This is a genomic window from Streptomyces sp. NPDC051740 (assembly GCF_044453165.1).
GTDB lineage: Bacteria > Actinomycetota > Actinomycetes > Streptomycetales > Streptomycetaceae > Streptomyces > Streptomyces atrovirens.
The window spans coordinates 353,811-468,545 of record NZ_JBITCL010000004.1; the positions used below are offsets into that span (position 1 = coordinate 353,811).

A 114,735-nucleotide genomic window follows, 5' to 3' on the forward strand; every position below is an offset into this window, starting at 1 on the left:
CCCGCGGGCAGTCGTGCCGCTGGGGCGGCACGGGTGGGCGCGACGGCACCCCGTCATCGCCGGGCTGCGTAGTGCCCCCCCCGCCCGGCACCAACACACACGAGCACCTGGGCCGGCGCGCTGCTTCACGGTCCGTCTGGAAAGTACGCGCCCCCGGCGTTGGCGGGGCGGGCGCAGCTACGTCGGAGGACCTGTTCGCGCGCCTGGCGCGCAGTCACCAGCACCGTACGGCACTGGTGCTCGACCTGATGCTCCACCGGCACCCACCGTGCCCGAAAACGCCCGGCGAACGCGTCACTCCAACGCGCCAGCGCACGGGCGGCGGAGACCAGTTCGGCCACCGTCGGATAGCGCAGCTCCAGCAGCGGACCCACCCCCGTCACCACCACCCGAACCCGCATGGCGCAGTACCCCACGGTGAGGAGGCGGTGTCAAGGGCGCTCAGTCCGGGAGCCGTTCCAGCAGCGCCACGGGTGAGCGCCCGAGCAGTTCCGCCACGCGCGCGTGCCCGCCGAACTCCCGTCCCGGCTCCAGCACGTCGGCCCACCGTCCCGGTGGCAGGGGCAGACGGGTGTCGCGCCAGCCGCCCGCCTCCGCCAGCCGGAGCGACAGCCGGGTCACGGCGGTGAGCACCTCGCCGGAGCGCACGAAGGCCAGGCAGTGCGCCGCCGCGGGCCCCTCGGCGGACAGCGGTTCGTACGAGGCCGTGTCACCGAAGACGTCCGGCCGCCGCGCCCGCAGCCCCAGCGCCGCCCGCGTCACCGCCTCCTTGCCGCTCCCGTCGCTCCCGTCGACCGTGAACCGGGCGGGCCGCCGGTTGTCCGGGTCGACCAGCGCCCGGTACTCGTGCTCCGTGCCCTGGTAGAGGTCGGGCACCCCCGGCATCGTCAGCTGCACCAGCGCCGTACCCAGGACGTTCGCCCGGATGTGCGCCTCCAGCGAGGCGCGGAACGCCGCCACCCGCTCGCCCGGCACCCCGCACGGTCCCGCCGCCACGAACCGCGCCACCGCCTCCTCGTACGGTGGCTCCTGCTCCGTCCAGCTCGTGTACAGGCCCGCCTCCCTCACGTGCTTCAGCAGCGCCCCCCGCACCCGCTCCTCCTCCGCCGGGCCGAGCCCGAACACCGTCTGCCAGGCCGCCCACGCCAGCTGCGCGTCCGGCACGCCCTCGCCCGCGCGGGTGACCTCCGCCAGGACGTCCGCCCAGCGCTCCGGGCACTCGGCGAGCACCTGCAGCGCCGCCCGCACATCGGCACTGCGCTTGGTGTCGTGCGTCGAGACGACCGTCCCGGTCGACGGCCAGTCGCGCTGCACGCGCGCGCAGTACGCGTGGAACCGTTCCGGGGACACCGCCGGGTCGCCGGGGTTCCCGCCCACCTCCGTCGCCGACAGCAGCGGCACATAGCGGTAGAACGCCGTGTCCTCCACGGCCTTGGCCCGCAGCGCCGACGCGGTCTGCGCGAACCGCGTACGGAACTCCACGTACTCCGCGCCGTCCCCGTACCGCCCGAGCACCAGGTCCCGTACGACGTCCACCGCCCCGGCCTCCTCGGGGACGGCGAAGGCGAGCCGGGCCTCGGCGGCGGCCTCCTCGGTGACCACCGCGGAAGCGTCCACGGAGTCGTACGGGCGGTACACCTCCAGCCGTACCAGCAGCTCCTGGAGGGCGGTGCGCAGCGCCCAGGGCGCGCGGTCGCGCAACCCGGTCTCCGGAGCGGTCGCGCACAGCCGGCTCGTCAGCCGGACCAGCCGGTCCACCTCGGCGGCCAGCTCGTGCGTGAGCACCTTGTACGCGGCCCGCCGGACCGTGGCGTCCCAGTCGCCGCCCCGGTCCGTCTGCGGGGCCGCGAACCGCCGGTACCGGCCGAGCAGCTCCCCGAACCCCGCCGGGTCCGTGAACAGCCCGTCCACGTGCCGCAGTGCGTCGTAGCCGGTGGTGCCGGCGACCGGCCAGGAGGCGGGCAGCGGCTCCCCGTCGGAGAGGATCTTCTCCACCACCGTCCAGCGGCCGCCCGTGGCCTCGTGCAGCCGCCGCAGATAGCCGTCGGGGTCGGCCAGCCCGTCGGGGTGGTCGACGCGCAGCCCGTCGATCACGCCCTCCCGGAGCAGCTCCAGGATCTTGGCGTGGGTGGCCTCGAACACCTCCGGATCCTCCACCCGCACCCCGATCAGCTCGGAGATGCTGAAGAACCGCCGGTAGTTCAGCTCGGTCCGTGCCAGGCGCCACCACACGGGGCGGTACCACTGCGCGTCCAGCAGCTCGGGCAGTGGCAGCCCGGCCGTCCCCTCGCGCAGCGGGAACGCGTGGTCGTAGTAGCGCAGCACGTCGCCGTCGGTCTTCAGGTGCTCGGCCTCCTGGCCGAGCGGCCCCCCGAGCACCGGCAGCAGCACCTGCCCGCCCTGCGCCTCCCAGTCGATGTCGAACCACCGCGCGTGGCGCGAGGCGGGGCCGTCGCGCAGCACCTCCCACAGGGCGGGGTTGTGGCGCGGGGACATCGCCATGTGGTTCGGGACGATGTCCACGACCAGGCCGAGCCCGTGCTCCCGCGCGGTGCGCGCCAGCTCCCGCAGGCCCTCCTCGCCGCCCAGCTCCTCGCGCACGCGTGCGTGGTCCACCACGTCGTAGCCGTGCTGCGAGCCGGGCACGGCCTCCAGGACGGGCGACAGATGCAGATGGGACACGCCGAGCGAGGCCACGTACGGTACGGCGTCCGCCGCCGCCCGGAACGGGAAGCCGGGCTGCAGCTGCAGCCGGTAGGTGGCCGTGGGCACCGCCGGGTCAGGTCGCTCAGGGGTCATGGGAACGTACGTACCCGCGTGACCGCGTTTCGTGCCATCGCTCCTCCGTTCGGGGGCGAAAACGTAAGGGGTCGCGCGCCCGCCTACACCGGCCGCTGCAACACCGTCATGCTGCGGTCGGTCAGCGTCAGCCGGGTGCCGGCCGCCACCTTCGGACCGGTCCCCGGCGGGACGCCGTCCGCGCGGGCGGTGTCGACGACGACCTGCCACTGCCGGCCGTGGTCGACCGGCACCACGAAGTCCAGCGGCTTCGGCGAGGCGTTGAACATCAGCAGGAACGAGTCGTCCGTGATGCGCTCCCCGCGCTGACCGGGCTCGGAGATCGCGTTGCCGTTGAGGAACACCGTCAGCGCCGACGCCCGCGCGGAGTCCCAGTCCCGCTGGGTCATCTCCGCGCCCCCGGGAGTGAACCAGGCGATGTCGGAGAGGTCGTCGTGGGTGCCCTCCACCGGCCGGCCGTGGAAGAAGCGGCGCCGCCGGAACACCGGGTGGTCCTTGCGCAGCCACACCATCGCGCGGGTGAACTCCAGCAGCTGCCGGCGCATGTCCTCCCCGCCGTCCTCCCCCTCGCCGGGCGTGGGCCAGTCCAGCCAGGCCAGCTCGTTGTCCTGGCAGTAGGCGTTGTTGTTGCCGTGCTGGGTGCGGGCCACCTCGTCGCCGTGGCTGATCATCGGCACGCCCTGGGACAGCATCAGCGTGGCGATGAAGTTGCGCATCTGCCGGGCCCGCAGCCGCAGCACGTCCGGGTCGTCGGTCCCGCCCTCGGCACCGCAGTTCCAGGACCGGTTGTGGCTCTCGCCGTCCCGGTTGTCCTCGCCGTTGGCCGCGTTGTGCTTGTCGTTGTACGACACGAGGTCGTGCAGGGTGAAGCCGTCGTGGCAGGTGACGAAGTTGATCGAGGCCAGCGGGCGCCGCCCGTCGTCCTGGTACAGGTCGGAGGAGCCGGTCAGCCGGGAGGCGAACTCCGCGAGCGCGCGCGGCTCGCCCCGCCACAGGTCCCGCACGGTGTCGCGATACTTGCCGTTCCACTCGGTCCACAGCGGCGGGAAGTTGCCCACCTGGTAGCCGCCCTCGCCCACGTCCCACGGCTCGGCGATCAGCTTCACCTGGGAGACGATCGGGTCCTGCTGCACCAGGTCGAAGAACGACGACAGCCGGTCCACCTCGTGGAACTGCCGCGCGAGGGTCGCCGCCAGGTCGAAGCGGAACCCGTCGACGTGCATCTCGGTGACCCAGTACCGCAGCGAGTCCATGATCATCTGCAGTACGTGCGGGGACCGCATGAGCAGGGAGTTCCCCGTGCCCGTCGTGTCCATGTAGTACTGGGGATCGTCGGTCAGCCGGTAGTACGAGGGGTTGTCGAGGCCCTTGAGGGACAGGGTCGGACCCAGGTGGTTGCCCTCGGCGGTGTGGTTGTAGACCACGTCGAGGATCACCTCGATCCCCGCCTCGTGCAGCGCCTTCACCGCCGACTTGAACTCCAGCACCTGCTGGCCCCGGTCGCCCCAGGACGCGTAGGCGTTGTGCGGGGCGAAGAAACCGATCGTGTTGTAGCCCCAGTAGTTGTTCAGGCCCATGTCCACCAGGCGGTGGTCGTTGACGAACTGGTGCACCGGCATCAGCTCCAGCGCCGTCACCCCCAGCTCGGTCAGGTGCTCGATCACCGCAGGGTGCGCGAGGGCCGCGTAGGTGCCGCGCAGCTCCTCGGGCAGCCCCGGGTGGCGCATGGTGAGGCCCTTGACGTGGGCCTCGTAGATCACCGTGTGGTGGTACTCCGTACGGGGGCGCCGGTCGTCGCCCCAGTCGAAGTACGGATTGACCACGACCGACGTCATCGTGTGCGGTGCCGAGTCGAGGTCGTTGCGGCGGTCGCGGTCGTCGAAGTGGTAGCCGTACACCTCCTCGCCCCAGTCGATCTCCCCGCTGATCGCACGCGCGTACGGGTCGAGCAGCAGCTTCGCCGAATTGCAGCGCAGCCCCCGCTCGGGGGCGTACGGCCCGTGCGCACGGAAGCCGTACCGCTGCCCGGGCATGACCCCGGGCAGGTACGCGTGCCGCACGAACGCGTCGCTCTCGCGCAGTTCGATCGCGGTCTCGGAGCCGTCGTCGTGCAGCAGACACAGCTCCACTCGGTCCGCGGCCTCCGTGAAGACCGCGAAGTTCGTTCCGGCGCCGTCGTACGTGGCACCGAGCGGATACGCCTCGCCAGGCCAGACCTGCATGGATACGACTCTTTCAGGTGTACGGCGCCGGTGGGGCGCCTTGGCTCCGAGTGTTTCCGTGTCTCCCCGAACGGACGGGAATCACCTTCTACCCAGGTCCGCCGGGTCCGATGACCCGTGCCCACCGCTTGCCCCGCTATGAATCAGCTCACTCCCGGGGGCCCTCGGGGCGGAACGGTCCCGTGATTGCGGGAAGTTGGGAAACGACCCTGTCCATCGGGCTGCACCGCGCGCCGCTGGCGGAGTACTCTCCTTGATCGTCGGGACGGGAGTGCTCGGGGGAGCGGAAGGCGGTAAGCGGGTGGGCGCGGGAGGGCTGGAACTGCCCCCTGGTGACGGCGGTCACGAGGGGAGTGGTTCCACGGACGTCCCGCCCGGTGCGGTGTCCCTGGCACGGCCGATGGACGCGGGCTCGATCGGGCCGGAGCTGGACTGGGGCGCCGACGCCTGGCGCGAGGTGCGCACCCGCGCCCAGCGGGCCGGCCGCGCCTACATCTGGCTGAACCTCGTCGAGCAGCGGCTGCGCGCGGTCGTGGCGGCCGTGCTGCGGCCCGTCTACGAGCCCGTGCACGGCGACGACTGGGTGGTCGCCGCCGCCGGACCCGCCGGGCAGGAGTGGGTGCAGCGCGCGGTCGCCGTGCGCGAGGTCAGCCGCCGCAAGGGCTATCTGCTCGACCCGGCCGACGACAACGTCCTGTCCTTCCTCACGCTGCCGCAGCTGCGCGAGCTGATGGTGGCGCACTGGCCCTGCTTCGAGCCGTACTTCGACGACCGCCGGGACGTCGAACTCGCCCTGGACGAGCTGGAGGTCACCCGCAACGTCGTCTCCCGCAACCGCGCGCTGTCCGAGGCGGTCCTCGCCCAGGCCGAGCGGGCCTCCGCGCGGCTCCTTGAGATGCTCGGCGCCGGCGGCGACGTGCCGTCCGCGCGCCGGCTGCCCGTCGACGCGGTCGAGGACCTGGTCGGCGACCGGTACGCCGACGTGGTCGCCGTCCACCCGGACCGGGTGCGGCTGCTGCGCCAGTTCCCGGCCGAGGACATCTTCGGCGGGGCCCGCCGGCTCGACGCCCTCGGCATCGGCCTCAACCTGCTGGTGCAGAACTTCTCCGGGCGCCGTCTGGTGCGGCTGGCGGAGTCCGGCTGCCGGGTGCGGCTGCTGTTCCTGAACCCGGCCTCCAGCGCGGTCAAGCGCCGTGAGCGCGAACTCGGCCTCAAGCGCGGCGAGCTCGGCCGCAGCGTCGAGATGAGCATCCTGCACATGCGCCGGGTCCGCTCCCGGCTGCGCGACCCCGGGGCCTTCGAGATCCAGGTCTACGACGAGACGCCCCGCTGCACCGCCTACCTCGTGGACGGGGACGGGTCGGACGGCATCGCGGTCGTGCAGAACCATCTGCGCCGGGCCCGGGGCATGGAGGCACCGGTACTGGTCCTGCGCAACGGGACCAAAGTGGTCAAGCCGGGTGAAGTCGAGGAGGGCGGGCTGTTCCCCACCTACCGCGAGGAATTCGAGCTGATGTGGACGGATTCGCGCCCAGTGTCGTGAATGCCCCGGGTCGGGGCCGGTAAGCGGAACGCGATCCTCTGATTGTCAGTGGTGCGTGCGAAGGTGGGAACCACTGGGGGAACGCACCACACAGAAGGGGGACGGCCCATGGGCTGGCACCGGGAGCCGCTGATCGGCTTCGACCTGGAGACGACGGGTACCGACCCGCGCGAGGCACGGATCGTCACGGGGGCCGTGATCGAGGTCAGGGCGGGAGAGCCGGGGGACCGCCGGGAGTGGCTGGCCGACCCGGGCGTACCCATCCCGGAGGACGCGGTGGCCGTCCACGGCATCAGCAACGAACGCGCGACCGCCGAGGGCAGCCCCGCCGACCGGGTCGCCGACGCCATCGCCGACGTCCTCACCGCCCACTGGAAGACGGGCGTCCCGGTCGTCGCCTACAACGCCGCCTTCGACCTGTCCCTGCTCTCCGCCGAACTGCGGCGGTACGGGCTGCCGTCCCTGCGCGACCGCCTGGGCGGCGCCGATCCCGGCCCGGTCATCGATCCGTACACCATCGACCGCTCCGTCGACCGCTACCGGCGCGGCAAGCGCAACCTCGAAGCGGTCTGCGCGGAGTACGGCGTCGTCCTCGACGCGGCGCACGACGCGACCGCCGACGCCCTCGCCGCGGCCCGGCTGGCCTGTGCGATAGCCGGCCGCCACCCCAAGGTGGCGGCCCTCGACCCGGCGGAGCTGCACCGCCGCCAGATCGAGTGGTACGCCGCGTGGGCGGCGGACTTCCAGGACTTCCTGCGCCGCAAGGGCGACACCACCGCGGTGATCGACGGCACCTGGCCGCTGCGGGAGCCGGCGGGCGAGCGGGTCTGACGCGCCGGGCGGCCGGTATGTCCTCACCGGCCGGTCACCTTCGCGCACCGCGGACAGGAGTGGGCCGGCCGGGTCGAGGCGAACCGGGCCGTCGCCTACCGCATCGACTGCGACGTGGCCCGTGCACGCTGGTACATGGGTCCAGGACTCACTTCCGCTCACTGACCAGGAACGGTCAGAAGGGGTACCAGCGCACGGTCTCGTCCCCGTCCCGCAGCGACGCCACCCGGCGCCGGAACTCGGCCAGCGCCTTGGGGTTGTTCGGGGCGTGCTGGGCGACCCAGGCGCAGCTGGCGGTCTCCCGCGCGCCGCGCAGCACCGAGCAGCCCTCCCAGGCGCGCACGTCCCAGCCGTAGGCGGCGGTGAAGGACGCGTACGCCTCGTCCGGCAGCCCGTAGCGGTCGTGCGAGAGGGCCATGACCACCAGGTCGTGCTCGCGCAGGTCGGCCGAGAAGGTCTCCAGGTCGGTCAGGACCGCCCCGTCCGGCCCGATGTACACGTTGCGGGGCAGCGCGTCCCCGTGGATGGGCCCCCGCGGCAGCTCGGGCGTCAGCGCCGCCGCGGCCGCCGCGAAACCGTCGCGCCGCTCGCGCAGGTACGCCGCGTCCGCGGGGTCGACGGCGTCGCCCGCCAGCCGCAGCCAGCGTTCCACACCGCCCAGCAGCTCGCGGGGCGGCAGCGGGAACGGGGGAGCGGGCAGTGCGTGCACCAGCCGCAGCAGCCCGGCCAGATCCCGGGGTTCGGCGGGCCGTACCGCCTCCGGCAGCCGGTGCCACACGGTCACCGGGTGACCGTCGACCAGCAGCGCCTCCGGCTCGGCCGCCCGCACCGCCGGTACGCCCTGTTCCGCCAGCCATCCCGCGACGGTCAGCTCCCGGCGGGCCCGCTCCAGCAGCTCGGTGTCCCGGCCCACCTTGACGACCAGGCCATCGGTGGCGAACACCGCGTTCTCACCGAGGGCGAGCAGCCGCGCGTCCGCCGCCGCACCGGGCAGCACCCCGACCGCCGCGAGTACGTCCCGCGCCCGTGCCTCGTCCATCCGTCCGCCTCCGTGTCCGTGCGCGTCCGACCGCCGGTATCCGGCCATCCGTCGGTCAGTTTCGCATTCGCGCGGGTGGCGGCGGTGTGCGCGGTGCCTCGACGAGCTGCGCGAACGGCTGGAGGAGGACGGGAACCCGGTCCTGGCCCGCCACCAGCGCTGAGCGGCGCGCGAAATGCTGTTGCACGAGACGTATCGTCTCGTTTACTGTCGGCGCATGACCACTCCCGCGCACATCGCCATGTTCTCCATCGCCGCCCACGGGCACGTGAACCCGAGCCTCGAGGTGATCCGCGAGCTCGTGGCGCGCGGCCACCGGGTCACGTACGCGATTCCGCCGCTGTTCGAGGAGAAGGTCGCCGAGACCGGCGCCGAGCCCAAACTGTGGAACAGCACGCTGCCGGGTCCCGACGACGACCCGTCGGCCTGGGGCACCACCCTGCTGGACAACGTGGAGCCGTTCCTCGCCGACGCCATCCAGGCGCTTCCGCAGCTCATCGAGGCCTACGAGGGTGACACCCCCGACCTGGTGCTGCACGACATCACCTCCTACCCGGCCCGCGTGCTCGCCCACCGCTGGGGCGTGCCCGCGGTCTCCCTCTCGCCGAACCTCGTCGCCTGGGACGGGTACGAGGAGGAGATCGCCGGGCCCATGTGGGAGGAGCCGAAGAAGACCGAGCGGGGGCAGGCCTACTACGCCCGCTACCACGCCTGGCTGGAGGAGAACGGGATCACCATGCACCCCGACGACTTCGGGGGCCGCCCCGCCCGCTCCATCGTCCTGATCCCCAAGGCGCTCCAGCCCCACGCCGACCGGGTCGACGAGAGCGTGTACTCCTTCGTCGGGGCCTGCCAGGGCGACCGGAGCGCCGAGGGCGACTGGCAGCGGCCCGCCGGGGCCGAGAAGGTCGTCCTGGTGTCGCTCGGGTCGTCCTTCACCAAGCAGCCGGCCTTCTACCGGGAGTGCGTCAAGGCGTTCGCCGACCTGCCCGGCTGGCATCTGGTGCTCCAGGTCGGCAGGCACGTCGACCCCGCCGAGCTGGGGGACGTACCGGAGAACGTCGAGGTGCGGTCCTGGGTGCCGCAGCTCGCGATCCTGAGGCAGGCCGACCTGTTCGTCACCCACGCGGGGGCCGGCGGCAGCCAGGAGGGGCTGGCCACGGCCACCCCGATGATCGCCGTACCGCAGGCCGTGGACCAGTTCGGCAACGCGGACATGCTTCAGGGGCTGGGGGTGGCGCGGCATGTTCCGGCCGGCGAGGCGAACGCGGAGGTGCTGAGGGCGGCGGCCCTCACCCTGGTGGACGACCCGGAGGTCGCGCGGCGGCTGAAGGACATCCAGGCCGACATGGCGGAGGAGGGCGGCACCCGAAGGGCGGCCGACCTCATCGAGGCGGAGCTGCCTACGAGGCGTTGACGTGGCTGCGGGCGGGGCGGGTCGCGCGGCCCGGCGCTTGCGGGGTGCCTCCCCCACTCTCGGCTCCGCTCGAGCGGGAGGTACCCCCACCGCCCACCCGTGCCGCCCTGGGGGTACCTCCCAGGCCCTTAAGGCACTGGGGGAGGCACGATTGCCCGCAGTTGTGAGAAGGGCCCGGCGGAAACCCGCCGGGCCCTCGTCGCGCTACCGGATCAGACCGGCACCCGCTCCCCCTCGTCGTCCCGCGACGCCGGCGGTGCCACCGCCACCGCCTCCGGTGACTCGTCGTGGGTCAGGTCGGGCATCCGGTGCAGCCACTTCGGCAGGTACCAGTTGCGCTCGCCGAGCAGTGTCATCACCGCGGGCAGCAGCACGCCCCGGATGATCGTCGCGTCGATCAGCACCGCCGCCGCGAGGCCGACGCCCATCTGCTTCATGGACTGCATGGACAGCGTCCCGAAGATCCCGAACACGGCGACCATGATGACCGCGGCACTGGTGACCACGCCGGCCGTGGTGACCACGCCGTGCTGGACCGCGTCCCGCGTCGTACGGCCCCGCAGCCGGGCCTCGCGGATCCGGGAGACCACGAACACGTGGTAGTCCGTCGACAGGCCGAACAGGATCACGAAGAGGAACAGCGGCAGCCAGGTGATGATCGCGCCGACGCCCTCCGCGCCCACCAGGGACGCGCCCCAGCCGTGCTGGAAGACCGCCACGAGGATGCCGTACGCGGCGCCCACCGACAGCAGGTTCAGCACGATCGAGGTGATCGCGACCGTCAGCGAGCGGAACGACAGCAGCATCACCAGGAAGGCGAAGACCACCACGAAGGCGAAGACCGGGACGACGGAGCCGACCAGCTGGTCGTTGAAGTCCTTGTTCCCGGCGACCTGCCCGGTGATCGGCGCCTCGACGCCGTCGACCTCCCCGAGTGTGGCGGGCCGTACCTCGTCGCGCAGCGTCTCCAGGCTCTCGCCCGCCTTGTCCTGGTCGGAGCCGCCCACCAGCGGTACGTAGACGAACGCGACGTTCTGCTGGTCGTGCAGCTTGATCTCGACCGGGCCGCGCGAGGCCCCCGAACTGATCGCCCGCTCACGGAACTCGGCGAGCGCGGCCTTCACCTCGGGCGCGTTGATGTCGTCCGCCTTGACGACCACCTCGGCCGGCTCGGAGCCGCCGGGGAAGGCGTCGTTGACCCGGTTGTACGTCTGCACGATCGGCAGCGAGTCGCCGAACTCCTGGTCGAGGGTGAGGTTCTGCGTCTTCATCCCGACCGCCGGAGCGGCCACGGCCAGCAGCGCACCGGTCGCCACCACGACCGACAGCACCGGCTTGGCGAGCACCCGCTTCAGTACGGCCGACCAGAACCGGCTGTCACCGTTGCCGCCGGCGCGGCGCCGGCGCAGGAACGGCACGCGGCCCTTCTCGACCCGCTCGCCCAGCAGCGAGAGGAGCGCGGGCAGGACGGTGACGGAGCCGACCATGGCGACGGCCACGACCATCAGCGAGGCCAGGCCCATCGCCTCGAACTCGGCGAGCCCGGTGAACAGCATGCCCGCCATGGCCACACACACCGTGACACCGGAGACGACGATCGCGCGGCCACTGGTGGCGGCGGCGATCCGCAGCGCGGTCTGCGCGTCCCGTCCGGCCGCCCGCTCCTCACGCTCGCGGCGCAGGTAGAACAGGCAGTAGTCGACGCCGACGGCCAGGCCGACCAGCAGCATCACCGAGTTCGCGGTCTCGCTCATCGGCTGCAGATGGCTGACCAGTCCCATCAGACCCATCGTCGCCATGATCGCGGTGATCGCCAGCGCCACCGGCAGCAGCGCCGCCACCAGCGCGCCGAACGCGATCAGCAGGATGCCGAGGGCCACCGGCACCGCGGAGTACTCGGCCTTCTTGAAGTCGTCGCCGAACGCGTCGTCGAACGTCTTCATCATGCTGGCGCCGCCGATCTCCTCGATCCGCAGCGACTCGTGGTCCTTCTGGACCTCCTCCACGGCGTTCAGCACCGGCTCGATCCGCTCACCGGCGGTGTCCGAGTCACCCCGTATGTCGAACTGGACCAGCGCGCTGCGCCCGTCCTTCGAGATGGTGTCGCTCTCGTACGGCGAGGTGACGTCCGTGGCCTCGCCGGTCTTCTCCACGGCCGTGAGGACCGCGGTGACCGCCGACCGGAACTCGGCGTCCGTGGCCGTGAGGCCCTCGCCCTTCGCCTGGAGGAGCACGGTCTCACCGGCCGGCTCCTCGATGCCGGCGTCCTCGATGATGCGGGCGGCGGTGCTGGTCTCTCCCTTGAGCTGATCGCTGTCACCGACGTCGACCCGGCCCGCGGCCGAACCGAGTCCCATCGCCAGCACGACGAACAGCACCCAGATGCCGACGGCCGCCCAGCGGTGCCGGGCGCTCCAGCCGCCGGCCCGTGCGGCGAGGCCCCGCACCCGTGATTCTCCGTTCCCCATGACGGGCTCGCTCCCTCGTGTTCGGCAGCGACCCCCTGCCGCCACCTGACACTTTCGAAGGTATGGGCCGGATAAGCCCGTATCGTCGTGCTGTCCGGTGAAGCTCGGGAACCCCGGGTCATCCCATCGGCGCCCGTCTCCTCCCCACTGGGGAGGACAGCGGCCCCCTACACCTACCCGGGCGTGTCGGGGCCGGTGATCAGGGTTCCGGTGCGCCGCCGCCGTCGGGCACACCCCCGCGGGGTACGACGGCCGTCCTAGGGTGTGCGCATGGCGACGACGAGGTACGCGGCGCTGCTGCGCGGGATCAACGTGGGCGGCAGCAGGAAAGTCCCGATGGCCGAACTGCGCGCCCTCATGGAAGGGCTCGGTCACGACGGGGTGCGCACCCACCTGCAGAGCGGCCAGGCGGTGTTCACCGCCACGCACGGCGACGAGGAGTCACTGGCAGCAGAGCTGTCGGCGGCCGTCGAGCGGCACTTCGGCTTCGCCGTGGACGTGATCGTGCGCGACCACGCCTATCTGGAGGGGATCGTCGACGCCTGCCCGTTCCCGGCCGGCGAACTGGAGCCCAAGCAGCTCCACGTCACCTACTTCTCCGCGCCCGTCACCCCCGGGCGCTTCGCCGAGATCGACCAGGAGTCGTACCTGCCCGAGGAGTTCCGCCTCGGCGACCGCGCGCTCTACCTGTACGCCCCGAACGGCCTGGGCCGCTCCAAACTCGCCGAACACCTGGCCAGGCCCCGTGTCACCAAGGGCGTGGTCGCCACCAGCCGCAACTGGAACACGGTGCTCAAACTGGTGGAGCTCACAGGAGACTGAGCTCAGGCGCCGACCGCCGCGAGCAGCGGCACCCGCGCCTCGTCGTACCGCTCCAGCAGCACCCGCGCCACCTCCGGCGCCGGACCCAGGACATCCGCCAGGACGTCCGCCTCCGCCGCGCCCCGGGCGATCCGGTCCGGGAGGAAGCCGGGGGCCAGGACGTACGGGGCGACGGCGACGCGTGCGCAGCCGAGGGCGCGCAGTTCGCGTACCGCCTGCTCGGTGCGGGGCAGGGATGCGGAGGCGAACGCAGGCCGCACGGCGCACCAACCGGTGTGCCGCCACTCCCGCGCGATTTCTGCGATCACTGCGATCGCCTCCGGGTCGGAGGACCCCGCCGAGGCCAGTACGACCCCGGTCGAGGACTTGTCGGCGGGCGTGAGGCCCGCCTCGTACAGCCGGCGCTCCAGCGCCGACGTCAGCAGCGGGGACGGGCCCAGCACCTCGGCCTGGCGGATCCGCAGCCGCGACGGCGCATCCGCCAGCACCGCCGGGATGTCCGCCTTGGCGTGGAAGGCGCGGGTCAGCAGCAGCGGGAGGGCGACCACATCGCGGACGCCCTCCGCGTCCAGGGACTCCAGCACCCCTTTGACGGCAGGGATGTTGAAGTCCAGGAACCCGGTCTCCACGCGCAGCCCCGGCCGCAGCGACCGCACCCGCCGCACCAGGGCGTGCACGGTCGCGGCGTGCCGCGGGTCGCGGCTGCCGTGGGCGACGACGAGAAGTACCGGACGGCGCATGGTGTTCCTCAGCCCTTCACCAGCAGACCGCGGCTGCGCAGCACCCACCGCTCCAGCGGGCTGAAGATCAGCAGGTCGATGGCGATACCGACGGTCAGGATCAGCAGGATGGCCTCGAAGACCATGGCCATGTCGCTGGCGTTGCGGCCGTTCTCCAGGAGCTGGCCGAGGCCCACGCCGAGGTCCGGGAAGGAGGCGATGATCTCCGCGGCCATCAGCGAACGCCAGGAGAACGCCCAGCCCTGCTTCAGACCCGCCACATAGCCCGGCAGCGCGGCCGGCAGCACGATGTGCCAGGTGCCCTTCAGTCCCGTCGCGCCCAGCGTCCGGCCGGCCCGCAGGAACAGCGGGGGCACCTGGTCGACGCCGGAGACCAGGCCGTTGGCGATCGAGGGGACCGCGCCGAGCAGGATGACGGCGTACATCATCTGGTTGTTCAGACCCAGCCAGATCACCGCCGGCGGCACCCACGCCACCGACGGCAGCGACTGCAGACCGGACAGGATCGGCCCGATCGCCGCGCGCACGAACTTCACCCGCGCCACCAGCAGCCCCAGCGGGGTGCCGATCAGCAGCGCGAAGAAGAAGCCGAGCAGACCGCGCGAGACGCTGGTCCAGATGTAGCCGAGCAGCTCGCCCTGGAGCCACGCCTCACGCAGGACGTCCCACACGGCGCCCGGCGAGGGCAGCTTGGTCGGATCGTCGACGATCTCGAACGACACCAGGGCCTGCCACACCGCCAGCACCAGGGCGATGGCGATGAGGGGCGGCAGGATCTTCTCCACGAAGGTCTGCCGGAACGGCTTGCGTCCGGTCTGCACCGTCTCCAGTGCGTCGAGGCCCGCCTCCAGACCGGCGAGGTCGCCCCCGTCCTTGTCCTTCGCGGTCGTCTCAGTGCTGGCCATGACGGCGGATCTCCCCACGGAGTTCTTCGGTGATCTCGACGGACAGTTCCGCCACGGCGGTGTCCTCGATACGGCGCGGATGCGGGATGCCCACCGTCCACTCGCGGGCGACCCGGCCCGGACGGGAGGACAGCAGCACCACCCGCTGCGCGAGCCGCACGGCCTCGCGCACGTTGTGCGTGACGAACAGGACGGAGAGCCGCGTCTCGCTCCAGATCCTGGTCAGCTCGTCGTGCAGCACGTCCCGGGTGATGGCGTCCAGCGCCGCGAACGGCTCGTCCATCAGCAGCAGCCGGCTGTCCTGGGCGATCGCCCGCGCCAGCGCCACGCGCTGCCGCATACCGCCGGACAGCTCGTGCACCCGCTTGCCGTGCGAGCCCTTCAGCCGGACGAGCTCCAGCAGCTCCTCGGCCCGCTCGCGGCGCTCGTTCTTCTGCACGCCCCGCAGCTTCAGGGCGAGTTCGATGTTCTTCCCCGCGGTCAGCCACGGGAAGAGGGCGTGCTCCTGGAACATCAGGGCCGGCCGCCCGTCCGTGCTGATCGTGCCGGCCGTGGGGCGGTCGAGCCCCGCGACCAGGTTGAGCAGTGTGGACTTGCCGCAGCCCGAGGCACCCAGGAGGGTGACGAACTCACCGGGCGCGACATCGAGGCTGATGTCGTCCAGCACGAGCTGCTGTCCGGCGGGGCCCGCGAACGACTTCGAGACATGCTCGATGCGGGCGGCGTGGGTGGCCGCCCCGATGCCGTCGGCGGCCTTGGCGAGGGTCGTGGCCATGGTCGTCACCTCCTGGGAACTCTTCGTGGTCCGGGCTTACTTGGCGCCGAGTCCGGCGTCGTCGACGGCCGGTTCACCGACGGCCTTCAGGACCTCGTTGAGCAGCGTGAGGTCGTAGATGCCGTTCAGGTCCGGCTGCTCCAGCAGACCCGCCTTGACGGCGTGCTCCGCCTGCGCGTCGAGGGTGGCGGCCAGCGGGTCGTCGATGAACTCGATCGACTCCCACGCCGGGTCCAGCACCTCGGCGGGCAGCGCCTTGCCGGAGTCGGCCTCCAGCTGCTCGTTGGCGGCGGTCTTCGCCTCGTCCGGGTTGGCGTTGATCCACTTGTTGGCCTCGACGGACGCCTTCAGCACCGCCTCGACGGCCTTCGGGTGCTTCTCGAGGAACTCCTGGCGCACGATGATGTTCGTGATCACGAACTTCTCGTCCGGCCACAGGGACGCCTCGTCCAGCAGCACCTTGCCGCCCTGCGCGACCAGCTTCGACGCGGTCGGCTCCGGCACCCAGGCGCCGTCGACCGACCCGGACCTGAACGCGTCCGGGGTGACCTTGTTGTCGCTGCGGACGACCGTGACGTCGCCCTTGCCGCTCTGGGCGTCGACCTTCCAGCCCTGCTCGGCCACCCAGTTGAGGAACGCCACGTCCTGGGTGTTGCCGAGCTGCGGGGTCGCGATCCGCTTGCCCTCGACGTCCTTCAGGGACTTCACCTTGTCCGGGTTCACCACGAGCTTCACCCCGCCGGACGCCGAACCGCCGATGATGCGCAGGTTCTTGCCGCCGGACTTGGTGTAGCCGTTGATGGCGGGGGACGGGCCGATGAAGCCGATGTCGATGGAACCGGAGTTGAGCGCCTCGATCTCCGAGGGCCCCGCGTTGAAGACGGCGTACTTCGCCTCCGTGGCGCCCAGTTCCTTCTGGAACAGGCCCTTCTTGTTGCCCACCAGGGCGGTGCCGTGGGTGAGGTTGCCGAAGTAGCCGATCCTGACGGAGTCGAGACCGTCGGTCTTCTTCGCCCCGGCGGCGATCTTCGCGGCGCCGTCGTCCTCGGCCTGGGAGCCGTAGCCGCAGGCGGCCAGGGTGAGCAGCGGAAGTACGGCTATGACCGCGAGGGTACGGCGCAGGGCGGTTGTGGCAGGCACGGGAGGTGTTCCTCTCGGAGGCCCGGCGGTCACGGTCCTGGTCTCTCAGGCCGTGGCCGGGAAGTCGGCGGGTTTTCGTCTACGGCGGTGGGGGGCGAGGGCGCGCGAGCGGTGCGCGTACGTCAGCGCGCACATCGGTCGACCCCGCCCTGCCCGCTGCCGAGAGCACCGCTGCCGACGCGGCCGCCCTCCTTCGCGAACTCGGAGTAGAAATCGGTGGGGTTCATGCTCAGAAGTCCCACCCGTCGTCCTCGGCCTCGTCCTTGACGGGCTCCGGTGCGGCGAAGGACTCACCGACCATGCCGGCGGTGAGCGTGGTGCCGTCGCTGGGGTCGATGAGGATGAACGAACCGGTGCGCCGCGAGTCCGCGTAGGAGTCGGCGGGCAGCGGTTCGGCGGTACGGATCTTCACCCGTCCGATGTCGTTGGCGTTGAGGGTGCCGGGGTGCGGGTGCAGCGACAGGTCGTCCAGCGTCAGCCGGGACGGGATGTCCTTCACGATCGCCTTGACGGTGCGGGTGCCGTGCTTGAGCAGCACCCGGTGGCCGACGGCCAGCGGCTGGTCGGCGACATGGCACACGGTGGCCTCGACGTCCTGCGAGGTGGCCGGCGCGTCCTTGCTGGGCACGATCAGGTCACCGCGGGAGATGTCGATGTCGTCGGCCAGCAGCAGCGTCACCGACTGCGGCGTCCAGGCGATGTCGACCGGCTCGCCCAGCAGGTCGATCCCCGTGACCGTGGTCGTCCGCCCGGACGGCAGCACGGTCACCGGGTCGCCCACCCGGAACGTGCCCGCGGCGATCTGGCCCGCGTAGCCCCGGTAGTCGGGATGCTCGGCGCTCTGCGGCCGGATCACGTACTGCACGGGCAGCCGGGCGTGGCAGTGCGCCAGGTCGTGGCTGACCGGGACGGTCTCCAGGTGCTCCAGCACGGTGGGGCCGCCGTACCAGTCCATGTGCGCGGACGGCTCCACCACGTTGTCGCCGACCAGCGCCGAGATCGGGATCGCGGTGACCTCGGGGACGCCCAGCTCGGTCGCGTACGCCGTGAACTCCTCGGCGATCGCCGCGAACACGGACTCCCGGTAGTCGACCAGGTCCATCTTGTTGACGGCGAGGACGACGTGCGGGACGCGCAGCAGGGCGGCGATGGCGGCGTGCCGGCGGGTCTGCTCGACGACGCCGTTGCGGGCGTCGACCAGGACCACGGTCAGCTCGGCCGTGGAGGCGCCGGTGACCATGTTCCGCGTGTACTGCACATGGCCCGGGGTGTCGGCGAGGATGAACCGGCGCCGGGGCGTGGCGAAGTAGCGATAGGCCACGTCGATGGTGATGCCCTGCTCCCGCTCGGCCCGCAGGCCGTCGGTGAGCAGCGCGAGGTCGGGTGCCTCCTGGCCCCGGCTGGCCGACGCCCGCTCCACGGCCTCCAGCTGGTCGGTGAGGACCGACTTGGAGTCGTGCAGCAGCCGGCCCACCAGGGTGGACTTGCCGTCGTCGACGGAGCCGGCGGTGGCGAACCGCAGCAGCGTGGTGGCCGCGAGCTCCTCGGTGGTGATGGTGCTCATCTTTAGAAGTACCCCTCGCGCTTGCGGTCTTCCATCGCGGCCTCGGAGAGCTTGTCGTCGGCGCGGGTGGCACCGCGCTCGGTGAGCCGGGAGGCGGCGATCTCGGTGATCACCTTCTCGATGGTGTCGGCGTCGGAGTCCACCGCGCCGGTGCAGGACATGTCGCCCACCGTGCGGTAGCGCACCAGCCGCTTCTCGACGGTCTCGCCGTCCTTCGGGCCGCCCCACTCACCGGCGGTCAGCCACATGCCGTCGCGGGCGAACACCTCGCGCTCGTGCGCGTAGTAGATCTCCGGCAGTTCGATGCCCTCGCGGGCGATGTACTGCCACACGTCCAGCTCGGTCCAGTTGGACAGCGGGAACACGCGGACGTGCTCACCGGGGGCGTGGCGGCCGTTGTACAGGTTCCACAGCTCGGGGCGCTGGCGGCGCGGGTCCCACTGGGAGAACTCGTCGCGCAGCGAGAACACCCGCTCCTTCGCGCGGGCCTTCTCCTCGTCGCGGCGCCCGCCGCCGAACACGGCGTCGAACCTCTCGCTCTGGATCTTCTCGGTGAGCGGCACGGTCTGCAGCGGGTTGCGGGTGCCGTCCGGGCGCTCCTTGAGCACCCCGCGGTCGATGTAGTCCTGCACGGAGGCGACGTGCAGCCGCAGCCCGTGCTTCTCGACCGTGCGGTCGCGGTAGTCGAGGACCTCGGGGAAGTTGTGCCCGGTGTCGACGTGCAGCAGCGAGAACGGGACCGGCGCCGGGGTGAACGCCTTCAGCGCCAGGTGCAGCATGAGGATGGAGTCCTTGCCGCCGGAGAACAGGATCACCGGCTTCTCGAACTCACCCGCCACCTCGCGGAAGATGTGCACCGCCTCGGACTCGAGGGCGTCCAGGTGGGAGAGGGCGTACGGGTTGTCCGTGCCCTCCTTCACGGTGGCGACGGTCGTCATGCCAGTCCCCTTTCGCTGAGCGCGGCGTGCACCGACGCCGCGGACTCCTGCACGGTCTGGTTCTGGGACTCGATCCGCAGATCGGGTGTCTCGGGCTCCTCGTACGGGTCGTCCACACCGGTCAGCCCGGTGAGTTCACCCGCGGCCTGCTTGGCGTACAGGCCCTTCACATCGCGTACGGAGCACACCTCGACCGGGGTCGCCACATGCACCTCGACGTACGGCGTGCCGTTCGCCCCGTGCCGCTTGCGGACCGCGTCCCGGCTGTCCGCGTACGGCGCGATGACCGGGACGAGCGCGATGACGCCGTTGCGGGCGAGCAGTTCGGCGACGAAGCCGATGCGCTGCACGTTGGTGTGCCGGTCCTCGCGGGTGAAGCCGAGGCCCGCGGAGAGGAACTCGCGGATCTCGTCGCCGTCGAGCACCTCGACCCGGCGGCCCTGCTCGCGCAGCCGGCCCGCCAGCTCGTGGGCGATGGTGGTCTTGCCCGCACTCGGCAGACCCGTGAGCCAGACGGTGGCTCCGGTCGTCACGTGGTTCTCCTGGATCTCGGTGGTCGTCGTCATGTCAGCCGTGCAGCCCGCACTCGGTCTTGGCGCGGCCCGCCCAGCGGCCGGCGCGGGCGTCCTCGCCCTCCAGCACCCGGCGGGTGCAGGGCGCGCAGCCCACGGAGGCGTAGCCGTCCATCAGCAGCGGATTCGTGAGGACGCCGTGCTCGTCGACGTACGTTTGCACATCTTCCTGTGACCACTTCGCGATGGGGGAGATCTTCACCTTCCGCCGCTTCTCGTCCCAGCCGACGACCGGGGTGTTCGCCCGGGTCGGGGACTCGTCGCGGCGCAGGCCGGTCGCCCAGGCCACATAGCCCTTCAGGCCCTCCTCCAGCGGCCGGACCTTGCGCAGCGCACAGCACAGGTCGGGGTCGCGGTCGTGCAGCTTCGGGCCGTACTCCGCGTCCTGCTCGGCGACCGTCTGCCGCGGGGTGAGCGTGATGACGTTCACGTCCATCACGGCCTCCACCGCGTCGCGGGTGCCGATGGTCTCCGGGAAGTGGTAGCCGGTGTCGAGGAACACCACGTCCACTCCGGGCATCGCGCGGGAGGCGAGGTGGGCGACGACCGCGTCCTCCATCGAGGAGGTCACGCAGAACCGCTTGCCGAAGGTCTCGGCGGCCCACCGGAGGATCTCCGGGGCGGAGGCGTCCTCCAGGTCCCGGCCCGCCTGCTCGGCCAGCGCCTTCAGGTCCTCGGTGGTGCGCTCTTCCTGAACAGCGGTCATGTCCGGTCCCCTCCCGTGTCGGATCGCTCAAGTCCCCGGGCGAGCAGCCCGAGGAACTTCAGCCGAAAGGCTCGGTTGCACGCGCCGCATTCCCACGCGCCGTGGCCCTCTTCGGCCGGGCGCAGGTCCTCGTCCCCGCAGTAGGGGCAGTGGAACGGCGCCGCACGCTCGCTCACGACAGGGCCTCCTCCGACGCGCGGCCGACCCAGGCCGCGAACCGCTCGCCGTCCTCGCGCTCCTCCTGGAAGCGGTTGAGGACCCGCTCGATGTAGTCGGGCAGCTCGTCCGCGGTCACCTTCAGACCACGGACCTTGCGGCCGAAGCCGGCCTCCAGGCCGAGGGCGCCGCCGAGGTGCACCTGGTAGCCCTCCACCTGCTGCCCCTGCTCGTCGAGCATCAGCTGGCCCTTGAGACCGATGTCCGCCACCTGGATACGGGCGCAGGCGTTCGGGCAGCCGTTGAGGTTGATGGTGATCGGCTCGTCGAAGTCGGGGATGCGGCGCTCGAGTTCGTCGATCAGCGAGGCGCCGCGCGCCTTGGTCTCGACGATGGCGAGCTTGCAGAACTCGATGCCGGTGCAGGCCATCGTGCCGCGCCGGAACGGGGAGGGCCTGGCGCTGAGGTCCAGTGCTTCCAGGGACTCGACGAGGGAGTCGACCCGGTCCTCCTCGACATCAAGGATGATCATCTTCTGTTCGACGGTGGTACGGACCCGGCCGGAGCCGTGGGCCTCCGCGAGGTCGGCGATCTTCGTGAGCGTGGTGCCGTCGACGCGGCCGACGCGCGGGGCGAAACCGACGTAGAAGCGGCCGTCCTTCTGGCGGTGCACGCCGATGTGGTCGCGCCACTGCTGAGCCGGCTGCTCGGGCGCCGGACCGTCGGTCAGCTTGCGGTGGAGGTACTCGTCCTCCAGCACCTGACGGAACTTCTCCGGACCCCAGTCGGCGACCAGGAACTTCAGGCGGGCCCGGTTGCGCAGCCGGCGGTAGCCGTAGTCGCGGAAGATCGACAGGACGCCCTCGTAGACGTCGGGGACGTCCTCCTCCGGCACCCAGGTGCCCAGCCGCACACCCAGCTTGGGGTTGGTGGACAGCCCGCCGCCGACCCACAGGTCGAAGCCCGGACCGTGCTCGGGGTGGCGGACGCCGACGAACGCGACGTCGTTGATCTCGTGCACCACGTCGAGGACGGGCGAGCCGGAGATGGCCGTCTTGAACTTCCGGGGCAGGTTCGAATACGCCTTGTTGCCCAGGACGCGGCGCTTGATCTCCTCCAGCGCCGGGGTGCCGTCGATGATCTCGTCCTCGGCGATGCCGGCGACGGGGGAGCCGATCATCACGCGGGGGGTGTCGCCGCAGGCGGTGACCGTGGACAGGCCGACGGCCTCCAGCCGGTCCCAGATCTCGGGAACGTCCTCGACCCGGATCCAGTGGTACTGGACGTTCTGCCGGTCGGTGATGTCGGCGGTGCCGCGCGCGAACTCCTGGGAGATCTCGCCGATCACCCGCAGCTGCCGGGTGGTGAGCGCACCGCCGTCGATGCGCACCCGCATCATGAAGTACTCGTCGTCCAGTTCCTCCGGCTCCAGGATCGCGGTCTTGCCGCCGTCGATCCCGGGCCTGCGCTGGGTGTACAGACCCCACCAGCGCATCCGGCCGCGCAGGTCGCCGGGGTCGATCGAGTCGAAACCGCGCTTGGAGTAGATCGTCTCAATGCGTGTCCGCACATTGAGACCGTCGTCGTCCTTCTTCACCTGCTCGTTGCCGTTGAGAGGGGTGAAGTGACCCACGGCCCACTGTCCCTCTCCGCGGTGACGGCTCACCTTGCGGCGGGGAGTCGCGGCGGCAGGCTGCTGCGCGGCGGCAGGGTTCTGCGGGGTGGCGGCCATGGTTGATACGTCCTTCGGGACAGCGATGGGATGGTGTCGGCGCGCAGCGCCGTCGATGAGGGGTGGTGGTCGGGCGGCGGGAGGGAGGCTCTGACCTGCGCGTATACGCACACGAATGGGAGTGCGCGTCATTGCGCGGGGAGTGAGGCGAAGAAGGGATGTCGGGCGGTGCTGGGTGCTCTCAGCGCGCCGGACAGATGGCGCTGGACATGCGGCCGAGGTCGACGTGCCGCCGACTCACCAAGGCTGTTCCAGTTCCAGGCATGGCGGAAGCGTGTCACGGCGATCTGGACACAGTCCAGCTTTATCCAAAATGCGGACACCCTTGTCTCGAAATGAGAGACAAGGGTGTGCTTGGTCACAAGCGCCGCAGGCGGTCTTGTCCGTGCTGGTCAGGCGGGGTAGGCCCCGGCCCACGGACCCGGCGTCGGCGCCTCCGGCTCGTCCTCGACCTTGGTGTCGAACAGGGTGAAGCCCCGGCGCCGGTAGTTGTCCATGGCGTGCTCGCCGTCCTTGCTGCAGGTGTGCAGCCACACCCGCGTGGTCGGCTTCAGCTCCGGCCGGCGGTCCGCCAGGTCCCAGGCGCGGGCCGTGCCGTAGGACAGCAGGTGTCCGCCGATGCGCCGCCCCCGGAAGGCGGGCAGCAGCCCGAAGTAGACGATCTCGACGGCCCCGTCCTCCTGGGCCTCCAGCTCCACGTACCCGGCCGGCGTCCCACGGTCGTAGGCGACCCAGGTCTCCACCTCCGGCCGGTCCAGGTGCTCCAGCCACCGCGCGTACGTCCAGCCCAGCCGGTCGGTCCAGCGGATGTCCCCGCCGACCGAGGCGTACAGGAAGCGGCTGAACTCGGGGGAGGGCACCTCGGAGCGGACGACCCGCACGTCCCCCTCGGGCACGGCGGCCGGAAGGAGATCGGTGGGCGCGGTCTGCTCCAGGGACCAGGTGGTCACGGAGATGGTCGTCATGCCCGAAAGGGAACCATCCGGCACGAGCTTCTGTCGAACGCCTGATCAGGGTGCGGACAGGTCCTAGTCCAGGGACCGGTCCACGGACGCCAGCGGCAGCGCGAACAGCATCCGGCCGGACTGGGACCACACGTCGCCGGTCTCCTCCCAGTAGGACAGGGACGCCACCGGGCCGCTCCAGCAGCGGTGGGTCTCGTCCGCGCCGCAGCGGACGGGGCGGGCCCCGTCCGTGTCCTGCCGCCACAGCGTGCCGCGCTCGTCCGGCGTCCCGGTCATCCGGCCCAGATACCAGCCCGACCGGTACGACAGCACGCTGCGCACATCGGTCAGCTCCGTCTCGTACACCCCGACCGGGTCCGTGTCGAGCAGTCCCGCACGTTCCGGTTCGGTGCTGAAGGCGTACCGCCACAGCCGGGTCGGCCCGTCCTCGTCCGCGGGCACCGCCTCGCGGGCGACCAGGCTGTCGGGTGCGGTGCTGCGGTCCAGGGAGATGCCGTCCGGCCGGGGCGCGTCGGCCGCGCCCGTCCGGTAGGAGGCGACGGCCGGCAGCACGTACCGCGCTCCCGCCGCCGACCAGCCGCCGGGCACCCGCCCGACCGACGTGCCGTCCACGGTGGCCCGCTGGATCCGGCCCAGGTCGTACACGTACAGCGCGCTGTCGTCCGCCGGGCCCGCGGCGACCAGCAGTTTGTCCTGGTACCAGACCATGCCGGACACGGCGGAGCCGAGCCCGCGGTAGTCGCGGCCGCCGTCCACCGGAACGGTCAGCAGGGCCCAGGTGTAGCGGAGGTCGTCCGGGTCGCCGGCGTCCACGAAGGCGACGCGGGCGAGACCGTCCTCGGCCGGCGTGCCGGTGCTGCGGCTCCACCCGGAGAGGATCACCCGGTGCTCGCCCCAGTGGCCGTCGTCGTCCGCGTCCCCGGAGGTGGTGACCGCGCCGGACCGCCAGCCGTCGGTGTCGGCGTCCGGCCAGCAGTACGCGTGGGTCGCGGCGGGCTCGACCGGCAGGGCCCGCCGGTCGTCGTCCGTACAGTCCTCCGCGTCACCCAGGGCGCCGTCGGGGTCGGCGAGCACGGAGCCGACACCGACCGGCCGGCCCATCCCGTCGGAGAGCCGATCCAGCTCCTCGCGCGGCACGTGGTGCTCGGCCAGCCGCAGCGGCGCGGTCTCGGCGGACGCGGTGAGCGGCTTCAGCGCCCCGGGATCGTCGGCGTCGGTGGCCTGGGAGGCGCTGATCATGGTGGCGGCCGCGGTCAGCGCGAGGGCGGTCCCGGCCAGCGCCGCCCGCAGCGCCCTGCCCTGCCTGCGCCGGCGGTGTCTGCCGCGATGCTTCATGACGTCCTCCCGAGACGAGCCAACTGCGCCCGATGGTCCGAGGGTTGACCGTGGAGCAGTTGGGGTGGCCCGTACCCGGATGCTACGGCAGCCGAACGGTCCGGGAGCCGAAGACCCTGCAAATATGCGAAACAGCGACCTTCCGAGCGTGCCCCGGGCACACCTGTACGCCCCCGCGCGGTCTTGACGGGCGGAAGTCAGGCTTCCCGCCCCGGCCGCCGCCGGCGGCCCAGCGCCGGGGCCGTCGAGTGGGGGAACAGGTCGCGGGGGTCGTCCGGGAGGAGGGTCCTCAGCTCGGCGCTCTCCGTGAAACGGTAGGGGCGGTGGTCCAGGAGGGGGCCCAGATAGCGGCGTACGCGGGACATCTCCGCGCGGACCGTCACCGTACGACCCGGGTCGCCGAAGACGTCCCGGGCGAGGTCCGCGGCGCTGCGCCCCGCGCGGTGCACGGCCAGCAGGTACAGCAACTCGGCGTGCCGGGGGCTCAGTTCCCGGGTCCACGAGCCCGACCCGCCGGACACCTCCACCGACCAGCGGCGCGGCCCCCTCAGGTCCAGCACGATCCGGGTCGAGGAACGCGCCACCGGTTCGTCCGCCGCCCGCACCAGCCAGCCCCCGGCCAGCGGCTCCAGCGAGCAGCGGCCCAGCGCGGACAGCCACCGCATGCCCGCCGACACCGACTTGGGCAGCGCCAGCCGCTCCGTGTACGGCATCCCCGTCACCGCCGCCGTCCACCCCTGCCGGTCCACGACCAGCGCACGCCCGTCGATCCGGGCCAGCACCGGGGCCGCCACCGCGCGCAGCCGCTCCAGCGACCGCAGATGCGTCTCCCGCAGCCGCGCCTCGGCGAGCTTGGCCACCGAGTCGACCCACGCCAGCGTGGCCGGGTGCATCGTCTCCAGCGGCCCGCTCACATCCACCACGCCGATCAGCCGCCCGTCGCGGGGATCGGTGATCGGCGCCCCGGCACACGTCCAGGTGGCGTGCGACCGTACGAAGTGCTCGGCGGCGAACACCTGCACGGGGCGGCGCGTCACCGCCGGCGTCCCCACCCCGTTGGTGCCGACGACCTCCTCGCGCCAGTCCGCGCCGATCTCGAAACCCAGCCCGTCGGCCTTGCGCAGCACCGGCGCGCTGCCCTCCCGCCACAGCACCCGGCCCTCCTCGTCGGCCACCACCATGATGTGACGGGCGACGTCCGCGACCGACAGCAGCCCCTCCCGCAGCACCGGCAGCACCTGCCGCAGCGTCGACGACTCCCGCCGCCGCTGCACCTCCTCCCAGGACAGCAGCCCGCTGCGGAAGTCGTGGTCCGGGTCCACGCCACTGCGCAGCATCCGCTCCCAGGACTGCCCGATCACCGGGCGGGGAGCCACGGGCGTACGCTGCCCGGAGAGCGTGGCGGAGCGGACCTCGTCGAGCACCCGCGCCGCACGCGCCGTGTCGACGGCGGCCAGCCGCGTCATGTCCATCGGCGAGAGCGCCACCGGTCCTCCCGGAGATAAGGCTGTCGGGACTCATACTGCCGTCTGCCCCCCGGCACGGACGCCCGGTACGGCCACGGCAGCAACAAGTTGCAACCCCTTGCAACCCTGGTGGAGAGCCCCCGACTGCTTGAAGATCGAGCGACGCCGTCCCGAGCGGCGTCCACGGCTCGTAAGGGGCCTGTGCGGCGGGGGTGGTGCCGTGTCGGCGCGGCACCACCCCCGCGTCATGCCTGCGGCGGCTTGACGGTGTGCGCGGCACGGGGTGCGGCTCGATGTGCGTCGGCGGCTGCGGGAGTGTGGGTGGCCGGTCGCGCAGTTCCCCGCGCCCCTTTGGTCGGCGTCCCTGGCCGGGATTGCGCGGGGCCGGTGTGCGCGGCACCGGGTGCGGCTCGATGTGCGTCGGCGGCTGCGGGGTTGTGGACGGCCGGTCGCGCAGTTCCCCGCGCCCCTGGGTCGGGGCGGCCCCTCAGGACACCGGTCGGGCCCGTTCCACCACCGACGCCAGATCCAGCGTGTGCGGCAGCGTCCCGAACGCCGCGCCCCCGTCCCCGCCCAGCCGCGCCGCGCAGAACGCGTCCGCCACCTGCGGCGGCGCGTACCGCACCAGCAGCGATCCCTGGAGCACCAGCGCGAGGCGCTCCGTCAGCCGCCGCGCCCGCCCCTCGACGCCCTCCAGGTCCGCCAGTTCGGTCAGCAGGTCCTTGATCGCCGCGTCCAGCCGGTGATCCGCCCCGCGCGCCCGCCCCACCTCCCGCAGATAGGCGTCCAGCGCGGCCGGCTCCCGGCGCAGCGCCCGCAGCACGTCCAGCGCCTGGACGTTCCCCGCGCCCTCCCAGACGGAGTTCAGCGGCGACTCCCGCACCAGCCGGGGCATCCCCGACTCCTCCACGTACCCGTTGCCGCCCAGGCACTCCGCCGCCTCCACCGCGAGCGGCGCGCACCGCTTGGTCACCCAGTACTTCGCCGCCGGCACCGCGATCCGCAGCAGCGCCCGCTCCCGCTCGCCGCCGTCGTCGTACGCCGCCGCCAGCCGCAGCGCCAGCGTGGTGGCCGCCTCCGACTCCAGCGCCAGATCGGCCAGCACATTGCGCATCAGCGGCTTGTCGACGAGCTTCCCGCCGAACGCCTCCCGGTACGCGCAGTGGTGCACCGCCTGCGCCACGGCCTGCCGCATCAGCCCCGCCGAGCCCAGCACACAGTCCAGCCGGGTCGCCGCCACCATCCCGATGATGGCGGCGACCCCGCGCCCCTCCTCGCCGATCCGGCGCGCCCACGTCCCGGCGAACTCGACCTCGGCGGACGCGTTGGACCGGTTGCCCAGCTTGTCCTTCAGCCGCTGGATGAGGAACGCGTTGCGCGTGCCGTCCTCCAGCACGCGCGGCACCAGGAAGCACGTCAGGCCCCCGGGCGCCTGCGCCAGCACCAGGAAGGCGTCCGACATCGGCGCCGAGCAGAACCACTTGTGCCCGGTCAGCTCGTACGTGCCGTCCTCGGCCAGCGGGCGCGCCGCCGTCGTGTTCGCCCGTACGTCGCTGCCGCCCTGCTTCTCCGTCATGCCCATCCCGAACAGGGCACCGGGCTTCTGCCCCGGCGGCCGCAGGGCACGGTCGTAGACCGTCGACGTCAGCCGCGGCTCCCACTCCGCCGCCAGCGCCGGATCGGTGCGCAGCGCGGGAACCGCCGCGTGGGTCATCGACAGCGGGCAGCCGTTGCCGGCCTCGACCTGCGTCCACACCAGGAACGCCGCCGCCCGCCGCACATGCCCGCCCGGCCGCCCCCACGCCGCCGTCAGCCCCGCCGAGACGCCCTTGCCGAGCAGCCGGTGCCAGGACGGATGGAAGTCGACCTCGTCGATCCGGTGCCCGTAGCGGTCGTGGGTGCGCAGCCGTGGCGGATTCTCGTTCGCCAGCACCCCCCACTCCTGCACCTGTGCGGACCCGGCGGTCCGCCCCAGCCCCGACAGCTCGGAGCGGCCCTCGTCCAGCACCTCCGGCGCCAGATGCCGCTCGACCGCCTCCGTCAGCGCCCGGTCGGCGCCGAACACGTCGTACTGCACCAGCGGGGGAGCCTGATTGGTCACGGTGTGCGTGGTGCCTGCCATGCCCACGAACCTACCCCGCGGTACGCCGCACTCACCCGCCGATCCGGCCTGCGGGTGAGTGCGACCAGCCACGACGGATACCTTTAGGTCGTGCAGCCAGCAAGTGAATCCCCCGACGCGCCCTCCGGCCGCCTCCACCGGGCCCGGGCCCTCTACCGGAACGTCTCCAAGCGCAGGACCGCCTGGCTGCTGCTGAAGGACACCGTCAACTCGTGCATGGAGTACCGCATCCTGGGCCTGGCGGCCGAGGCCGCGTTCTTCACGCTGCTGTCCGTGCCCCCGCTGCTGCTCAGCCTGATCGGCCTCCTCGGCTACGTCGACGCCTGGACCGGCGCCGACACCATCCAGAGCGTGCAGCGCAACCTCCTGGACGCCTCCCACACGGTGCTGTCCGACAGGGGCGTGACGGAGGTCGCGGAGCCGATCCTGCGGGACGTCACCAAGGGAGGCCGGCCCGACGTGATCTCCCTGGGCTTCCTGATCGCCGTGTGGTCGGGCTCCCGCGCGGTGAACGTCTTCATCGAGACCATCACCGTCATGTACGGCCTCGACGGGGTCCGGGGCATCGTGAAGACCCGGCTGCTGGCCTTCCTGCTGTTCATCGTGGCCCTGCTGATCGGCTCCGTCGCGCTGCCGCTGATGGTGGCGGGACCGGACGCCGTCGTCCGGGTGGTGCCCTGGTCGACGACGCTCGTCCAGATCCTCTACTGGCCGGTCGTCATCCTGCTGTCCGTCGCCTTCCTGACCACGCTGTACCACGTCTCCGTGCCCGTGCGCTCCCCGTGGATCGAGGACGTGCCCGGCGCGCTGGTCGCCCTCGCCATGTGGGTGCTCGGCAGCTTCCTGCTGCGGCTCTACCTGACGAACACCGTCGAGGGGCCCACCATCTACGGTTCCCTCGCCGCCCCCGTCGCCGTACTGCTGTGGATCGGTGTGTCCGCGTTCGCCGTGCTCGTCGGCGCCGCGGTCAACGCGGCCATCGACCGGGTCTGGCCGGCCGCCGCGACGGCCGCGGCCCGCGAGGCGAACGAGCGGCTGCGGCAGGCGCAGGTCGCCGAGTACGTCGCCCGCACCACCGCGGCCGGGGAGGCGGACCCCGACATGCCCTCCGAGTTCCCCGAACGCTGGTCCCGCTTCCTTCCTCCGGAGGACGTCACGGCGCGTCTGCGCACCCATGTGAAGTCCACCCACCCGAGGAACGGGGAGGGCCCGGGGCCGGGGCACGAGGAGAAGTAAGCCGTCTTGCTCGCCCCCGGGGGCGCTGCCCCCGGACCTCCGCTCCTCAAACGCCGGAGGGGCTGAAATCTAGCCCCTCCGGCGTTTGAGGAGCGGGGTCCGGGGCGGAGCCCCAGTTTCGGGACGGGAAGGGGCGGCGGGGGCGGCGTAGCCTGGGGGCGTGTACAGGGAGCGGGCGTCACGGCTGACGGGCGCGGTCGTGTGGACCATCACCCCGTCCACGAGCGGGGAGGGCCGGGTGCTCCCAGACGGCTGCATGGACCTGCTCTGGAACGAGGGCCGCCTGCTGGTCGCCGGCCCCGACACCCACGCCCACCTCACCGGAGGCCGGCCGAGCGCGTGGGCGGGCGTCCGCTTCCGGCCGGGCACCGCGCCCGCCCTGCTCGGTGTGCCCGCCCACGAGCTGCGCGATCTGCGCGTCGCCCTGTCCGACCTGTGGCCGGCGGCCGACGTACGCCGCATGACCGCCCGCGTGAACGCGGCGGACGATCCGGCGCACGCCCTGGAGGACCTGGCCCTGTGCCGGGCGGCACGGACGCCCCCGCCCGACCCCCTGCTCGGCCGCCTGGTCACCGCCCTCGACGCGGGCCGCCCGGTGGCCACCACCGCCGACGAACTGGGCGTGGGCGCCCGCCAGTTGCACCGCCGCTCGCTGGCCGCGTTCGGCTACGGACCGAAGACCCTGGCCCGCATCCTCCGGATGCGCCGTGCCCTCGCTCTGGCCCGGACGGGCGTCCCCTTCGCGGAGACGGCCACCCGGACCGGTTACGCGGACCAGGCCCACCTCTCCCGCGAGATACGGGACCTGACGGGCCTGCCGCTGGGCGGGCTACTGACCGTTCACGGCTAGCGGCGCGAACAGGTCCACCCCGTTCCCGTCCGGGTCGAGGAGGACGGCGTACCGCTGCCCCCACACGGCGTCCCACGGCTTGAGCTCGAAACCGCTCCCGGCGTCGACCGTCTCCGCGAAAATCGTGTCGACCTCCGCGGGACTGTCGCACCGCAGCGCCAGGGAGGTCCTGCCCCCGCCCGACGGCGGCTCCCACTCCGTGTGGAAGGACCGGACCACCTCCTCCGTGTCCAGCAGCAACCGCAGCCCTCCCGGCAGCCCGGCCTCCACGTGTCCCTGCGCCTCGGCCCCCTCCGGGAAGGCGAACCCGAGACGCCGGTAGAAGGCGACGGAGGCGGCCATGTCCGAGACGACCATTCCGATGGCATCGAATCGTGCACTCATGCGGCCCACCGTAGGGCCGCGCCCCTACGACGGTCTTGAAGGAATCGGACACGCGAGTTCGGACCGGACCAGTTCGAGGAGGCGGCCGGTCCAGTTGCGGCCCTTGCCGTTGGCGTCGCCCCAGAACGCGGAGTCGGAGTCGCCGTAGACGATCGTCGCGTCCTCGGTGCCGAGGAGGACGCGGGCCAGTTCCGGATGCCGGGTGAACTTGGCGCGCAGCAGTGCCGTCATGACGGCGGTCCGCCGCCGCTCCCAGCCCTCGCTCCGCTCGGCGTCGGCGGCCAGGTTCCGGGCGCTGAACGTGCTGTCCGCGGCGGCGACCGCCTTCCGCAGGGCGGGGTCGGCGACGGAGAGGGCCCAGTAGGCGTGGGTGACGGTGGGGTAGGTGACGCCGTCGACCTCGACGGGCGCCGGGTACTCGTTGCGCAGCGCCTTCGTGCCCGGGTCGTCGGACGGCTTGAGCGGATGGCTCTCGTACAGGTGGACCGCGGGGGCGACGGCGGTCGCGGGACCGTCGGCCGGAACGCGCGAACGCGCCTTCGCCATCCACTCGGCCCGCTCCTCGAAGTAGGAGAGCGCCCAGTCGTAATCCTCCTGCGTGACCTCCTCGTCGGGCCGGCGGTCGGTGGTCCCGCCGGGACCGGCCACCAGGATCTGCAACGGCCGGTCCTTGTGGTCCATGTCGCCCAGCGCGTAGTGCCGCCGCGTCTCGGGTATGGCGAAGTACGCGTCGCGTGCCGCGTCCCGCTTCTCCTCGGTGCGGTCGGCCAGGAACACGTCGACCGCCGCCAGACAGCGTGCCGTCGAGTCCGGGCGCCTGTTGAGCTGGTCGATCGTGTCCCGTATCTCGGCGACCAGGAGCTCGGGAGTGAGCCAGGTCTGCGGCTCGGCGAACTTCCACCGGGCCAGGTCGAAGGCGGACGCCTCGGCGCCCTCGGGGAGTTCGGTCGCGACCCGGCCGCTGCGCAGCTTCCCCTCGAACTCCTCCAGGGTGACCAGTCCCCAGCAGTCGACGAGCCCGTCCGCGTAGATGAACAGGTCGGTCAGGTGGTAGTCGAAGTTACGGATGAAGGCGTGCCGCCAGGTTCCGGGGACGCGTACGCCGTCCGCCATGCGGTAGGTGATCCGGTTGCCGATCATCCGCACATTCTGGGGGACCGTGACGCCTGCCCGACATCGGGTTTCCGGCGCCCGCCGCATAGGCTCCCGCCCATGCCCACGCCCACGCCCGCACGCCCCGCGCTCCTCGTGTACACCCGCACCACCGACTACCGGCACGACTCCATCCCCGCCGGCGTCGCCGCCCTGCGCACCCTCGGCGACTTCACCGTCGACGCCACCGAGGACCCGGCCGCCTTCGAGGAACCGCTCGACCGGTACGCCGCCGTCGTCTTCCTCTCCACCAGCGGCGAGGTGCTCACCCCGGCCGGGCGGCGACGACTCGCGGTGTACGTCGAGGCGGGCGGGGGGTTCGTGGGCGTGCACGCCGCCGCCTGTACGGAGTACGACTGGCCGTACTACGGCGAGCTCCTCGGCGCCCGCTTCGACAGGCACCCCGCCTTCCAGCCGGGCCGCGCCCTGACCGAGGACCACGACCACCCGGCGACCCGGCACCTGCCCGCCGTCTGGGAGTTCACGGACGAGTGGTACGACTTCCGTACCGACCCGCGTGCCGCGGGCGTGCGGGTCCTGCTCTCCGCCGACGAGTCGTCGTACGACGGCGGCGGCATGGGCGACGACCACCCGCTGGCCTGGTGCCGCGAACAGGGCGCGGGCCGGGTCTTCTACACCGCCCTCGGCCACGCCGCCGAGGCCTACGACGACCCGGACTTCCGCGCCCATCTGCTCGGCGGCGTCACCTGGGCGGCCGCCCGCTGATCATTCCTTGCAGGAGGAGTACGTGTTCAGGTCCTGGGGGTCGGGACGGAAGTGGTTCTCCCAGTCCCCGGGGTAGGCGGCGACCAGTGCGGGCAGTTGGGCCTTCACATCGCTCGCCCACGCGTCGGTGAGGTAGTCGCGCAGGGCGTCGCGCAGCTTCTCGCAGTCGCCCCTGCGGCCCTCCGGCAGCGCGATGCCGTACCTGTTGATGTTGCCGAACGAGACGTCGGGCACGACCTTGAGGGGCGTGGGGCTCTTCTTCTGCTCCTCCACGTATCCGTAGAGCAGCGCCTCGTCGGTGAACACGGCGTCGACGTGGCCCCGCTGGAGCTTGTGCACGCAGGTCGAGTAGTCGCTCTCCGTGTGCGGTGTCGTGCCGTCGGGCAGCGCGGCGATGGCCGCCGTCGAGCCCTCGACCGTGCAGATCACCTTGTCCGCGACGTCCTTCTCGGTCTTGATGCCGTCGTAGTCCTCGCGGACCAGGAACGCCTGCTTGGTGACGAAGTAGGGCCCCACGAAGTCGACCTCGTCGTCCCGCTGGGGGGTGATCGAATAGGTGCCGATGACCAGTGCCGACGACTTCTCGACGAGCTCCTGCTCCCGCTTGGCGGACACCACGTCGTGCCACCTCGGGGTGAAACCGATCCGCTTGCCGAGGTAGGCGGCCAGGTCCGGCTCGAAGCCGCGGTCGGTGTGTTCCCTGTGGAGGTTGAACCCCGGCTGGTCGGTCTTGCCGCCGATGTAGACGGTGCCGGTGAGGGAGGACTCCTGGTCCGCCCCGTCCGCGGTCCATCCGCAGGCCGCGACGGTGAACAGCAGGGCGGCGGCGACCGTGACCCGTGCGTGCCGGCGGCCGGGGGACCGGAGGGAGTGAGGGCGGCGCGGAGCGTGCGTCGGGGCTGTCACTGGGCTGCTTCTCTCCTAGTCGTCCAGGTACGCGGAGGTGACGGACAGGTCCACCTCGCAGCCCTGCTCCGCGTGGAGCAGGACGGAGAGCTCGACGTCGCCCGCCCCTCGTCCCAGGGCGAAGACGAACTCCGTGCCGGGGGCTCCCGTCCGCACCTGGTCCTTGCCGGCGCCCGTCCTGGAGGTCACGGTCAGCTCGGTGCCGGGCACGCACACCGGGGCGGCGGGGTCGTGCGGGGCCACGTCGAAGGTGAGGGTGAGCCGCGGCTTCGGGTCGTCGGTGTGCAGGGAGCCGGTGACGGTGTCGCCGTTCACCAGGGGAGCGGCGACGTCGAGATCGATGTCGTGACTCACGTCCACGGGGCGGCTCTCCAGGACCGCCCAGGTGCCCCAGGACGGCAGTCCCACGGCCAGTACGGCCAGCGGGATCACCACCAGGACGAACGGCGGCCACAACGGGGGCTGCCCGTCCGGGCCGCGGCGCGCGATCAGCGGCAGCATGGCGGCGGCGAACGCCAGCAGCGCCGCCGCCGTCGCGCCGACCACCACGGCGTCCCCGCCGAGCGCCAGCCAGACGGCGCCCGCCCCGAGAACGGTCACGAGATCGGCCAGGAGGAACAGGGTGATCACCCACGCGCCCGCAGCGGCGTCGCGGACCCGCAGCGCCGCACGCCGGAGCCACGGGAGGGGCGGGGTGCCGTCCTCACCCGGGGGGGTCCGTACCTGCCGACGCGCTCGGTGTCGCGCTCGTCACGTCGTTGCTCACGCGCGCAGCTTAGGGGCGTGGGTGAGCGACCCGAGGCAAGATGTCACCCGGGCGGTTGACCTCGGCGTGAAGCGGCCCGCGGGCGTGTTCCGGTCTGCTAGGGCGCGGCCCCGGAGCCGTCGGACGGGCTCCGGGGCCGCGCCGTGCCGGCGTGTTCCACCGGCCGGGTCGACGGTTCCGGGCGGTGGCCGTCCCTCGTGCGGGTCAGTCCGGGCGGTGGGCCGCCGTGACCTGACCGGCCTCCGCCGGGGCCCCGGTGCCGGACGAGGTGATCACCTCGGAGCGGCGGCCGTCCCGGTTGAGGAGGCCGCCCGTGAGGGCGAGGCCGAGGCCGGCCACGGCGAGGGCGGCGCCGACCAGGGCGGGGGAGGTCCAGCCCCAGCCCGCCGAGAGGGCCAGCCCGCCGAGCCAGGCGCCGCCCGCGTTGGCCAGGTTGAAGGCGGAGTGGTTGGAGGCCGCCGCCATCGTCGGGGCGTCCTTCGCCTTGGCCATGAGCAGCATCTGGACGGGCGTGGTGATGAGGGAGCCCAGCGCGCCGATGAAGGTGATCGTCACCAGGGCGGGCCAGGTGCTGTGGACGGTGAAGGAGAACGCCACCAGCGCCGCGGCGAGCAGGGCGAGCCCCGCGTACAGCGTCGGGCGCAGGGCACGGTCCGTGAGCGGGCCCGCGACCAGCGTGCCGAGCGTCATGCCGACGCCGTAGAGCGCGAGGACCAGGGTGGTCGAGGACTCGGAGATGCCCGTCACGTTCGTCAGGATGGGCACCAGGTAGCTGTAGACGGCGAAGAAGCCGCCGAATCCCACCACGGCGACGGCCAGGCCGATCGCGACCTGCCGGTTGCCCATCGCCCGCAGCTCGTGCCGGATGCCGGTCTGCCCGCCGCGGGGCTGGTGGGGGACGAAGAGGGCCAGCGCGGCGAGGGCGGCGAGGCCGATGACGGCGATCGCGAGGAAGGCCGACCGCCAGCCCAACTGCTGGCCCAGGGCCGTGCCGGCCGGGACGCCGACGATGTTCGCGACGGTGAGTCCGAGGAACATCTTCGAGACGGCGCGTGCGGCCCGCTCGGGGGCGACCAGCCGGGAGGCCACGACGGCGCCCACGCCGAACAGCGCCCCGTGCGGCAGCCCCGTCAGGAAACGCGCGCCGAAGAGCAGGCCGTAGGTGGGGGCGAGCGCGGACGCGACGTTGCCGATCACGAACAGCCCGGACAGGAGCAGGAGCAGCCGCTTGTGGGGCACGCGCGCGCCGATGCCCGTCAGCACGGGGGCGCCGACGACGACACCGAGGGCGTAGGCCGAGACGAGGTTGCCGGCGTCCGGCACGGAGACGCCGACCCCGTCGGCGATCTGGGGCAGCAGCCCCATCGTGGCGAACTCGGTCGTGCCGAGGCCGAACGCGACGACGGCCAGGGCCAGCAGAGCCAGTGGCATGGTGCGGGGAAACCTTTCGAAGACAGCGGGCCGGATCGAGGGAGGGGGAGGACCGAGGTCGCCCGGCTCCCGTGGCCGGTCGCGCTGAGCGCCGTTGCCCCGCGCACCCCGGGACAGGGGAAGCCCATAAGGAGTGGAGCAAGAACGGCGAGCCGCGCATTCCAAGATCGAGCCGCGGATCGCCGTGAGCTGTGTCACGCCGTACCGGGCGGGTCGCCCCCTCAGGTCCCGTCCCGCCGCCTCCCGGGAGGCGGCGGGACGGGAGGCGGCCGGACGCCGGGGCGTGCCCGTGCCGGGGCGGGGTGCTGTCCGTCAGCCGTGGTCGCCCGGCTGCCTCCCGGGGCGGGTTCCGCCGTCGGCCGGACGCCGGGGCGTGCCCGTGCCGGGGCGGGGTGCCGTCCGTCAGCCGTGGTCGCCCGGACGGGGTCCGGGAGGCGCCGTGCTGGCGCGTTCCACCAGGCGGGTCGAGAGTTCCGTGCGGGTGCTCTCCGGGCGGTGGCCGTCCATCATGCGCAGCAGCAGCCGCAGGGCCGTCGCCGCCATCTCGGACAGGGGCTGGCGGACCGTGGTCAGGGCCGGGGTGAGCCAGCGGGCCTCGGGCAGGTCGTCGTAGCCGACCACGCTCATGTCGTCCGGTACGCGCAGACCCCGCTCGGCCAGGGCCTCGTAGACATCCAGCGCCATCCGGTCCGAGCAGACGAAGACGGCCGTGGGCGGCTCGGGCAGATCGAGGAGTTCGCGCACGCGGCGGCCGGCCGCGCCCTCGTCGGAACCGGTGTGCCGGACGTACTCGGGGCGGTGCCGCACACCCGCCGCGGCGAGGGCCGAGCGGTAACCGGCGATCCGCGCGTCGGCGCACAGCGTGTGCCGGTGACCGGCGACGACCGCGATGCGCTCGTGCCCCAGGGCCAGCAGGTGCTCGGTCGCCGTCACCCCGCCCCGCCAGTTCGCCGCGCCCACCGAGGCCACGCCCGCCGGCGGTTCGAGCACCGGGTCGATCATCACGAACGGGATGCGGTGCTGCTTGAGCCACGCGTACTGCGGCTCGCTCAGCTCGGCCAGGTGGAACAGCACCCCCGACGAACCCCGCAGGACGAGTTTGTCCAGCCACCCCCGCTCCGGCCGCTCCGCACGGCTGCGCGTCAGGGCCGCCGAGACGACGAGCTCGAGACCCGCGTCGTCCGCCGCCTCCTCCGCGCCGTGCAGCACCGCGCCCGATCCGGAGGTCTCCAGCGAGTGCACCACGAGGTCCACCAGGCGCGGCGCCCTCCCGCCGTCGAACCGGGGTCTCCTGATGTACCCGAGCCGGTCCAGTGCCTCGGTGACGCGGCGGCGGGTCTCGGGAGCCACGTCCTCGCGGCCGTTGACCACCTTGGACGCGGTCGGCACGGACACCCCCGCCTCACGGGCCACCACCGCCAGCGTCGGCCCGGCCGTCACGCCGGCACTCCCCGCACGGACCATCGAGCACCCACTCCTCCGAATAGAAAGCGCTTCCTACTGTAGGTCCGGCACCCCGGGGCGGGAAGAACTCTCACGCGTACCCAGGAATACCGAGGGACGTCGCGGCGCTCTCGTGTCACCGGCGGGTCCGGCGGGTCCGGCGGGTCCGGCGGGTCCGGCGGGTGCGCGACGTGGCGCGGCGCGACGAAGGGCTGGTGGGCACATGACGGCAGACCGGGCGAACCCCGTGACCAAGAACCCCGTACGGGGCCGTCCGCGGCCGCTGGGAGCAGGGCGTGGCCGTCTTCCGGGGCATCCCCTACGCGGCACCCCCCTTCGGCCCCCGCCGCTTCCGCCCGCCCACTCCGCCCGAACCCTGGGACGGCGTGCGCGAGGCCGCCGCCTTCGGACCGACGGCCCCGAAACCCCCGTACTCGGAGGCCTTCGCGCAGTACCTGTCCGACCCGGCCGTCCCCGGCGACGACTGCCTCAACCTCAACGTCCGGACCCCCGACCCCGCCCCCGGCACCCGCCTCCCCGTCCTCGTGTGGCTCCACGGCGGCGCCCTGACCAGGGGCTCCTCGGCGGTCCCCGTCTACGACGGCAGCACCTTCGCCCGCGACGGCGTGGTGTTCGTGTCGGTCAACTACCGCCTCGGCGTCGAGGGCTACGGCCTCTTCCCGGACGCCCCCGCCAACCCCGGCCTGCGCGACCAGCTCGCCGCGCTGCACTGGGTCCACGAGTCGATCGGGGCCTTCGGCGGCGACCCGGACCGCGTCACCCTCGGCGGCCAGTCCGCCGGAGCGATCAGCACGGGCGCGCTCGTCGCGCCCCCGAGGACCCCGCGCCCGCCACGCCCCCCCCCGAACTCCGCTCGGTCGTACGCCGCCTGCGCCGCGGCGGCGCACTCCGCCGCGACTGACGCGGGCGTGCGGCCGGGCGGGTCCTCGTGACGGGCGAGTCGAGCCTGTGGGCCACGGGATGCCGACGTGCCGCCCGTCCGGGACAATCGGGGAAAGGGCCGACTCATCCTGGTCGGCCGGTTCGGTCGCACCGGGGCAGGCCTGCGAGTGAGGAGCCCAAGGTGAGTTTCGACTTGATCAACGACGCGCGACAGCACCCGGAGAACTACCCGCCGCACGGGAACTCCGCGGGCGCGACCATGACCGCGTGCGCGAGGGGTTTCGACCAGTCGCCGCAGCTGACGGACGCGGCGAACGGCCACAACCTCTTCCTGAAGGACCAGCCGAGGGACTGGGCCGTCAGCGGCGACAACATGCACCGCGGCCCCGGCGGGAAACTGGTCTGGGAGGCCGGAGAGCCCATGGACCAGGCCGGTTACCGCACTTGGCGGGCGGAGAACGTGGCCGTGGGCTTCACCACCGCGGAGGAGGCGCTGCGCTTCTGGATGCAGGACGACGAACGCTTCGGCTGGGGACACCGCAACGCCATCCTCCGCTCCGAAACCCAGGAGGCCGGCCTGGGCCACCACGAGGGCGGCCCCTGGGGCCACTACTGGACGCTGGACATGGGCACGAGGTAGGGGACCGCCGCACGGCGCCGTGGAAGGGAACCGGGGTCTCCGCCGGGGGGCGGCCCCTGGGCCGTACGAGAACGAACCGGGCCGGGCCGACGGCTCCGAACCGGCCCGGCGGGCCTCGCCTACCGGTTCACGGGCCGCATGTCGCCGTCGTACACGGTGCGGTAGTCCGGGACGACGGTCCGGGTGGCCGGAGACGCCTTCCCGATCTGGGCGAGGAAGGCGTCGAGGTCCATCGCCGGGTCGCGGACCGGGGAACCGCCCAGCGGCAGCTCGAAGTTGTCCCAGTGGACGGGGACGACGACACCGGGGGAGTCCAGGGCGCCCAGCAGCCGGGGCACGTAGTCGTGGGTGGTGCCGGTGGCGGTGGGTACGGCGACCATCGCGAGGTCGGGGCGCAGTCCCCGCACCGCCCGCTCGGCGAAGTCGCTGGCCCCCATGAGGAACGCCGACGGGCCGTGCTCCCCGGCCGTGACCTGGAAGGCCAGGGTGTCGCCCTCGGGCAGGTCCGCGATGGTGCTGGGAACCTTCGCCGGCGGGGCGTTCAGCGTGCCCGGGGCGAAGTACGCGCAGTTCTTGTTGCGGCTGTGGAGGCTGGGTACGACCTCGACGGTGATCGTGCCGATGTCCAGTACCTCGCCGCCCTTCACCACGGAGATCTGTCCCGGGTCGACTCCGAGGGCGGTGAGCAGGTGGTACGTGGTCTCGGTGCCGATGACGCGGGCGCCGGTGGTCCTGGCGATGTACGGCACGTCACCGAGGTGGTCCCAGTGGGAGTGGCTCACCAGCACCAGTTCGGGACGGCCGATGTGCGCGTCCACGACGGAGGGGTCCGTTTTCAGCCGGGTCCGCGAGTCGAGGCCGCCGTCGAACAGGCCGGTCCGGAAACGGGTGAGGTAGGGGTCGAAGAGCACGGTGCGGTCGCCCACGTCGATGCGCCAGCCCGAGGTGCCGAGCCAGCGGAACGACACGGAACGGGCGGCCCGGTCACCGCTCCGGTCGCGGCCGGTGGTCGCGGACGTGGTGGCCGCCGTGGCCGCCGTGGCCGGGACCAGTGGGGCCGCCGCACCGAGCGCGGCCCCCCGCAGCACCGTACGGCGGTCGAGCCCGCGGCCGGGGGAGACAGCTGATCCGTCCGAGGCGTGTATGTCCTGGGTCATGGCGTCAGCAGATCAAGGGGCGAAGTCCCCTGTCCAAGACCGGAATCCGGCACTTCCGATACGCGAACGCATATGTGCCCCGGTCAGCGGCCCTCACCGCGGAGGAAAGCCGCCGCGATTCCGGCGGCCCGGCCGATCGCCGCGTCCACCGTGGCACGGGAGGCGGTCAGGTCGTGCGTGCGCGCGAACACGGCGATCGCGTAGCACTCGCCGTCCGGGTAACGGGCGACGCCCGCCTCCATGTGCAGCCCGGGCAGGGTGCCGGTCTTGGCCGCGACCGCGACGTCGTCCGGGAAACCCGACACCAGCCGGTGGCGGAAGACCTGCCTGCCCATCAGGTCGCGCACGAGCGCACAGGCTTCCGGCGGCCCGGCGGCATCGGTCCAGACGAGCCGGAGCAGCCGGGTGATCTCGCGGGGCGTACCGGCCGTGGTGTGGTGGGGGTCCAGTACCGCCAGCCGTCTCTTCCGCTCGTCGGGCAGGGCCGGGTAGCGCACGGCGAACTCCCTCTCGTCGCGTGCCCCGACCTCCGCGAGCATCGACTCCAGCAGGTCCCGCGGGCCGCCCACGACGCGCGTCCGGTCCAGGCCGAGTTCCTTCGCGAGCAGTCTCACGGTGTCCAGGCCGACCCGGTCCAGCAGCAGATCGGCGGCCGAGTTGTCGCTGACCGACATCGCGAAGTAGGCCAGGTCGCGCAACGACAGCTCGACGTCGTCCAGGCAGCCGGCGGTGCCCCAGCCGCCGAGCCGGTCGGCCGAGGTCACCCGCACCCGCTCCCTCGGATCGAGCTGGCCGGCCACGGCCTGCCGGGCGAACTCCAGCACCAGCAGTATCTTGAAGATCGAAGCGATGACTACGGTGTCATCGGCGTCCACGGCGACTTCACGGACACCCCGCCCGCCGTCGGTCTCCCCGGCGACCGGCGTACGCACCCGGACGGGAACGGCGTGCAACTGCCCCCTCGCGCCCGCCTCGGCGAAGACCTGCCGGATCCGGTCCTCGGTCGCTGTGCGCGTGCTCATCACTGCTCATCCTCGGACATCGGCGTTCCCCGTCATCGGCCGTCCGGCCCATCTCCCGTACGGCGGCTTCCGGATAGGATCCACGACCGTGGATCTCTTGCGCCACCTGCGCCTGTTCGTCACCGTAGCCGACGAGTTGCACTTCAGCCGGGCCGCCGAGCGACTGGGCATGGCCCAGCCACCGCTCAGCCAGGCGATCCGCCGGCTGGAGAAGGAACTCGGAGCCGAACTGTTCGACCGCTCGCAGCGCGATGTCCGGCTCAGCGCCGCCGGAGCGGCGCTGCTGGAAGAGGCCCACGAACTCCTCGGCAGAGAGAAGAAGTTGCGCACCCTGGCCCGCCGCGCCGCCGACGGCGGCCTCGGCACCCTGCGCGCGGGCGTGCCGCCCGACACCACGGCCGCCGTGCTGTCCGCCCTGCTCTCCGCCTGCGCGGAACACGCTCCGGAGCTCTCCGTCGACCTGCAGGAGGTCACCACCGTGGAGCAACTGCGGCTGCTGGCCTCCGGCGGCCTGGACGTCGGACTCGTGCACCACCCCGTCGACGCCACCGAACTACGGCTCGGCCCCGCCGTCCCACTGGACCTGGGCGTCGTCCTCCCCCGCACCTCCCCCCTGGCCCGGCTGCCGGAAGTGACGCTCGGCGACCTCTCCGGCCACGACCTGGTGCTCTTCCCCCGCGCACACGCGCCCGGCTGGTACGACCGCATCCTCGACGTGTGCCGCGCCGAGGGCTTCGTCCCCGGCCGCCTCCGCCACGCCTCCAACCCCGAGTTCCTGCTCGCCCTCGTGACGGCAGGGCACGGAGTCGCCTTCGACCAGGGGCCGGCGGCCCGCAAGGAACCCCGGGTCGCCTGGTCCCCCCTGGCGGGCCGGCCCCTCACCCTGCGCATCGGCGGCGCCTGGCCCACCGGCCGCGGGACCCACCCGGCCGCCCGCCGCTTCGCCGGACTCGCCGCCGAGGTCCTGGCCCGCCACCACACCGCCACCTCACGACGCGGGGGCACCGCCCACCCGCCCGACGACACCCCGCGCCCGTGGTCGGTGGTGTACGGCTGAACACCCGCACACCGACCGCACACCTCGTACCCCGGAACCACCACCGGACGTCGGGGGGAGGTGGTTCACTTTGTCGGTCCCCGGCCGCCAAGGCCGCCCGCCCGTACGCCGAAGGAAGCCGTTCCGATGACTGCCCCCGCCCCCATACCGCCTCCCCCCTCCACCCCGCCGGTTCCTCCCGCCGGGGGCCGCGCTCCTTCCCGGTGGATCGTGGCGTCGGTGGCCGCCGTCGTCGCCGCCGGCGCGGGCATCGGCGTGGGCTGGCTGCTGTGGTCCGGCCCGGACAGCGCGGCCTCCGGGACCGGCCTCGACAACGCCGCGGCCGACGCGGCGGGCGCCTGCCAGGCGTGGGAGAGGGTCCCGGCGCTGGACAAGGTGTTCGGCGATGACGACAAGGCCTCCGAGGCCTACTACAACCGCGCCGGCGGTGCGGCGACCCTGGCCCACTCCGCGGCCCGGTTCGACCGTCGCTACGACGCTCTGGACAAGGCCCTGCAGGACATCACACGACGCCTGCAGACCTTCGACGTGAAGGGCGCCAAGGCGGTCGCCGCCCACGACAAGGTGAGCACCCTCTGCGCCGGACTGGACGGCTGAACCGCCCTACAGCTCGCTGTCGCCCCACGAGACGACGTCCACGTCGTCACCGACGGACAGGGTGCCGGTGCGGAGCACCGCGTACTTGGTCCCGCAGGCGACGCCGCCCCCGGTGGCGCGGCGGTAGCCGGCGAGGGTACGGATCGGCTCCGGGCCCGCCTTCGCCCCCGTCTCCTGTTCGACCATGGTGACCGCGCAGCGGATGGCGAGCTTGGCGTAACCCAGTTCGGCGCCGCCGATACGGATGCGGTGGGCGCGGTCCTCGGTGTGCGGTTCGTCCCAGCCGTCGACCACGATGTTGGGGCGGAAGCGGTTCATCGGCAGCGGCGGGAGGCCGCGTTCGGCCAGTTTGCGGTTGAGCAGGCCGAGCGTGGCGCGTGAGACGACGTGCAGGGCGCAACTGTCGGCGTAGGCGGAGGTGCCCGGGGTCCTGCCGTCGGTCACCCGGTCGTGCTCCGGCGGCACGCGCACGAGCCGGCTCGGCACGCCGAGCACCTCCGTGAACCAGTCGGCGGCCGTGTCACCCTGGTCGATGCCCTGGTGGACCGTCCCGAACAGGTCCACCTTCCGCCGGGCGGCGGCCGTGTCCACGCGGAGCTCCAGCGTTTCGAACCCCGGCGCGCGGAGGGTGAGTCGGCCACCGTCGGCACTGACCGTCGGCCGGACCAGGGCCAGCCCGGGATCCCCGCGCTGCGTCCGCCCCACCCCCTCCTCACCGACGACCATGAAACTGCGGTCGTGCGCGAGCCCGGCCGGGGTGAGCAGCGCCTCGCGCGCCGATGTCCCGGCGCAGCCCTTGACGGGGTAGCACGTCAGCTCGACAACGCTGGCCATGGTGGTCTTTCCGTCCTGTTCTGCTGGTTGGCGACTGCCTGGGTGCTCGGTCTGATGAGTCTTGCAGCGTGTTGGGTCCTCTCTCACCGGACCAGTGATCATTTGTTGAAAATATCGGTCACAGATCATCACGCTATGATCACGAGAGGTTGTGATCTTCTTGTGAATCGATCTGCGAGACGCTTACGTTTCCCTCACTTTGAATTGATCGAGTGGGGGCGTCTGTGCGTCGTTCGACGCGTTCGTTCGCTGTTGTCTTTGCTTTCGTGCTCGCTGGGCTTGCCGGCACGGAGCAGGCCGCGTTGGCGATCGGGCAGTGGCCAGGTGACAATTCCGGTGAGAGCGCCCCGGAGCAGGGTTGGGGTTCGGCCACCGGTCGCAGTCACAAGGCACCGGCCGATGCCACGGATGCCTCGGCCACGGGCGGACGCACAGGGGCGCTGACCGGCCGCGGAGAGTTGTCCCCGGACCAGGAACCAGGAACCAGGCGTCACTCGATTGCCCAACGCTCCGAGCATGCCTGAGCCCGGGCCGGCGACGCCGACCGATGTGCCTGGGACGCCCGTGCTGCAGGGATTCGACAGCCGACGAAGCACCGAGATCAAGAGCGAGCGCGAGGAGCGCCAGCGGACTTTCCGGAATCCGGACGGTACACACACGACCCGGTTCTATACAGAGCCTGTCAACTACCGGAACAAAGACGGTGATTGGATCGCCGTCGACACCACGCTGGCACGCCAGGACGATTCCGGTCCACGCACGATGAGTGCGAGTGAGCCGGGGTGGGAGACCAACTCCACCGAGAAGGCGATCTCGTTCGCAGGGTCCGCCGACGCGGATGCCGTCCTGCGGATGCAACTCGGCGATGGACTCTCGATCGGTTATGGAGTCGACGAGGCAAGCCCCTCGCCGGGCCTGGCCGACGGCAGCAAGGTCACCTATCAGGACGTGCGTCCGTATTCGGACATCGAGTTCCTCGCGGGCAGTGACTCGGTGAAGGAGACTCTGATCCTGAAGGACGAGGAAGCGCCCACCGAGTGGCGCTTCCCACTGGATCTCCAGGGACTCACTGTTCGTCTTGACGGCCACGGAGGACTGCTCTTCGTCGACGAGGAGGGCGCCCAGCGGGCGTGGACCCCCGCCGGATGGATGGAGGACTCCGCCTTCGCCGAGAACGCCAACGAAGGCGCGATCTCCTCCGGAGTGACGTACAGCCTCACCGAAGAGGCCGGTCGTCAGGTTCTCGTGGTGAAGCTCGACAAGGAATGGCTCAGCGATCCGGACCGTGTCTTCCCCGTGCGGGTCGACCCCTCCGTCAAGTCCATCGATGCCACCTCCGGTACCTACGTCCAGTACCCGTACAACCAGAACTTCGCCTCGGACACCGTCCTGAAGGTCGGCACGTACGACGGTGGTGACCACAAGGCCGCGGCCTTCATCCGGTTCACCGGCGTCGAGAGCACGCTCAAGAACGCCTGGGTGCTCGGTGCCAACCTGGCCCTCTACAACACCTGGTCCTTGTCGTGCACCGCGCGCCCCGTGACCGTGCACCCCATCACGTCCAACTGGTCGGAGTCCACGACCACCAAGTACCCGGGACCGTCCACCGGTTCGTCGCTGGCGTCGAAGAGCTTCGCGCACGGCTGGCGCCCCTCGGGCACGACGACGTGGTCGTGCGGACCGGCCTGGGAGAGCATCAAACTCGGTTCGGCCGGCCGCAAGTTGGTGGACGACTGGACCCACGGCCGGAAGAAGAACTACGGCCTCGCGGTGAAGGCCTCCACCTCCGATTCCAAGGGCTGGAAGCAGTTCGGATCCGACGACTATCCGGGCGGCAAGCCCAGCCTGGACGTGACCTGGACGAAGTACGGCGCCACGTACAAGCTCGGTGACTTCACCGCGCCGGTGACCGCCACGACCGAGGGCGTCCAGAAGGTGACGGTCACCAACCAGGGCCAGGCGACCTGGCCGAAGGGCGGCAATTACAAGCTGCGGTACAACCTGTTCGACTCCGCCGGCAAGGAGATCACCGACTCGGCGAAGATCCGCTGGACCGCGATGCCCCAGGACATCTCGCCGGGCGAGAGCGTGACGCTGGACGCGAAGATCGCCCCGCTGACGCCGGCCACGTACACCGTGCAGTGGACCATGGACGATGTCGGCGTCAGCCGCTTCACCTCGGCAGGCGTACCCGGACCGGCCATCAGACTGTCCTCGGTCAACATCCCGCCGCAACTGACAGCGGCGTCGCCCGGCAGCGGTGCCACGGTCGACTCGCTGACCCCCACCTTGTGGGCCAAGGGCACGGACGCCGACCGCTATCCGAAGGCGGAACTGCAGTACTCCTTCGAGGTGTGCGAGGTCGAGGGCAGCAATCTGCGCAAGAACTGCAGAACAGGCTCCCGCACCAGTGAGCAGCAGTGGGCGGTGCCCTCCGGCTGGCTCTCCTGGAGCAAGACCTACGCCTGGTACGCGTACGCCTACGACGGCGCCGCGACCTCCGTCCGGCCCGGCCCGGCGCTGCTGACCACGCAGGTGCCCCAGCCCACGGTCACCAGCCACCTCGGCGGCGCCGACGACGGCAAGGAGATCGGCACGCGTGCGGGCAACTACGTCACCGCCGCGACCGACGCGGCACTCACCACGGTCGGCCCCGAACTCGCGGTCACCCGTACCTACAACTCCCTCGATCCGCGCCGCGACAACGCCTTCGGCAGTGGCTGGTCCACTCGCTGGGACATGCGACTGCGTGAGGAACCGGCCATGGCCACGGTTCTCGTGACCCTGTCCGACGGCTCACAGGTGCGGTTCGGCAAGAACGCCGACGGTACCTACACCGGTCCTCCGGGCGGCTCGCTCACCCTGGCCCGTCAGTCGACCGACTGGGTACTGCGGGAACGGTCCGGCGCCACCTACCACTTCCTATCCAGCGGTGTACTCACCCGGATCGCGGACGTCGCGGGACGCGGGCAGACCGTCACGCACGAGACGGCCACCGGCGGTCCGGTGAAGAAGGTGACCGACGACCTGTCGGGCCGCTCCCTCTCCTTCGCCTGGTCGGGTGACCGCGTCGAGTCGGTGACCACGAACGCGATCGATGCGAGCACGCCCGGCCTGAAGTGGACGTACCACTACGACGGCGACCTGCTGACGAAGGTGTGCCCGCCGTCGTCGACGACCAAGTGCACGGTGTACGAGTACGGCACCGGTTCGGTCTACCGCAGCGGTGTGCTCGACGCCGCTCCCACGTCGTGCTGGCGGCTCGGCGAGAGCGAGGGCTCCGTGGCCGCCAGCGAGGCCGTCTCGCGCACCGGTCTGAACGACGCCGTCCACCGTGACACGCAACTTGGCACGGAGTCGGCGATCGCGGGCACGGCCGACACCTCGACCGGCTTCGACGGCGTCGACTCGGTGGTCGAACTGCCGGCCGACACGCTGAAGAACGCGGCCTTCCCGACCATCGAGCTGTGGTTCAGGACGAGCACGCCGTCCGGTGTCCTGGTCGGCTTCCAGGACACCGAGCTGGGCGAGAAGCCGACCTCGTGGCGGCCCGTGCTGAACATCGACGGCGAGGGTAAGCTGCGCGGCGAGTTCTATCTCACCGGAAGCCCGGGAGCCACGCCCATCGTGTCGACGCGGACCGTGACCGACGGCCAGTGGCACCATGCGGTGCTCACGGCCGGCGCGAACACCCAGACCCTCTACCTGGACGGAGCGAAGGTCGGCTCGCTGGCAGGCGCACTCACCGAGCAGTCCCGCGACTATGCCTACCTCGGAGCCGGATACGGCAGTTCCGGCTGGATGGGCCTGGCGGGCGGCGAGTATCGCTTTACGGGCCAGATGGACGAAGTGGCCTTCTACGACCACACCCTGGACGCCACCACGGTCGCCGACCACTACGCGGAGCGATCCGCGATCGGGCAGATGACGAAGGTCCTTCTGCCCTCCGGCCGGGTGCACGCGACCGCCGGATACGACCAGATCAGTGGCCGACTCACCCAGCACACCGACGAGAACGGCGGCACCTGGAAGGTGTCGGCGCCCGCCTACTCGTCCTCCTCGTCCTCCTACGCGGAATCGATCCAGCGAAGCGGACCCATCGGTTACTGGCGTCTGGGCGAGCGCGGCGGCGCGGCGGCCACCAGCCCTCTCGGTGACGACCTGGCCGGCAGTTACCTGGACGGCGTACGCCTGGGCAGCGCGGGTATCTTCGCCGACGGCGACGACACCGCGGCGAGTTTCACCGGCGACGGCGCGGTCGAAGTACCTTCCGAAACCATCGGTACGACGACGGCGATGTCGCTGGAACTGTGGTTCAAGACATCCGGCCCGGGCGTCCTGGTCACCAACCAGGACGCCGAGTTCGGAGACGCCCCGACCGGCTGGCGACCCATGCTGCTGATCGACGACGACGGGAAACTGCGCGGCCGGTTCTGGGGCACGGGACAGAGCCTGCTGTCCAAGCAGGCCGTCGCGGACAACAAGTGGCACCACGTACTGCTCACCGGCAACGAGGGCATGCAGGCGCTGTTCGTGGACGGCAGCCATCAGGGCAGTCTGGCGACGGGCGTCGTCGCGGGCCGGTACCCCCACGTACTCATCGGTGGCGGCTACTCCTCGGTCAGCTGGGACGGCAGGGACGAGGGCTACCGCAACTTCACGGGGCAGATCGACGAAGTCGCCTTCTACGACAAGGCATTGGTGTCGTTCACTCAGAAGGCGGGCTCCACCACGTGGTCCTACGTCCCGCCCGGCCCCGGCCAGACCGACACGCCCAACCAGCACATCCAGGCCCGCCGGAGTCTCATCGCGGGCAGGGGAGACCAGTACGGCGGCGTCACGGTCGCGGATGCCCCTGCTGCGTACTGGCGGCTCGGTGAAGGCGACGGCACCGCACTGCCCAGCGAGGTCGGCGGCCCCGGCATGTACGCCACCTTCCACCCCGACACGACCGACGCGTCCAAGCTCGACCAGTCCGGGATATTCGGTGCGGGAGACGACCGGGCGGTGACCCTCGGCAAGGGCGGGATCGTCGAGATACCCGGCTCGATCCTCGCCGGAACCACCGACCTGTCCGCCGAGATGTGGTTCCGCACCACAAAACCGTCGGCGGTACTGCTGGGCTTCCAGAACGCCCCCGTTGGACAGACCCCGACCTCATGGCGGCCGGCCCTCAACATCGACGGCTCCGGCAAGCTGCGTGGTGAGTTCTACCTCTCCGGCGTCTCAGGAGCGACACCCATCGTCTCCTCCCAGACGGTCACCGACGGCGACTGGCACCACGTCGTGCTCTCCGGTTCCGGCACCACCCAGACCCTCTACCTGGACGGCGTCAAGGTGGGCTCGCTCGACGGCATCATCACCGACCAGTCGCGCCCCTATGTGTACGTCGGCGGCGGCTACGGCAGCTCGGGCTGGATGGGCCTGGCCGGGGGCACCTACTACCTGGACGGACAGGTGGACGAGGTCGCCCTGTACCGCAGCGCACTGACCGCCGACCAGGTCTCCGCGCACTACCGGGCACAGTCCGAGGCAGCGGCCTCGGGTCTGACCGCCACCGTCACGGTCACGGACCCCGAACAGCACACCAGCACCACCAGTTACGACTCCCTGCGCGGACAGCGCACGGTGTCGAGCAAGGACGCCACCGGCGCGGTCACGGCGTACGCCTACGACACCGCAGGCAACCTGCACACGGTCACCGACGCCAACGGGCACGCCACGGTCACCGGCCACGACGCGCGCGGCAACGTCGTGTCGGCCACAACCTGCCGGGACGCAGACTCGTGCTGGACGAGTTTCTCGTCGTACCACCACAACGAGAGCGACCCGCTCGACCCGCGCAACGACAAGCCACTGACCTACCGAGACCCGCGTTCGACCGACCACAAGGACACCCGCTACCGCACCGAGTACACCTACAACTCCCTGGGGCTGCCCGCCACCACGAAGCGCCCGGACAACACCACCGCCTCCACCGCCTACACCACCGGCAGCGAAGCCGCGGTGGGCGGCGGCACGGCCCCGGCCGGTCTGGTGCTCAAGCAGACCACCCCGGGCGGCGCACAGACTTCCTACCGGTACCACGCCAACGGCGACCTGGCCGAGGTGACTTCCCCGTCCGGGCTCGTCACGGCGTACACGTACGACGGGCTGGGGCGGAAGACCTCCGAGCGACAGGTCTCCGACGCGCACCCGACCGGTGTCACCACGTCGTACGGCTACGACGCGGCCTCACGCGTCGTCACCGAGACCGGCGTGGGCGTGAAGAACGAGATCACCGGAACCACCCACACCGCGAAGATCAGCCGCACTTATGACGAGGACGGCAACCTGCTGTCCGAGAAAACCGAGGACACCACGGGTGGAGATCCCGCCCGCACCACGGCATACCACTACACCGCGCACGGCCTGAACGACAGCGTCACCGACGCCGAGCAGAACACCACTCTGTTCGAGCACGATGCCTTCGGCCGCGTCACCGGCACCACCGACCCGGCGGGTACGCACATGACGTACACCTACACCGCCCGTGGTCAGCACGCCACCACAGTCCTGGACGACTGGACCGGTGATCCCTCGAGCACCGTACGGGACCTGACCGTGGTCTCCAACGCCTACGACCCGGCCGGCCGCCTGGCTTCGGCCACGGACGCCATGGGCGCCACCACCGTCTACACCTACTTCGACGACGGTCTGCCCGCCTCCACCACCGCCAAGCAGGTCACACAGTCCGACGCCGGCCGGCACGACATCGTCCTGGAAGCCAACACCTACGACCCGGCCGGCAACCTCATCAAGCAGGTCACCGGCGGCGGCACGACCACGGAGACGTTCACCGTGGACGCCCTGGGCCGCACCAGGACCAGCATCCTCGACCCGGGCGGCCTGAACCGCACCAGCACGTACGCCTACGACGGGGACGACCGGATCACGGAGCAGACGCAGTCGATCACCGGTGACAAGAAGCTCACGACGACAGCGGAGTACGACTCGGCTGGCAACGTGACGAAGGAAACGGTCACCGACGGCACGAGCACCCACACGACCACGCACACCTACGACGACCGCGGCCTGCCGCTGACCGCCGTGAGCCCGCGCGGCAACACCGCCGACGCGGATCCCGTGGCGCACACCACCACCTACCGGTACGACGAACTGGGCCGCCTGGTGGCGGAATCCGCTCCGGAGGTAAAGGCCGAGGAGAACGGCCAGACCCCCGCCACGGTGAGACCCACAGTCCTGACCGGGTACAACACCTTTGGCGAGGCCACCGAGGTCAAGGACGCCCACGGACGGATCACCCGTACCGAAGTCGACCTCCTCGGCCGCACGACCGCCGTGACCCTGCCCGACTACAGCCCGCCCGGCGTCGCGGCACCCCTGACCGCCACCACCCGTACCACCTACAACCCGCTCGGCCTGCCGCAGTCCGTCACAGATCCACTGGGCCGCGTCACCCGCTACGGCTACGACCAGCTCGGTCAACTCACCAGCCGGACGGACCCCGTCGCCGACGCGGCTGCCGCCCTGGCGGCGATGGAGAGCAGCGATCCGGACCTGCTCGTCTCCCCGAGCGCGGACGGCGGCGGCGTGACCCGTCACACCTGGACCCCCACCGGACTCCAACTGTCGGTCACCGACCCCACCGGCGCCCGCACCGAGGCCACCTACGACGAACTCGGCCGACAGCTCACCGCGACCACCGTCGAACGCTTTCCCGAGCCACAGAACCTCATCAGCCGCTACACCTGGGACGACGCAGGCAACCAGACCACGTCGACCAGCCCTGCCGACCGCGTCACGTCCGCCACCTACAACCCGGCGGGCGAGGTCCTGTCGGTGACCGACGCGGCGGGCACCACTCGGTTCGCCTACGACGGCCTCGGCCGCCGGACTTCCACCACCGACGCGACCAACCGCACCACCAAGACCGCGTACGACACCCTCGGCAACGCGACCGCCGTCACCGACTACGGCACCGGCGGCACGGCACTGCGCACCGTGGAGGCCGAGTTCGACGCGGACGGCAACCGTACCGCCGTGATCTCCGCCGAGACCAAGGCCCGCACGACCTACACCTACGACGCGCTCGGCCGTACGACCAAGCAGGTCGAACCGGTCTCCGACAGCGAGTCGATCACCACCACCTTCGGCTACGACGCGGCGGGCAACCGCACCCGGTTGACGGACGGACGCGGGAACACCACCGTCTACACCTTCAACAGCTGGGGCCTGCCCGAATCCACGATCGAACCGGCCACCACCGCGCACCCGAATGCCGTGGACCGCACCTGGACGACCGTCTACGACAAGGCCGGCCAGGCCGTCACCGAGCTGTTGCCCGGAGGAGTCAAGCGCGAGCGCACCTATGACGGCCTGGGCCGCCTCACCCACGAGACCGGCACCGGTGCCGAAGCGGCCACCACCGACCGCACCCTGGGCTATGACCTTGCGAGCCGCCTCACCTCCGTCGGTTCTTCCGAGCCGCTCAACCCGAACACCTACACCTACAACGACCGCGGACAGCTCCTGACCGCGGACGGCCCTGGCGGCGCCGTGAGCTACACCTACGACACCGACGGCAACATGACCGAGCGGTCGGACACCAAGAACGTGACCAGCTACGGCTATGACTCGGCAGGCCGGCTGGAGTGGCTCTGGAACCAGATGACCGGCGCGGACATCTGGTACGAGTGGGACGCCGTCGGCCGACCGGTCATGGAGCAGTACGCGATCCAGCCAGAAGGGTCCACCGAGTGGGTGGAATCGGCCCGGCGGAGCTACGGCTACGACAGTCTGGGGCGTCTCACCGACGACATCATCACCACCCCCGACGAGTCGACCGGCATCGCGACCACCACCTACGCCTACGACCTGGACGACCGGCTGACCTGGAAGGGGACCGCCGGCACGGCCGGAGCCGGCGAGCACGTCTACGGTTACGACCAGGCGGGACGCCTGTCGTACTGGACCGGCGGAGACCGGACCACCCACTACGAGTGGGACGCATCCGGCAATCGGGTCAAGGCCGGATCGGCCACGGCGACGTACGACGAACGCAACCGTCTGCTCGACGACGGCACTTCGACGTACCGCCACACCCCGCGCGGCACGCTCAGCACGGTCGAGACGGGAACCGGCTCCCGAACGCTCGCCTTCGACGCCTTCGAACGCAAGGTGACGGACGGGGCGTCGACGTACACCTACGACTCATTCGACCGTGTCGCCGGGAACGGCTCCGCCGCATTCCGTTACGACGGCGGCTCCAACAACCTCCTGGGTGACGGCACCACGGACTACAGCCGCACACCAGGCGGCTCCCTGCTCGCCAGCACCGACGGCACCACCACCCAGTGGTCCATCACCGACCAGCACACCGACCTCGTCGCGGGCCTGTCCGCCGACGGCACCGAAGTCACCGGCTCCACCACCTACGACCCCTTCGGCACGAAGACCGCCACCGAGGGCGACATGCCCGCCGTCGGCTACCAGTCCGGCTGGACCGACCCGGACAGCGGCGACGTCAACATGGCGGCCCGCTGGTACCAGCCAGGCACGGGCGGTTTCGCCTCCCGCGACACCTGGCAGCTCGATGCCAGCCCGTCAGCTCAGGCCAACCGGTACGGCTACGCGAACGCGGATCCGCTGAACGGCACGGACCCGACAGGGCATGCGTGCATCTGCGGTGGCGGCACCTTCACTTTCCGAGTGGGGGGCGGCAGATTCGGGGGCGTGGGAAATGGTCGCGGTTATGGCGTTGCCCCGAAGAACGGGACTGTGCGCACGAGCAAGCCAAGGCAGACCCGCACGTCCGGCAACACAAGTCGTAGTCACACCAGCAGCCGAGCCCAGGCCCGGAAGAACGCCATCGAGCTGTACCGCTGGGAGATGCGGTTCAATCCCACCAAACCCACCACATCCCCGAGTCGCCCGACCACGCCCCGGGGATGCACCTACGGCTGCTCGTCGACTTCCAGGGCGCACCCCAGGAGCCCCGTCCGCAGTAGCGGGATCCAGCGCACCAGCACGACCAAGCCCCCCAAGCCGCCCACACCCCAGAACCCCAACCGCGGCAGCAGCCCGAGACCAGCTCCTGCACGGCCGGCTCCGAAGCCTTCGGTCGCTATTGCGAGTGTCCAGCAGAGAGCACTCGATCGAGCTGTCGTCATTGATCAACGTGCGGCCGTCGAGGCGAGCTTCGATGTCACCGAGCAGTACACGCCGGCAGATGAGCTGGCCCCGAACCTCGATGGGGGAGGTGGTACTGGAGATCGCGAAGGTATTGACTGTCGTAGGCAGGGCACCGGATGGGTAGACCACGGTCTGCCGGACGCCGCGCACGGTGACCGAGCCACCGGTGTGGAAGCCTGTCTGAACCTCGCCTACGTGACCACCCACCCCGGCACCAAAGCCGACGCCGAGCCACCCGGCTACCAGTGGGCCCGCAGGTACGTCAGCCATCTGGGCGGTCGACGCCGTGACGTCCACGCTTGCCACCTCCTCGGTGCCCAGCTCAGCGGATCGGGTACCGACCTGGCCAACCTGGCGACCTGCGGAGCCGACGCCAATTCCTATGTCGGAAAGCCTCAAAAGCCAATTCCCCCTATGGACAGCATGCTGGACTTCGAGGACACCGTGCGGTCCCTCATCGACTCCAGGCATGTCGTGAGGTACAAGGTGACACCGGTCTACAGCGGTAGTCGGACCGTGCCCTATGAGTTCCGGATGTCGTATACGGCATGGGACAGCAGGGGACGTCACGCGAGCGCCGACGCCACCACCGTGTCGAACCTCATTTACACTGCTGGCCAGGGCTGGAAGAACCTGGGTAGAGCAATCGACAGCCGTACTGGTGTCGACGCCCCTCTGCCGGGACAGCCGTGAGCCCGGCCTCTACCCGGTACCCGAAGGGGATCGCGCATGTCCCATCTCGCTGTCGCCCGCCTGTGTGAGCTGCTTCCGCCACCCGTATCCGGCGGTGACGCGGTGAATTGGGCAGAGATCGAGCGGACGACGGGCCTGGCGCTCCCGGCCGACTACCGCGAGTTCGTGGAGACGTACGGCGGTGGCGAGATCGACGAGTACCTGTCCGTCAGCACACCGCCGGTTCCCGGCTCGCCGTACGGAGATCTGCTGGACGGGGTCGATCCCGCCCTCGGGTGCCTCGAAGAGTTGGGCGCTCTTTTGCCGACAGGCGCACTGCCTCCGCTGCTGCCCTTCGCGTACTTGGGGCACGGCGATGTCGCGTTCTGGCTGTGCGAGGGCGCTCCCGATGACTGGCGGGTGGCCGTCTTCCAGAGGCAGGTGGCGTACGGGATGAATCATTGGATCGTGTTCGAGGGCGGTATGGCGTCGTTCTGCGTGGCGGTCCTGACCGGAGAAGCGGATTCGCTTGGCCCACGCCTCCCGGCGGGGAGTCAGCATGAGTTCGTGAGCTGGCGTGGGGTGTAGGGGTCGGTACTGTTCGAGGGGGACGGGTCGGAGCGGCGCTGCGTGAACTGCATCTGGCGACGCCGGGTGAGCCGCCCATGCGTTACCGGGACGGTGCGGCTTGGAGCCGGTTGGAGCGTACTCTCGGGTCGAGCCTCCTGGCGGAGTTCAAGGAACTCGTCGACGTCTATGCGCCCGTGGAGATCAACGGGCACCTGCACCTGATGCACCCGGCGACGAGGCGATGGAACCTCGCGGAGAAGATCCGTAGCACGTCGGAGGCTTGGTCTCAGGTCGAATGGGACGAGGACGAACCCGAAGGGGACCCGCGTGAGTCTCTTGGAGTGTCCGAGTTGTACTTCGGTGATGCGGACGGGTTGATTCCGATCGCCTCCACCAATCGAGGCGAGACGATCTTCTATGCGCCCAAGGGCGGGCAGGGGGCGGGAATCCTGTTCGTCGAGAACGGGGAGGGCGAGTTCTTCGAGTACTCCATGGGGTTCGCCGAGTGGCTGTGGTGCTGGCTCAACGGTGAGGAGGTCACAGGGCCGGGCGGTTCCGCCTATTACCCCGGCCCCGTTGCACTCCGGAACTTGCCCATGACTGCGGACGAGAAACCGGGGACGCGGTACGGACCCGCGCCTGGCGTGTGACGACGGGCGACAGGGCGGTGCCGTTCAGGGGCACTCTATGCCGTTGCCGCGCTGGTGTCCTCCGACGGTACGGACAGGAAGGCGGTCCAGGCCTTCGGGGTGACGGTGAGGTGGGGGGCATCCGGGGTCTTGGAGTCGCGGATGTGGATGGCGGTGGGGTGTGCGGCGACTTCGAGGCAGTTGCCGCCTTCGCTGCCGCTGTAGCTCGACTTGAACCACCGAAGTGCGGTGCTGCTCATTGCTCTCCCAGGAGACGGTCCAGCAATTCCCTTGTGTCCTCAGGGGTGAGGGCCTGTGACCGCAGCATCGCACACTTCTGCGTGAGGATCGCCACCTCATCCGGATCGGCGATCAGTTGGCTGCCCCGTTGGTTCTCCGTGTAGGCGAGGCGTTGGTGTTCGGGGGTTTCCAGCAGAACGAACGGGCCGTCGAGCGAAGCGTGACTTGCCCGGTCAAGGGGCAGGACCTGGAGCATGAGACCTGGGAGTTCGGAGCACGTGCGCAGATGGCGAAGCTGCTCGGTCCAGACTTCCCTTCCGCCGAACGGTGCCCGGACCACCGGTTCCCAGACCACAAAGCAGGAGATCGGCGCTTCGTTGCCGTGCAGGACTGCTTGACGCTCGATGCGTGCCGCTGTTCGTCGAGCAATCGTGTCCTCGTCATAGAACGGCACGCGACTGCGGAACACCGCCCTCGCATACGCCTCCGTCTGGAGCAGGCCGGGCAGTACCTGGTTCTCGTACGACGAGATCGCGATGGCCTCGCGCTCCCTGTCCAGGAACTCCTCCGCCCACAGCGGAACCAGGTCCACCTCCGGCATCCGGCTCAGCGCGACCGACAACGCGCCCTTGGTGCAGAGGAGTTCGTCGAGCTGCTCGGCGAGGTCCGGCTTCAGCGGGCGTCTGCCCTGTTCGATCGACGCGATCTGCTGCTCGCTGATGACGAACCGCTCGCCCAGTGACCTCTGCGTGTGGCCGGAGGCCTGGCGGTAGAGGGCGAGCAGGGCGCCCACCATCTTCATCGCCGAGGCGTTCCTCCGTGTCGTGGTGCCCATGAGGCCGTACTCCCCGTCCGTGCCCGTACGTTCGCCGTCGCGCAGGCGTACAGCCGAGACGTACGGATGCGCGGACTGTTCCATGATGGGTACGGAGCGTGACTCTCGTACCGTGAAACAAGAAACTTCACCCTTGCCTCAGAATCCGGCCCCACGTGAGCGGTTCTTCCGTCGTGAACGCCGGTCCGTGCCGGGCGCGCGGGCGTTCGCCCGGCGGGTACTGGAGGACTGGAACGTGTGCGGGCGCACCGACGATGTGCTGCTGTGCGTCAGCGAATTGGCGACCAACGCGCTGCTGCACGGCGTGCCGACCGGCCGGGGATTTCTGCTGCGGCTGCTGCCGTATGCGGAGAGTGTGCGCGTCGAGGTGCATGACAGCGGGGGCGGCACGCCCGCCGTGCCTCAGCACGAGCCCGACGAGAGCGGGCGCGGGCTGCTGCTCGTGGGCGCGCTCGCGGACACGTGGGGCGTGGGGGAGCGGCGCCCCGGGAAAGTCGTGTGGTGCGAGTTCCTTACCGCGCAGCCCGCAGCACCGACGCCATTGACGCGATCGTCTCCGGTCCCACCCGGCAGCACCCTCCGATCAGCCGGGCCCCCGACTCACGCCAGCCCTTCACCTGTCCGGCACTGAACGTCGACTGCCCCGTCCACGCCCGCGCCCCGGCGTCCCACGTCTCGCCGCTGTTCGGGTAGACCACGACCGGTTTGCCGGTGACGCGGGCGGCGAGGGCGACGGCGTGGTCGGCGTCCTCCGGGGTGCAGCAGTTCACGCCGACCGCGATCACCTCGTCCGCCCGCGCCGCCAGCGCGAAGGCCTCCTCCAGCGGCTGGCCGGCGCGGGTGCGGTCGCCGGACGCCGAGTACGACAGCCAGGCCGGTACGCCCAGGCCGCGCAGCGCGCGCAGCAGGGCCTGGGCCTCCTCCGTGTCGGGGATCGTCTCCAGGGCGAGCACGTCCGGGGCGGCCCCCGCCAGGACCTCCATGCGCGGGCGGTGGAAGCGTTCCAGTTCCGCCACGCCCAGCCCGTACCGGCCCCGGTACTCCGAGCCGTCCGCGAGCATCGCGCCGTACGGGCCGACCGAGGCGGCGACCCAGAGGGGGCGGGACGCCCGGGCCCGCCGGGCCGCCGTACGGGCGCACTCCACGCTCAGGGCCAGCAGCCGGCCCGCCTCCTCCCGCTCGATCCCGCGCCGCGCGAACCCCTCGAACGTCGCCTGGTAGCTCGCCGTGATCGCCACGTCCGCCCCCGCCCCGAAGTACGCGAGATGGGCCGCAGTCACCGCCTCGGGGTCCTCGGCGAGCAGCCGGGCCGACCACAGCTCGTCGCTCAGGTCGTGCCCGGCCGCCGCGAGCTGGTTGGACATGCCGCCGTCGAGTACGACCGTGCCGTCCGCGAGTGCCTCGGCGAGGGCGGGAGGGGTGCTCATACCGACGACGCTAACCGAGGTGGTTCTGTAACCGCGATCAGTCGGTCAGGGGGCGTGCCGACCCGGCGGCGCGTCAGCCCGCCCAGACCTCGGCCTCGTCGGCCGGGACGGTGGTGGCCAGGCCCAGTTCCTTGCGGGCGGCGACCGACTTGTTCGGGTCGATGTCGGTGAACGCCGGGTCGTAGGCCACGTAGAACGCGTCGGCGTCGGCGGCGTTCGCGGCCTTCTCCCAGTTCCCGGCCGCCTTCGTCAGCGTCGTGCGGAGCTTGCCGACCTCGGTGCCCTCGATGCCGCCCAGGCCCTCGACGTGTGTGTCGAGGGCGGCGGCGACGGCCTTGGCCTGTGCCTTGTAGCCGGCCAGGTCGGCCTCGATGGTGTCCTGCTCGGGCTGGTTCGCCCACAGGGCCTCGTAGACCGCGTTCGAACCCGTGAGGTACGTGGTCTGCTCGGGCTCGAGGGACTTCGCGGTGTCCAGCGAACCGTTGAGCTTGCCCCCCTCCGCGGTGTAGGTGCAGCTCACCGAGCGGTCGCCGGTCGCCCAGCTCTCCTGGGTCGGGGTGTAGTAGAAGAGGGCGGCACCCTTGGGGAGCGCCCAGGTGTCCGGGGCGTACTTCTGCGCCTCGACCGGGCAGCGCTCGTCCGCGATCGCCGAGACCTCGTCGTCGCCGGGGTACTCCGCGCCCTTCTTCTGGATCGCGAACTCGCCGACGACCTGGCCCTCGTGCGCCTCGTCGCAGGGCACGATCTCGACGGAGTACGCCTCCCCCTCGGCCTTGCCGTTCGGGTTGTAGCAGTCACCGGTGTCCAGCGAGAACACCGAGCGCTGGCGGGCGACCTTCTTCGCGCCGTCCTTGGCGCCGTCGACGGCGTCGGAGACCTCCGAGCATCCCACCGCGCCGATCGCGAGCAGGGCGACGACGGCGGATATGCCGCGAAGGGAACGACAGGGGGGATGGATGGCCATGATGTGTGCATCCTCTTATGTGATCTTTATGAGGGTCGCGCGCATCGTATGCCATTTCCGTGGCCCGCTCGTGCGGAGGCCCTCACCCCGTGGTGACGTCTCCGACTCGCGACGGCCCGAGAAGGTTGTGTCCGGGTGCCGGTGAGCGCGTGGAGGGACGTGCGCGGGCCCGTGCCCCCGCCGGGGCGGCACCTCACGACGCGCCCTCCGCCCCCGGTGCTGGGATGCTGAGAGGAAGCCACAGCCGAACAGGGGCGGTGAGAGCCATGACCGGGCTTGAAGGGGACGGTTCGTCCGCCGCGGAACCCCTCGCCGACCCGCACGGGGATCCCTTCCTGCGGACCAGGTTCGCCGTGCCGGCGAGACCGGTGACGTACCTGCGGCGGGAGCGGCTGACCAGGCGTCTCGACCAGGGGCTGCGGGCTCCGCTGACCATGGTCAACGGCGCCGCGGGTGCGGGGAAGACCCTGCTCGTCGCGGACTGGGCGGAGCGTCTGGGCGACGGGCTGCCCGTCGCCTGGTTCACCACCGAGGCGGCCGGGACCGGGCCCGGGATGTTCTGGGCGTATCTGCTGCGCGCGCTGCACGCCGTCGGTGTCCCGCTGCCCGCCGGCGTCGGGTTCCCGGCGGACGCGAACCGTGTGAGCCCCACCCTGGGGGCCCGGCTCGCCGCCGAGCTGAGCGTCCGGGAGCGGCCCGTGGTGCTGGTGCTCGACGAGTTCGACCGGGTCACCTCCCCGGAGATCGCCGAGCAGCTGGAGTTCGTGCTGCGTCACGCCGGGCCGGGGCTGCGGCTGGTCCTCGTCACCCGTACCGAGCCGCTGCTGCCCCTGCACCGCTACCGGGCCGCGGGCGAGCTGACGGAGATCAGGGGCGCCGAGCTGGCCTTCACCCCGGACGAGGCCGCCGAGCTGATGGAGCTGCACGGGCTGCGGCTGCCCCCGGCCGCGGTGCGCGCCCTGGTGGAGCGCACCCGGGGGTGGGCCGCCGGGCTGCGGCTGTGCGCGCTGGCGGCGGGGGAGAGCCCGGATCCGGAGGTGTACCTCAAGGAGTTCGAGGCGGACCGCAGCACGATCGCCGACTTCCTGCTGGCGGAGGTGCTCAAGCGGCAGAACGCCGAGACCCAGGACCTGCTGCTGCGGGTGAGCGTGCTCGACCGGTTCTGTCCCGGCCTGGCGAACGCGGTCACGGGGCGTGACGACGCCGAGGCCATCCTGGCCCGGCTGAGCCGGGAGAACGCCTTCGTCGAACACCTCGGGCACGGTCTGTACCGGCTCCACCCCTTGTTCGCCGAGATCCTCCGCGCCCATCTGCGGACGCGCCTGCCCGGACTGGAACCCGAGCTGCACCGGCGGGCCGCCGAGTGGCTGCGGCGGTCCGGGCGCCTTCCGGAGGCGCTCGGGCACGGGGCCGCCGCCGACGACTGGGAGTTCACCGCGAACGCCCTGGTCGACGATCTCGCCATCGGCCAGTTCTTCACCGGGCCGCGCTCCGACGCGGTGGCCGGGCTGTTCTCCCGCATGGGGCGGGAGGGTACGGGAGCGGCCCCGGAGCTGGTGCGGGCGGCCGGCCGGCTGGCCCGGTGCGAGATCGACGGCGGGCTGACCCATCTGCACCGCGCGCGGCACGAGCTGGCGGAGCACGACGGCACGGCGGACGAGGCGGCGGCCCGGCTGAGCTGCGCCCTGCTGGAGGCGCTGGCCGCCCGGCTGGCCGGCGCGCCGGAGCGGGCGGAGGACGCGGCGCGGGCGGCCGGGAGGCTGCGGGAGGCGGTCCCCGCCGAACTGCTGGCCCGGCATCCCGAACTCACCGCGCTGCTGCTGGACCACCTCGGCTCCGCACGGCTGTGGGCCGGGCGCTTCGAGGAGGCGCGGGCCGCCCTGTCCACCGTGGCGGACTCCGCCCCGGGAGCGGCCACGGCCCTCCCGCGCGAGGACTCGCTCGGCCGGCTCGCCCTGATCGACTATCTGGACGGCTGGCTCGGGAGGGCCGAACGCAGGGCCCGCGAGGCCCTCGCCGAGACGGAGAGGTTCGGGCTGCCCCGGCCGTCCGGCTCCGGTGTCGAACGGCTCGTCCTGGCCGCCGTCGCCGTGGACCGCGACGAGCTGGAGCAGGCCCAGGCCCTGCTCGACACGTCGGCCGAGGCGCACCCCGCGATGCGTGACCCCGTCCTGGAGGCCGGACGCGCCCTGACGACCGCGCGCCTGCATCTGGCGCGCGGCGACCCGGGGGCCGCGCTGGAGGCGGTGGAACCGGAGGTGCCCGCCGACGCCGTCTCGCCGTGGGCGCACGGGCAGACGGCGCTCGTCGCGGCTGCCGCCCACCTCGCCGAGGGACGTACCGAGACGGCCGCCGGGCTGCTGCGGGAGGTGCCCGACGAGCAGCCGGCCTGCGCGGTGGGGGCCGCGCGGGTCCGGCTCGCCACCGGCGGGGCCGCCGAGGCCGTACGACTGCTCGACCGGGCGTGTCCGGAGGGGCGCGCCGGTCCTGCCGTGACCGTCCGGGCCGTGCTGGTGCGGGCGCAGGCCGCGGACGAGGAGGGGGACGCGGTGGCCGCGCGCGGGCTCGTGGCGCGGGCGCTGGCGGAGGCGCGCCGGGAGCGGCTGAGTCGGCCCTTCACCGAGGCCGGGCCGTGGATCCGGCGCTACCTGGGCGCGGCGTCGCCGCCCCGGCCGGTGACCGGCCGGCCCGCGCCCGGCAACGGCGCGTTCCCGCGCGGGCAGGAGCCGCCCCCCGTCGTCGAGGAGCTGAGCGGACGCGAGTGCGACGTGCTGCGGCGCCTGGCCCTGATGATGTCCACCGAGGAGATCGCCGCCGACCTGTACGTGTCCGTGAACACGGTCAAGACCCACCTCAAGAGCGTCTACCGGAAGCTGTCCGTCAACCGCCGCAACGAGGCGGTGCGCCGCGCCCGCGAACTGGGCCTGCTGTGACGAAGGGAATGCCATGGCCCACTGGCGGCCGCTGATCGTCCTGGGGACCGCGCAGTTCCTGATGGTCCTCGACACGTCGGTCATGAACGTCTCCATCAGCCAACTGGTCGACGACTTCGACACCGAGGTCACCGCCATCCAGGCCGTCATCACGCTGTACGCGCTGGTCATGGCGGCCTTCATGATCGTCGGGGGGCGGCTGGGGGACATCCTCGGACGGCGACGCGTCTTCCTCGGCGGTCTCGTCGTCTACGCCACGGGCTCGGCCCTGACCGCCGTGGCGCCCACTCTGTGGGTGCTGGTCCTCGGCTGGTCGGTCATCGAGGGACTCGGCGCCGCGCTGGTGCTGCCCGCCATGGCGGCCCTCGTCGCCGAGTCCTACCGGGGCCGCGACCGGGCCGTCGCGTACGGCGTCGTCGGCGGACTCGCCGGTGCCGGGATCGCCGTCGGCCCCCTGCTGGGCGGCTGGGTGACGACGTACCTCACATGGCGGCTGGTCTTCGCGGGCGAGGTCGTGGTCGTCCTGGCCGTCCTCCTCCTCCGCCGCGCGATCACCGAGGCGCCGAGGACCGGGGCGCGGCCCCGGCTGGACGGCGTCGGTGCCGTCCTCTCCGCGGCGGGGCTGACCCTCGGGGTGCTCGGTGTGCTGCAGAGCGGCACCTGGGGCTGGGTCCAGCCGCGCAACCCGCCCTTCACGATCCTCGGGTTCGCGCCGACACTGTTCGTGATCGGTGCCGGGGTGGCCGTCCTCGCGGCCTTCCACCGGTGGGAACGGCGCCGGGACGAACGCGGCGACGACCCGTTGGTGCACCTGTCCCTGCTGCGCCGGCCCGCCCTGGGCTCCGGCCTGATGTCGCTGGTGAGCCAGAACCTGATCCTGCTGGGACTGTTCTTCACCATCCCGCTGTACCTCCAGGTCGTGCAGGGCTTCGACGCCTTCGAGACGGGGCTCAGGCTGCTGCCGGTGTCCGCGACGATGCTGGTGACCTCGCTGGGCGCGGCCCGGCTGGGGCGCACGGCCGGGCCCCGACGGGTCGTCCGGCTGGCCCTGCTCACCGTGGCGGCGGCCGTCGTATGGCTGCTGGCCACCATCGACCCGGTCATCGACGACGCGAACTTCGCCGGGGCGATGGCCCTGCTCGGCGTGGGCATGGGCCTGTTCGCCTCCCAGCTCGGCAACGTCGTCCAGTCCGCCGCGGGCGAGGACGAACGCAGTGAGGCCGGCGGGCTCCAGTACACCGCGCAGAACCTGGGCTCGGCCCTGGGCACCGCGCTCATCGGATCGCTGCTCATCGGCTCCCTGGCCCACGCCTTCACCGCGCAGGTGGAGGACGATCCCCGGCTGTCGCTGGAGGCCCGGCAGCAGGTCGGTGTCGCCCTGGAGGCCGGGGTCACCTTCGTGCCCACCGACCAGGTGCGCGCGGCGGCCACCCGCGCCGGGCTTCCGCCGTCCGAGGTGGACGCCGTGACGGACTCCTACGCGTCCGCGCAGCTCGACGGCCTGAGAGCGGCGATCCTCGCCACCGGCGGCATCACCTTCGCGAGCTTCCTGGTCACACCCCGGCTTCCGGGTCCGCCGTCCGGGCCCGCCAGGACCGGCGGGCGGGACGGGGCCGGCCGGAGGAGGCCGTGACGCCCGGCACCGAGCACGCCGCCGGGCGCAGGGCGCACGCCGACTACACGGGCGGCGTCTACGGATCCATGCTCGCGGCCTCGGTGATCGTCGGGGCCGGCACGCTCGGCTCGTTCCCGCGGCTTGAGATGGTGCTGCTCCTGCTGCTCACCGGTGGGGTGTTCTGGATCGCGCACGTGCACGCGCAGCTGTTCGGGGCGCGGCTGGCGCAGCACGGCCCGGACCGGCACGTCGTACTGCGGGCGTGCCGCGAGGAGTGGACGATCGTCAAGGCCGCCGTGCCGCCGGCGGTCGCCGTGGCCGTCAGCCCCGTGCTCGGCCTCGGTGTGCAGGGCACCCAGTGGTTCGCGCTGTCCGTCGCCGTGGCGGGGCAGGTGGGCTGGTCGGTGGCGGCGGCCCGCAGGGCCGGCGCCGGCCGGCGCCTGATGGCCCTGTCGGCGGCGGTGAACCTCGTGCTCGGTCTGGTGATCCTCTCGTGCAAGCTCTGGCTGAAGCACTGAGCTTCTTCAGCGGCCACCCCGCAGGGTGGATGGCTCCTTTGGGTTGACTGCCCTCTGACCTGCGGTAGTACTCGCCTCCTGTGAGCGCAGCCGTCACCCGATCGGTGGCCATTCTGAAGAAGCTCACTGAGACGGGCGGCCTCTCACCTGTACGGGGTGAGCCGGGCCGCCGCCCGGCGGGGGACGATCGCAGGGTACGGGCACGGCCCGCCTGTCCCAGGCCACCCGGGGAGCGGCTCATGCGCTACGAGATCCGTGTCGACGGACATCTCTCGGAACCGCTGATCAGGGTTTTTCCGGAACTCGACCACGTGACGATGTCCGGCCAGACCCTGCTGTTCGGGCACGTCGTCGACGAGGCGCACCTGTACGGGCTGCTGGCCCGCTGCCAGTCGCTGGGCCTGCGCGTCCTGGAGATGCGCCAGGTGCCGGAGTAGCGCCCCGGCCGGCGGGTCACGGGCTTCCGGCGCGCACCCTGCCGGACCGCACGGCCTCGCCCAGCGCCTCGAAGTCCCGCTGGTTGCGGTCGGCGTAGTCCTGCGCGAACCCGGCGAGCGCCCGGTCGAAGCGGTCGCCGCGCCCCAGGTAGGCGGCGATGGCGACCGGATCGCCGGACCGGGCGTGGGCCCGCGCCAGGCTCGCCCCGCACAGCCGCGCGAACAGCCGCAGCAGCCCCGGGTCCATGGTCTCCGGGCGGGCGATGCCCTTCCAGTCGCGCAGCTGCCGTACGTAGAAGTCCCGGGGGCGTCCGTCGAGGCCCACGGCGTGCGTCCAGCCGAGCAGGATGTCGCTGGTCGTCTGGATCAGCCGCTGGCCCGCCACCACCCGGCGGCCCTGGTTGTCGTACCGCTCGCCGTCCGTGTGCGGCGCGAGCACCGACTCCTGCGCCTCCTTGGCCTGCAGCAGCAGGGGATCGTCGTCGTCCCGGCCGAGCAGGAGCACGATCCAGCAGCGGGTGCCGACACTGCCGACGCCCACCACCTTCCGGGCCACGTCGGCCAGGTGGTAGCGCCCCAGCAGATGCCGGCGCTCCGACGACAGCGAGCGCGCGTAGCCGTCCAGGACCCCGCGCAGGGCCTCCTCCTCGGTCGAGGGGTCGTCCATCAGGTCGCGCAGCGGCGTGATCAGCGGCGGGTCCGGGGTGATGCGCCGCCCGTCCGCGGACAGGCGGGTGAGCTTCGCGAAGGCCTGGAGATGCGTGCGGGTCCGGGCGCGTTCCGCCGCCCCTGCGGTACGGCGCCGGGCCTCACGGCTCATCGACGAGGCCATGAGCTCCCGCAGCCGGTCGGCGTCGTCCTGCGCGTACCAGACGTCCAGGGTGCGCATCCCGGCGAACTCCCGCATGCGCAGGCGGTACGCCTCCACGCAGGCGCGCACCGCGCCGTTCTGCTCCTCGACCGGGAAGCCGTTCGCCCGGCCGGCGATGGCGAAGCTCGCCGCCAGCCGCTTGACGTCCCATTCGAAGGGACCGGTGTGCGTCTCGTCGAAGTCGTTGATGTCGAAGACGAGACGGCGTTCCGGGGAGGCCAGCAGACGGAAGTTGAGCAGGTGGGCGTCGCCGCACAGCTGCACGGTCAGACCGGTGTCCGGGGCCGGCCCGAGGTCCGCCGCCATGATCGCGGCCGCACCCCGGTAGAACCGGAAGGGGGACTCGAGCATGCGGCCGTGGCGGATCGGCACCAGCTCGGGCAGCCGGGTCGCCGACTGCCGCTCGATCACGTCGACGGGGTCGGGCCGGTCCCCGGCCGCCTCGAACCGGCCGTGGGACGAGCGCGGCGCACGGCCGCGCGCCTCCTTCCCGTACGCGGCCCGCTCGGCCGGGGAGAGGGGGGCGCTGAACGGACTCGGTACGGCCATCGCTGTCTCCCGCCTGCACCGTGAACGACGGCTGTCCGCCGGTCGACGGCTGTCCGCCGGACGAAGATTGTTCGCCGCCATCCCACCGTGCCCGTGCCCCGACCGGATCACCCGCCGTGGGTGATCCGCCGACGGCCGCCGGACGGAAGGCTGGTCCCGCGCTCGCGCCGCGGCCCGAGCGCGCCTCGCGGGAGGAGGAGCCATGAGCGCGACACCTGGTCCGGCACCCGGCCCCGGACGGACGCACACGCCCGACGGCGCGGCCCCCGGTCTGCCGGACGGCCCCGCCGAGATCCTGGGGGCACTCGGGCGCTCGTGGCAGTGGATCCTGGCCTCCGCGGTCGCCACCCTCGTGCCGGGCGTCATCGTGCTGGTGTGGCCGGAGACCACACTGCACGTCCTCGCGGTGCTCATCGGCCTGTACCTGCTGGTGGCCGGGGCGTTCCGGTTCGTCGGCGTCCTCGGCCGGGAGGAGCAGGGCGCACGGCTGCCCGAACTCCTGCTGGCGGTGCTGTACGTCCTGGCCGGAGTGCTCTGCCTGCGCAACCCGCTGCAGACCATCGCCGCCCTCTCCCTGATCGTCGGAGTGGTCTGGCTGGTGTCGGGGATGCTCACCCTCTTCACGGCGATCGCCTCGCGGGACCTGCCGCACCGCGGTGTCGTCCTCGGTGCGGCGCTGCTGGCCGTCGTCGCGGGGATCGTCGTCCTGGCCCTGCCCGCGGAATCGGCCCGGGCGCTGACCCGGCTCCTCGGCCTGTGGCTCGTGCTCCTCGGCCTGGTCGAGGCCGCCGTCGCCCTGGCCTGGCGGGCCGCGCTGCGCAGGTCGGGCATCGCGGGAGCGCCCCGCCGTACCGCGGGGACCGGCTGAGACGTCCGGCCGGGGCGGCGTTTCACCCGTCCCGGGTGAGGCGGGCGGTCCTTGGTCGCGGACACGCTGAAGTCGGCACACAACGGAATGTCGGGCACGGGCGGCCCGGAACGGAGGACCGAGATGAGTGGTGCGACGTACCTCGCGTACGACTATCCGCTGCTGAGCGCCTTCTGGACCATGCTGGTCTTCTTCCTGTGGATCATGTGGTTCGTCCTGCTCTTCCGGGTCGTCATGGACATCTTCCGCGACGACGACCTGGGCGGCTGGGCCAAGACGGGCTGGCTGGTGTTCACGATCGTGCTGCCCTTCCTGGGCGTCTTCGTCTACGTGATCGCCCGCGGCAAGAACATGGGGCGCCGCGAGATCACCCAGGCGCGCGCACAGCAGGAGGCCTTCGACAGCTACGTCCGGGAGACCGCCAAGGGCGCCGACGGCCGCACCAGCAGCGTCGACGAACTCGCCCGGCTGTCCGAGATCAAGGCCCGCGGCGACATCTCGGACGACGAGTTCCGCAGGGCGAAGGAACTGGTCCTGAGCGGCCACGGCCCGGCGGAACACGCGGACCGGTTCGCCTCGTCCGCCGGGCGCTGACCGCACGACACCGAATCGAGGAACCGGAATGACAGCGACACACCCGACGCACGGCGCACGCGGTGCCACCGGCACGCACGCGCCGTCGGCCAAGCGGCAGTGGGCCGAGGGCCTGACGGTCTTCGCCGCCGTCTCCCTCATGATCGTGTCGGTGCTCGACATCCTCCGGGGCGTCATGGGCATCGCCCAGGACGACGTCTTCGTCACGACGCAGGACTACGTCTTCCAGTTCAACCTCAGCGCGTGGGGCTGGACCCACCTGGTGCTCGGCGCCATCGGGGTGCTCGTCAGCCTCGGCCTGGTCCGGGGGGCCACCTGGGCCCGCGTCGCCGGCGTGGTGATCGCCGGTCTCCTCGTCATCGCCAACTTCCTGTCCCTGCCGTACTACCCGGTCTGGTCCGTCGTGATGATCGCCTTCTCCGGGTTCATCATCTGGGCGCTGTGCGTGCCGCGTTCGCACGCCGGCACGGACCGCTGAGCCGGGTCCGTGCGGACCGCCGGCCGCCGGGGTGCCGGGTGGGCGCGACTGGCGCTCCTCGCCCTGGCGGCCGGCGTCCTGGTCCCGCTCGTGGCCGCCGGCCTGCGCGGCGTGCTCTGGGCGCTGCTCGGTCTCGCCGGACTGGCCCTTGCGGCCGTGGGACTGTGGTGGACGCTCGCCCACTTCGGGGTGGTGCGGATCGTCGGCGCGGTGCTGTGCGTGACGGCACCGCTGACGGTCCTCGCCCTGTACGCCGCGGGCGGGATGCTGGGGCCGGCCGTGGTGTCCCTGGCGCTGTGGGCGCTGGCCGTGGGCGCGGCGCGGAACGCGGTGGCGCCCGAGACCGCCGAGCCGGTGCCCGCCCCGCCGCCGCGCCGTCCCTGGGCGCTGATGAACCCGCGCTCCGGCGGCGGCAAGGTGGACCGCTTCCGGCTGGCCGACCGGGCACGTGCGGCGGGTGTCCGGGTGGTGCTCCTCGGCGCCGGGCACCAGGACGTGGCCGCGCTCGCCGAGGACGCCGTACGCGACGGAGCCGATCTGCTGGCGGTGGCCGGAGGGGACGGCACCCAGGCGCTGGTGGCGGAGGTGGCCGCCCGCCACGACCTGCCGTTCCTGGTGATCCCGGCCGGCACCCGCAACCACTTCGCGCTCGACCTCCGTCTCGACCGGGACGACCCGGCGAAGGCCCTCGACGCCCTGACGGACGGCGTCGAACTCCGGGTCGACCTCGGTTTCGCCGCCGGCCGGGTCTTCGTCAACAACGCCTCCTTCGGCACGTACGCGGCGGTCGTGGGCGATCCCGCGTACCGGGAGGAGAAGCGGCAGACCACGCTCCGGATGCTGCCCGGTCTGCTGTCCGGCCCGTCGGCACCCAGCCTGCGGATGCGGGCCGACGGGACGCGGGCGGACGGGCTGCAGGCACTGCTCGTCAGCAACAACCCGTATCTGCGGGCGGTCGACGCCTCCCGGCCGGGGCGCCGGGAGCGGCTGGACTCCGGACGGCTCGGGGTGCTGGGAGTGCGGGTCGGGAGCGCGGTGCGGGCCGCCGGGATGGTGCGCGGCCCCCGCGCGGCCGGCCTGCTGCGGCTCACCGCCGACGAGGTCGTCGTGGAGGCGGACACCCCGGCCGTCCCGGCCGGCGTGGACGGGGAGCACGTGCTGCTGCCGGTTCCCGTGGTGTGCCGGATCGTGCCCGGAGCGCTGCGGGTGCGCGTCCCGCGGAGCGCGGTGGGTACGCGGCCGGTGAACGGGGCACCCGACTGGCCGCGGGTGACGAGGCTCGCGCTGGGCCGGCGCGACGACGGTCCGTGGAACGGCGGTCGTGGCCGTTGACCGGGAAGGCGGTGGACATGTGCCGTTGGCTCGCCTATTCGGGCACTCCCATTCTGCTCGACAGCATCCTCTACAGGCCGGTCCACTCACTGATCGACCAGAGCCTGCACGCCAAGATGGGCGTCGAGACGACCAACGGTGACGGGTTCGGCGTGGGCTGGTACGCGTCGCACAAGGACAGCCCCGCCGTCGTCCGGGACATCGGCCCGGCGTGGAGCGACCGCAACCTGCGGGAGATCGCCGAGCACGTCGTCTCGCCGCTCTTCTTCGCCCACATCCGGGCCTCGACCGGCTCGGCGGTGCAGCAGACCAACTGCCACCCGTTCCGGCACGGCCGCTGGATGTGGATGCACAACGGGGCGATCGCCGAGTTCCACCTGCTCCGGCGCGACCTCGCGCTGGCCGTCGAGCCGGAGCTGTTCCCGTACGTCGAGGGGTCCACGGACTCGGAGATGATGTTCTACCTCTCGCTGACCCTCGGTCTGGAGGAGGACCCGCCCGGTGCCGTCGCCCGGATGGCCGGCCTGGTGGAACGCGTCGGCCACGAGCACGGCGTGGAGTTCCCGCTGCAGATGACGGTCGCGGTGACCGACGGCGTGCGCCTGTGGTCGTTCCGCTACTCCAGCCAGAAGGAGTCGCGCTCGCTCTTCTACAGCACCCGCGTGGAGACCCTGCGCTCCCTCCATCCGGACCTGGACTTCCTGCGCGAGATGTCCGACGACGCCCGCCTCATCGTCTCCGAACCCCTGGGCGACCTGCCCGGCGCCTGGAACGCGGTCCCGGAGGGGACGTACGGCGTCGTCCAGCCGGAGGGGGACCGGATGGGGACCTTCACGCCCGCCGTGGCCCGAGGGTTCTGAGGCTTGCGGTACGGGTGCCCGGCCGTCACCGTCCCGGCGGACACGGCTTCCGGGACACGAGGGGGAAACCGGGTGTTCCGGATCCGTCTCGCCGGTGCCTGCCCGGGTTTGGCCGCCACCGGCTGGGCCGTCCTGCCCGTACGGCCCTGACCGTCACGTCCCGCCGTACCCGTTGACCTCTCCGTGACACACCCTTACCTTTTCGACGTTCGTCGCGTCAGACGACGTTCGGCATATCGAAAAATCGAGTGCATGTCATCTTCCCCACGAGAGGCGGACCGCATGAGCCGCGCCACCGACGACCTGCACGACCCGTCCCCGTCCCCCGCCCGCAGACTCCTGCTGAAGGGCGCCCTCGCCGCGGGCGCCCTGGCCGCCGCGACACCCGCCGTGGCCGACGCCGCCGCACACCCGAAGGCAGCCCCGTACGTGAACCCGCTCGTCCCCCACCGCGCCGACCCGCACATCACCCGGCACACCGACGGCTTCTACTACTTCACCGCCACCGCCCCCGAGTACGACCGGATCGTCCTGCGCCGCTCCCGCACCCTGGGCGGGCTGGGCCGCGCCGCCGAGTCGGTGATCTGGCGGGCGCACCCCACCGGGGACATGGGCGCCCACATCTGGGCGCCGGAGATGCACCGCGTCGCCGGCAAGTGGTACGTCTACTTCGCCGCCGCGCCCGCCGAGGACGTGTGGGCCATCCGCATCTGGGTGCTGGAGAACGCCCACCCCGACCCCTTCAAGGGCACCTGGACCGAGAAGGGGCAGATCAAGACCGCGTGGGAGACCTTCTCCCTGGACGCCACCACCTTCGCCCACCGCGGCACCCGCTACCTCGCCTGGGCCCAGCACGAACCCGGCCTGGACAACAACACCGCCGTCTGGCTCTCCGAGATGGCCGACCCCTGGACCCTGACCGGACCCCAAGTGCGGCTCTCCACACCCGAGTACGACTGGGAGCGCATCGGCTTCGCGGTCAACGAGGGCCCCTACGTGCTGCACCGCAACGGCCGGCTGTTCATGACGTACTCGGCCAGCGCCACCGACCACCACTACTGCGTGGGGCTGCTGACCGCCGACGAGGACAGCGACCTCATGGACCCGGCGAGCTGGGCCAAGTCACCCGTCCCCGTCTTCACCAGCAACGACACGACCGGGCAGTACGGTCCCGGCCACAACTGCTTCACCGTCGCCGAGGACGGCCGTACCGACGTGCTCGTCTACCACGCCCGCCAGTACAAGGAGATCACCGGCGACCCGCTGCACGACCCCAACCGGCACACCCGCGTCCAGAAGCTCGGCTGGAAGCCGGACGGCACCCCCGACTTCGGCGTCCCCGTGGCCGACACCGAGGGGGCGTGACATGAGACGCGCGTACGCCGTACTGCTCGCCCTCTGTCTCGCACTCGCCGGCGCCCTGGCCACCGCCGGGCCCGCGCAGGCCGCCCCGCAGACCATCGCCAACGGCACGCAGTTCACCGACGGTCCGGGCAACCCCGTACACGCCCACGGCGGTGGCGTCCTCAAGGTCGGCGCGTACTACTACTGGTTCGGCGAGCACCGCAACGCCGACAACACCTTCCGCTACGTGGACGCCTACCGCTCCACCGACCTGAAGAACTGGGAGTTCCGCAACCACGTCCTCACCGAGGACAGCCACGCCGAGCTCGCCACCGCCAACATCGAGCGGCCCAAGGTCATGTACAACGCGGCCACCGGCCAGTTCGTGATGTGGATGCACAAGGAGAACGGCAGCGACTACAGCGAGGCCCGCGCCGCCGTCGCCGTCTCCGACACCGTGGACGGCGACTACACCTGGCGGGGCAGCTTCCGGCCGCTGGGCCGGCACATGTCCCGCGACATCACCGTCTTCACGGACACCGACGGCGCCGGCTACATGGTCTCCGCCGCCCGCGAGAACTACGACCTGCACATCTACCGGCTCACCGCCGACCACACCGGCATCGCGAGCCTGGTCGCCAACCCCTGGCCCGGCGGCCACCGCGAGGCCCCCGCCCTGTTCAAACGCAACGGCGTCTACTTCATGCTGACTTCGGGCGCCACCGGCTGGAACCCCAACCAGCAGCAGTACGCCACCGCCACCAGCCTCTCCGGCCCCTGGTCCGCGATGCGCGACGTCGGAGACTCGACCGCCTACGGCTCGCAGACCGCGTACGTCCTGCCGGTGCAGGGCTCCTCCGGCACCTCGTACCTCTACCTGGGCGACCGCTGGGGCAACTCCTTCGGCGGGACCGTCAACGACTCCCGGTACGTGTGGCTGCCGCTGACCTTCCCGTCGTCCACGTCGATGTCCCTGTCCTGGTCGCCCGAGGTCACCGTCGACACGGCCGCCGGGACGGTCGACGGCACCGCCGCCACGTACCACACGCTGATCGCCCGGCACAGCGGCAGGTGCGCCGACGTGACCGGCCAGTCGCTGTGGCAGGGCGCCCAGATCAAGCAGTACGGCTGCAACGGCGGCGGCAACCAGAAGTACTGGTTCAAGTCCGTCGGCGGCGGCTACCACCAACTGGTGGTCCGGGGCAGCAGCCTGTGCGTGCGGGAGAACGCGAGCACCGTCTCGCAGGAGGACTGCGACGCCTCCGCGGCCGGCCAGCAGTGGTCGGTCACCACCACGGGCTCCTACGTCACCATCAGGTCCCGTGCCACCGGCGAGTGCCTGGACGTGAACGGCGCGTCCACCGCCGACTCCGCCGCGATCATCACGTACACCTGCAACGGAGGGAGCAACCAGCAGTGGACACGCGGGACATGAGACGGGGCCGCACGACCGCCCGGACCGCCGTGACGGCGGCCGTGGCACTGGGCATCGGTCTGTCGGCCGTACCGGCCCAGGCACAGACCCGGCAGCACGAGGTGCGTCCGCCCGCCCCCGGCATCGAGAACTGCACGGCCACCGCCTGCCACTTCGACCTGCCGCCCGGCACCTACGACGTGCGGGTCACCCTCGGCGGCGACCGGGCGTCCAGCACCTCCCTCGGCGGCGAGACCCGGCGCGCCCTGCTCCCGGAGACCGCCGCGCCGGCCGGGGAGCGTGTCGTGCGGAGCTTCACCGTGGACGTCCGCACACCCGAGGGCGAGCCCCTGGGCGCCGAGGGCACACCCGGACTCGACCTCACCGTCGGCGGAACCGCGCCCGCACTCGCCGGCATCCGGGTCACCCCGGCCCGGTACGCCCGGCAGATCCTCCTGGTCGGCGACTCCACGGTCTGCGACCAGCCCGGCGACCCGTACTCCGGCTGGGGCCAGCAACTGCCCCGGTACCTGCGCAAGGGGCTGTCCGTGGCCAACTACGCGGACTCCGGGGAGAGTACGGTCAGTTATCTCGGGAACCCGCTCCTCTGGGACACCGTCCGGCCACTGATCCGGCGCGGCGACCTCGTCCTGATCCAGCTCGCCCACAACGACAAGACCACCGACGAGGCGACCTACCGGGCCAACCTCGAGTCCCTGGTGGCGGGCGTGCGGGAGCGGGGCGGCGAGCCGGTCCTCGTGACCCCGGTCGTGCGACGCTGGTTCAACACCGACGGCACCCTGAACAACGGCACGGCCCTGCTGGTCAACGGGCTCGGCGTCGACCACCCGGCCGTCATCCGCTCCGTCGCCGCCGACCGGGACGTCCCGCTGATCGACCTCACCGCGCGGACCAGGGAACTGGTGGAGTCCCTCGGCGTGGAGGGCTCCAAGGCGCTGTACCTCTACAACGAGAAACGGGACAACACGCACACCTCCGTGCACGGCGCCACCGTGTACGCGGACCTGGTCCGCCAGGAACTGCTGAACCTGCGTCTGGTGCCCAAGGGCGCGGTCAGGACGGGATGAGACCCCTGGGGCGCTCCGACCGGAACCGGGGCGCCCCAGGCCCACCACCCCCACGTGCCCGGACGGTTCGGCCGGCACCGAAGCGTCCCGCTTCTAGCGTTGCCGCATGAACGAGAACACGCGGACCCCCACCCCCGCCACGGCCGTCACCGGCATGGTCGACCACGTCCTCGCCCTGGCCGCCACCTGGACCCGCTGGGACGGCGAACCCGCGCACGCCGACGGTCGCGTTTACACCCCGCACAAGGCGATCCGCCGCGTCGCCGACCACCTCGTCGACCACCTCGCGGAGATGGAGGCCCGCCTCGCCGGTGAGGAACCCCAGCCCGACCACTGGCACGCCTCCCTGATCACCACCGAGGCCGACCTCGCCCCCTTCACCCCGCAGGACCTCGACGAGGCCCGCAGCCGCCTCACCCGGCTCGCCCGCGTCTGGGCCAACCGCCTCGACGCGCTCACCGACGAACAGCTCGACGACTCGCCCGGCGAGGGCTGGAGCTTCCGCGAACTCGCCCGCCACCTCACCGAGTCCGTCTACTACGCGGATGCCGTCGGAGACCTGTCATGACCTCCTTCGCCGACCTCCACCACGCGGACGAACCCCTGCTGCTGCCCAACGCCTGGGACCACGCCTCCGCCCACCTCCTGGCCGCGCACGGCTTCCGGGCCGTCGGCACCACGAGCCTGGGCGTCGCCGCGGCGGCGGGGCTGCCCGACGGGGCGGCGGCCACCCGCGAGGAGACACTGCGGCTCGCCCTCACCCTCGGCCCGGGACCGTTCCTGCTCTCCGTCGACGCGGAGGGCGGCTTCAGCGACGACCCGGACGAGGTGGCCGAGTTCGCCCGGGAGCTGTACGCCCTGGGCGCCGCCGGCATCAACCTGGAGGACGGACTCGGGCCCGCCGACCGGCACGCCGCGAAGATCACCGCCGTTCGCGCGGCGGCCCCCGGCCTCTTCGTCAACGCCCGCACCGACACGTACTGGCTCGGCGACGGCGAGGACACCACCCGCCGCCTCGACGCCTACGTCCGAGCGGGCGCGCACGGCGTGTTCGTGCCCGGCCTCACCGGCCCCCGGGAGATCGCCGCCCTGGTGCGCGGCCTGGACGGCGTCCCCCTCAACATCCTCTACTCGCCCACCGGCCCCTCCGTCCCCCACCTCACCGGCCTCGGCGTCCGCCGGATCAGCCTCGGCTCGCTGCTGTACCGCCGGGCGCTCGGCGCCGCGATGGACACGGTGGCCGGGATCCGGTCGGGCCACCGGATCCCGGAGGGCACGACACCGCCGTACGAGGAGATCGCGGCGCTCGGCCGGTAGCGCCGGGGCCGGGACACGTCCCCGCACATGGGGGCGTACGCCGCTCCCGGCGGTCAGCCGGCCTGCTCCCGGGGCCAGTTCTCCAAGGTGATGTGCAGGGCGTCGATCGCCCTGTTCCAGGATGCCTCGTGGTCACGGGGCGCCCCGAAGGCGCCGGAGGACTCCAGGGCACAGTAGCCGTGGAAGGTGCTGCGCAGCAGGCGTACGGCGTCGGTGAGGTCGGGTTCGTCCAGGCCGTAGGCGCGGAGCAGGCCGTAGGTGACCTCGGCGGTGCGGCGCATCGCGGGGGAGTCGGGGACCAGGGACCGGTCCAGGCGGATCTGGGTGGCCGCGTAACGGCCGGGGTGGGTGAGGGCGTACGCCCGGTAGGCGCCCGCGAAGGCGGCCAGCGCCTCCTTGCCGGTCCGTCCGGCGACCGCCGCCGCGATCCGGTCGATCATCTCCCCGCCCGCCAGCAGGGCCATCCGGGTGCGCAGGTCCCGCAGGCCGCGCACATGCGCGTACAGGCTCGCGTCCCGCACGCCGAAACGCCGGGCCAGCGCGGACAGGGTGACGTTCTCGTAGCCCGCCTCGTCGGCGAGGTCGGCGGCGGCCGCGACGAGACGGTCGGTGGTGAGTCCGGCGCGGGGAATGGAGGCCTCCGAAGCAAACCCGACAGGAAGCGCCCAGCCTACCGAGCAGATGTGCGCGAGCCGCCGTGTCCAGGGCATGCGCCGCTCATCCGCACGTCGTCCGACGTTCATACGACGCCTTGATCCTCCACACGCGGCGTGATCGCGCCGCGGCATCGAGGAGGCACACCATGGGTCACGGGCACGCGCACGGACACGGACACGGACACGGACACCACCACCATCACCACCCTCACGAAACGACGGCTCCGCTGCCCGCCGCCTTCGACACCTCCGTGCCCGACGAGGCGCTGAACCCCGAGCAGAGGTCCCGCCGTACGCTGCTGCGCCGGGCCGGACTGCTCGGCGCGGGCCTCGCGGCCGGCACCGTGCTCTCCGCCGGCGCCGGCGCGGCCACGCCCGCGTACGCGGCGGGTGACAGCGGCCGCGGCAGGAGCAGGAGCAAGGGCTTCCTGTGGCTGGCGGGCGACCACCACATCCACACCCAGTACAGCAGCGACGGCAAGTACCGCGTCACCGACCAGGTCCGCCAGGGCGCCCGGCACGGCATGGACTGGCTGGTCATCACCGACCACGGTGGCAGCACCCACGCCAGGATCGGCGTGGACAAGGTCAACCCGGACATCCTCGAGGCCCGCGACGCGTACGAGGACACCCTCGTCTTCCAGGGCCTGGAGTGGAACATCCCGGCCGCCGAGCACGGCACCGTCTTCGTCCACCCGGGCCGCAACGAGGTCTCCGTCCTCAAGCAGTTCGAGACCGACTACGACGGCGGCGTCAAGGGCGCCACCGCCTCCACCCCGGCCAACGAGGCGCTCGCCGTCGCCGGACTGAACTTCCTCTCCGAGCAGGTCAGACGGCGCAAGGTCAAGGACGCCCTGATGCTCGCCAACCACCCGGCGCGCAAGGGCATCGACTCCCCGCACGAGATCCGCGCCTGGCGCGACGCCACCGGCACCGGTGACCGGCAGATCGCCGTCGGCTTCGAGGGCGCCCCCGGCCACCAGGCGGGCGGTCTGCCGGCGCCGCTCGGCCCGGGCGGGGCCCGCGGCATCTACGACGGCGGCCCGAGTGCCAACTCCTTCGCCGGCTACCCGCTGGAGAGCTACCGCACCTGGGGCGGCTTCGACTGGATGACCGCCACCGTCGGCGGCCTGTGGGACAGCCTCCTGGCCGAGGGCCGTCCCTGGTGGATCACCGCCAACTCCGACTCCCACCAGGTGTACGGCGACACCGGCGCCCGCGGCGGCGGCGACTTCAACGCCAACGGCCGCTACGACGACCCGGTCTACGCCGGACAGATCGACCTCACCGAGAACGACTACTGGCCCGGCCAGTACAGCCGCACCCACGTCGGCGCCGACGGCTTCTCCTACGCCGCCGTCATGGACGGCATCCGTGCCGGCCGCATCTGGGTCGACCACGGCCAGCTCATCAGCGGCCTCGACGTCCGCGTCTCGGGCGGCAGCCGCTGGGCCACCCTCGGCGGCGCCCTGCACGTGCGCAAGGGCACCAAGGTCACGCTGACCGCCGACATCGCCCTCGCCGGCGGCAACAACTGGGCCGGGTTCACCCCGAAGCTCGCCCGCGTCGACGTCATCCAGGGCGACGTGACCGGCCCGGTCGCCGACAAGGACACGTTCACCGCGCCCACGGCGAAGGTCGCCCGGTCGTACGACATCGACAAGTCGGCCGGCACCGTCCGCGTCACCTTCGACCTCGGCCGCGTCGACCGCCCGGTGTACGTCCGGCTGCGCGGCACCGACGGCAACCGGTCCGCCGTCGGCGCCATGGGCGCCAAGGTCGACCCGGCGGGCCCCGCCCTCGACGTCGTCGGCGACGCCGACCCGTGGCGCGACCTGTGGTTCTACTCCAACCCGGTGTGGGTCCTGCCGTCATGACGCCGTACGCCCTCACCGTGGACGCGGGCATCGAGGACCTGCTCGACGCCGACCGCCTGCTGCACCGGATGGCAGCCGAACTCGACCTCTCCGAGGACACGTTCGGCTGCACCCACCTGGTGCGCGACGACCGTCCGCGCGTCGCCGTGTCCCTGTCCCTGCCCTCACGGCCGCTCCCGGACACCCTCCGGGAGCGGCTCGCGGGGTACGGCGCCGTCTCCCCGGGCCTGCCCGACGAGGTGGGACGCGCGGTGCTCTACCCGGGTGTCTCCGCCCTCACCGGCACGATGACGGTCGGGGAGCTCGTAGAACGCTCCGCGATCGCCCGCGTGACGGTCCTGGGCACGCCCGGGCCGCCCGGCCCGGACACGCGCATGGTGACCCGTGACCACGTGCGGCCGTTGTGGCAGCGGGACGAACTCGTCCTCGCCGCCACCCCGGCCCTGGGCGGCACCCTCGTGCCGTTCGAGGCCCCGGATCCCACGCCCTGCTGCGCGGACCACTGAGCCCCGTCAGTCGCGCGGCTCCGAGAACACGAAGGAGAACTCCGCGGGCTCGGGCCACAGGTAGTACCGGGGGAGCGGGCCCGGGCCGCAGGACTGGGAACCGATGCCGTGCAGCCGGTGGTCGAGGTGGACCCAGACCGTGTCGCCGGGGACGAGGTCGGTGCGGTGCCGGGCGGCGTCCAGGTGCCCGGTGGTCCAGGGCCGGGCCGTGAACCAGAACTCCGGTTCGCCGTCGACCCGCAGACCGCCGATCTCCGCCCAGCGCACGTCGGCGTGGGCGCCGTTCTCCTGCGGGCGGACGTAAGGCGTCTGGAGCTCCCCGACGCTCGCGTCCCACAACAGGTCCTTCGACGCGGCCCTGGTGTCCGGATACGACTCGTTCCCGCCGCCGAACCAGAACACGGCGTCCTCGGGGGTGCCCGCGAGGCCGAAGCGGATGCCGAGCCGGGGCAGCGGCACCCGCCACTCGCCCTCCGGCACGACCGAGACGGTCAGCCGCACCCGCGTGCCGTCGGAGGTCCAGCGGTACGCCGTCCGCAGGCCCGTCTCCCGGCCGGCGGGCGCCACCCGGGTCCGTACGGTCAGCGCGTCACCGTCCGTCTCGACGGCCTCGACGCGGTGCCGCATGCGGTGCAGGCCCAGCTCGCGCCAGAGCGGCCCGTACCGGGTGTCCGTCTGCCAGGTCGCCCCGTCGTCGTTGTCGGTCGTCGCCCGCCACACGTCCAGCCGCAGATCGCTCACCGGCACACCGGAGAGCGTGCGCACCGCGCCGGTGCGGGCGTCGAAGACCGCCGGGCCCAGGGTGATCCGGTCACCGTCGACGGCGGGCCGCACACCGTTCGCCGCCGGCAGCGGGGCGCGACGGGCCACCGTCCCCTGGGCCCAGGCCACTTCGTGTCCCCTGCCGGCCCACGGCGTGTCCTCGGCGAGCATCACCCGCACCGTCCACTGCACCTCCTCGCCCCCGCCGTCCGGCGCCTCGGGCAGCTTGACCTCCGCCGACTCCCCGGGGGCCAGCGGCGGCACGGTGAGCCGGTGCGCCCCCGTCGGCACGCCGTCCACCTGGTGGGAGAACACGAACTCCAGAGGGGACAGGTCCGCGAAGTCGTACCGGTTGGTCACCCGTACGGTGCCGTCCGCGTCGCCCGCCTCGATCCGGACCGGCTCGATCACCTTCTTGTACTCGATCAGGCCCGGTGACGGCGTGCGGTCCGGGAAGAGCAGCCCGTCGCAGACGAAGTTGGCGTCGTGCAGCTCCTCCCCGAAGTCACCGCCGTAGGCGTAGCCCAGCTCCGGGTGCTCGACGCCGTGGTCGATCCACTCCCAGACGAAACCGCCCTGGAGCCGGTCGTACCGCTCGAACAGCTCCTGGTACTCGGTGAGTCCGCCGGGGCCGTTGCCCATGGCGTGCGCGTACTCGCAGAGGATCAGGGGCAGTTCGCGCCTGCGGTGGGTGCCGCCGTCCAGGCCCCGCGCGATCCGTTCGACCTCCTCGTGCGGCGGGTACATCCGCGAGTACACGTCCGTGTCACGGCAGCCGAGGTCGCCCTCGTAGTGCACCGGGCGGGAGGGGTCCCGGTCGTGGATCCAGTCGGCCATCGCGGTGAGTCCGCGTCCGGTGCCGGCCTCGTTGCCGAGGGACCACATCACCACCGACGGGTGGTTCTTGTCCCGCTCCACCATGCGCGCGGCCCGGTCCAGCAGGGCCGGGGTCCAGCGCTCGTCGTCGACGGGGTTGTCCCGCCAGTCCTGCTCGACGAAGCCGTGGGTCTCCAGGTCGCACTCGTCGATCACCCACAGCCCGTACTCGTCGCACAGGTCGAGGAAGGCCGGGTGCGGCGGATAGTGGGAGGTGCGGACCGCGTTGACGTTGTGCCGCTTCATCAGCAGCACGTCCTCGCGCATGGTGTCGAGGTCCAGCGCGCGGCCCCGGCGCGGGTGCCACTCGTGCCGGTTGACGCCCTTGAACAGCAGGGGGGTTCCGTTGACCTTGAGCAGGCCGTCCTCGACGGCGACCGTACGGAAGCCGATGCGCACCGGGACGCGCTCGCCCGCCGTGGCCAGCACCCCGTCGTACAGCCGGGGCGTCTCCGCCGTCCACGGCTCGACCGGGAGCGTCACCGGTTCGCCGGCCGCCACGTCGATGCCCAACTCCTCGACGGTCACCCGCCCTTCGACGTCGGAGTCGACGCGCAGGGTGCCCGCGCCGGTGACGTGGTCGTAGGAGGCGTGCACGAAGAAGTCGCCCACGCTGCCTGCCGGACGGTGCAGCAGGGTCACGTCACGGAAGATGCCGGGCAGCCACCACTGGTCCTGGTCCTCCAGGTACGACCCCGCCGACCACTGGTGGACCCGGACCGCGAGGACGTTCCCGGACGGCTTCAGCAGGTGCCCGACCGCGAACTCGTGCGGCAGGCGGGACCCCTTGAACTCCCCGATGTCCGTGCCGTTCAGCCAGACCCGGGCGCAGGACTCCACCCCGTCGAAGCGGAGCACGGCCGTACCCTCGCCCGGCCAGTCCCCGGGGAGGTCGAAGACGCGCAGATGGTCGCCGGTGGGGTTCTCGGCGGGGACGTGCGGCGGATCGACGGGGAAGGGATAGAGGTGGTTGGTGTAGATCGGCGCGCCGTGGCCCTGGAGCACCCAGTGGCCGGGCACGGTCACCTCCGGCCAGCCCCCGGCGTCGTACCCGGGCGCGGCGAACGAGTCGTCCTCGGCGTCGGCGGTCGCGGACACCCGTAGGCGCCAACCGCCGTTCAGGGAGAGGGAGGCCGCGTCGGAGGACGCGTACCGGGCGCGCGGGGGCAGGGTCCCGCGGCCGGGAGAGACGTCCTCGACATAGCCGGTCGCCGGGGTGCGCAATGACATGGGTCTCCTAGATCGGTCCTGGCCGGCTCAGCCCTTGGTCCCGGTCCGCGCGCTGCCCCGCACCGGTCGGCGCTGGAGGAACAGGAACACGCGCACCAGGAGGAGGACGGACATGGCCGTGGCGATGAAGATCGGATGGAAGTCGACGGTCTGGTCGGTCATCGGTGGGAGGAGAGGGTCGTCCGGACCGTCCGGGCGCTCGGGTCCTGGCCGGTGACCAGCGGCCACAAGGAGGAATTCCAGCCGCCGACGAAGGCGATCATGGCGATGGCGACGTCCTTGTCTCGAGTGCGGCTGTCGGCGGGATGGCGGTCAAGGACCTGCGGTGCGCGGGACGTACGGCGCGCAGGACGTTAACCTTCCGCCAATGCTTCGGCAAGGGGTTGGACGAAGTCCGTTCGAAGCATTGCGACTCGTTCGTGATGACGAACGGGACGGGAGTCACCGGCGACTGCCGGCGGTACGGTCCCCGGCGCGCCTCCCGGCCGACCGCAACGCCCCCTCCAGCGCGAACGTGGCCGCTCCCAGGCACACCGGATCGGTCGGGATCGGGGAGAGGACGATCCGGGTGGCGGCCAGCGGGCGGCGCAGCGCGTGCCGGGCGACGGCCGTACGCACCCCGTCGAGCAGCGGCTCGCCGAACGCGGCAGCGACCCAGCTGCTGAGCACGACCACCTCCGGGTTGAAGAGGTTGACCAGATCGGCGATCCCGGCCCCGAGGTAACGGACGGTGTGCCCGAGCACCTCCACCGCCACCGGATCGCCCGCGCTCGCGCCCCGGGCGAGCGCGTCGACGGTGGCCGTCTGGTCGTCGGCCCGCAGCAGCGGGCTGTCCGGGCTCAGCTCCCGCAGGCTGAGCATGATCCCGGGCGCGCCGGTGTACGTCTCCACACAGCCGCGGTTGCCGCAGTGGCAGGGGCGGCCGTCCAGGACGAGGGTGGTGTGCCCCCACTCACCGGCGCTGTTGCTCACCCCCCGGTGCACCCCGCCGCCCAGCACCAGCCCGGCCCCCACCCCGGTCCCGAGGTTGACCACCACCGCGTCCCCGTGCCCGCGCGCCGCCCCGAACCACAGCTCGGCCACCGCGCAGGCCCGCAACGGGTTGTCCAGGTACAGGGGGTGGGCGATGTGGTCGGTGAGCAGGTCGAGCAGGGGGACGTCGTGCCAGTCCCAGTTCGGCGCGTACTCGGAGATCCCGGTGTCCCGGTCCACCTGACCCGGCACGCTCACCCCGACCCCGAGCACCCGCGCGCCCTCCACCCCGGCCCGCGCCACCACCGACCCCACCGCCGTGGCCACACGGCCCACGACCTGCTCGGGCCGGCTCTCGCCGGGGCGCACGCCCTCCTCGGCGCGGGCCAGCACGTTCAGCGCGAGGTCGAACAGCTCGACCCGGACGTAGGTCTCGGCGAGATCCACGCCGATCAGCGCGCCCCCCGACGCGTTGACGGCCACCAGGCCCCGGGGACGGCCGCCGGCCGAGTCCTCGAAACCGACCTCGGTGATCACACCGAGGTCGAGCAGCTCCCCGACCAGCGTGGCGACGGTGGCGAGACTGAGCCCCGTGGCGGCCGCCAGCTCCTGCCGGGAGGTCGGCGACGCGGCGATGACCTGGCGCAGCACCTGGTAGCGGTTGGCCGTGCGGATGTCCCGCGATGTGCGCTTCACCGAGCTGCCCCCGTCCCTGCCGGGCCGACCGGGCACCGGCGCGCGGCAAGGCTATGGGGGAGGCGGACCTTTCGACAAGGGGTTCGGAAAGGGGCCTGACGAAGTCCGGTCAGGGCCGGCGGGCGCCCTCGGCGTCAGTCGCCCAGGACGTCCCGGACGAAGGCGTTGGTGAACTTGCCCGCCGGGTCCAGGTCGCGGACGAGGGCCCGGAAGTCGTGCAGGCGCGGGTAGCGGGCGTGCAGCTCCGCCGCCGGCGTGGTGAACACCTTCCCCCAGTGCGGTCGCGCCCCGAACGGCGCAAGGGCCTCCTCCACCCGTCCCACCACGGGCAGCACCACCCGCGTGTCCTCGACCCAGGTGAAGTGGACGGCCACCGTGTCCCGGCCGTAGGAGGGGCTGAGCCACTGGTCGTCGGCGGCGACGGTGCGCACCTCGCAGGTCTGCAGCACCGGGGCGACCGCCTCCCGGATCCCGTCCAGCGCGTGCAGCGCGGCGACGGCCGACTCCCTCGGCATCAGGTACTCCGACTGCAGCTCCGCCCCGCTGCTCGGCGTGAACTCCGCGCGGAAGTGCGGCAGCCGCTCGTGCCAGGGCCCGGCCACGCCGAACTGCTCGGTGCAGTTCACCGCCGGCATCCCCGGCACCGGGTGCATCTTCTCGGCCGCCGGGGGCGCCCAGGGGAAGTCCGGCAGCGGCTGGTCGGTGCGCCGCTTCACCCACACCTGACGGAAGCCCGGCGCCCGCCAGTCGGTGAACAGGCTCACGCTGTACGCCGCCGACATCACCTTCTCGAACGTGGCGGAATCCAGCCCCTCCAGCGGCATCTCGGTGAACACGTACTGCTCCACCTCGAAGGCCGGCTCCAGGTCCAGGGTGAGCGCGGTGACGACACCGAGCGCGCCCAGCGAGGTGACCGCGCCGCCGAACCGCTCGTCGCCGCGCGCCACGGTCACCGTCGAGCCGTCCGCCGTGACCAGTTCCACCGCGCGCACGGACGAGGCGAGCGGGCCGTTGCCGACGCCGGAGCCGTGGGTGCCGGTGGCGACCGAGCCGGCCACCGAGATGTGCGGGAGCGACGCCATGTTCGCCAGCGCCAGCCCGTGCCGGTGCACCTCGCGGGCCAGCTCCGCGTAGCGCACCCCGCCCCCGACGCGTACCGTCCGGGCCGCCGGGTCCACGTCGACCCGCGGGGGCAGCGCGTCCAGGGACAGCAGGACGCCGTCCGCGCCGGCCTCGGCGATCTCGTTGAAGGAGTGCCCGCTGCCCAGGGCCCGCACCCGCGCGCTCCCGGCGACCAGTGTGCGCAGCGCGTCCAGGCTGCGCGGGCGGTGCAGCTCCCCGGCGGCGTACGTGATGTTGCCCGCCCAGTTGGTCACGGTCTCGGCCATCGCTCGTCCTTCCTGACGCTCGGGACCGAAAAGGTCCCCGCCGGAACCTACCTCGCGAGTGATCCGCGCCCTGTGGGGGGACCCGGCACCCCGGATGTCCGAGCGGGGGCATACCGTGAGGAGTCGTACGTCCGAACCGGGAGGAGAACAACGGGATGGGCAGCCGTACCGCGCTGGTCGAGGATCTGATGGAGCGGTTCCCGCACGTGCCGCGCGAAGCCGTCTTCAAGGAGGACCTGCTGCGCGGCGGTGTGGCCTTCGACCCGTCCGCGCTCAGCGACAACGAGAGCGGTGAGGTCAAACCGAAGTCGTACTTCATCTTCTCCTTCGACCACGGCACCCTGCCCGAGCTGGGCGAGGCCGCGCTGCGCCGCCCGCCGGAGGAGATCATCCTCACCGGCGGCCCGTACGACCTGCGCCGCACGGTCGTGTCGGTGCGGGTGAACCCGGCCTCCCCCTACCGCGTCGCCGCCGACGAGCACGGTGTGCTCGGCCTCTACCTCGACGGCAGGCGGATCTCGGACGTCGGCGTGCCGCCCATGCCCGAGTACTACCGGCACACCCTCTCCAACGGGAAGTCGGTCATGGAGGTCGCCCCCACCATCCAGTGGGGCTACCTGATCTATCTGACCGTCTTCCGGGTCTGCCAGTACTTCGGCGCCAAGGAGGAGTGCCAGTACTGCGACATCAATCACAACTGGCGCCAGCACAAGGCGGCGGGCCGGCCCTACACCGGGGTGAAGGACGTCGAGGAGGTCCTGGAGGCCCTCGAGATCATCGACCGGTACGACACCGCGAAGGCGTCCACCGCCTACACCCTCACCGGCGGCGCCATCACCAAGACGGTCTCCGGACGCGACGAGGCCGACTTCTACGGCCACTACGCCAAGGCCATCGAGGAGCGCTTCCCCGGCCGCTGGATCGGCAAGGTCGTCGCCCAGGCGCTGCCCAGGGACGACGTGCAGCGCTTCAAGGACTACGGCGTGCAGATCTACCACCCCAACTACGAGGTGTGGGACGAGTACCTGTTCAAGATGTACTGCCCCGGCAAGGAGCGCTACGTCGGCCGCGACGAGTGGCACAAGCGCATCCTCGACTCCGCGGAGATCTTCGGCGCGCGCAACGTGATCCCCAACTTCGTGGCCGGCGTGGAGATGGCCGAGCCCTTCGGCTTCAAGACGGTCGACGAGGCCATCGCCTCCACCACCGAGGGCCTGCGCTTCTTCATGTCGCACGGCATCACGCCCCGCTTCACCACCTGGTGCCCGGAGCCGACCACCCCGCTCGGCAAGGCCAACCCGCAGGGCGCCCCGCTGGAGTACCACATCCGTCTCCTCCAGGCCTACCGGCAGACCATGGAGGACTTCGGCCTCTCCTCGCCCCCCGGCTACGGCCCGCCCGGACCCGGCAACGCGGTGTTCTCCGTCAGCTCCTTCATGGACAGCCTCCCGGCCCAGGAGTCCGCCGGGACGGTCTGAGACACCGGGGACCCAGGGCCCTCGCGGAGGAACCAGGAAGGCCGGAACCGAGACGTTCCGGCCTTCCGTGCGTGTGGTCCCTGCGAGGGGTGGCCATGCCGCCACACAAAGTGAGGGAAGCGCTTGTCAGTTGTGGCGGGACCGTGAAAAGCTCGGCCACTGCCGCGAGGTTTCCCCAACTCCACTGCCCTTATGGCGAGTTGCCTCGCTCGTGATGCGGGAGTCTCATGCCCGACCTGCCGAGCCCCCAGGACGCCGCCGAGACGGCGCTGTTCTCCGAGTGCTGGGACGCCGCACTCTCCTACGCCGACCTGTGCACGGCCGGGTCCGCCGCCGCGGCGGAACTGGCCCGCGAGGCCTTCGCGCAGGGCATACGGGAGCTGCGCGAGGCCGAGTCGGGCACCGTCCGCGGCCACGGCCGCCGTTCCACCCGGCTGCCCCGGATACCCGTGCTGCTGACGGCGGTCCGCAGCACGGCCGCCGCCTGGGAGGACGCGGGGCAGGGCCACAAGCTCGACCCCGATCTGCGGCTGTGGCTCCACTCCGAGCAGGCCGCCCGCTACACCGGCCCGCCACTGGACCGCCCGGTCGCCCTGCGCGGACTGCGCGATCTGCAGCCGGCGGACGCCGAACTGCTCTGGCTGGCCGAGGCGGAGGCCCTGCCGCTGCCCCTGGTGGCCCGCCGGCTCGGCCTCGACCCCGCCACCGCCGCCGGTGAACTCGCCCAGGTCGGGCGCCTGTTCCGGGACCGCTGCCACCGCAACCACCTCGACTCGCCCCTGGACGCCGAGTGCCGCAGCTACGCCCGGCTCCTCGACGCCGTCACCCGCTCGCCCGCCGCGGACACCCCCGCCGACCTCTCCCGCCACCTCGCCACCTGCCACCGGTGCGCCGAGGCCGCCGCCTGTCTGCGGCTGCACGGCGGGGGACTGCCCGGCGCGCTGGCCGGCGGGGTGATCGGCTGGGGCGGCCTCGCCTATCTGGAACGCCGCCGCCGCGCCGCCGAGGTACGGCTCGGGGCCGGACGCCCGGACCGGCCCGACCCGGATGGTGGCGACCCGGCGGACGGCACGGCCAGGACGCGCGTCGCCCGGCACGGTCTGCTGGTCGCCGCCCTCCTGGTCTCCCTCCTCGCGCTCGCGGTCTCCCTGATGCCGTTCGGCGACACGGCCGAGGAGAGCGCCGAACGCCCCGACGCCGACCGGCAGCCGGTGGCCGACCCCGGCCCCTCCCTGCCCGCCGCACCCACGGCCTCCCCGGAGACCCCGCCCCCGTCCGCCGAGCCGTCCGCCGAGCCGTCCGCCGGGCGCACCCCGGAGCGGGAGGACCCCGACCCCGAACCGCAGGGCACCTCCTCCGCCACCGCCACCGCCTCCGCCGACGCCGAACCGGCCGCCTGCCACGCCGACTACGACCTGGTCAACCAGTGGCCCGACGGCTTCCAGGCCACCGTCACCGTCACCACACGCGACCCCCTCGACTCCTGGCGCGTCGGCTTCACCTTCCCCGACGGCCAGCGGATCACCCAGATGTGGGACGCCTCGCTCGACCAGGACGGCTCCCGGGTCACCGCCACCGCCGCCGACTACGACAAGTCGGTCGCCGCCGGCGGGAAACTCGCCTTCGGCTTCCTCGCGTCCCGCGACGGCACGAACCACCCGCCGTCCGGCTTCACGCTCAACGGCCGCACCTGCGCGACCACGTGAAGCGGCACCACGCAAGAGGTGCGACGTCGTCACCGCCGACGGGACCCTCCGGACGAGAGCGGTGGCGGTCCGGCCATCCGTGGTCGCCTGCCGCTCGGCCGGCGCCGGCACCTCCACCCACTGGAGCCGGACCGCGCGGTCCGCCGCCGGTTCCAGTGGTGCGTGCAGCGTCAGTTCCCCGATGTGGGCACAGCCCACCTGTTCCCCGACCGGCCGCGCCGGGTTCGCGAGTGCCGCGCCGAGCGGATGCAGTTCCGGACGCCGCAGTCACTGCCCGGCCGATTTGAAGTCCGTCTTGAAAACAGAGCTGGAACAAAAGCCGGTCCATCGGCGGGGTTCTTTGCGGTTCGGATATTCCGTCGAATTGATGGCGGTTTTTCGCTTGCGAGACTTCGGTCGACCGAATCCGTAACGAAAGTCACGGGTGAATGCATGACGAAAGTCGGTTGACGGCGGATGCCTGCGGTGTGGTCACGCCCCGCGGTGTGCGGCGAGCGCCCGCAGCAGGCGGGTGCGGTTGCCGAACGGCATCACGATGACGGTGTCGGCGCCGGCGGCCTCGTAGCGGGCGAGTCCTTCCGTGAGGGTGCTGTCTGTGGCGGGCAGCGCGACCAGGTCGATCAGCTCGTCGGAGAGTTCGGCGGCGGCGCCGCGCCGGTCTCCGGCGAGGAAGCGCTCCTGGCAGGCGCGTGCCGACGCGCCGTGGCCGTAGCGGTCGGCGAGGTCGACGTAGAAGTTCTTCTCCCGTGACCCCATTCCGCCGAGGTAGAAGGTGATGAACGGGCGGATCTGGTTGCGTGCGGTGGTCAGGTCGTCGGCGAGCGCCATGGGCACGATCGGGGCGACGTCCACGTCCGAGCGGTCCCGGCCGGCCTTCCTGATGCCGCGCAGGAGCGGTGCCGTCAGTTCCTCGGCGTGGGCGGGGCTGAACAGGAACGGCAGCCAGCCGTCCGCCAGGGCGCCGGCCTGCTCGACGGTTCTGGCTCCGGAGACGCCCAGGTAGAGCGGCACCCGGCGGTCGGCCGGCGGTGCCAGCAGCTTGAACGGCTGGCCCTGCCCCAGGCCCTGGCCGTAGGCGGGGATCGTCCACTGCTCGCCCTGGTGGTCGACCGGCTTGCCGCTCAGCGCCGCCCGGACGACCTCCAGGTACTCCCGGGTGCGGGCCAGGGGCCGGGTGAACGGCACGCCGTACCACCCCTCGGAGACCTGAGGGCCGGACAGGCCCAGGCCGAGCATGAACCGGCCGCCGGACAGGTCGTTCAAGGTGGCGGCGGCCGTCGCCACGGCGGTGGGCTGCCGGGCCGGTATCTGCAGGACGGCGGCGCCGAGCCGGATGCGTTCGGTGACGGCTGTCAGGTGGCCCAGCACGGAGACCGCTTCCTGACCCCAGGTTTCGGCCACCCACAGGGAGTCGAGCCCGAGCTCGTCGGCGAGCCGGGCGACTTCGATCTGCTCCTTGAGCCTGAACCAGGGCCAGTACGCGACGGCGACGCCAAGACGCATGGCTGCTCCTTCGTTGTTGTCGTTCGGGGCGGGAGTCGGGTGCCGCCGCGGGAAGGTGGGAGAGGGGTGGAACACCTGCGTCGGATCTTTCGGCGCGTGGATTCTACATTTGGCGCTGCTCCATTCGACAGCCAATTCCGCTCGGGATTCCAGAGGGGATTCGCCCCGTGCGCGACTTTGGTTGGACAGGTTGATGACGAAAGTGGCTTGACAGGGAATCGGGGTTTCGGAGGTGTGCGTTTCCGTGTCAGGCGAAATGTCTTGACGGTGGCTTGAAGATCCACTTAGGGTGCTGTGCGGAATATTGCAGCCGCGGGGGAGAGCTCAAGGGGGCGACTGATGATGTCCGCTCTTCCGGGAGTTCACGAGCTGTAACCCCCTCCGTCGCTTTGCGCCAGTACAGGGACACGAAGGGGAGGGGCAGATGGCGTGGGCAGCCGTGAACGGCATCCGGATGCACTACGACTCCGAGGGCACCGGGCAGCCGGTCGTCATGGTGATGGGCAGCGGCAGCCGTGGGAGGGTCTGGGACCTGCACCAGGTGCCCGCGCTCACCGCCGCGGGCTACCGGGTCATCACCTTCGACAACCGGGGGATCCCGCCCACGGAGGAGTGCGCCGAGGGCTTCACCGTCGAGGACATGGTGGCTGACACCGCCGCCCTGATCGAGCATCTCGGGATCGGTCCCTGCCTGCTCGTGGGCACCTCCATGGGCGCCCAGATCGTGCAGGAACTGGCGCTCGTCCGCCCTGAGCTGGTGCGCGGAGCCGTACTGATGGCGACCCGCGGCCGGTCCGACACGATGCGGCGTGCCCTGGCCGGGGCGGAGATCGCGCTGCACGACTCGGGGCTGCGGCTGCCTCCCCGGTACACCGCGGTGGTACGCGCCCTGCAGAACCTCTCGCCGCGGACCCTGGCCGACTCCGGCCAGATCTCGGACTGGCTCGATCTGTTCGAGATGTCGGCGCCGACCGGCCGGGGCGACCGCGTCCACATGGGGTTCTCGGCCATGGACGACCGGCTCGCGGCCTACGCGGGGATCGGCAGGCCGTGCCATGTGATCTCCTTCGCGGACGACTTGATCACCCCCGCCCATCTGGGCCGGGAGGTCGCGGAGGCCATCCCCGGAGCGACGTACGACCTCGTGCCGGACTGTGGGCACTACGGCTATCTGGAGGACCCGGACGCCGTGAACAAGATCATCATTGAGTTCCTGAGGCAGGAAGGATGACCCGCATGACCGATCTGGCCGGACTGCGTGCCTGGAAGCCCTTCGAGATCACCGCCGACGGCGGGCGGGGGAACCCGGAGACACTGACCGAACTGCTGAGCGGCCACGAGGACTTCGCGGGCCTGCTCGCCCGTGAGAAGGCCGTCGTGTTCCGCGGCTTCCACCTCACTGAGGAGACCCTGGACCCCGTCCTGAACCTCCTGCTGCCGAACCGGCTCGCCTATGTGCACGGCAATTCGCCCCGCACCAAGGTCGGTTCCAATGTGTACACCTCGACCGAGTACCCCCAGGAACTGACGATCTCGATGCACAACGAGCTGAGCTACGGCCACCATTGGCCCACCCGGCTCGTCTTCTTCTGCGCCACGGCGCCCGCCACCGGCGGTGCCACGCCGATCGTCGACGGGGAGCTGTGGCTCGCCTCCCTCGATCCCGAGGTACGCGAGGCGTTCGCCGGCGGAGTGCGCTATACACAGAACCTGCACGACGGCGTAGGGCTGGGCAAGTGCTGGCAGGAGACCTTCGAGACCACCGACCGGGGGGAGGTGGAGGCGTTTCTGCGTGGTGCGGATGCCGACTGGAAGTGGCTGCCCGACGGCACGCTGCGCATCACCCAGGTACGGCACTCCACGGTCACCCGCCCGGAGACCGGGGCGGAGGTCTGGTTCAACCAGTCCGACCAGTGGCACCCGGCGTCCCTCGGTGACGAGACGGCCGCCGAACTCGCGCAGATCCTGCCGGAGGAGGAGCTGCCGCAGTCGGTGACCTTCGCCGATGGCACCCCCATCCCGGCGGAGTACGTCCTTCAGGTGCGGGACCGGGGCCTGGAGAACGCCGTCGACGTGGACTGGCACCAGGGCGACCTGATGGTGATCGACAACATCGCCGTGGGGCACGGCCGGCGCTCCTTCACCGGTCCGCGCCGGGTCCTGGTCGCCATGACCGACTGACATGACCCACAGCGCAGGAAGGGGGCGGGACGCCCGCCGGGCGTCCCGCCCCCTTCCTGCGTACGTCCGCAGTGGGTCAACGGGTGAGCGGCCTGCGGAACCCGGCCACCGCCGCCCCCACGGCGACGGCCATCACCAGCAGGCTGGTGGCCACCGCTCCCAGCACGTCCCCGCCCAGCGGCCAGTCCAGCGCCAGCGCCCGGGTGGCGTCCACCGCGTACGAGACGGGGTTGACCACGGCCACCGCGCGCAGCCAGCCGGGCAGCGCGTCCAGCGGGACGTACGCGCTGGAGGCGAACATGAGGGGGAACAGGGCCAGACCGCTGACACTCTGCATGATCCGCGCGCTGCGCACCCAGGTGCCCAGGGCGATGAAGACCCAGGTCAGCGCGGCGATCACGAGGAGCGAGAGGGCCAGCGCCGCGACGATGCCCGGCATCCCGCCGGTCGGGTCGAAGCCGAAGAACAGCGTGGCGCACACCAGCAGCAGCACGGTCTGCACGGTGGTGCGCAGCACGTCCGCGACGGCGCGGGCGACCAGGATCCAGTGCAGCCCGACCGGCAGCGAACGGAAGCGGGTCAGCACCCCGTTGTCCATGTCCCGGATCAACTCGGCGCCGGAGCCGACGGCCGAGGTGATCCCGCTGGTGACCAGAATGGCCGGCATCAGGTAGTCGACGTAGTTCACGCCCGCCGGGAAGTGGTCCCGGGAGGCCATGCTGCCGAACACCTGGCTGAAAATGACCAGCAGGATCAGCGGCTGGGCCAGGCTGAGGACGACGAGCCTGCGGTCGGTGACCAGTCCGCGCAGGCTGCGCCCGGTCAGTACGGCGAACTGGGTGCGCGCGCTTGCCGGCTGCCAGCGCACGGGTGTCGCGGACCGGGCGCGGCCGGCGGGAACCGTGACAGTCATGGTGGTAGCTCCTCGGAAGGTCAACGGTCCACGTTCGCAGCGGACTTGGCGGCGAGGGAGAGGTAGACGTCGTCCAGCGACGGCTCCGACAGGGTGAGCCCCGTGACGGGCACCGCGGCCTCCTCGACGGCCCGGACGACCTGCGCGAAGTCGTCGAAGTCGGCGACCGGCACGCTCACCGCGCCCTCCTCCGGGGTCTGTACGGCCGCGAACCCGGACCGGCGCAGCGCCTCGGCGACCTTGACGGCGTCCCCGCGCCGGGTCGTCGACAGTTGCGCCCGCCGCTCACCCACCCGGGACTTCAGCTCGCTCGGTGTGCCGGCCGCCACCACGGTGCCCTGCGACAGGACGGCCACGGTGTCGGCGAGGCGCTCCGCCTCCTCCAGGTACTGCGTGGTCAGCAGCACGGTGGTACCGTCCGCGACCAGGGCCTCGACGGTCTCCCACAGCGAGATCCGGCTGGCCGGGTCCAGTCCGGTGGACGGCTCGTCGAGGAAGATCACTTGCGGCCGGCCGACGAGGCTCGCGGCGAGATCGAGCCGCCTGCGCATTCCGCCGGAGTAGGTGCGGGACAGCCGGCGCCCGGCCGCCGAGAGACCGAACACGTCCAGCAGTTCCTCGGCCCGCTCCCGGGCCTGCCGCGCACCGGCGCCCAGCAGCCGGGCGATCAGCACCAGGTTGTCGTATCCGGTCAGCTTCTCGTCCACCGAGGCGAACTGGCCGGTGAGACCGATGCATCCGCGGACGGCCCGGCTGTCGCGGACCACGTCATGGCCGGCCACCGCCGCGCTCCCGCCGCTCGGTGGCAGCAGCGTGGCGAGGATGTTCACGAGCGTGGTCTTTCCGGCGCCGTTGTGCCCGAGCAGCCCCAGCACCGTGCCTTCCGCCACCTCCAGACTGACCCCGCGCAGGGCGTGCACCCCGTCGTAGGACTTGGTGAGGTCCGTTGTGCTGATCATCGATGCGGCCATGCATTCCCCCGTCGGTCCGGCCGGTTCAGCCGCCCGAGCGACCCGGGCGGAGCAGGTGAAGATCGAAGAAGTCGGTGACGATCGCGCGTTCGCGGTTCACCACGGACTTCGGGGCGGCGGTGCCGATCAGCCGGGCGGTGCGCGGCTCGGGCAGCCCCGCCCGGCCGCGCAGTTGCGGCAGCAGCGCCTGGAAGTCGCTGAACGAGTAGTGCGCGGTGCCCTCCAGCCGGCGGATCGACACCGAGGCCGGCGAGCTGTCGTGCAGCCGGGCCGGCAGCGCCTGGGCGGGTGCCGCGGTGGACCCCACCATCAGGAACGGGCGGTCGAGCCCGCTGCGCACCAGGCGGTCCAGCTCCGGCCAGGAGCGCCGGGCAGGCGTCACATGGAACCCGTCGAGGTCGAGCCCCGCGTCGATCCGCGGATCGCGCGCCATGGTCTCGGCCGCGGTGATGCCGCCCGCCGAGTGACCGAACATGCCGATCCGGTCCAGATCCAGCTGCGCGCCCAGACCCGCGGGCAGCGCGCGCCGCGTGCCGGGCCGGGCGAGTGCGTCCAGGACGAAGGCGGTGTCCGCGGCGCGCACCCGCATGCGCCGGGCCAGCCCCTCGTCGGTGCCGGTGCCCGCCGTCACGGCCCGGACGATCCGGCCGTGCCCGAAGTCCACCCCGAGGGATTCGTAGGTGTGGTCCATCGTCACGACGACGTAGCCGCGGGCGGCGAGTTCCTCGACCAACATCGTGCCCCAGGAACGGGAGGTGCCCAGGCCGGGCGAGTAGAGGATCGTCGGCCGGGGCCGGGCGGGCTCGGCCGGCGGTGCGCCGAGGGCCGCGTGCGTCGTCACCGCGGACCAGTCGACCCGCCCCGTGGGCAGACCGAGGATGCGGGAGGCGGCAGCCGAGAAGTCCTCGGCGACGCCGGGGGACATCCAGCGGGCCAGGGGCCGTCCGGCCGTGTCGCTCGCCGGGTACCAGACGCTGACCATGAGCTCCCGCGGGCCGCGGTGCGTGAAGGGATCGGTCCGCTGCCGGTCGACCAGCCTGAGGTCCGCCCGGCCGACGGCGTACGGCCCTGTGGGCGCCGGCAGCCGGGGCACCACGGCGGCCGCCGGGTCGGCCCGGACGGTGCGGGGGGCGGGCGACGGAGGCCGCAGGCAGAGGCCGGCGAGCAGCAGTGCGAGGGCCGCCGCCGACAGGGCGGTGAGCAGGGGGAGGGGGCGACACAGGTTCATGTGTCCAAGATCCCCGCAGCGCGCCCGTGCCACCTCTGCGGAAGGGCATGACCTCCCCCTTCCGCTCGGCACGTATATGGCGTGCCGAAAGTGATCCGAACGGCGGGGTGTCCGTCATGAGTCGTACGCCCGCCGGACGAAGGTCAGGGAGTCCAGCAGCCCGGCCGCCGTCGTCGCGGGCGCGTTCCGCCGCCCGGCCGCTGAGGGCAGGGGCAGGCCGCCGGTGGCGGACCAGCGCAGCATCCCCCGGTCGTCGATGACGCTCCGGGTCCGGCCCTGGTTGTCCGGGTGCAGACAGAACGGCACGTCCAGCAGGCCCCGCTCGAACGCGAGGACCAGGGCAGTGCCCAGGTCCGGATGCAGCTCCCGGGCGGCGTGCACCAGTGCGCGGGCCTCCGCGTAGACCGTGCCGTCGGCCCCGTCCGGCGGCGGCAGCGGTTCGCCGGTGCGGCTGTGCTCCGCGGTGTGCGCGGCCAGTTCGAGCGCGGCCACGTTCTCGGCGATCGTCGGGATGCGATGTGCCTCGGCCGCGGTCTTCACGATCAGCCGGGCCGCTCCGGCCCGTACGGCGAGCCGGGCCGCGGACTCCAGCAGCCGCTGCGCCCCCCGTACCGTGCCGGGGTACAGACCCATGTACGCGTACAGGACGGTGTGCCATCGCATGTCGTACGGCAGTTCCTCGGCGGCCAGCCGGTGCAGCGCCGCCAGCGCCTCCGCGTCCTGCTCGGCGCTGGTCTGCTGGGTGTAGCTGAGGGAGACGCAGCGCAGGCCGTGCTGGGCGAAGAAGAGTCCCTCCAGCACGCTGAGCGCCACCAGCAGGCTGGGCGGGCACAGCTGGCCGAGCATACAGCCGCCGAACGACTCCAGATGCGGCTGCGTGTCCGGTCCGCCCGCCGAGGCCAGCAGCTCACAGCTCTCCGCCCAGTGCCGCACCGACTCGCGCAGCGGCGTACGGCTGTAGGGCAGGCAGTACGAGACGGGGCCGCCCTCGGTGGCGTGCAGGCCTGCCGCGATCAGTTCGGTGAACAGTGTCTGCGGGCGCGCGGATCCGTGGCGGACCTGGACCGGAAACGTCTCGTCCTGGACACCGTCGAGGAGGGCCCGGGTCGCCTCCGCCCCGTGCGCCAGCAGCGGATAGCCGTTGAGCGGCAGGTTCCGCGCCAGCGCGGTCCGGGCGGCGGCGAAGTCACCGACCCGGGTGTAGCTGTCCAGGGTGATGGTGCCCACGGTCACCCCCTCGGCCTGCCGGGTGCGTTCCAGACCGACGCGCATACGCGCCCGGCTGCCGAACCCCATCCGGGGCTGCACGACGAGCCGGCCGCGGGAGCGGGCCGTGGTCACGAAGGAGCCGAAGCCGTGGTCCGCCGCGACGGTCATGCCGCGGCCGCGCGGGGGCGGTTCAGGAAGAGCTCGAAGGCGCCGAGGTCCCCGTTGTCGAAGACGGCGTCGAAGCCGGCGTCCAGGAGACTGCGCGTGCAGCCAGCGTTGCGCAGCCCGTCCGTCCCCAGCTTGCCGCCGATCACCACCGGAAGACGGCGCAGATCACGCTGCTCCCTGACCGCCCGGATGGCCTCGAGTCCATCGGTGAACCCATGGCCGTTGACGCTGCTGAGGACGACGAGATCCGGTTGCAGTTCACGACAGGTGCGGGCGAGAAGGTCATTCGGAACGCAGGAGCCGAGATTACTGACCGTGTATCCACGCTCTTCGAGGAAGAGGTGTATATAGATTAAATTCCAGGTGTGCGCATCTGACGAGGTGCCAGACACCAGAACCGTTCCCCCCACGGCCAAAACATCCTCTCCAGTGAATGGTAGTTGGATGATCGTTCGGACAGTAGGCGTGCCTCCGTTGGGGTGTCAAGCGCAAGTCCGCTGACCTCGGCCGTCGTTAATCACTTGACAGGACGGGGTGTATTCAAGCCGTGTCGTGGGCCGTCGAGCAGCTCATGACCTTAGTTGGGCATGGGCTGACCAAAGTAGGTTGACCCGCTCCTGAGCAGGCGTTTGATACTGGCTGAAGTGGTGGCACGGCCCTTGTGAAGGTTGTCGTGAGGGGGTTGACTGCACCATTCAATGGTCCTTAGGGTCATGCGAGTTGACCTTGGTCATCGGCTGATCGTCAGTGGACATCAGGCCGATTGGGTTCGCGAGATCGACGAATGGTGGCCACATCAGGACGATGCGGCTCCGCGGGGGAGGATCTTGTAGATGCATGCCAATTTCACTGAAGCGGTCCGTAAAAACGTCGTGGATCGCAGTTCGAGTGCAGCGGTCACATTCCTATCCGATTTCGATGCCGATGACGGTCGAATATCCCTGACCTATGCGGAACTCGACCGAAGAGCCCGCTCGGTGGCCGCGGCACTGCTGAAACGGTGCGCACCCGGGGACCGTGCCCTGCTGCTGTACCCCGAAGGCCTGGAATTCGCGGCGGCCTTTGTCGGCTGTCTCTACGCCGGTGTCGTGGCCGTTCCGTCACCGCTTCCTGGCCGGTACCGCCACCATCAGCGCCGCGTTTCCGTCATCGCCGCCGACGCCGACGTGGCCGCGGTGCTCACCGAGAGCCGCACGCTCACGGAGGTCGGCGACTGGGCCGAGGCCTTCGACCGCGACCGCGACGCACTGCTGGTCACCGACACCCTCGACGAGCCCCCACTGGACGCGGAACTGCTGCCCCGGCTCGACCACGACTCCGTCGCCCTGCTGCAGTACACCTCGGGCTCGACGGGCAACCCCAAGGGTGTCGTCCTCACCCACGGCAATCTGCTGCACAACGCCGAGAGCCTGTGCGGCACCTTCGGCCTCGACGACGGATCCCGTTTCGGTTCCTGGATCCCGCATTACCACGACATGGGCCTGATGGGCATTCTGCTGCCGCCGCTGTATCTCGGCAGTTCCTGTGTCCTCATGAGCCCCACCACTTTCCTCAAGCGGCCGCACTGGTGGCTGCGCATGATCGACGAGTTCGACATCACCTGGTCCGCCGGCCCCAATTTCGCCTACGAACTGTGCGGCCGTCAGATCACCGACGAACAGCTCGCCGGTCTGGATCTGTCCCGCTGGAAGTTCGCCAACAACGGCTCGGAGCCGGTCCAGGCCGCGACCCTCACCGCCTTCGCCAAGCGCTTCGCCGCCGCGGGCCTGCGCACCGAAGCCCTCAACCCCTGCTACGGCATGGCCGAGGCCACCGTCTTCGTCAGCGGCTCCGGCCACCGCGAGCCGGTCGTGCTCCGCGTCGACGAACGGCGCCTGGCGAGCGGTGCCCTCGTGCCCGTCTCCGCGGCCGACCCCGGCCGGGACGTCGTCTCCTGCGGCTTCCCGCACGACTACGACGTACGCATCGTCGAACCCGACAGCCGCACCGCACTGCCCGAAGGGGAGATCGGTGAGATCTGGCTGCGCGGCCCGAGCGTCGGCCGGGGCTACTGGGACAACGCCGAGGCCACCGAGCGGACCTTCAACGGCACGGTCGCGGACGCCGCCCCCGGCACCGAGGGCGGCTATCTGCGCACCGGGGACCTGGGAGCCGTGCTCGACGGCGAGCTGTTCATCACCGGTCGGCTCAAGGAGGTGCTCATCCTGCGCGGCCGCAACCTCTACCCGCAGGACATCGAGTACGAGGCCCGCCGGCACCACCCCGAACTGCACGGCACGTTCGGCGCGGCCTTCACCGTGCCCGTCCAGGACGACGAGGGCCGCGAGGAGGAACTCCTCGTCCTCGTCCACGAACTGCGCGGCCGTCACACCGAGGACGAGCTGGAGCGGCTGGCCAGCTCCATTCGACGCACCGTCTTCACCGAGTTCGGTGCGCACCTGTCGGGACTCGCCCTGGTCCGCCGCGGCGCCGTACAGCGCACCACGAGCGGCAAGATCCAGCGTCTGCAGATGCGGGAGCTCTTCCGCGCCGGAGAGGTCTCCGCGCTCATCGCCAAGTTCGACCCGCGCCTGGAACACGCCACCGCGTAACCACGCAGCACGACCGGTCGGCCCACACACCGACCGGGTGCCGGACGACGAACAGTTCCCCGGGGCCGTACCCGGCCGGGGGGAGCCACACAACGGGGGATCCACAGTGCCGCACACTCCTGTGCTCAGACTCGATCAGTTCCTGCGCCGGTCCGACTCCGGTGACGGCGCCCTCAGCCCCGGCACGATGGCGGAGCTGGACCGCGCGGAGGCCTTCCCCGCCGAAGCCTGCCGCGTGCTCGACGACTTCGGCCTCGCCGCGCACTACGTCGACGCCCGCCACGGCGGTCTCCTCGGCGATCACGTCGAACTGGTCCAGCTCCTGCGCACCGTCGCCCGCCGTGATCTGACGGTCGCGGTCGCCCACGGCAAGACGTTCCTCGGCACCGCCCCCGTCCGGGTCGCGGGCGGCGAGCGGCAGGCGGCCGCGCTCGCCGCCGAGGTGCGCGCCGGCGCCGTGGCCTCCTGGGCCCTGACCGAGCGCCACCACGGCAGCGACCTGCTCGCCGGAGAGCTCACCGCCCGGCACACCGAGCGGGGATGGCGGCTCGACGGGGAGAAGTGGCTCATCAACAACGCCACGCGGGGCCGCTTCCTGTGCGTCCTCGCCCGCACCGGCGAACGGGGCGGCCCACGGGACTTCAGCCTTTTCCTGGTCGACAAGGACCGGCTGGCCCCGGGCAGCCACCGGTTACTGCCCAAGGTGCACACCCACGGGATCCGGGGCGCCGACATCAGCGGCATCGCCTTCGACGGAGCCGTCGTGCCCGACGAGGCGCTCGTCGGCGCGGAGGGAACCGGCGCCGAGACGGTCCTGAAGACCCTCCAGCTCACCCGCACCGTGTGCACCGCCCTCTCGCTCGGCGCACTCGACCACGGACTGCGGATCGCCGCCGAGTACGCGCTCGGCCGCCGGCTCTACGGCCGCAGGCTCAGCGACCTCCCGCGCGTGCGCCGCATCCTCGGCGAGGCCTGCGCCGGACTGATCGTCGCCGAAGCGGTCACCACCGTCGCCGCCCGCGCGATCCACACCCTGACCCCCGAGATGGGCGTCGTCGCCTCCGTCACCAAGGCGCTCGTGCCCACGCTCGCCCAGGACACCCTCGACCGGATCGGTGAACTGCTCGGTGTCCGCGGCTTCCTGAGCGACGGCACCTACCACGACGGCGCCTTCGCCAAGCTCGACCGCGACCACCGCATCGTCGCCGTCTTCGACGGCAGCACCGCCGTCAACCGCAGCCTGCTCATCAACCACTTCCCGGCCCTCGCCCGCGCATGGCGCCGCGGCACGGCCGACCGGGACGCCGTCACCGCGACGATGCCCGGCAGCCCGCCGCCGCCCTTCGAGCCGGACCGGCTGCGCCCGCTGTCGACCCGCGGCTGCAGCCTCGTACAGATCCTGCCCGAGGCGCTGGAACGGCTGCGAGCCGGTGTCCGTGAGGGGCAGCTGCCGCACGAGGTGTCCGTCATGGCGGACGAGCTCGCCGGCCTCGCCGAGGCGGTGCACGCCGGGATGGAGCACCAGGAACGCACGGTCCGAGACGTCCCGCAGTCCGCCTTCGACCTGGCCGCCCAGTACGAGCTGTGCTTCGCTGCCGCCACCCTGGCGCACCTGTGGCTGGACAGCGCCCGCACCCCGTACGACGGGGTGTGGCTCCGGGCCGGTCTCGCCCTTGTCCTCAGCCGGCTCGGCATCGCCGCCGACGAGACCCGGGCCGCCGCCTTCGACCTGCTGGCCGACCGACTGCTCGCCACCACCGACGGCACGCCGCCGTCCCTGCCGGCCCCCTACGCGCGGGAGGGCGTCCAGTGACCACGGCACCCACCACCGCCGTACCCGCACGGCTGCACACGCTGGAGTCCGCGCTCGGCGACCCCTTCGCAGAGGACAACCCGCTCGGCCTGCGCGCCGCACTCGAGGCCGACGAGCGCGGCGAGATGTTCGAGGCCGGGGAAGAGGCGCTGCACGAGTACGGCCTGGGCGCCGAGTTCGTGCCCACCGCGTTCGGCGGCCGGCTCGAGCGGCTCGACCACCTCGTGGAGATCATGCGCTCGCTCTACCGGCGCGACCCCTGCCTCGGACTGGGCTACGGCGCCAGTTCGTTCATCGCCGGCGTCAACCTGTGGACCGCGGGCGACGACGAGCAGTGCCGCCGAGCCGCCGAACTGCTCTGCTCCGGCCGCCGGGTGGCCGTCGCCTACCACGAGCTGGCCCACGGCAACGACATGGCCGGCACCGAGTTCACCGCACTGCCCGGACCCGGCGGTCTCCTCCTCAACGGCCGCAAGGAGATCATCACCAACGTCCAGCGCGCCGAGGCGGTCGTGGTCTTCGCCCGCACCGCCGAGCGCCCCGGCAGCCGCAGCCACTCCCAGCTCTTCGTCGACAAGTCGCGGGTCCCCGCCGGGCACATGACGTATCTGCCCCGCTTCCGCACCAGCGGCATGCGCGGAGTGCAGCTGGGCGGCATCGAGTTCCGCGACTGCCCGCTGCCCGGGAGCGCCGTCCTCGGCAGGCCGGGACAGGGCCTGGAGACCGCACTGCGCTCCTTCCAGGTCACCCGCACCACCCTGGTGTCGATGTTCACCGGTCTCGTCGACACGGCCCTGCGCATCACCGTCGACCACGTCAAGGGCCGCCGCCTGTACGGCCGTACGGCCGCCGACCTCGCGCACGTCCGCGCGGTGCTCGCCACCGCTTTCTCGGACCTGCTGACCGCCGACTGCTTCGCGACCGTGGCGACCCGCGCCCTGCACCTGGTGCCGGAACAGACCCCGATCCACGCGCAGGCCGTGAAGTTCTTCGTGTCCCAGGCCCTCATGGACGTGATGAACCAGCTCTCGGCCGTGATGGGTGCTCACTTCTACATCCGCGAGGGCGCCTCCGCCGCCTTCCAGAAGCTCCTGCGCGACATCCGGCCCGCGGGCTTCGGGCACGCGGCGCGCGCCGCCTGCCAGGTGTCGCTGCTGCCCCAGCTCCCGCTGCTCGCCAGACGGTCCTGGCTCGGCGGGACCGGCGCACCGGCCGAGCTGTTCCGGCCCGGCGCCGGCCTCCCGCCGTTCGACTTCCGCCGGCTCGCCATCAGCGCCGCCGGCCGCGAGAACCTGAGCACCTCGCTGGCCGCCGGGCTCGCCGCCATGCCGGACGGCACCGGGCCGGCGTACACCGCGCTGCGCGTGCACGGCGAGCACTTCGCCCGCGAGCTCGGCACCCTGGCCGAGGAGTGCACCGCTCTCTCACCGGCCGAGCTGTCGGTCGCGGCGAGCTCGCCCACCTACGACCTGACCACCCGCTACGTGAAGGTCCTCGTCGCCGCGGCCTGCTTCGAGACCTGGCGGCACGCCCAGGGGACCGGTGACACCTTCCTCGCCGACCCGGCCTGGGCGGCCGCGGCGCTGCACCGGCTGCGCACCCCGATCGGCACGCCCTCACCCCTGCTGCCCGACCACCTCCAACAGCCCCTGTGGGACGAACTGCTGGACCGCTGTGCCCGCTCGCATGGCCTCGGTCTGCTGCCCCGGCCGCTCGCCGGCTGAGCACACCCGACCCACCGTCCTCGGGCCCCGGCCCGAGCACGGCCGCGGGCCCGCCACGGCGGCCCGCGCCGATGACCGCTGTCCGACCGACATCCCGACGGGAGCCCCCCCATGTCCGAGAGCACCGCCACGAGCGCCACCGCCACCGACGACGACGACCTGCGCGGCTGGCTTGTGGAGCGCGTCGCCGAGCACCTGAAGATGCCGGCCGCCGACATCCGCTCCGACGTACCGCTGAGCGACTACGGCCTGGACTCGGTGTACGCCCTGTCCGTCGCCGCCGAGATCGAGGACCACCTCGGGTTCGCCGTCGACCCGACGATGATGTGGGACAACCCCACCGTCGACGCGCTCCTTGACGCCATCGGTGAGGAGCGCGCCCGCAGCGAGGCCGCCTGACCGGCCCACCGCACCACACGTTCACGCACCGCAGTTCCACGCACACCGCAGCGCCCTGGGGGATGGGAAGCACCGTGTCCGACGTCAGCAACACGTTCCACACCGTGTCCGCCGCGCAGACTGGCATCTGGGTGGCCCAGCGCATGGCACCCGACAACCCCTTCTACAACTGCGGTGTCACCTACACGCTCACCGGACGGCTCGACCAGGACGCCCTGCGCCGGGCCGTCACCCGGGCCGTCGCCGAGACCGAGACGCTGCGCACCCGGTTCCACGACACGGCGGACGGCCCCCGGCTGACCGTCGAGCCGGCCGGTGAGCCCGAACTGCACGTCGTCGACCTCACGGACCGGCCGGAGGCGGAGGCCGAGATCGAGGCCTGGACGGCCGCCGACCTCGACCGGGCCACCGACCTCGGCCGTGAAGCACCGTACACGCACGCCCTGTTCACCACCGGGGAGCGGCGCAGCGTCCTGTACTTCCGCTACCACCACATCGTCCTGGACGGCTTCGGCCAGCACCTCTACATCCGCCGGCTCGCGGAGCTGTACACCGCGTTCGAACAGGGCCTGGCCCCGTCCGCACCGACCGCCGTACCTCTCGCCGACCTGCTCGCCGAGGACGCCGCCTACCTCGCCTCCGAGCGGCACGCCACGGACGCGGCCCACTGGCTGGCCGAGTTCGCCGACCACCACGAGGGCACCCCGCTCGCGGGGCGGGTCGCCCCTGCCACGCCGAGCACACTGCGCCTGGTCACGCCCCTGTCGCCGGAGGTCCTCGGCCCCTTCGCCGACGGCGGTGTCGGCAGCCTGTCCGCTACGGTCGTCGCCGCCACCGCGGCCTATGTGCACCGCCTGCTCGGCCGGTCCGAGATCATCGTCAACATGCCCATGGCCGCGCGGCGTTCGCGCGCGGAACTGAGCACACCCGCGATGCTCGCCAACGAGGTCCCCGTCCGCCTCACCGTCCGCCCGGACGCCACCTTCGCCGACCTCGTGGACCAGGCGGAGGAACGGATCCGCCGGACCATCCGGCACCAGCGCCACCGCGGCGAGGCCCTGCGCGCCCGGCTCGGCCTGTCCGCCGAGGCCGGCGCCCTGACCGGCCCGCAGGTCAACGTGATGGCCTTCGACCAGGAGACCCGCTTCGGCGCCTGCACCGCGGTGCGCCGTCAGCTCGCCAACGGCCCCATCGCCGACCTGACGGTCAACGCCTACCGCACGCCCGGCACCGGTGAGACACAACTGGAGTTCTGCGGCAACCGCGAGCTCTACACCGAGGACGAACTCGCCCGCCACCAGGACCGGTTCACCACCTTCCTGCGGCGCGCCACGGCCGACCCCGGCCGGCCGGTCGCCGCCCTGGAACTGCTCACCGACGCCGAACGCGAAACGCTCCTCGACGTCTGGAACGCCACCGCGCGCGAGCGGACCGCCGCCACCCTGCCCGTGCTGTTCGAGACGCAGGTGGCCCGCACCCCGCACGCACCCGCCCTCCACCACGACGGCGGCACCCTCACCTACGCCGAACTCAACACCCGGGCCAACCGCCTCGCCCACCTGCTCCTCACCCGGGGGACGGGCCCCGACCAGCACGTCGGCCTGGTGCTGCCGCGCTCGGCGGACCTGGTCGTCGCCCTGCTCGCCGTACTCAAGTCCGGCGCCGCCTACCTGGCCGTCGACCCGGACTACCCGGCCGACCGCATCACCCACATGCTCGGCGACGCACGGCCCGGCCTCGTCCTGACCACCACCGAACTCGCCGCCGGCCTGCCGCCGCACGGCGGGGACGTGCTGATCCTCGACGCCCTCGACACCACCGGCCGGCCCGCGCGCAACCCCACCGACGCCGACCGCCCCCGGCCACTGACCCCCGCCCATCCGGCGTACCTCGTCTACACCTCCGGATCCACGGGCGTCCCCAAGGGCGTGGCAGGCCTCCACGAAGGCGCCGTCAACCGGCTGCTGTGGTTCGGCGAGGAGTTCCCCTCCGACGGGCGGCCCGTGCTTGCCAAGAGCTCCCTCAGCTTCGTCGACGGCACCACCGAACTCCTCGGCCCGCTCGTGCACGGCGTGCCCGTCGTGCTCTGCGGCGCCGAAGCCGCCCGCAGCGCCGCCGCGATGACCGACCTCGTCGCCCGGCACCGCGTCGGCCGCATCACCCTCGTGCCCAGCCTCCTCGCCGAACTCCTGGACGGCGACGACGCCGGTGCCCTCGCGCCGTGCACGCTGTGGGTGACCAGCGGCGAGGCGCTGCCCCCGGCCCACGCCGACGGGTTCCGCGCCGCGCTGCCCGGAGCCCGCCTGCTGAACCTGTACGGTTCCTCCGAGGCCAGCGGCGACAGCCTGTACGCCGACGTCACCGCCGGCACCGTGCGCATCGGCCGCCCCATCGCCAACACCCGCGCCTTCGTCCTCGACGACGCCCTGCGCCCGGTCCCGGCCGGCACCGTCGGCGAGCTGTACATCGCGGGCGTCGGCCTGGCCCGCGGCTACCTCGGCCGGCCCGGCCCGACCGCCGAACGATTCGTGGCCTGCCCCTTCTCCGCCACGGGCGAGCGCATGTACCGCACCGGCGACCTGGCTCGCTGGACCGCCGACGGACAGCTTGACTACCTCGGACGCGCCGACCAGCAGGTGAAGGTGCGCGGCTTCCGCGTCGAACCGGCCGAGATCGAGGCGGTCCTGGCCGCCCACCCCGCCGTGGAGCACGCCGCCGTCGTGCTGCGCGAGGACCGTCCGGGCGACAAGCGGCTGGTGGCCTACGTCGTCGGCGGCACCGACACCGGTGAGCTGCGTGCCCGAGTGGCCCAGGCCCTGCCGGACTACATGGTGCCCTCCGCGTTCGTCACGCTGCCGGCGCTGCCGCTCAACCCCAACGGCAAGCTGGACCGGGCCGCCCTGCCCGCACCCTCCTTCACCTCACGGGGCGGCGCCCCGCGCACCGCCGCCGAGACCCGGCTGTGCGACCTGTTCGCCGAGGTCCTCGGCGTGGAGCGGGCCGGCGTCGACGACAGCTTCTTCGACCTCGGCGGCGACAGCGTCCTGGCCCTGCGGCTCGTCTCCCGGGCCCGCCGTGCGAACCTCGCCCTCACCGCCCGCGACGTCTTCGTGCACCGCACCGTCGAGGCCCTCGCCGCCGTCGCCCGGCCCACGGCGGACACCGGGACGTACACGCTGCCCGAACCCCTGCCGCGGCACGAACTCGCCCTCGTCGACGCCCCGCCCGGGGCCCGCGTCCTGCCGCTGACGCCCCTTCAGGAAGGCCTGCTCTTCCACAGCGTCTTCGACGAGGACCAGCCCGACCTCTACACCGTCCAGGCCGTCCTCGAACTCGGCGGTCCGCTCGACACCACCGCCCTGCGCGCCGCGGCCGCGACCCTGCTGCACCGGCACGACGCGCTGCGCGCCGGATTCCGGCACGAAGGACTGAGCCGCGCCGTCCAGGTCGTACCGGCCGAAGTCCCCCTGCGATGGCGGGAGGAGACGGCCGAGGACGAGCAGGCGCTGGACGCGTTGCTGGCACGGGAGCGCGCCACGCGCTTCGCCCTGGACCGGCCGCCGCTCGTGCGCTTCCTGCTGGTCCGTACGGCGGCCGAGCACCACGTCCTGACGCTCACCGCCCACCACACCGTCGTCGACGGCTGGTCCCTGCCCGTCGTCGTCCGCGACCTGCTCCACACCTACGCGGGCGAGCGGCCGCTGCCCGAAGCACGGTCCTACGGGGACTACCTGGCGTGGCTCGCGGCACAGGACACCGAGGCCGCCCGGCAGGCATGGACCGCCGCGTTCGACGGGTTCGAGGAGCCCGCCCTGCTCGCACCGGCCGTGCCCGGCCGCACCCCCGTGCCCCCCGCGCACGTGGAGCACGACCTGCCCGCCGAGCTCACCGACCGCCTGGGACGGCGTGCCCGCGAACTCGGCGTCACCCTCAACTCCCTGACCACGGCCGCCTGGTCATTGGTCCTGTCCCGGCTGCTGGGCCGCACCGACGTGGTGTTCGGCACCACGGTGGCCGGCCGCCCCGCCGAACTCGGCGGCGTGGAGGACATGGCCGGCTTGTTCATCAACACACTGCCCCTGCGCGTCCGGCTGGACCCTGCCGAGCCCCTCGGCTCCCTCGCCGCACGCATCCAGCAGGAGCGCGCGGCCCTGCTGGAGCACCAGCACATCGGTCTCGCCGACTTCCAGCGGTGGACCGGGATCGGTGAACTCTTCGATACCTCCATGGTGTTCGAGAACTACCCCCTCGACCGCGCCGCCCTCGGCACCCTGGCCGACCGGGCCGGTCTGCGGCTCCTGGACGCCCGTGCCCACGAGGGCGCCCACTTCCCGCTGAGCCTCGTCGTCCACCCCGGCGAGCGGCTCCGGCTCAGGATCGACCACCAGCCCGACCTGATCGGGGCCGCCGAGGCCGAGCGGACCGTCGCCCGGCTCGCCCGCGTCCTGGGCCAGTTCGCGGACGACCCCTCGACGCCCGCGGGACGCGCGGAGGTCCTCGCCGACGCCGAACGCGTGACGCTGCTCGAAGAGTGGAACGCGACCGACCGCGCCGTGCCCGCCGACGCGCTGCCGCAGCTCTTCGAGGCCGTCGCGGCCCGCTCCCCGCACGCCACGGCCGTGCTCTGCGGCGACCGCGGACTCACCTACGGCGAGCTCAACGCCCGGGCCAACCGTGTGGCCAGGCTGCTGGCCGAGCAGGGGGCGGGCCCCGGGCGCCGGGTCGCCGTCCGGCTGCCGCGCTCCGCCGACCTCGTCACCGTGCTGCTCGCCGTGGCCAAGTCCGGCGCGGCGTACGTACCGCTCGACCCGGACTTCCCCGCCGACCGCATCGCGTACATGATCGAGGACTCCCGGCCCGTCCTCGTCGTGGACGAGAACTGGTTGGAGGGCGCCCGCACCGAGGACCGTGCGCCGGACAACCTGGCGCCGGTCCCGCCGCACAGCCCCGCGTACGTGATCTACACCTCCGGTTCGACCGGCCGCCCCAAGGGAGTGGTCGTCGGGCACGCCGCCCTGGTCAACTTCCTCGACTCGATGGCAGGGCTGTTCGCCCTGACCGTCGAGGACCAGCTGCTCGCGGTCACGACGATCGGCTTCGACATCGCCGCCCTGGAGCTGTACCTGCCGCTGCTGGCAGGCGCACGCGTGGTGCTCGCCGACAAGGACACCACCCGGGACCCGCAGGCGCTGGCCGACCTGATCGGCACCTCCCGGGCGACGGTGATGCAGGCGACACCCAGCCTGTGGCGGGCCCTCACCGACGAGTTCCCGACGGCACCCGCCGGGCTGCGCGTCCTCGTCGGCGGCGAGGCACTCCCCGCCGACCTCGCAGGCCGCCTGCTGGCCACGGCCCGGTCGGTCACCAACCTCTACGGGCCCACCGAGACCACCGTCTGGTCCACGGCCGGCGAGGTCGCCGGTGACAGCGCCGCACGCGGCTCCATCGGCCGCCCCGTCGGCAACACCCGCGTCTATGTGCTGGACTCGGCCCTGCGCCCGGCGCCCGCCCACGTGCCCGGCGAGCTGTACATCGCCGGCGCGGGCCTGGCCCACGGCTACCTGGACCGGGCCGGCCTCAGCGCCGAGCGGTTCGTCGCCGACCCGCACGGCGCCCCGGGCACCCGCATGTACCGCACCGGCGACCTGGTGCGCTGGTCGGCCGACGGCGAGCTGGAGTACCTCGGCCGCGTCGACCACCAGGTGAAGGTGCGTGGTTACCGCATCGAGCCCGGCGAGATCGAGGCCGCCCTGCTCGGCCACGCGGCGGTGTCCCGGGCCGCGGTCGTGGTGCGCGAGGACCGCCCCGGCGACAAGCGCCTAGTGGGATACGTCGTCGGCACAGCTGCCCCCGAGGAACTCCGCGCCCACCTGGCGCGGACCCTCCCCGAGTACATGGTCCCGTCGGCGTTCGTCACGCTGGACGCGCTGCCGCTGACCCCCAACGGCAAGCTCGACCGGGCGGCCCTGCCCGCCCCCGACCTCACCGGCGCGGTCCTGGGCGCGGTGCCCCGCACCGCGCTGGAGAAGACGCTGTGCGCCCTGTTCGCCGAGGTCCTCGGAGTGCCCGAAGTCGGCATCGACGACAGCTTCTTCGCCCTCGGCGGCGACAGCATCGTCGCGGTCCGCCTGGTCGGCCGCGCCCGCCGGGCCGGACTGCGCGTCGCCGTCAAGGACGTCTTCGCCCACCGCACGGTCGCCGCGCTCGCCGAGGCCGTACCGCAGGGCGCGGACGACACCGCGGCCGACGTACCCGGCGACACCCCCCTCGACGTACCCCTCGGCGCGGAGGAACTGACCGCGCTGCGGGCGCACCTGCCCGCGTCGGCCGAGGTGCTGCCGCTGACCCCGCTCCAGGAAGGTCTGGTCTTCCACAGCGTCTTCGACCAGTGCGCCCCCGACGTCTACACCGTGCAGGTCGCCGTCGAACTCCTCGGCGCGCTCGACGTGCCCGCCCTGAAGGCCGCCGCCGCCGCGCTGCTCGCCCGGCACGACGCGCTGCGCGCCGGCTTCCCCACCGAGGGGCTCAGCCGGCCCGTGCAGGTGGTCCACGCCGACGTACCCCTGGACTGGCAGGAGACCGGGGCCGCGGACGAAGAGGCGCTGCACGGGCGGCTCGTCGGCGAGCGCGAGCGCCGCTTCGACCTCGACCGGCCCCCGCTCGTCCGCTTCCTGCTCGCCCGCACCGGCACCGAGCGCGCCGTGCTGGCCCTGACCGTGCACCACGCCGTACTCGACGGCTGGTCACTGCCCGTGCTGCTGCGCGAGCTGCTGGAGCTGTACCGCGGCACCTCCGCGCCGGCCGCGCCGCGGCCCTTCGCCGACCACCTGCGGTGGCTCGCCGGGCGCGACCGGGGCGCGGCCGAACAGGCCTGGCGGGAGGCGTTCGCAGACGTCGAGGAGCCGACGCGGATCGCCGCCGCGTTCGCCGGCCGGGTTCCGGTCCGGCCGGAACGGGTGGAGACCGCCCTGTCCGCTCCTGCTACGACGGCACTCACCGAACGGGCCCGCGCCCTCGGCGTCACCCTCAACTCGGTGGTCGAGGCGGCCTGGGCGCTCACGCTGTCGCGCACCCTGGGCCGCGACGACGTCACCTTCGGCGTGACCGTCTCCGGACGGCCCGCCGAGATCGACGGCATCGAGGACTGTGTCGGGCTGTACATCAACACCGTTCCGCTGCGGGTGCGCCTGAACCCGGCCGAGCCGCTCGGCGACCTGCTGCGGCGCGTGCAGGGTGAGCGGCAGCGGCTGCTGGAGCACGAGCACACCGGGCTCAGCGACATCCAGCGCGCGGCCGGAATCGGCGAACTCTTCGACACCTCCGTGGTGTTCGAGAACTTCCCGCTGGACGCTGCCGCCTTCACCGAGCTCACCGAGACGGTCGGCCTGCGGGTCGGCGAGGTCCGCGCGCACGACGCGGTGCACTACCCGCTCGGCCTGGTCGTGGTCCCCGGCGACACCCTGCGGCTGCGCCTCGACCACCAGCCCGACCTCGTCGGCCACGCCACCGCGCAGGCCGTGGCGGACCGGCTGGTGCGCATCCTCCAGGCGCTCGCCGAGGACTCCGGCCGGCCCACCGGGCGACTCGACGTGCTCACCGCCGACGAACGGCGGCTGACGCTCGACACCTTCAACGACACCGCCCACCCGATCGCGCCGGCCACCCTGCCCGCCGCGTTCGAGGCGCAGGTTGCCCGCACCCCGGACGCCACCGCCGTCGTCTTCGAGGACACCCGGCTGACCTACGCCGAGCTCAACCAGCGCGCCAACCGGCTCGCCCGGCTCCTGGTACGGCAGGGCGTCGGCCCCGAGCGGCGGGTGGCGATCGCCCTGCCCCGCTCCATCGAACTCGTCGTGGCCGTCCACGCGGTGGTGAAGGCGGGCGGCGCCTACCTGCCCGTCGACACCGACTACCCGGCGAACCGCATGGCCCACCTGCTCACCGACGCCGCCCCCGAACTGGTGCTGACCCGCGGCGACGTGGCCGGCCGGCTGCCCGCGTCCGCCGCCGCGCACCTGCTCGTCGACGAGGCCGACACCGCCACGCTGCCCGGCACCGACCTCACCGACGCCGACCGCACCGTGCCCCTCGGCCTCGCCCACCCCGCCTACGTCATCTACACCTCCGGCTCCACCGGGCGGCCCAAGGGCGTCGTCGTCAGCCACGCGGCCATCGCCAACCGTCTGCTGTGGATGCAGGACGCGTACGGGCTCGACGCCACGGACCGGGTCCTGCAGAAGACCGCGTCCGGCTTCGACGTGTCGGTGTGGGAGTTCTTCTGGCCGCTCGCCGTGGGCGCGACCCTCGTCGTCGCCCGGCCCGAGGGACACCGCGACGCCGCCTACCTCGCCGGGCTGATCCAGGCCCAGCAGGTCACCACAGTGCACTTCGTGCCGTCCATGCTCCAGGCCTTCCTCCAGGAGCCCACGGCGATGTCCTGCACCTCGCTGCGCCGCGTCGTGTGCAGCGGCGAGGCCCTGCCGCGCGACCTGCAACAGCAGTTCCACCGGCTCCTGCCGGCCGCACTGCACAACCTGTACGGTCCCACCGAAACCGCCGTCGACGTCACCGCCTGGGACTGCGCCCCGGACGACACCGGCACCTCGGTGCCGATCGGCCGGCCCATCTGGAACATCCGGACGCGGGTGCTGGACGGCGGGCTGCGGCCGGTGCCGGTCGGCACCCCCGGCGAGCTGTACATCTCGGGCACCGGCCTGGCCCGCGGCTACCTCGGCCGGCCCGACCTCACCGCCGAGCGCTTCGTCGCCGACCCGCACGGACCGGCCGGCACCCGCATGTACCGCACCGGCGACCTGGCCCGGTGGCGGGCCGACGGCGCGCTGGAGTACCTCGGCCGCACCGACCACCAGGTCAAGATCCGCGGCCTGCGCATCGAACTCGGCGAGATCGACACCGCGCTGGCCGGCCACCCGGACGTGGCCTGGGCGCAGACGGTGGTGCGCGAGGACCGCCCCGGCGACCGTCGCCTCGTCGCCTACGTCCTGGCCGCGCACGGCCCGGTCGAACACGGCCCGCTGCACGACCACCTGGCGGCCACGCTGCCCGCGTACATGGTGCCGTCCGCCTTCGTCACCCTCGACGAACTGCCGCTGACGCCGAACGGCAAGCTGGACCGCAGGGCCCTGCCCGCCCCGCAGCTGCCGGCTTCCGGCGGCGGCAGGACGCCGCGCACCGAGACCGAACACACCCTGTGCGGCCTGTTCGCCGAGGTGCTCGGCCTGCCCGGGGTGAGCGTCACCGACGGCTTCTTCGACCTCGGCGGCGACAGCATCATGTCGATCCAGCTGGTCGGCCGCGCCCGGCAGCGGGGACTCGTCCTCACCGCGCGCGACGTGTTCGAGCAGCGCACCGTCGAAGGCCTCGCCGCCGTCGCGGCCCGCGCCGGATCCGGCGCCACCGAGGAGCCGGACGTCGCGGTGGGCGCGCTGCCGCTGCCGCCCATGGCCCACTGGCTGGCCGAACGCGGCGGTCCCGTCGACGGGTTCGCCCAGTCCCTCGCGGTGAGCGTGCCCACCGGACTGGGCCGCCGGGAGCTGCTGACGGCCCTGGAGGCCGTCCTCGACCACCACGACGCCCTGCGGACGCGCCTGTCCGACGGCGAGCCGTGGTCCCTCACGGTCGGTGAACGCGGCTCGGTGGCGGCCGGTGCGCTGCTGCGCCGCGTCGGCGCGGAGGGGGCCGGTGACGCCGAGCTGGACGAGCTCATGACCGAGCACGCCACGGCCGCCCGGTCCCGGCTCGCGCCGCGCGACGGCGTCATGCTCCAGGCGGTGTGGTTCGACCGTGGCCCGGCCGCGTCCGGCCGACTCGTCCTGGTCGCCCACCACCTGGTGGTCGACGGCGTGTCATGGCGCATCCTGCTGTCCGACCTCACCGACGCCGGACGGGCGGCCACCACCGGCCGCGCCCCCGCGCTCGCCGCGCCGAGCCTGTCCTACCGCTCCTGGTCGCGGCGTCGCCACGCGGCAGCCGCCGACGGGGTGTATCGCGCACAACTTCCCTACTGGCGAGCCGTACTGACGGATCCGGGCAGCGCCGCGCCGGATGCCCGTGGTACTGCAGGCATCCCCGCCCCCGACCCCGCCCTCGACACCCACGGCACCGCGGCCTCACTGCGGCTCAGGCTGCCCGCCGAGGTGACGCGGGCCGTCCTGACCACCGCGGCCACCCGCTACCGGGCGCGTCCCCACGACGTCCTGCTCGCCGCGTTCGCGGCGGCCGTCACCGCCTGGCGCGGCACCGACGACCCGACCGTGCTGGTCGACCTGGAGGGCCACGGCCGTGACGCGCTGGGCGCGGACGACGCCGATGTCTCCCGGACCGTGGGCTGGTTCACCAGCCTGTACCCGGTGCGGCTCGACGCGGGCGCGCCGGACGCCGAGGCGCGTGCCGGACTGCGCGCGGGCGGGCCCCGGGCCGACCGGCTGCTGAAGCGCACCAAGGAACTGTTGCGCGCCGTGCCGGACCACGGCCTCGGCTACGGCGTACTGCGCCACCTCGACACACAGGCCCGCGCCGAACTGGCCACGCTGCCCACGCCCGCGCTGGGCTTCAACTACCTGGGCCGCGCGACCACGGGCGACGAGTCCGGCTTCGGCGTCCTGCCCGGCAGCAACGGCATCGGCGGCTCCGCCGACGCCGGCCTGCCCCTCGCCCATGCCGTGGAACTCAACGCGCTGGCCGAGGACGGCCCCGACGGACCCGAACTCGTCGCCACCTGGACCTGGGCCGGCCGCCTGTTCGACGAGGACCGCGTGCGCCTGCTCGCCGAGGAGTGGTTCGAGGCCCTGCGCGGCTTCGCCGCCCTGGCCGACCGGCCGGACGCGGGAGGCCTGACGCCCTCCGACATCGCCCCCGCGCGGCTCGGCCAGCGCGAGATCGAGGAACTGGAGCGACGCTTCACCGGCCGCCTGGAGGACGTCCTGCCGCTCTCCCCCCTCCAGGAGGGGCTGCTCTTCCACCACTCCTTCGACGAGGAGTCCGGCGACGTCTACACCGTGCAGCTCGCCGTCGACATCGAGGGCGAGCCGGACACCGCCCGGCTGCGCGCGGCCGCGGTCGCGCTGCTGGAGCGGCACCCCAACCTGCGGGCGGCCTTCCTGCACGAGAACCTGAGCACCCCGGTGCAGGCGGTGCTGCGCGACGTGCCGCTGCCCTGGCAGGAGGCCGACCTCGGCGCACTGGACGAGGTCGAGCGGGAGCGCGAGGCCCGGCGGCTGCTCGACGCCGACCGCACCCGCCGCTTCGACCCCGCCCGGCCCCCGCTCGTGCGGTTCACCCTGCTGCGGCTGGGCGACCGGAGCCACCGGCTGGCGATCACCTCGCACCACGTGCTGTGGGACGGCTGGTCCCTGCCCGTCGTCGTACGCGAACTGCTGGAGCTGTACCGGGGCGAGGACCCGCTGCCGCCGGTCAGACCCTACCGGGACCACCTCGTCTGGCTGGCAGGCCAGGACCGCGTCGCCGCCGAGGCCGCCTGGCGCGAGGCCTTCGCCGGATTCGAGGAGCCGACACTTGTCGCCGCCTCCGACCCCGGCCGCACCCCACTGCTCCCGGGCACCGTCGAGGCGGCCCTGCCCGCCCCGCTCACCGCCCGGCTGACCGAACGGACGCGCACGCTGGGCGTCACGCTCAACTCGGCCGTCCAGACCGCCTGGGGACTGCTCCTGGCCCGCCAACTGGGCCGCGACGACGTGGCGTTCGGCGTCACCGTCTCCGGCCGCCCGGCCGAGGCGGACGGTGCGTGGGACACCATCGGCCTGTTCATCAACACCGTGCCGACGCGGCTGCGCGTCGACTCCGCGGAGCCCGTCGGCGAGCTGTTGGCACGCGCCCAGCGTGAGCAGGCCCGACTGCTGGAGCACCAGCACCTCGGGCTCGCCGACATCCAGCGCGCCATCGGCTTCGGGGAACTCTTCGACACGTCCCTCGTGTTCGAGAACTACCCCCTGGACGCCGAGACCCTGAACACCGTCGCGGCCGGAACCGGCATCGAGCTCACCGGCGCCCGCACCCGTGACGCCGTGCACTACACCTACGGCCTCGTCGCCACTCCCGGCGAAGAACTGCACTTCCGCCTCGACCACCAGCCCGGCACGGTCACCGAGCAGGCGGCACGCACGGTCATGGACCGCTTGCTGCGCATCCTGACGGCCATGGCGGAGGAACCGGAGCTGCCGGTCGGACGCATCGACGCGCTCGGCGCCGATGAGCGTCGGATGCTGCTGGACGACTTCAACGCCACTGGGCGTGTGGTGTCCGTCGGTACGTTGCCGGAGTTGTTCCGGGCGCAGGTGGGGCGGACTCCGGATGCGACGGCGGTGGTGTTCGAGGGTGTGCGGCTGAGTTATGCCGGGTTGAACGCCCGTGCCAACCGGCTTGCGCGGCTGCTGATCGCGCACGGGGCGGGTCCGGAGCGGTGTGTGGCGGTGTCGCTGCCGCGGTCGGCCGATCTGGTGGTCACGCTGCTGGCCGTGATGAAGGCGGGGGCGGTCTACGTCCCGGTCGATGCGGAGTATCCGGCGGAGCGCATCGCGCACATCCTCGACGATGTCGCGCCCGTACTCGTGGTCGACGAGGCCTGGCTGGCTGCCGCTGATCTCTCCGGCCGTTCGGCCGATGACCTGGCCCCCGTTGATGTGGCGTCGCTGGCCTACGTGATCCACACGTCGGGTTCGACGGGCCGGCCGAAGGGTGTCGCGGTCTCGCATCGGGGTATCGCGAGTCTGGCTGCCGGGCAGATCGAGCGTTTCGCCGT

Annotated in this window: 81 protein-coding genes and 4 pseudogenes; 40 read left to right on the plus strand and 45 right to left on the minus strand. The window is 72.2% G+C overall.

The genetic code is table 11. The annotated features are described in order from the left end of the window. Window positions 1-125: 125 nt before the first annotated feature. The 3 genes and pseudogenes from ACIA6T_RS09545 to glgX form a co-directional block, all read right to left on the minus strand. Window positions 126-311: pseudogene (locus ACIA6T_RS09545) on the minus strand (hypothetical protein); the annotation flags it as partial. A 130-nt stretch (window positions 312-441) separates the two neighbouring features. Beyond that, window positions 442-2,799: a malto-oligosyltrehalose synthase gene (treY, locus tag ACIA6T_RS09550; protein ID WP_399445983.1), complete on the minus strand. Its 2,358-nt coding sequence runs from the start codon at window positions 2,797-2,799 to the stop codon at window positions 442-444. Between the two features lie 83 nt (window positions 2,800-2,882). Continuing rightward, window positions 2,883-5,021: a glycogen debranching protein GlgX gene (gene glgX / locus ACIA6T_RS09555; protein WP_399445984.1), complete on the minus strand. Its 2,139-nt coding sequence runs from the start codon at window positions 5,019-5,021 to the stop codon at window positions 2,883-2,885. Window positions 5,022-5,292: 271 nt separating this feature from the next. Between glgX and ACIA6T_RS09560 the strand changes: the two genes are divergently transcribed. Then, window positions 5,293-6,564: an SAV2148 family HEPN domain-containing protein gene (locus ACIA6T_RS09560; RefSeq protein ID WP_399446068.1), complete on the plus strand. Its 1,272-nt coding sequence runs from the start codon at window positions 5,293-5,295 to the stop codon at window positions 6,562-6,564. Between the two features lie 108 nt (window positions 6,565-6,672). Continuing rightward, window positions 6,673-7,395 carry a 3'-5' exonuclease gene (locus ACIA6T_RS09565; protein WP_399445985.1) on the plus strand — a complete coding sequence of 241 codons (723 nt, stop codon included), beginning with the start codon at window positions 6,673-6,675 and terminating at the stop codon, window positions 7,393-7,395. Window positions 7,396-7,570: 175 nt separating this feature from the next. On the opposite strand, the gene ACIA6T_RS09570 is transcribed toward ACIA6T_RS09565, so the two are convergent. Then, window positions 7,571-8,434: a phosphotransferase gene (locus tag ACIA6T_RS09570; RefSeq protein ID WP_399445986.1), complete on the minus strand. Its 864-nt coding sequence runs from the start codon at window positions 8,432-8,434 to the stop codon at window positions 7,571-7,573. A gap of 175 nt (window positions 8,435-8,609) precedes the next feature. Here ACIA6T_RS09570 and mgt point away from each other — a divergent pair, with 175 nt between their 5' ends. Further along, window positions 8,610-9,851 (plus strand): macrolide-inactivating glycosyltransferase, encoded by a 1,242-nt coding sequence (gene mgt, locus ACIA6T_RS09575; RefSeq protein WP_399445987.1) that lies wholly within the window; start codon window positions 8,610-8,612, stop codon window positions 9,849-9,851. A gap of 212 nt (window positions 9,852-10,063) precedes the next feature. On the opposite strand, the gene ACIA6T_RS09580 is transcribed toward mgt, so the two are convergent. Beyond that, window positions 10,064-12,319: an MMPL family transporter gene (locus tag ACIA6T_RS09580; RefSeq protein WP_399445988.1), complete on the minus strand. Its 2,256-nt coding sequence runs from the start codon at window positions 12,317-12,319 to the stop codon at window positions 10,064-10,066. Between the two features lie 270 nt (window positions 12,320-12,589). On the opposite strand from ACIA6T_RS09580, the gene ACIA6T_RS09585 reads away from it, so the two are divergent. Next, window positions 12,590-13,141, plus strand: a complete 552-nt coding sequence (locus ACIA6T_RS09585) for a DUF1697 domain-containing protein (RefSeq protein WP_399445989.1) — start codon at window positions 12,590-12,592, stop codon at window positions 13,139-13,141. 2 nt (window positions 13,142-13,143) lie between these two features. On the opposite strand, the gene ACIA6T_RS09590 is transcribed toward ACIA6T_RS09585, so the two are convergent. The 15 genes from ACIA6T_RS09590 to ACIA6T_RS09660 all read right to left on the minus strand — a co-directional run bounded on the left by ACIA6T_RS09590 (window position 13,144) and on the right by ACIA6T_RS09660 (window position 28,257). Next, entirely contained in the window at window positions 13,144-13,881 is a 738-nt protein-coding gene (locus ACIA6T_RS09590) for a sirohydrochlorin chelatase (protein WP_399445990.1), read from the minus strand. 8 nt (window positions 13,882-13,889) lie between these two features. Next, complete coding sequence (locus tag ACIA6T_RS09595; RefSeq protein ID WP_399445991.1) at window positions 13,890-14,786, minus strand: ABC transporter permease; 897 nt, start codon at window positions 14,784-14,786, stop codon at window positions 13,890-13,892. Further along, window positions 14,773-15,561: an ABC transporter ATP-binding protein gene (locus ACIA6T_RS09600; protein ID WP_399445992.1), complete on the minus strand. Its 789-nt coding sequence runs from the start codon at window positions 15,559-15,561 to the stop codon at window positions 14,773-14,775. The genes ACIA6T_RS09595 and ACIA6T_RS09600 overlap by 14 nt, the downstream gene beginning before the upstream one ends. 36 nt (window positions 15,562-15,597) lie before the next feature. Beyond that, a complete protein-coding gene (locus ACIA6T_RS09605; protein WP_399445993.1) occupies window positions 15,598-16,701 on the minus strand; it encodes an aliphatic sulfonate ABC transporter substrate-binding protein in 1,104 nt (367 codons plus the stop codon). 229 nt (window positions 16,702-16,930) lie between these two features. Further along, window positions 16,931-18,265: a sulfate adenylyltransferase subunit 1 gene (locus tag ACIA6T_RS09610; RefSeq protein WP_399445994.1), complete on the minus strand. Its 1,335-nt coding sequence runs from the start codon at window positions 18,263-18,265 to the stop codon at window positions 16,931-16,933. A gap of 2 nt (window positions 18,266-18,267) precedes the next feature. After that, complete coding sequence (cysD, locus tag ACIA6T_RS09615) at window positions 18,268-19,203, minus strand: sulfate adenylyltransferase subunit CysD (protein WP_399445995.1); 936 nt, start codon at window positions 19,201-19,203, stop codon at window positions 18,268-18,270. Further along, complete coding sequence (gene cysC / locus ACIA6T_RS09620) at window positions 19,200-19,769, minus strand: adenylyl-sulfate kinase (RefSeq protein ID WP_399445996.1); 570 nt, start codon at window positions 19,767-19,769, stop codon at window positions 19,200-19,202. The genes cysD and cysC overlap by 4 nt, the downstream gene beginning before the upstream one ends. Window position 19,770: 1 nt before the next feature. Continuing rightward, complete coding sequence (locus ACIA6T_RS09625) at window positions 19,771-20,481, minus strand: phosphoadenylyl-sulfate reductase (RefSeq protein WP_399445997.1); 711 nt, start codon at window positions 20,479-20,481, stop codon at window positions 19,771-19,773. Beyond that, complete coding sequence (locus ACIA6T_RS09630; protein ID WP_399445998.1) at window positions 20,478-20,657, minus strand: hypothetical protein; 180 nt, start codon at window positions 20,655-20,657, stop codon at window positions 20,478-20,480. Before ACIA6T_RS09630 ends, ACIA6T_RS09625 begins: the two co-directional genes overlap by 4 nt. Beyond that, window positions 20,654-22,369: a nitrite/sulfite reductase gene (locus ACIA6T_RS09635; RefSeq protein WP_399445999.1), complete on the minus strand. Its 1,716-nt coding sequence runs from the start codon at window positions 22,367-22,369 to the stop codon at window positions 20,654-20,656. The genes ACIA6T_RS09630 and ACIA6T_RS09635 overlap by 4 nt, the downstream gene beginning before the upstream one ends. 181 nt (window positions 22,370-22,550) lie before the next feature. Continuing rightward, on the minus strand, window positions 22,551-22,634 hold the full coding sequence (locus ACIA6T_RS09640; protein WP_311136957.1) for a putative leader peptide: 84 nt from the start codon (window positions 22,632-22,634) through the stop codon (window positions 22,551-22,553). A 127-nt stretch (window positions 22,635-22,761) separates the two neighbouring features. Further along, window positions 22,762-23,334: a GNAT family N-acetyltransferase gene (locus ACIA6T_RS09645; RefSeq protein WP_399446000.1), complete on the minus strand. Its 573-nt coding sequence runs from the start codon at window positions 23,332-23,334 to the stop codon at window positions 22,762-22,764. A 63-nt stretch (window positions 23,335-23,397) separates the two neighbouring features. Next, complete coding sequence (locus ACIA6T_RS09650; RefSeq protein ID WP_399446001.1) at window positions 23,398-24,669, minus strand: hypothetical protein; 1,272 nt, start codon at window positions 24,667-24,669, stop codon at window positions 23,398-23,400. Window positions 24,670-24,866: 197 nt separating this feature from the next. After that, a complete protein-coding gene (locus tag ACIA6T_RS09655) occupies window positions 24,867-26,141 on the minus strand; it encodes a GAF domain-containing protein (protein ID WP_399446069.1) in 1,275 nt (424 codons plus the stop codon). Window positions 26,142-26,622: 481 nt separating this feature from the next. Further along, on the minus strand, window positions 26,623-28,257 hold the full coding sequence (locus ACIA6T_RS09660; protein ID WP_399446002.1) for an acyl-CoA dehydrogenase family protein: 1,635 nt from the start codon (window positions 28,255-28,257) through the stop codon (window positions 26,623-26,625). Window positions 28,258-28,347: 90 nt separating this feature from the next. On the opposite strand from ACIA6T_RS09660, the gene ACIA6T_RS09665 reads away from it, so the two are divergent. Together ACIA6T_RS09665 and ACIA6T_RS09670 are read left to right on the plus strand one after the other, a co-directional pair. Further along, complete coding sequence (locus tag ACIA6T_RS09665; protein WP_399446003.1) at window positions 28,348-29,493, plus strand: YihY/virulence factor BrkB family protein; 1,146 nt, start codon at window positions 28,348-28,350, stop codon at window positions 29,491-29,493. Window positions 29,494-29,653: 160 nt separating this feature from the next. Next, a complete protein-coding gene (locus tag ACIA6T_RS09670; RefSeq protein WP_399446004.1) occupies window positions 29,654-30,343 on the plus strand; it encodes a helix-turn-helix domain-containing protein in 690 nt (229 codons plus the stop codon). Here the strand turns inward: ACIA6T_RS09670 and ACIA6T_RS09675 are convergent. Both ACIA6T_RS09675 and ACIA6T_RS09680 read right to left on the minus strand, forming a co-directional pair. Further along, window positions 30,323-30,727 (minus strand): VOC family protein, encoded by a 405-nt coding sequence (locus ACIA6T_RS09675; RefSeq protein WP_399446005.1) that lies wholly within the window; start codon window positions 30,725-30,727, stop codon window positions 30,323-30,325. The genes ACIA6T_RS09670 and ACIA6T_RS09675 overlap by 21 nt on opposite strands. Before the next feature lie 24 nt (window positions 30,728-30,751). After that, window positions 30,752-31,867 carry an NADAR family protein gene (locus tag ACIA6T_RS09680; RefSeq protein WP_399446006.1) on the minus strand — a complete coding sequence of 372 codons (1,116 nt, stop codon included), beginning with the start codon at window positions 31,865-31,867 and terminating at the stop codon, window positions 30,752-30,754. 72 nt (window positions 31,868-31,939) lie between these two features. Here ACIA6T_RS09680 and ACIA6T_RS09685 point away from each other — a divergent pair, with 72 nt between their 5' ends. Then, window positions 31,940-32,605, plus strand: coding sequence for a ThuA domain-containing protein (locus tag ACIA6T_RS09685; protein ID WP_399446007.1), 666 nt, complete (start codon window positions 31,940-31,942; stop codon window positions 32,603-32,605). Here the strand turns inward: ACIA6T_RS09685 and ACIA6T_RS09690 are convergent, their stop codons facing one another. From ACIA6T_RS09690 to ACIA6T_RS09705, 4 genes are all read right to left on the minus strand, one after another. Then, a complete protein-coding gene (locus ACIA6T_RS09690; RefSeq protein ID WP_399446008.1) occupies window positions 32,606-33,511 on the minus strand; it encodes a transporter substrate-binding domain-containing protein in 906 nt (301 codons plus the stop codon). Between the two features lie 15 nt (window positions 33,512-33,526). Beyond that, complete coding sequence (locus ACIA6T_RS09695; RefSeq protein ID WP_399446009.1) at window positions 33,527-34,141, minus strand: hypothetical protein; 615 nt, start codon at window positions 34,139-34,141, stop codon at window positions 33,527-33,529. A gap of 340 nt (window positions 34,142-34,481) precedes the next feature. Then, window positions 34,482-35,708 (minus strand): MFS transporter, encoded by a 1,227-nt coding sequence (locus ACIA6T_RS09700; RefSeq protein WP_399446010.1) that lies wholly within the window; start codon window positions 35,706-35,708, stop codon window positions 34,482-34,484. A gap of 402 nt (window positions 35,709-36,110) precedes the next feature. After that, on the minus strand, window positions 36,111-37,172 hold the full coding sequence (locus tag ACIA6T_RS09705; protein ID WP_399446011.1) for a LacI family DNA-binding transcriptional regulator: 1,062 nt from the start codon (window positions 37,170-37,172) through the stop codon (window positions 36,111-36,113). 275 nt (window positions 37,173-37,447) lie between these two features. Here ACIA6T_RS09705 and ACIA6T_RS09710 point away from each other — a divergent pair. Both ACIA6T_RS09710 and ACIA6T_RS09715 read left to right on the plus strand, forming a co-directional pair. Then, window positions 37,448-37,990: pseudogene (locus ACIA6T_RS09710) on the plus strand (carboxylesterase family protein); the annotation flags it as partial. A gap of 245 nt (window positions 37,991-38,235) precedes the next feature. Continuing rightward, window positions 38,236-38,694: a CAP domain-containing protein gene (locus ACIA6T_RS09715; protein ID WP_399446012.1), complete on the plus strand. Its 459-nt coding sequence runs from the start codon at window positions 38,236-38,238 to the stop codon at window positions 38,692-38,694. Between the two features lie 119 nt (window positions 38,695-38,813). Here ACIA6T_RS09715 and ACIA6T_RS09720 read toward each other — a convergent pair whose 3' ends face one another. Beyond that, window positions 38,814-39,851, minus strand: coding sequence for an MBL fold metallo-hydrolase (locus tag ACIA6T_RS09720; protein ID WP_399446013.1), 1,038 nt, complete (start codon window positions 39,849-39,851; stop codon window positions 38,814-38,816). An 83-nt stretch (window positions 39,852-39,934) separates the two neighbouring features. Further along, window positions 39,935-40,873 carry a serine hydrolase gene (locus tag ACIA6T_RS09725; RefSeq protein ID WP_399446014.1) on the minus strand — a complete coding sequence of 313 codons (939 nt, stop codon included), beginning with the start codon at window positions 40,871-40,873 and terminating at the stop codon, window positions 39,935-39,937. An 88-nt stretch (window positions 40,874-40,961) separates the two neighbouring features. Between ACIA6T_RS09725 and ACIA6T_RS09730 the strand changes: the two genes are divergently transcribed. After that, window positions 40,962-41,930: a LysR family transcriptional regulator gene (locus tag ACIA6T_RS09730; protein WP_399446015.1), complete on the plus strand. Its 969-nt coding sequence runs from the start codon at window positions 40,962-40,964 to the stop codon at window positions 41,928-41,930. Window positions 41,931-42,149: 219 nt separating this feature from the next. Beyond that, window positions 42,150-42,527, plus strand: coding sequence for a hypothetical protein (locus ACIA6T_RS09735; RefSeq protein WP_399446016.1), 378 nt, complete (start codon window positions 42,150-42,152; stop codon window positions 42,525-42,527). A 6-nt stretch (window positions 42,528-42,533) separates the two neighbouring features. Here ACIA6T_RS09735 and ACIA6T_RS09740 read toward each other — a convergent pair whose 3' ends face one another. Continuing rightward, window positions 42,534-43,361 (minus strand): MOSC domain-containing protein, encoded by an 828-nt coding sequence (locus tag ACIA6T_RS09740; RefSeq protein ID WP_399446017.1) that lies wholly within the window; start codon window positions 43,359-43,361, stop codon window positions 42,534-42,536. Between the two features lie 762 nt (window positions 43,362-44,123). On the opposite strand from ACIA6T_RS09740, the gene ACIA6T_RS09745 reads away from it, so the two are divergent. The 3 genes from ACIA6T_RS09745 (at window position 44,124) to ACIA6T_RS09755 (ending at window position 55,447) form a co-directional block, all read left to right on the plus strand. Continuing rightward, window positions 44,124-54,248, plus strand: a complete 10,125-nt coding sequence (locus ACIA6T_RS09745; protein WP_399446018.1) for a LamG-like jellyroll fold domain-containing protein — start codon at window positions 44,124-44,126, stop codon at window positions 54,246-54,248. Between the two features lie 36 nt (window positions 54,249-54,284). Next, the gene (locus ACIA6T_RS09750) at window positions 54,285-54,815 is read left to right on the plus strand and encodes an SMI1/KNR4 family protein (RefSeq protein WP_383340190.1); all 531 of its coding nucleotides are present in this window, start codon (window positions 54,285-54,287) and stop codon (window positions 54,813-54,815) included. Window positions 54,816-54,925: 110 nt separating this feature from the next. Beyond that, complete coding sequence (locus ACIA6T_RS09755; protein WP_399446019.1) at window positions 54,926-55,447, plus strand: SMI1/KNR4 family protein; 522 nt, start codon at window positions 54,926-54,928, stop codon at window positions 55,445-55,447. Window positions 55,448-55,482: 35 nt separating this feature from the next. Here the strand turns inward: ACIA6T_RS09755 and ACIA6T_RS09760 are convergent, their stop codons facing one another. Both ACIA6T_RS09760 and ACIA6T_RS09765 read right to left on the minus strand, forming a co-directional pair. Beyond that, window positions 55,483-55,686: a DUF397 domain-containing protein gene (locus tag ACIA6T_RS09760; protein WP_085571972.1), complete on the minus strand. Its 204-nt coding sequence runs from the start codon at window positions 55,684-55,686 to the stop codon at window positions 55,483-55,485. Further along, a complete protein-coding gene (locus tag ACIA6T_RS09765) occupies window positions 55,683-56,501 on the minus strand; it encodes a helix-turn-helix domain-containing protein (protein WP_399446071.1) in 819 nt (272 codons plus the stop codon). Before ACIA6T_RS09765 ends, ACIA6T_RS09760 begins: the two co-directional genes overlap by 4 nt. Window positions 56,502-56,586: 85 nt before the next feature. Here ACIA6T_RS09765 and ACIA6T_RS09770 point away from each other — a divergent pair. Continuing rightward, window positions 56,587-57,012, plus strand: a pseudogene (locus tag ACIA6T_RS09770) (ATP-binding protein); the annotation flags it as partial. A gap of 1 nt (window position 57,013) precedes the next feature. On the opposite strand, the gene mmuM reads toward ACIA6T_RS09770, so the two are convergent. Together mmuM and ACIA6T_RS09780 are read right to left on the minus strand one after the other, a co-directional pair. Beyond that, a complete protein-coding gene (mmuM, locus tag ACIA6T_RS09775; RefSeq protein ID WP_399446020.1) occupies window positions 57,014-57,928 on the minus strand; it encodes a homocysteine S-methyltransferase in 915 nt (304 codons plus the stop codon). 73 nt (window positions 57,929-58,001) lie between these two features. Further along, window positions 58,002-58,892, minus strand: coding sequence for a septum formation family protein (locus ACIA6T_RS09780; RefSeq protein ID WP_399446021.1), 891 nt, complete (start codon window positions 58,890-58,892; stop codon window positions 58,002-58,004). 266 nt (window positions 58,893-59,158) lie between these two features. On the opposite strand from ACIA6T_RS09780, the gene ACIA6T_RS09785 reads away from it, so the two are divergent. The 4 genes from ACIA6T_RS09785 to ACIA6T_RS09800 all read left to right on the plus strand — a co-directional run bounded on the left by ACIA6T_RS09785 (window position 59,159) and on the right by ACIA6T_RS09800 (window position 64,395). Next, window positions 59,159-61,825: a LuxR C-terminal-related transcriptional regulator gene (locus ACIA6T_RS09785; protein ID WP_399446022.1), complete on the plus strand. Its 2,667-nt coding sequence runs from the start codon at window positions 59,159-59,161 to the stop codon at window positions 61,823-61,825. Window positions 61,826-61,838: 13 nt separating this feature from the next. Then, window positions 61,839-63,458: an MFS transporter gene (locus ACIA6T_RS09790; RefSeq protein ID WP_399446023.1), complete on the plus strand. Its 1,620-nt coding sequence runs from the start codon at window positions 61,839-61,841 to the stop codon at window positions 63,456-63,458. Continuing rightward, window positions 63,455-63,958, plus strand: a complete 504-nt coding sequence (locus ACIA6T_RS09795; RefSeq protein ID WP_399446024.1) for a hypothetical protein — start codon at window positions 63,455-63,457, stop codon at window positions 63,956-63,958. The genes ACIA6T_RS09790 and ACIA6T_RS09795 overlap by 4 nt, the downstream gene beginning before the upstream one ends. 239 nt (window positions 63,959-64,197) lie before the next feature. Continuing rightward, on the plus strand, window positions 64,198-64,395 hold the full coding sequence (locus ACIA6T_RS09800; protein ID WP_030828254.1) for a hypothetical protein: 198 nt from the start codon (window positions 64,198-64,200) through the stop codon (window positions 64,393-64,395). Between the two features lie 16 nt (window positions 64,396-64,411). Here ACIA6T_RS09800 and ACIA6T_RS09805 read toward each other — a convergent pair whose 3' ends face one another. Further along, entirely contained in the window at window positions 64,412-65,815 is a 1,404-nt protein-coding gene (locus ACIA6T_RS09805; protein ID WP_399446025.1) for a DUF2252 domain-containing protein, read from the minus strand. 202 nt (window positions 65,816-66,017) lie between these two features. Between ACIA6T_RS09805 and ACIA6T_RS09810 the strand changes: the two genes are divergently transcribed. From ACIA6T_RS09810 to ACIA6T_RS09855, 10 genes are all read left to right on the plus strand, one after another. After that, the gene (locus tag ACIA6T_RS09810; protein WP_399446026.1) at window positions 66,018-66,683 is read left to right on the plus strand and encodes an HdeD family acid-resistance protein; all 666 of its coding nucleotides are present in this window, start codon (window positions 66,018-66,020) and stop codon (window positions 66,681-66,683) included. A 123-nt stretch (window positions 66,684-66,806) separates the two neighbouring features. Next, complete coding sequence (locus ACIA6T_RS09815; protein WP_399446027.1) at window positions 66,807-67,277, plus strand: SHOCT domain-containing protein; 471 nt, start codon at window positions 66,807-66,809, stop codon at window positions 67,275-67,277. 28 nt (window positions 67,278-67,305) lie between these two features. Next, window positions 67,306-67,755 (plus strand): hypothetical protein, encoded by a 450-nt coding sequence (locus ACIA6T_RS09820; protein ID WP_399446028.1) that lies wholly within the window; start codon window positions 67,306-67,308, stop codon window positions 67,753-67,755. 9 nt (window positions 67,756-67,764) lie between these two features. Next, on the plus strand, window positions 67,765-69,087 hold the full coding sequence (locus ACIA6T_RS09825) for a diacylglycerol/lipid kinase family protein (RefSeq protein WP_399446029.1): 1,323 nt from the start codon (window positions 67,765-67,767) through the stop codon (window positions 69,085-69,087). Between the two features lie 17 nt (window positions 69,088-69,104). Beyond that, window positions 69,105-69,947, plus strand: coding sequence for a class II glutamine amidotransferase (locus ACIA6T_RS09830; RefSeq protein ID WP_399446030.1), 843 nt, complete (start codon window positions 69,105-69,107; stop codon window positions 69,945-69,947). A 282-nt stretch (window positions 69,948-70,229) separates the two neighbouring features. After that, complete coding sequence (locus tag ACIA6T_RS09835; protein ID WP_399446031.1) at window positions 70,230-71,312, plus strand: family 43 glycosylhydrolase; 1,083 nt, start codon at window positions 70,230-70,232, stop codon at window positions 71,310-71,312. A 1-nt stretch (window position 71,313) separates the two neighbouring features. Then, window positions 71,314-72,726 carry an RICIN domain-containing protein gene (locus tag ACIA6T_RS09840; RefSeq protein WP_399446032.1) on the plus strand — a complete coding sequence of 471 codons (1,413 nt, stop codon included), beginning with the start codon at window positions 71,314-71,316 and terminating at the stop codon, window positions 72,724-72,726. Continuing rightward, window positions 72,723-73,793, plus strand: coding sequence for a rhamnogalacturonan acetylesterase (locus tag ACIA6T_RS09845; RefSeq protein WP_399446033.1), 1,071 nt, complete (start codon window positions 72,723-72,725; stop codon window positions 73,791-73,793). Before ACIA6T_RS09840 ends, ACIA6T_RS09845 begins: the two co-directional genes overlap by 4 nt. 106 nt (window positions 73,794-73,899) lie before the next feature. Continuing rightward, on the plus strand, window positions 73,900-74,361 hold the full coding sequence (locus tag ACIA6T_RS09850) for a hypothetical protein (RefSeq protein ID WP_399446034.1): 462 nt from the start codon (window positions 73,900-73,902) through the stop codon (window positions 74,359-74,361). Beyond that, the gene (locus ACIA6T_RS09855; protein ID WP_399446035.1) at window positions 74,358-75,110 is read left to right on the plus strand and encodes an isocitrate lyase/phosphoenolpyruvate mutase family protein; all 753 of its coding nucleotides are present in this window, start codon (window positions 74,358-74,360) and stop codon (window positions 75,108-75,110) included. The genes ACIA6T_RS09850 and ACIA6T_RS09855 overlap by 4 nt, the downstream gene beginning before the upstream one ends. Window positions 75,111-75,163: 53 nt before the next feature. Here ACIA6T_RS09855 and ACIA6T_RS09860 read toward each other — a convergent pair whose 3' ends face one another. Then, window positions 75,164-75,742, minus strand: a complete 579-nt coding sequence (locus ACIA6T_RS09860) for a TetR/AcrR family transcriptional regulator (protein ID WP_399446072.1) — start codon at window positions 75,740-75,742, stop codon at window positions 75,164-75,166. Between the two features lie 170 nt (window positions 75,743-75,912). Between ACIA6T_RS09860 and ACIA6T_RS09865 the strand changes: the two genes are divergently transcribed. Both ACIA6T_RS09865 and ACIA6T_RS09870 read left to right on the plus strand, forming a co-directional pair. After that, complete coding sequence (locus tag ACIA6T_RS09865; protein ID WP_399446036.1) at window positions 75,913-77,643, plus strand: PHP domain-containing protein; 1,731 nt, start codon at window positions 75,913-75,915, stop codon at window positions 77,641-77,643. Continuing rightward, window positions 77,640-78,149, plus strand: coding sequence for a hypothetical protein (locus ACIA6T_RS09870; protein WP_399446037.1), 510 nt, complete (start codon window positions 77,640-77,642; stop codon window positions 78,147-78,149). Before ACIA6T_RS09865 ends, ACIA6T_RS09870 begins: the two co-directional genes overlap by 4 nt. 6 nt (window positions 78,150-78,155) lie before the next feature. On the opposite strand, the gene ACIA6T_RS09875 is transcribed toward ACIA6T_RS09870, so the two are convergent. The 4 genes and pseudogenes from ACIA6T_RS09875 to ACIA6T_RS09890 form a co-directional block, all read right to left on the minus strand. Then, window positions 78,156-81,017, minus strand: coding sequence for a glycoside hydrolase family 2 TIM barrel-domain containing protein (locus ACIA6T_RS09875; protein WP_399446038.1), 2,862 nt, complete (start codon window positions 81,015-81,017; stop codon window positions 78,156-78,158). A 27-nt stretch (window positions 81,018-81,044) separates the two neighbouring features. Continuing rightward, window positions 81,045-81,289 (minus strand): annotated as a pseudogene (locus ACIA6T_RS09880) (carbohydrate ABC transporter permease); the annotation flags it as partial. A gap of 169 nt (window positions 81,290-81,458) precedes the next feature. After that, window positions 81,459-82,685 carry an ROK family transcriptional regulator gene (locus ACIA6T_RS09885; protein WP_399446039.1) on the minus strand — a complete coding sequence of 409 codons (1,227 nt, stop codon included), beginning with the start codon at window positions 82,683-82,685 and terminating at the stop codon, window positions 81,459-81,461. 134 nt (window positions 82,686-82,819) lie between these two features. Next, on the minus strand, window positions 82,820-84,073 hold the full coding sequence (locus tag ACIA6T_RS09890) for a D-arabinono-1,4-lactone oxidase (RefSeq protein WP_399446040.1): 1,254 nt from the start codon (window positions 84,071-84,073) through the stop codon (window positions 82,820-82,822). Window positions 84,074-84,228: 155 nt separating this feature from the next. Here ACIA6T_RS09890 and ACIA6T_RS09895 point away from each other — a divergent pair, with 155 nt between their 5' ends. After that, window positions 84,229-85,551: a radical SAM protein gene (locus tag ACIA6T_RS09895; RefSeq protein WP_399446041.1), complete on the plus strand. Its 1,323-nt coding sequence runs from the start codon at window positions 84,229-84,231 to the stop codon at window positions 85,549-85,551. A gap of 227 nt (window positions 85,552-85,778) precedes the next feature. Next, window positions 85,779-87,257 (plus strand): cellulose binding domain-containing protein, encoded by a 1,479-nt coding sequence (locus ACIA6T_RS09900; protein WP_399446042.1) that lies wholly within the window; start codon window positions 85,779-85,781, stop codon window positions 87,255-87,257. Window positions 87,258-87,728: 471 nt separating this feature from the next. Here the strand turns inward: ACIA6T_RS09900 and ACIA6T_RS09905 are convergent, their stop codons facing one another. After that, window positions 87,729-88,760 (minus strand): LLM class flavin-dependent oxidoreductase, encoded by a 1,032-nt coding sequence (locus ACIA6T_RS09905; protein ID WP_399446043.1) that lies wholly within the window; start codon window positions 88,758-88,760, stop codon window positions 87,729-87,731. Between the two features lie 424 nt (window positions 88,761-89,184). On the opposite strand from ACIA6T_RS09905, the gene ACIA6T_RS09910 reads away from it, so the two are divergent. Both ACIA6T_RS09910 and ACIA6T_RS09915 read left to right on the plus strand, forming a co-directional pair. Next, the gene (locus ACIA6T_RS09910) at window positions 89,185-89,991 is read left to right on the plus strand and encodes an alpha/beta fold hydrolase (RefSeq protein WP_399446044.1); all 807 of its coding nucleotides are present in this window, start codon (window positions 89,185-89,187) and stop codon (window positions 89,989-89,991) included. Window positions 89,992-89,996: 5 nt separating this feature from the next. After that, entirely contained in the window at window positions 89,997-90,941 is a 945-nt protein-coding gene (locus ACIA6T_RS09915; RefSeq protein ID WP_399446045.1) for a TauD/TfdA family dioxygenase, read from the plus strand. Between the two features lie 76 nt (window positions 90,942-91,017). On the opposite strand, the gene ACIA6T_RS09920 is transcribed toward ACIA6T_RS09915, so the two are convergent. The 5 genes from ACIA6T_RS09920 to ACIA6T_RS09940 form a co-directional block, all read right to left on the minus strand. Further along, window positions 91,018-91,854 (minus strand): ABC transporter permease, encoded by an 837-nt coding sequence (locus tag ACIA6T_RS09920; RefSeq protein WP_399446046.1) that lies wholly within the window; start codon window positions 91,852-91,854, stop codon window positions 91,018-91,020. Window positions 91,855-91,874: 20 nt separating this feature from the next. Further along, complete coding sequence (locus tag ACIA6T_RS09925; protein ID WP_399446047.1) at window positions 91,875-92,813, minus strand: ATP-binding cassette domain-containing protein; 939 nt, start codon at window positions 92,811-92,813, stop codon at window positions 91,875-91,877. 37 nt (window positions 92,814-92,850) lie between these two features. Beyond that, entirely contained in the window at window positions 92,851-94,053 is a 1,203-nt protein-coding gene (locus ACIA6T_RS09930) for an alpha/beta hydrolase family protein (RefSeq protein WP_399446048.1), read from the minus strand. A 114-nt stretch (window positions 94,054-94,167) separates the two neighbouring features. Beyond that, on the minus strand, window positions 94,168-95,430 hold the full coding sequence (locus ACIA6T_RS09935; RefSeq protein ID WP_399446050.1) for a methylaspartate mutase: 1,263 nt from the start codon (window positions 95,428-95,430) through the stop codon (window positions 94,168-94,170). Further along, window positions 95,427-95,822, minus strand: coding sequence for a cobalamin B12-binding domain-containing protein (locus tag ACIA6T_RS09940; protein WP_399446051.1), 396 nt, complete (start codon window positions 95,820-95,822; stop codon window positions 95,427-95,429). Before ACIA6T_RS09940 ends, ACIA6T_RS09935 begins: the two co-directional genes overlap by 4 nt. A gap of 441 nt (window positions 95,823-96,263) precedes the next feature. Between ACIA6T_RS09940 and ACIA6T_RS09945 the strand changes: the two genes are divergently transcribed. The 5 genes from ACIA6T_RS09945 to ACIA6T_RS09965 form a co-directional block, all read left to right on the plus strand. After that, window positions 96,264-98,021 carry a fatty acyl-AMP ligase gene (locus ACIA6T_RS09945; RefSeq protein ID WP_399446052.1) on the plus strand — a complete coding sequence of 586 codons (1,758 nt, stop codon included), beginning with the start codon at window positions 96,264-96,266 and terminating at the stop codon, window positions 98,019-98,021. Between the two features lie 121 nt (window positions 98,022-98,142). Next, a complete protein-coding gene (locus ACIA6T_RS09950; protein ID WP_399446053.1) occupies window positions 98,143-99,834 on the plus strand; it encodes an acyl-CoA dehydrogenase family protein in 1,692 nt (563 codons plus the stop codon). Continuing rightward, the gene (locus tag ACIA6T_RS09955; RefSeq protein ID WP_399446054.1) at window positions 99,831-101,558 is read left to right on the plus strand and encodes an acyl-CoA dehydrogenase; all 1,728 of its coding nucleotides are present in this window, start codon (window positions 99,831-99,833) and stop codon (window positions 101,556-101,558) included. Before ACIA6T_RS09950 ends, ACIA6T_RS09955 begins: the two co-directional genes overlap by 4 nt. A 111-nt stretch (window positions 101,559-101,669) precedes the next feature. Next, the gene (locus ACIA6T_RS09960) at window positions 101,670-101,957 is read left to right on the plus strand and encodes an acyl carrier protein (protein ID WP_399446055.1); all 288 of its coding nucleotides are present in this window, start codon (window positions 101,670-101,672) and stop codon (window positions 101,955-101,957) included. Between the two features lie 74 nt (window positions 101,958-102,031). After that, on the plus strand, window positions 102,032-114,735 hold a 12,704-nt coding region (locus ACIA6T_RS09965), incomplete at its 3' end, for an amino acid adenylation domain-containing protein (protein ID WP_399446056.1).

Excerpts from the sequence above, each read along its gene's own strand:
- ACIA6T_RS09765 (WP_399446071.1), bottom strand. The coding sequence starts at position 56,501 with ATGGGCACCACGACACGGAGGAACGCCTCGGCGATGAAGATGGTGGGC.
- ACIA6T_RS09935 (WP_399446050.1), bottom strand. The coding sequence starts at position 95,430 with ATGACCGTCGCGGCGGACCACGGCTTCGGCTCCTTCGTGACCACGGCC.
- ACIA6T_RS09740 (WP_399446017.1), bottom strand. The coding sequence starts at position 43,361 with ATGGCCAGCGTTGTCGAGCTGACGTGCTACCCCGTCAAGGGCTGCGCC.
- ACIA6T_RS09785 (WP_399446022.1), top strand. The coding sequence starts at position 59,159 with ATGACCGGGCTTGAAGGGGACGGTTCGTCCGCCGCGGAACCCCTCGCC.
- ACIA6T_RS09585 (WP_399445989.1), top strand. The coding sequence starts at position 12,590 with ATGGCGACGACGAGGTACGCGGCGCTGCTGCGCGGGATCAACGTGGGC.
- ACIA6T_RS09850 (WP_399446034.1), top strand. The coding sequence starts at position 73,900 with ATGAACGAGAACACGCGGACCCCCACCCCCGCCACGGCCGTCACCGGC.
- ACIA6T_RS09565 (WP_399445985.1), top strand. The coding sequence starts at position 6,673 with ATGGGCTGGCACCGGGAGCCGCTGATCGGCTTCGACCTGGAGACGACG.
- ACIA6T_RS09650 (WP_399446001.1), bottom strand. The coding sequence starts at position 24,669 with ATGAAGCATCGCGGCAGACACCGCCGGCGCAGGCAGGGCAGGGCGCTG.
- ACIA6T_RS09930 (WP_399446048.1), bottom strand. The coding sequence starts at position 94,053 with ATGAACCTGTGTCGCCCCCTCCCCCTGCTCACCGCCCTGTCGGCGGCG.
- ACIA6T_RS09875 (WP_399446038.1), bottom strand. The coding sequence starts at position 81,017 with ATGTCATTGCGCACCCCGGCGACCGGCTATGTCGAGGACGTCTCTCCC.
- ACIA6T_RS09835 (WP_399446031.1), top strand. The coding sequence starts at position 70,230 with ATGAGCCGCGCCACCGACGACCTGCACGACCCGTCCCCGTCCCCCGCC.
- ACIA6T_RS09845 (WP_399446033.1), top strand. The coding sequence starts at position 72,723 with ATGAGACGGGGCCGCACGACCGCCCGGACCGCCGTGACGGCGGCCGTG.
- ACIA6T_RS09905 (WP_399446043.1), bottom strand. The coding sequence starts at position 88,760 with ATGCGTCTTGGCGTCGCCGTCGCGTACTGGCCCTGGTTCAGGCTCAAG.
- ACIA6T_RS09595 (WP_399445991.1), bottom strand. The coding sequence starts at position 14,786 with ATGGCCAGCACTGAGACGACCGCGAAGGACAAGGACGGGGGCGACCTC.
- ACIA6T_RS09915 (WP_399446045.1), top strand. The coding sequence starts at position 89,997 with ATGACCGATCTGGCCGGACTGCGTGCCTGGAAGCCCTTCGAGATCACC.
- ACIA6T_RS09910 (WP_399446044.1), top strand. The coding sequence starts at position 89,185 with ATGGCGTGGGCAGCCGTGAACGGCATCCGGATGCACTACGACTCCGAG.
- ACIA6T_RS09900 (WP_399446042.1), top strand. The coding sequence starts at position 85,779 with ATGCCCGACCTGCCGAGCCCCCAGGACGCCGCCGAGACGGCGCTGTTC.
- ACIA6T_RS09675 (WP_399446005.1), bottom strand. The coding sequence starts at position 30,727 with ATGAGTGCACGATTCGATGCCATCGGAATGGTCGTCTCGGACATGGCC.
- ACIA6T_RS09800 (WP_030828254.1), top strand. The coding sequence starts at position 64,198 with ATGCGCTACGAGATCCGTGTCGACGGACATCTCTCGGAACCGCTGATC.
- ACIA6T_RS09805 (WP_399446025.1), bottom strand. The coding sequence starts at position 65,815 with ATGGCCGTACCGAGTCCGTTCAGCGCCCCCCTCTCCCCGGCCGAGCGG.
- ACIA6T_RS09820 (WP_399446028.1), top strand. The coding sequence starts at position 67,306 with ATGACAGCGACACACCCGACGCACGGCGCACGCGGTGCCACCGGCACG.
- ACIA6T_RS09865 (WP_399446036.1), top strand. The coding sequence starts at position 75,913 with ATGGGTCACGGGCACGCGCACGGACACGGACACGGACACGGACACCAC.
- ACIA6T_RS09720 (WP_399446013.1), bottom strand. The coding sequence starts at position 39,851 with ATGACCCAGGACATACACGCCTCGGACGGATCAGCTGTCTCCCCCGGC.
- cysC (WP_399445996.1), bottom strand. The coding sequence starts at position 19,769 with ATGACGACGACCACCGAGATCCAGGAGAACCACGTGACGACCGGAGCC.
- ACIA6T_RS09890 (WP_399446040.1), bottom strand. The coding sequence starts at position 84,073 with ATGGCCGAGACCGTGACCAACTGGGCGGGCAACATCACGTACGCCGCC.
- mmuM (WP_399446020.1), bottom strand. The coding sequence starts at position 57,928 with ATGAGCACCCCTCCCGCCCTCGCCGAGGCACTCGCGGACGGCACGGTC.
- ACIA6T_RS09760 (WP_085571972.1), bottom strand. The coding sequence starts at position 55,686 with ATGAGCAGCACCGCACTTCGGTGGTTCAAGTCGAGCTACAGCGGCAGC.
- ACIA6T_RS09625 (WP_399445997.1), bottom strand. The coding sequence starts at position 20,481 with ATGACCGCTGTTCAGGAAGAGCGCACCACCGAGGACCTGAAGGCGCTG.
- ACIA6T_RS09790 (WP_399446023.1), top strand. The coding sequence starts at position 61,839 with ATGGCCCACTGGCGGCCGCTGATCGTCCTGGGGACCGCGCAGTTCCTG.
- ACIA6T_RS09635 (WP_399445999.1), bottom strand. The coding sequence starts at position 22,369 with ATGGCCGCCACCCCGCAGAACCCTGCCGCCGCGCAGCAGCCTGCCGCC.
- ACIA6T_RS09870 (WP_399446037.1), top strand. The coding sequence starts at position 77,640 with ATGACGCCGTACGCCCTCACCGTGGACGCGGGCATCGAGGACCTGCTC.
- ACIA6T_RS09960 (WP_399446055.1), top strand. The coding sequence starts at position 101,670 with ATGTCCGAGAGCACCGCCACGAGCGCCACCGCCACCGACGACGACGAC.
- ACIA6T_RS09810 (WP_399446026.1), top strand. The coding sequence starts at position 66,018 with ATGAGCGCGACACCTGGTCCGGCACCCGGCCCCGGACGGACGCACACG.
- ACIA6T_RS09610 (WP_399445994.1), bottom strand. The coding sequence starts at position 18,265 with ATGAGCACCATCACCACCGAGGAGCTCGCGGCCACCACGCTGCTGCGG.
- ACIA6T_RS09705 (WP_399446011.1), bottom strand. The coding sequence starts at position 37,172 with ATGGTCCGTGCGGGGAGTGCCGGCGTGACGGCCGGGCCGACGCTGGCG.
- ACIA6T_RS09895 (WP_399446041.1), top strand. The coding sequence starts at position 84,229 with ATGGGCAGCCGTACCGCGCTGGTCGAGGATCTGATGGAGCGGTTCCCG.
- ACIA6T_RS09600 (WP_399445992.1), bottom strand. The coding sequence starts at position 15,561 with ATGGCCACGACCCTCGCCAAGGCCGCCGACGGCATCGGGGCGGCCACC.
- ACIA6T_RS09840 (WP_399446032.1), top strand. The coding sequence starts at position 71,314 with ATGAGACGCGCGTACGCCGTACTGCTCGCCCTCTGTCTCGCACTCGCC.
- ACIA6T_RS09855 (WP_399446035.1), top strand. The coding sequence starts at position 74,358 with ATGACCTCCTTCGCCGACCTCCACCACGCGGACGAACCCCTGCTGCTG.
- ACIA6T_RS09815 (WP_399446027.1), top strand. The coding sequence starts at position 66,807 with ATGAGTGGTGCGACGTACCTCGCGTACGACTATCCGCTGCTGAGCGCC.
- ACIA6T_RS09660 (WP_399446002.1), bottom strand. The coding sequence starts at position 28,257 with ATGGCAGGCACCACGCACACCGTGACCAATCAGGCTCCCCCGCTGGTG.
- ACIA6T_RS09590 (WP_399445990.1), bottom strand. The coding sequence starts at position 13,881 with ATGCGCCGTCCGGTACTTCTCGTCGTCGCCCACGGCAGCCGCGACCCG.
- ACIA6T_RS09700 (WP_399446010.1), bottom strand. The coding sequence starts at position 35,708 with ATGCCACTGGCTCTGCTGGCCCTGGCCGTCGTCGCGTTCGGCCTCGGC.
- ACIA6T_RS09685 (WP_399446007.1), top strand. The coding sequence starts at position 31,940 with ATGCCCACGCCCACGCCCGCACGCCCCGCGCTCCTCGTGTACACCCGC.
- ACIA6T_RS09640 (WP_311136957.1), bottom strand. The coding sequence starts at position 22,634 with ATGCCTGGAACTGGAACAGCCTTGGTGAGTCGGCGGCACGTCGACCTC.
- ACIA6T_RS09925 (WP_399446047.1), bottom strand. The coding sequence starts at position 92,813 with ATGATCAGCACAACGGACCTCACCAAGTCCTACGACGGGGTGCACGCC.
- cysD (WP_399445995.1), bottom strand. The coding sequence starts at position 19,203 with ATGACGACCGTCGCCACCGTGAAGGAGGGCACGGACAACCCGTACGCC.
- glgX (WP_399445984.1), bottom strand. The coding sequence starts at position 5,021 with ATGCAGGTCTGGCCTGGCGAGGCGTATCCGCTCGGTGCCACGTACGAC.
- ACIA6T_RS09830 (WP_399446030.1), top strand. The coding sequence starts at position 69,105 with ATGTGCCGTTGGCTCGCCTATTCGGGCACTCCCATTCTGCTCGACAGC.
- ACIA6T_RS09680 (WP_399446006.1), bottom strand. The coding sequence starts at position 31,867 with ATGATCGGCAACCGGATCACCTACCGCATGGCGGACGGCGTACGCGTC.
- treY (WP_399445983.1), bottom strand. The coding sequence starts at position 2,799 with ATGACCCCTGAGCGACCTGACCCGGCGGTGCCCACGGCCACCTACCGG.
- ACIA6T_RS09655 (WP_399446069.1), bottom strand. The coding sequence starts at position 26,141 with ATGGACATGACGCGGCTGGCCGCCGTCGACACGGCGCGTGCGGCGCGG.
- ACIA6T_RS09725 (WP_399446014.1), bottom strand. The coding sequence starts at position 40,873 with ATGAGCACGCGCACAGCGACCGAGGACCGGATCCGGCAGGTCTTCGCC.
- ACIA6T_RS09750 (WP_383340190.1), top strand. The coding sequence starts at position 54,285 with ATGTCCCATCTCGCTGTCGCCCGCCTGTGTGAGCTGCTTCCGCCACCC.
- ACIA6T_RS09945 (WP_399446052.1), top strand. The coding sequence starts at position 96,264 with ATGCATGCCAATTTCACTGAAGCGGTCCGTAAAAACGTCGTGGATCGC.
- ACIA6T_RS09920 (WP_399446046.1), bottom strand. The coding sequence starts at position 91,854 with ATGACTGTCACGGTTCCCGCCGGCCGCGCCCGGTCCGCGACACCCGTG.
- ACIA6T_RS09780 (WP_399446021.1), bottom strand. The coding sequence starts at position 58,892 with ATGGCCATCCATCCCCCCTGTCGTTCCCTTCGCGGCATATCCGCCGTC.
- ACIA6T_RS09645 (WP_399446000.1), bottom strand. The coding sequence starts at position 23,334 with ATGACGACCATCTCCGTGACCACCTGGTCCCTGGAGCAGACCGCGCCC.
- ACIA6T_RS09745 (WP_399446018.1), top strand. The coding sequence starts at position 44,124 with ATGAGTGCGAGTGAGCCGGGGTGGGAGACCAACTCCACCGAGAAGGCG.
- mgt (WP_399445987.1), top strand. The coding sequence starts at position 8,610 with ATGCTGTTGCACGAGACGTATCGTCTCGTTTACTGTCGGCGCATGACC.
- ACIA6T_RS09570 (WP_399445986.1), bottom strand. The coding sequence starts at position 8,434 with ATGGACGAGGCACGGGCGCGGGACGTACTCGCGGCGGTCGGGGTGCTG.
- ACIA6T_RS09580 (WP_399445988.1), bottom strand. The coding sequence starts at position 12,319 with ATGGGGAACGGAGAATCACGGGTGCGGGGCCTCGCCGCACGGGCCGGC.